The organism is Collinsella sp. AM31-2AC, assembly GCF_003469285.1.
Lineage (GTDB): Bacteria > Actinomycetota > Coriobacteriia > Coriobacteriales > Coriobacteriaceae > Collinsella > Collinsella aerofaciens_AT.
Genome location: NZ_QSJB01000009.1, coordinates 1 through 105,292 on the forward strand (window position 1 = coordinate 1; position 105,292 = coordinate 105,292).

95 protein-coding genes, 6 tRNA genes, 1 pseudogene and 1 riboswitch are annotated in these 105,292 nt (G+C 59.2%); of the genes and pseudogenes, 69 read left to right on the plus strand and 33 right to left on the minus strand.

Annotated features, from left to right (window positions below):
* The 15 genes from DW796_RS10630 to folB form a co-directional block, all read left to right on the plus strand.
* The coding region (locus DW796_RS10630) for a hypothetical protein (protein ID WP_222847473.1) at positions 1–185 on the plus strand (185 nt) is incomplete at its 5' end.
* A 65-nt stretch (positions 186–250) separates the two neighbouring features.
* Positions 251–340, plus strand: a tRNA-Leu gene (locus DW796_RS05360).
* Between the two features lie 59 nt (positions 341–399).
* Positions 400–2,745 carry a SpoIIE family protein phosphatase gene (locus DW796_RS05365; RefSeq protein ID WP_118094500.1) on the plus strand — a complete coding sequence of 782 codons (2,346 nt, stop codon included), beginning with the start codon at positions 400–402 and terminating at the stop codon, positions 2,743–2,745.
* A gap of 78 nt (positions 2,746–2,823) precedes the next feature.
* Positions 2,824–3,570, plus strand: a complete 747-nt coding sequence (locus tag DW796_RS05370) for an anti-sigma factor antagonist (protein ID WP_118094501.1) — start codon at positions 2,824–2,826, stop codon at positions 3,568–3,570.
* Between the two features lie 105 nt (positions 3,571–3,675).
* Positions 3,676–3,751, plus strand: a tRNA-Gly gene (locus DW796_RS05375).
* Between the two features lie 35 nt (positions 3,752–3,786).
* Positions 3,787–3,860: transfer RNA gene (locus DW796_RS05380), tRNA-Cys, on the plus strand.
* A 42-nt stretch (positions 3,861–3,902) separates the two neighbouring features.
* Positions 3,903–3,978, plus strand: a tRNA-Gly gene (locus DW796_RS05385).
* Positions 3,979–4,500: 522 nt separating this feature from the next.
* The gene (locus tag DW796_RS05390; protein ID WP_233539675.1) at positions 4,501–6,234 is read left to right on the plus strand and encodes a glycoside hydrolase family 13 protein; all 1,734 of its coding nucleotides are present in this window, start codon (positions 4,501–4,503) and stop codon (positions 6,232–6,234) included.
* A 141-nt stretch (positions 6,235–6,375) separates the two neighbouring features.
* Positions 6,376–6,451: transfer RNA gene (locus tag DW796_RS05395), tRNA-Gly, on the plus strand.
* A gap of 3 nt (positions 6,452–6,454) precedes the next feature.
* A tRNA-Val gene (locus DW796_RS05400) sits at positions 6,455–6,529 on the plus strand.
* A gap of 680 nt (positions 6,530–7,209) precedes the next feature.
* Entirely contained in the window at positions 7,210–9,432 is a 2,223-nt protein-coding gene (gene nrdD, locus DW796_RS05405; protein WP_117583876.1) for an anaerobic ribonucleoside-triphosphate reductase, read from the plus strand.
* Between the two features lie 426 nt (positions 9,433–9,858).
* Entirely contained in the window at positions 9,859–10,440 is a 582-nt protein-coding gene (gene nrdG / locus DW796_RS05410) for an anaerobic ribonucleoside-triphosphate reductase activating protein (RefSeq protein WP_117564448.1), read from the plus strand.
* Between the two features lie 66 nt (positions 10,441–10,506).
* Positions 10,507–11,064 (plus strand): GTP cyclohydrolase I FolE, encoded by a 558-nt coding sequence (gene folE, locus DW796_RS05415; protein WP_117564447.1) that lies wholly within the window; start codon positions 10,507–10,509, stop codon positions 11,062–11,064.
* 2 nt (positions 11,065–11,066) lie between these two features.
* Positions 11,067–11,648, plus strand: coding sequence for an HD domain-containing protein (locus DW796_RS05420; RefSeq protein WP_187362376.1), 582 nt, complete (start codon positions 11,067–11,069; stop codon positions 11,646–11,648).
* Between the two features lie 43 nt (positions 11,649–11,691).
* A complete protein-coding gene (folB, locus tag DW796_RS05425) occupies positions 11,692–12,177 on the plus strand; it encodes a dihydroneopterin aldolase (RefSeq protein WP_055251396.1) in 486 nt (161 codons plus the stop codon).
* Between the two features lie 6 nt (positions 12,178–12,183).
* Here the strand turns inward: folB and DW796_RS05430 are convergent, their stop codons facing one another.
* Both DW796_RS05430 and DW796_RS05435 read right to left on the minus strand, forming a co-directional pair.
* A complete protein-coding gene (locus DW796_RS05430) occupies positions 12,184–12,960 on the minus strand; it encodes a M48 family metallopeptidase (RefSeq protein ID WP_158551976.1) in 777 nt (258 codons plus the stop codon).
* 86 nt (positions 12,961–13,046) lie between these two features.
* Positions 13,047–14,060 (minus strand): dipeptidase, encoded by a 1,014-nt coding sequence (locus DW796_RS05435; RefSeq protein ID WP_117716537.1) that lies wholly within the window; start codon positions 14,058–14,060, stop codon positions 13,047–13,049.
* Between the two features lie 120 nt (positions 14,061–14,180).
* Here DW796_RS05435 and DW796_RS05440 point away from each other — a divergent pair, with 120 nt between their 5' ends.
* From DW796_RS05440 to DW796_RS05450, 3 genes are all read left to right on the plus strand, one after another.
* Complete coding sequence (locus DW796_RS05440; RefSeq protein ID WP_035138874.1) at positions 14,181–14,609, plus strand: peptidylprolyl isomerase; 429 nt, start codon at positions 14,181–14,183, stop codon at positions 14,607–14,609.
* Between the two features lie 3 nt (positions 14,610–14,612).
* Positions 14,613–15,191, plus strand: coding sequence for an urease accessory protein UreE (locus DW796_RS05445; protein WP_118094502.1), 579 nt, complete (start codon positions 14,613–14,615; stop codon positions 15,189–15,191).
* Positions 15,192–15,275: 84 nt separating this feature from the next.
* A complete protein-coding gene (locus DW796_RS05450; RefSeq protein ID WP_118094503.1) occupies positions 15,276–16,073 on the plus strand; it encodes an HAD-IIB family hydrolase in 798 nt (265 codons plus the stop codon).
* A 15-nt stretch (positions 16,074–16,088) separates the two neighbouring features.
* On the opposite strand, the gene DW796_RS05455 is transcribed toward DW796_RS05450, so the two are convergent.
* The 5 genes from DW796_RS05455 to DW796_RS05475 form a co-directional block, all read right to left on the minus strand.
* Entirely contained in the window at positions 16,089–16,469 is a 381-nt protein-coding gene (locus DW796_RS05455) for a Fur family transcriptional regulator (RefSeq protein ID WP_099431458.1), read from the minus strand.
* Between the two features lie 61 nt (positions 16,470–16,530).
* A complete protein-coding gene (locus tag DW796_RS05460) occupies positions 16,531–16,941 on the minus strand; it encodes an acylphosphatase (protein ID WP_117564442.1) in 411 nt (136 codons plus the stop codon).
* Positions 16,942–16,943: 2 nt separating this feature from the next.
* Complete coding sequence (locus tag DW796_RS05465) at positions 16,944–18,050, minus strand: Gfo/Idh/MocA family protein (protein WP_118094504.1); 1,107 nt, start codon at positions 18,048–18,050, stop codon at positions 16,944–16,946.
* Positions 18,051–18,125: 75 nt separating this feature from the next.
* Positions 18,126–18,662: a ribonuclease HI gene (gene rnhA / locus DW796_RS05470; RefSeq protein WP_117862295.1), complete on the minus strand. Its 537-nt coding sequence runs from the start codon at positions 18,660–18,662 to the stop codon at positions 18,126–18,128.
* A 48-nt stretch (positions 18,663–18,710) separates the two neighbouring features.
* Entirely contained in the window at positions 18,711–19,613 is a 903-nt protein-coding gene (locus DW796_RS05475) for a LysR family transcriptional regulator (protein ID WP_055251412.1), read from the minus strand.
* A gap of 275 nt (positions 19,614–19,888) precedes the next feature.
* Between DW796_RS05475 and DW796_RS05480 the strand changes: the two genes are divergently transcribed.
* From DW796_RS05480 to DW796_RS05490, 3 genes are all read left to right on the plus strand, one after another.
* Entirely contained in the window at positions 19,889–21,199 is a 1,311-nt protein-coding gene (locus DW796_RS05480) for an O-acetylhomoserine aminocarboxypropyltransferase/cysteine synthase family protein (protein WP_118094505.1), read from the plus strand.
* Between the two features lie 311 nt (positions 21,200–21,510).
* Positions 21,511–22,287 carry a hypothetical protein gene (locus tag DW796_RS05485; protein ID WP_117735792.1) on the plus strand — a complete coding sequence of 259 codons (777 nt, stop codon included), beginning with the start codon at positions 21,511–21,513 and terminating at the stop codon, positions 22,285–22,287.
* A gap of 191 nt (positions 22,288–22,478) precedes the next feature.
* Positions 22,479–22,685 (plus strand): hypothetical protein, encoded by a 207-nt coding sequence (locus tag DW796_RS05490; protein WP_118094506.1) that lies wholly within the window; start codon positions 22,479–22,481, stop codon positions 22,683–22,685.
* 108 nt (positions 22,686–22,793) lie between these two features.
* On the opposite strand, the gene DW796_RS05495 is transcribed toward DW796_RS05490, so the two are convergent.
* Positions 22,794–23,708, minus strand: coding sequence for a ketopantoate reductase family protein (locus DW796_RS05495; RefSeq protein WP_233539676.1), 915 nt, complete (start codon positions 23,706–23,708; stop codon positions 22,794–22,796).
* A gap of 117 nt (positions 23,709–23,825) precedes the next feature.
* On the minus strand, positions 23,826–24,596 hold the full coding sequence (locus tag DW796_RS05500) for a cyclase family protein (RefSeq protein WP_117646577.1): 771 nt from the start codon (positions 24,594–24,596) through the stop codon (positions 23,826–23,828).
* Between the two features lie 163 nt (positions 24,597–24,759).
* Here DW796_RS05500 and DW796_RS05505 point away from each other — a divergent pair, with 163 nt between their 5' ends.
* The 6 genes from DW796_RS05505 to DW796_RS05530 all read left to right on the plus strand — a co-directional run bounded on the left by DW796_RS05505 (position 24,760) and on the right by DW796_RS05530 (position 31,323).
* Complete coding sequence (locus tag DW796_RS05505; RefSeq protein WP_118094508.1) at positions 24,760–25,950, plus strand: aldo/keto reductase; 1,191 nt, start codon at positions 24,760–24,762, stop codon at positions 25,948–25,950.
* 90 nt (positions 25,951–26,040) lie between these two features.
* Positions 26,041–27,060, plus strand: coding sequence for a Gfo/Idh/MocA family protein (locus tag DW796_RS05510; RefSeq protein WP_233539677.1), 1,020 nt, complete (start codon positions 26,041–26,043; stop codon positions 27,058–27,060).
* 144 nt (positions 27,061–27,204) lie between these two features.
* Positions 27,205–28,071 carry a deoxyribonuclease IV gene (locus tag DW796_RS05515; protein WP_089573000.1) on the plus strand — a complete coding sequence of 289 codons (867 nt, stop codon included), beginning with the start codon at positions 27,205–27,207 and terminating at the stop codon, positions 28,069–28,071.
* 147 nt (positions 28,072–28,218) lie between these two features.
* Entirely contained in the window at positions 28,219–29,079 is an 861-nt protein-coding gene (locus tag DW796_RS05520; protein ID WP_117773776.1) for an ABC transporter substrate-binding protein, read from the plus strand.
* 117 nt (positions 29,080–29,196) lie between these two features.
* Positions 29,197–30,558 carry an ABC transporter permease subunit gene (locus tag DW796_RS05525; protein WP_231501583.1) on the plus strand — a complete coding sequence of 454 codons (1,362 nt, stop codon included), beginning with the start codon at positions 29,197–29,199 and terminating at the stop codon, positions 30,556–30,558.
* A gap of 12 nt (positions 30,559–30,570) precedes the next feature.
* On the plus strand, positions 30,571–31,323 hold the full coding sequence (locus DW796_RS05530) for an amino acid ABC transporter ATP-binding protein (protein ID WP_055251428.1): 753 nt from the start codon (positions 30,571–30,573) through the stop codon (positions 31,321–31,323).
* 116 nt (positions 31,324–31,439) lie between these two features.
* On the opposite strand, the gene DW796_RS05535 is transcribed toward DW796_RS05530, so the two are convergent.
* Together DW796_RS05535 and DW796_RS05540 are read right to left on the minus strand one after the other, a co-directional pair.
* Entirely contained in the window at positions 31,440–31,859 is a 420-nt protein-coding gene (locus DW796_RS05535) for a flavodoxin (protein WP_117564429.1), read from the minus strand.
* Between the two features lie 45 nt (positions 31,860–31,904).
* A complete protein-coding gene (locus DW796_RS05540) occupies positions 31,905–32,609 on the minus strand; it encodes a DUF3793 family protein (RefSeq protein WP_118094509.1) in 705 nt (234 codons plus the stop codon).
* 174 nt (positions 32,610–32,783) lie between these two features.
* Here DW796_RS05540 and DW796_RS05545 point away from each other — a divergent pair, with 174 nt between their 5' ends.
* Positions 32,784–33,167 carry a heavy-metal-associated domain-containing protein gene (locus DW796_RS05545; RefSeq protein WP_118094510.1) on the plus strand — a complete coding sequence of 128 codons (384 nt, stop codon included), beginning with the start codon at positions 32,784–32,786 and terminating at the stop codon, positions 33,165–33,167.
* A 26-nt stretch (positions 33,168–33,193) separates the two neighbouring features.
* Here the strand turns inward: DW796_RS05545 and DW796_RS05550 are convergent, their stop codons facing one another.
* Together DW796_RS05550 and DW796_RS05555 are read right to left on the minus strand one after the other, a co-directional pair.
* Complete coding sequence (locus tag DW796_RS05550) at positions 33,194–33,619, minus strand: hypothetical protein (protein WP_233503836.1); 426 nt, start codon at positions 33,617–33,619, stop codon at positions 33,194–33,196.
* Positions 33,612–35,117 (minus strand): DNA repair protein, encoded by a 1,506-nt coding sequence (locus DW796_RS05555; protein WP_118094511.1) that lies wholly within the window; start codon positions 35,115–35,117, stop codon positions 33,612–33,614. Before DW796_RS05555 ends, DW796_RS05550 begins: the two co-directional genes overlap by 8 nt.
* Before the next feature lie 223 nt (positions 35,118–35,340).
* Between DW796_RS05555 and DW796_RS05560 the strand changes: the two genes are divergently transcribed.
* From DW796_RS05560 to DW796_RS05575, 4 genes are all read left to right on the plus strand, one after another.
* Entirely contained in the window at positions 35,341–35,865 is a 525-nt protein-coding gene (locus DW796_RS05560) for an iron-containing alcohol dehydrogenase (RefSeq protein ID WP_158551583.1), read from the plus strand.
* A gap of 199 nt (positions 35,866–36,064) precedes the next feature.
* Positions 36,065–37,759 carry a glucose-6-phosphate isomerase gene (gene pgi / locus DW796_RS05565; RefSeq protein WP_117564424.1) on the plus strand — a complete coding sequence of 565 codons (1,695 nt, stop codon included), beginning with the start codon at positions 36,065–36,067 and terminating at the stop codon, positions 37,757–37,759.
* A 236-nt stretch (positions 37,760–37,995) separates the two neighbouring features.
* The gene (locus tag DW796_RS05570; protein WP_187362377.1) at positions 37,996–38,838 is read left to right on the plus strand and encodes a Cof-type HAD-IIB family hydrolase; all 843 of its coding nucleotides are present in this window, start codon (positions 37,996–37,998) and stop codon (positions 38,836–38,838) included.
* A gap of 63 nt (positions 38,839–38,901) precedes the next feature.
* Positions 38,902–39,561, plus strand: coding sequence for an HAD family phosphatase (locus DW796_RS05575; protein ID WP_338134623.1), 660 nt, complete (start codon positions 38,902–38,904; stop codon positions 39,559–39,561).
* Between the two features lie 181 nt (positions 39,562–39,742).
* Here DW796_RS05575 and DW796_RS05580 read toward each other — a convergent pair whose 3' ends face one another.
* Positions 39,743–40,606 carry a TatD family hydrolase gene (locus DW796_RS05580; protein WP_118094514.1) on the minus strand — a complete coding sequence of 288 codons (864 nt, stop codon included), beginning with the start codon at positions 40,604–40,606 and terminating at the stop codon, positions 39,743–39,745.
* A gap of 13 nt (positions 40,607–40,619) precedes the next feature.
* Positions 40,620–41,411 (minus strand): tRNA threonylcarbamoyladenosine dehydratase, encoded by a 792-nt coding sequence (locus DW796_RS05585; protein WP_338134624.1) that lies wholly within the window; start codon positions 41,409–41,411, stop codon positions 40,620–40,622.
* 460 nt (positions 41,412–41,871) lie between these two features.
* On the opposite strand from DW796_RS05585, the gene DW796_RS05590 reads away from it, so the two are divergent.
* The 3 genes from DW796_RS05590 to ettA all read left to right on the plus strand — a co-directional run bounded on the left by DW796_RS05590 (position 41,872) and on the right by ettA (position 44,710).
* A complete protein-coding gene (locus DW796_RS05590; protein ID WP_117776433.1) occupies positions 41,872–42,150 on the plus strand; it encodes an autorepressor SdpR family transcription factor in 279 nt (92 codons plus the stop codon).
* Positions 42,143–42,847 (plus strand): SdpI family protein, encoded by a 705-nt coding sequence (locus DW796_RS05595; protein ID WP_118094516.1) that lies wholly within the window; start codon positions 42,143–42,145, stop codon positions 42,845–42,847. Before DW796_RS05590 ends, DW796_RS05595 begins: the two co-directional genes overlap by 8 nt.
* Before the next feature lie 183 nt (positions 42,848–43,030).
* Positions 43,031–44,710: an energy-dependent translational throttle protein EttA gene (gene ettA / locus DW796_RS05600; RefSeq protein ID WP_118094517.1), complete on the plus strand. Its 1,680-nt coding sequence runs from the start codon at positions 43,031–43,033 to the stop codon at positions 44,708–44,710.
* Positions 44,711–44,771: 61 nt separating this feature from the next.
* Here ettA and DW796_RS05605 read toward each other — a convergent pair whose 3' ends face one another.
* Positions 44,772–46,079, minus strand: a complete 1,308-nt coding sequence (locus tag DW796_RS05605; protein WP_118094518.1) for a hypothetical protein — start codon at positions 46,077–46,079, stop codon at positions 44,772–44,774.
* Positions 46,080–46,214: 135 nt separating this feature from the next.
* The gene (locus DW796_RS05610; protein ID WP_118094519.1) at positions 46,215–47,168 is read right to left on the minus strand and encodes a hypothetical protein; all 954 of its coding nucleotides are present in this window, start codon (positions 47,166–47,168) and stop codon (positions 46,215–46,217) included.
* Between the two features lie 248 nt (positions 47,169–47,416).
* Between DW796_RS05610 and DW796_RS05615 the strand changes: the two genes are divergently transcribed.
* The 11 genes from DW796_RS05615 to DW796_RS05665 all read left to right on the plus strand — a co-directional run bounded on the left by DW796_RS05615 (position 47,417) and on the right by DW796_RS05665 (position 59,913).
* Positions 47,417–48,253 carry a PRD domain-containing protein gene (locus tag DW796_RS05615; RefSeq protein ID WP_117773911.1) on the plus strand — a complete coding sequence of 279 codons (837 nt, stop codon included), beginning with the start codon at positions 47,417–47,419 and terminating at the stop codon, positions 48,251–48,253.
* 267 nt (positions 48,254–48,520) lie between these two features.
* Positions 48,521–49,945, plus strand: coding sequence for a PTS transporter subunit EIIC (locus tag DW796_RS05620; protein WP_117635424.1), 1,425 nt, complete (start codon positions 48,521–48,523; stop codon positions 49,943–49,945).
* A gap of 118 nt (positions 49,946–50,063) precedes the next feature.
* Positions 50,064–51,275: a hypothetical protein gene (locus tag DW796_RS05625; protein ID WP_117773912.1), complete on the plus strand. Its 1,212-nt coding sequence runs from the start codon at positions 50,064–50,066 to the stop codon at positions 51,273–51,275.
* 58 nt (positions 51,276–51,333) lie between these two features.
* A complete protein-coding gene (locus DW796_RS05630; protein WP_158550973.1) occupies positions 51,334–52,242 on the plus strand; it encodes an AEC family transporter in 909 nt (302 codons plus the stop codon).
* A 183-nt stretch (positions 52,243–52,425) separates the two neighbouring features.
* Complete coding sequence (locus tag DW796_RS05635) at positions 52,426–52,695, plus strand: hypothetical protein (protein WP_117635421.1); 270 nt, start codon at positions 52,426–52,428, stop codon at positions 52,693–52,695.
* Positions 52,688–52,966 (plus strand): DUF4160 domain-containing protein, encoded by a 279-nt coding sequence (locus DW796_RS10800; RefSeq protein ID WP_117635420.1) that lies wholly within the window; start codon positions 52,688–52,690, stop codon positions 52,964–52,966. Before DW796_RS05635 ends, DW796_RS10800 begins: the two co-directional genes overlap by 8 nt.
* A 133-nt stretch (positions 52,967–53,099) precedes the next feature.
* A complete protein-coding gene (locus DW796_RS05645) occupies positions 53,100–55,088 on the plus strand; it encodes an NAD(+) synthase (RefSeq protein WP_118094520.1) in 1,989 nt (662 codons plus the stop codon).
* Positions 55,089–55,206: 118 nt separating this feature from the next.
* Positions 55,207–56,370 carry a pyridoxal phosphate-dependent aminotransferase gene (locus DW796_RS05650; RefSeq protein WP_006234344.1) on the plus strand — a complete coding sequence of 388 codons (1,164 nt, stop codon included), beginning with the start codon at positions 55,207–55,209 and terminating at the stop codon, positions 56,368–56,370.
* A 201-nt stretch (positions 56,371–56,571) separates the two neighbouring features.
* The gene (locus DW796_RS05655) at positions 56,572–57,522 is read left to right on the plus strand and encodes an L-lactate dehydrogenase (protein ID WP_118094521.1); all 951 of its coding nucleotides are present in this window, start codon (positions 56,572–56,574) and stop codon (positions 57,520–57,522) included.
* Positions 57,523–57,636: 114 nt separating this feature from the next.
* The gene (locus DW796_RS05660) at positions 57,637–58,797 is read left to right on the plus strand and encodes an Mbeg1-like protein (RefSeq protein WP_118094522.1); all 1,161 of its coding nucleotides are present in this window, start codon (positions 57,637–57,639) and stop codon (positions 58,795–58,797) included.
* Between the two features lie 111 nt (positions 58,798–58,908).
* A complete protein-coding gene (locus tag DW796_RS05665) occupies positions 58,909–59,913 on the plus strand; it encodes a nucleoid-associated protein (protein WP_022094136.1) in 1,005 nt (334 codons plus the stop codon).
* Positions 59,914–60,160: 247 nt separating this feature from the next.
* Here DW796_RS05665 and dapD read toward each other — a convergent pair whose 3' ends face one another.
* From dapD to dapA, 3 genes are read right to left on the minus strand one after another with little or no spacing between them, the layout of a single operon-like run.
* On the minus strand, positions 60,161–60,880 hold the full coding sequence (dapD, locus tag DW796_RS05670; RefSeq protein WP_118094523.1) for a 2,3,4,5-tetrahydropyridine-2,6-dicarboxylate N-acetyltransferase: 720 nt from the start codon (positions 60,878–60,880) through the stop codon (positions 60,161–60,163).
* Positions 60,881–60,919: 39 nt separating this feature from the next.
* Positions 60,920–61,660 carry a 4-hydroxy-tetrahydrodipicolinate reductase gene (gene dapB, locus DW796_RS05675; RefSeq protein ID WP_233539678.1) on the minus strand — a complete coding sequence of 247 codons (741 nt, stop codon included), beginning with the start codon at positions 61,658–61,660 and terminating at the stop codon, positions 60,920–60,922.
* Positions 61,653–63,962, minus strand: a complete 2,310-nt coding sequence (gene dapA / locus DW796_RS10635; RefSeq protein ID WP_118094524.1) for a 4-hydroxy-tetrahydrodipicolinate synthase — start codon at positions 63,960–63,962, stop codon at positions 61,653–61,655. Before dapA ends, dapB begins: the two co-directional genes overlap by 8 nt.
* Positions 63,963–64,027: 65 nt before the next feature.
* Positions 64,028–64,196, minus strand: a riboswitch (Lysine riboswitch).
* A 145-nt stretch (positions 64,197–64,341) separates the two neighbouring features.
* Between dapA and DW796_RS05685 the strand changes: the two genes are divergently transcribed.
* The 7 genes from DW796_RS05685 to DW796_RS05715 all read left to right on the plus strand — a co-directional run bounded on the left by DW796_RS05685 (position 64,342) and on the right by DW796_RS05715 (position 69,225).
* Positions 64,342–65,529 (plus strand): amidohydrolase, encoded by a 1,188-nt coding sequence (locus tag DW796_RS05685; protein WP_118094525.1) that lies wholly within the window; start codon positions 64,342–64,344, stop codon positions 65,527–65,529.
* Between the two features lie 102 nt (positions 65,530–65,631).
* A complete protein-coding gene (locus DW796_RS05690; protein WP_118094526.1) occupies positions 65,632–65,913 on the plus strand; it encodes a type II toxin-antitoxin system RelE/ParE family toxin in 282 nt (93 codons plus the stop codon).
* Positions 65,885–66,226: a HigA family addiction module antitoxin gene (locus DW796_RS05695; protein ID WP_118094527.1), complete on the plus strand. Its 342-nt coding sequence runs from the start codon at positions 65,885–65,887 to the stop codon at positions 66,224–66,226. Before DW796_RS05690 ends, DW796_RS05695 begins: the two co-directional genes overlap by 29 nt.
* Before the next feature lie 83 nt (positions 66,227–66,309).
* Complete coding sequence (locus DW796_RS05700) at positions 66,310–66,579, plus strand: hypothetical protein (protein ID WP_147351019.1); 270 nt, start codon at positions 66,310–66,312, stop codon at positions 66,577–66,579.
* A 164-nt stretch (positions 66,580–66,743) separates the two neighbouring features.
* Positions 66,744–67,286 (plus strand): DUF4352 domain-containing protein, encoded by a 543-nt coding sequence (locus tag DW796_RS05705; protein WP_233539679.1) that lies wholly within the window; start codon positions 66,744–66,746, stop codon positions 67,284–67,286.
* Between the two features lie 38 nt (positions 67,287–67,324).
* A complete protein-coding gene (locus tag DW796_RS05710) occupies positions 67,325–67,747 on the plus strand; it encodes an XRE family transcriptional regulator (RefSeq protein WP_118094530.1) in 423 nt (140 codons plus the stop codon).
* A gap of 98 nt (positions 67,748–67,845) precedes the next feature.
* Positions 67,846–69,225 carry a protein kinase gene (locus tag DW796_RS05715; protein WP_158567699.1) on the plus strand — a complete coding sequence of 460 codons (1,380 nt, stop codon included), beginning with the start codon at positions 67,846–67,848 and terminating at the stop codon, positions 69,223–69,225.
* Between the two features lie 37 nt (positions 69,226–69,262).
* Here the strand turns inward: DW796_RS05715 and DW796_RS05720 are convergent, their stop codons facing one another.
* Entirely contained in the window at positions 69,263–70,396 is a 1,134-nt protein-coding gene (locus DW796_RS05720) for a glucosaminidase domain-containing protein (protein ID WP_089573058.1), read from the minus strand.
* A 395-nt stretch (positions 70,397–70,791) separates the two neighbouring features.
* Here DW796_RS05720 and DW796_RS05725 point away from each other — a divergent pair, with 395 nt between their 5' ends.
* Both DW796_RS05725 and DW796_RS05730 read left to right on the plus strand, forming a co-directional pair.
* The gene (locus DW796_RS05725) at positions 70,792–72,048 is read left to right on the plus strand and encodes an ATP-grasp domain-containing protein (RefSeq protein WP_118094532.1); all 1,257 of its coding nucleotides are present in this window, start codon (positions 70,792–70,794) and stop codon (positions 72,046–72,048) included.
* Between the two features lie 84 nt (positions 72,049–72,132).
* Positions 72,133–72,879: an aspartate/glutamate racemase family protein gene (locus DW796_RS05730; protein ID WP_055287235.1), complete on the plus strand. Its 747-nt coding sequence runs from the start codon at positions 72,133–72,135 to the stop codon at positions 72,877–72,879.
* A 125-nt stretch (positions 72,880–73,004) separates the two neighbouring features.
* Here the strand turns inward: DW796_RS05730 and DW796_RS05735 are convergent, their stop codons facing one another.
* The 5 genes from DW796_RS05735 to DW796_RS05755 all read right to left on the minus strand — a co-directional run bounded on the left by DW796_RS05735 (position 73,005) and on the right by DW796_RS05755 (position 79,929).
* Entirely contained in the window at positions 73,005–73,751 is a 747-nt protein-coding gene (locus DW796_RS05735; RefSeq protein ID WP_118094533.1) for an energy-coupling factor transporter transmembrane protein EcfT, read from the minus strand.
* Positions 73,744–75,495, minus strand: coding sequence for an ABC transporter ATP-binding protein (locus DW796_RS05740; protein WP_118094534.1), 1,752 nt, complete (start codon positions 75,493–75,495; stop codon positions 73,744–73,746). The genes DW796_RS05735 and DW796_RS05740 overlap by 8 nt, the downstream gene beginning before the upstream one ends.
* A gap of 212 nt (positions 75,496–75,707) precedes the next feature.
* On the minus strand, positions 75,708–76,277 hold the full coding sequence (locus tag DW796_RS05745; protein WP_118094535.1) for a hypothetical protein: 570 nt from the start codon (positions 76,275–76,277) through the stop codon (positions 75,708–75,710).
* A 400-nt stretch (positions 76,278–76,677) separates the two neighbouring features.
* Complete coding sequence (locus tag DW796_RS05750) at positions 76,678–78,603, minus strand: C69 family dipeptidase (protein WP_117773927.1); 1,926 nt, start codon at positions 78,601–78,603, stop codon at positions 76,678–76,680.
* A gap of 408 nt (positions 78,604–79,011) precedes the next feature.
* Positions 79,012–79,929, minus strand: a complete 918-nt coding sequence (locus DW796_RS05755) for a diacylglycerol kinase family protein (protein WP_117773928.1) — start codon at positions 79,927–79,929, stop codon at positions 79,012–79,014.
* A 98-nt stretch (positions 79,930–80,027) separates the two neighbouring features.
* On the opposite strand from DW796_RS05755, the gene rnd reads away from it, so the two are divergent.
* The 9 genes and pseudogenes from rnd to DW796_RS05800 all read left to right on the plus strand — a co-directional run bounded on the left by rnd (position 80,028) and on the right by DW796_RS05800 (position 89,220).
* Complete coding sequence (gene rnd / locus DW796_RS05760) at positions 80,028–81,161, plus strand: ribonuclease D (protein ID WP_118094536.1); 1,134 nt, start codon at positions 80,028–80,030, stop codon at positions 81,159–81,161.
* Positions 81,162–81,400: 239 nt separating this feature from the next.
* Positions 81,401–82,105: pseudogene (locus DW796_RS05765) on the plus strand (zinc metallopeptidase).
* Positions 82,106–82,220: 115 nt separating this feature from the next.
* Complete coding sequence (gene xseA, locus DW796_RS05770; protein WP_338134625.1) at positions 82,221–83,672, plus strand: exodeoxyribonuclease VII large subunit; 1,452 nt, start codon at positions 82,221–82,223, stop codon at positions 83,670–83,672.
* A 42-nt stretch (positions 83,673–83,714) separates the two neighbouring features.
* Positions 83,715–83,981 carry an exodeoxyribonuclease VII small subunit gene (xseB, locus tag DW796_RS05775; protein WP_006234311.1) on the plus strand — a complete coding sequence of 89 codons (267 nt, stop codon included), beginning with the start codon at positions 83,715–83,717 and terminating at the stop codon, positions 83,979–83,981.
* Positions 83,982–84,030: 49 nt separating this feature from the next.
* Entirely contained in the window at positions 84,031–84,366 is a 336-nt protein-coding gene (locus tag DW796_RS05780; protein ID WP_117564389.1) for a histidine triad nucleotide-binding protein, read from the plus strand.
* Between the two features lie 41 nt (positions 84,367–84,407).
* Entirely contained in the window at positions 84,408–85,298 is an 891-nt protein-coding gene (locus DW796_RS05785) for a LysR family transcriptional regulator (RefSeq protein ID WP_118094537.1), read from the plus strand.
* A gap of 119 nt (positions 85,299–85,417) precedes the next feature.
* A complete protein-coding gene (locus DW796_RS05790) occupies positions 85,418–86,578 on the plus strand; it encodes an MFS transporter (RefSeq protein ID WP_118094538.1) in 1,161 nt (386 codons plus the stop codon).
* 120 nt (positions 86,579–86,698) lie between these two features.
* The gene (locus tag DW796_RS05795) at positions 86,699–87,877 is read left to right on the plus strand and encodes an acetate/propionate family kinase (protein WP_006234305.1); all 1,179 of its coding nucleotides are present in this window, start codon (positions 86,699–86,701) and stop codon (positions 87,875–87,877) included.
* Between the two features lie 164 nt (positions 87,878–88,041).
* Entirely contained in the window at positions 88,042–89,220 is a 1,179-nt protein-coding gene (locus DW796_RS05800) for an acetate/propionate family kinase (RefSeq protein ID WP_118094539.1), read from the plus strand.
* Positions 89,221–89,572: 352 nt separating this feature from the next.
* Here the strand turns inward: DW796_RS05800 and pta are convergent, their stop codons facing one another.
* On the minus strand, positions 89,573–90,553 hold the full coding sequence (gene pta / locus DW796_RS05805) for a phosphate acetyltransferase (protein WP_089573084.1): 981 nt from the start codon (positions 90,551–90,553) through the stop codon (positions 89,573–89,575).
* A gap of 231 nt (positions 90,554–90,784) precedes the next feature.
* On the opposite strand from pta, the gene glf reads away from it, so the two are divergent.
* Positions 90,785–91,987: a UDP-galactopyranose mutase gene (gene glf / locus DW796_RS05810; RefSeq protein ID WP_118094540.1), complete on the plus strand. Its 1,203-nt coding sequence runs from the start codon at positions 90,785–90,787 to the stop codon at positions 91,985–91,987.
* Positions 91,980–93,011, plus strand: coding sequence for a glycosyltransferase family 2 protein (locus tag DW796_RS05815; RefSeq protein ID WP_118094541.1), 1,032 nt, complete (start codon positions 91,980–91,982; stop codon positions 93,009–93,011). Before glf ends, DW796_RS05815 begins: the two co-directional genes overlap by 8 nt.
* Positions 93,012–93,383: 372 nt before the next feature.
* On the opposite strand, the gene DW796_RS05820 is transcribed toward DW796_RS05815, so the two are convergent.
* The 3 genes from DW796_RS05820 to DW796_RS05830 all read right to left on the minus strand — a co-directional run bounded on the left by DW796_RS05820 (position 93,384) and on the right by DW796_RS05830 (position 95,606).
* Positions 93,384–94,385: a P1 family peptidase gene (locus tag DW796_RS05820; protein ID WP_118094542.1), complete on the minus strand. Its 1,002-nt coding sequence runs from the start codon at positions 94,383–94,385 to the stop codon at positions 93,384–93,386.
* A gap of 100 nt (positions 94,386–94,485) precedes the next feature.
* On the minus strand, positions 94,486–95,067 hold the full coding sequence (locus DW796_RS05825) for a nucleoside triphosphate pyrophosphatase (RefSeq protein ID WP_118094543.1): 582 nt from the start codon (positions 95,065–95,067) through the stop codon (positions 94,486–94,488).
* On the minus strand, positions 95,064–95,606 hold the full coding sequence (locus tag DW796_RS05830; protein ID WP_117655326.1) for a DJ-1 family glyoxalase III: 543 nt from the start codon (positions 95,604–95,606) through the stop codon (positions 95,064–95,066). The genes DW796_RS05825 and DW796_RS05830 overlap by 4 nt, the downstream gene beginning before the upstream one ends.
* 626 nt (positions 95,607–96,232) lie before the next feature.
* Here DW796_RS05830 and DW796_RS05835 point away from each other — a divergent pair.
* The 3 genes from DW796_RS05835 (at position 96,233) to DW796_RS05845 (ending at position 100,245) form a co-directional block, all read left to right on the plus strand.
* A complete protein-coding gene (locus tag DW796_RS05835; protein WP_117635390.1) occupies positions 96,233–97,213 on the plus strand; it encodes an EamA family transporter in 981 nt (326 codons plus the stop codon).
* A gap of 121 nt (positions 97,214–97,334) precedes the next feature.
* Complete coding sequence (locus tag DW796_RS05840; RefSeq protein WP_118094544.1) at positions 97,335–98,765, plus strand: 6-phospho-beta-glucosidase; 1,431 nt, start codon at positions 97,335–97,337, stop codon at positions 98,763–98,765.
* Between the two features lie 31 nt (positions 98,766–98,796).
* The gene (locus DW796_RS05845; protein ID WP_118094545.1) at positions 98,797–100,245 is read left to right on the plus strand and encodes a PTS transporter subunit EIIC; all 1,449 of its coding nucleotides are present in this window, start codon (positions 98,797–98,799) and stop codon (positions 100,243–100,245) included.
* Positions 100,246–100,420: 175 nt separating this feature from the next.
* On the opposite strand, the gene DW796_RS10765 is transcribed toward DW796_RS05845, so the two are convergent.
* The 3 genes from DW796_RS10765 to ppk1 all read right to left on the minus strand — a co-directional run bounded on the left by DW796_RS10765 (position 100,421) and on the right by ppk1 (position 104,712).
* Positions 100,421–100,699, minus strand: a complete 279-nt coding sequence (locus DW796_RS10765; RefSeq protein ID WP_199407134.1) for an IS3 family transposase — start codon at positions 100,697–100,699, stop codon at positions 100,421–100,423.
* 177 nt (positions 100,700–100,876) lie between these two features.
* On the minus strand, positions 100,877–102,205 hold the full coding sequence (gene rlmD / locus DW796_RS05855; protein ID WP_118094546.1) for a 23S rRNA (uracil(1939)-C(5))-methyltransferase RlmD: 1,329 nt from the start codon (positions 102,203–102,205) through the stop codon (positions 100,877–100,879).
* A 98-nt stretch (positions 102,206–102,303) separates the two neighbouring features.
* A complete protein-coding gene (gene ppk1 / locus DW796_RS05860) occupies positions 102,304–104,712 on the minus strand; it encodes a polyphosphate kinase 1 (RefSeq protein WP_118094547.1) in 2,409 nt (802 codons plus the stop codon).
* Between the last annotated feature and the right edge of the window lie 580 nt (positions 104,713–105,292).

The following is a 105,292-nucleotide window of genomic DNA, read 5'->3' on the forward strand; positions in this document are numbered from 1 at the left end:
CTCCCGGCGCATTCCGCAGGGGGAGCGATATTTTGCAGCACGAAGTGCGTAGCAAAATATCGCCCATGCCCGAGGACGCGCCGGGAGGCAACACCGATTCGGGGCCGGGCATACGGATCTACCTGCGCATTTACAAATTCGTAAACTTTTTTGAAAAAAGTGCTTGCACAGTTCTCGAATCATAGGTTATTATCTTCCTCGTTGAACGCGCGGGTCCAACAAAACGAACTGCGAATCAACAACATAGCATGTCGGAGTGGCGGAATTGGCAGACGCGCTAGCTTGAGGTGCTAGTGACCGCTTTTTGGTCATGCGGGTTCAAGTCCCGCCTCCGACACCATCGCATTTGAGAAGCCTCTTCGGAGGCTTTTTTGTTACCGATAGACGGTGAGGTCCACGATGGAAACGCTTGAGCGCAACGAGTGGGCAGACGTTGCCCAACTGGTCGAGATCACGAGCGATGCTGTCATCATTTGTGAGCTCGACGGAACCATCCTGCATGTGAATAATCGTTTGCTCGATCTGATGTGCGAGGAGCGCGCTGACGTCATCAACGGTGATGTTAAGGACGTTCTGTACTCGTCTGCCTTTGAGCGCGCGACCGAACATCGTCTGCCGTTTGAGACCGATGGCTGCGAGAGCGAGCTGATGCTCAAGCTGAGCGACGGATCCTTTATTCCCGTCTTGGTTCGCGCAGGTTCCGTTACGCCTCCGCGTATCTTTGGACGCCGCGCGCCGCGCGTCCTGGTGGCGCTTCACAGCATCGAAGAGCAGTATTCCCACGATCGTCAGCTCAAACGTGCACTATCGGAGCTTAGGGTGGCGAATAAACGCCTTTCGGGTACCCTTTCGGTCATTATGAGTACCGTGGGCTCCGATGAGCTCCCCAGCTTGCTCGATACCGTTTTGAATCAGCTCGTCGGAACGCTCGATGCCTCTGGAGCTGCGATTTATTTTTCTGAGAGCGGCGGTTTTAAACTCCGCGGTGTTTCCAAGGAGCTGCATGATAGCTACCTTCCCGAATTTATGCCGTACGGCGCGGGCATTCCGACCTACGTGCTTCGTGAGTCGCGTGCCTGTCGTCTGTCGATCCAGCAGGACCTTGAGGGCGACCGGGTTGCTTCGGGTATGTTCATGGATTTGGACAATCGTTCCAAGCACTTGCTGCGCGTGCAGGATATGCCTCCGTATCGCAGCGAGATCTGTCTTCCCGTGTTTTACGGCACGCAGGTGCTCGGTGTGTTGGAGGTCGGTTGGAAACGTCCACAGGCGCCACTTGCCTATGACCTTAACGTGCTCGAGGTCATCTGCGATTACCTGTCTATTCAGATGGTCGGCATGGCGTCGAGCTTACGTTCGCGCCGCACGGCAGAACTTGGTCGTTCGCTCAACGTGCTGCGCGATGAGCTTTTTACCTATCTTGATGATCCCGTCGTCGCTTCGCGCGCGGTATCGTCGGAAATTTGCGCTGTGCTCAACTGTCATTTTTGCCCCGTGGAGTATGATGCGGGTCTCGAAACCTATGTCATCGATTTTGAGGGCGGCAGTCGCGTAGCGTTGCCGGGCGATCCGGAGTCGCTCTTCTTTTCTGTCACGACGCCGGCAGCGCGCCTGGGATCAGCTTCCGATGGGTTCGAGACGTCGGTGCTGGGCGGGACGAGTGCTGACGATCTCAAGCACGTGCGCCTAACGCGCGTGGATGAATCCACGCCTATGGGTGCATGGCTGAGAGCACACGGCCTGCCGTGTCAGGGACTGTACGTCGACTCCGGTATCGAGGCGGGGCGCTATCGCTCGGAGACGGATGACAAGCGAAACAACGATGCGATCGTTCACGCTGATGTCGCCAAGGGACCGACGACGCGTTTTTTGCTGCTCCGCGATGGCAGCCAGGAGCCAATCGATGACCTTGAGTACGACTACATGGTGCATTTGGCCCACGATTTTGAGCTCATCTATGAGGGTGAGTCTCAAAAGCGCGAGGAGCGTCATATCGCTCAGACGCTTCAGATCGGCATGAGAAATTCGCTTGGTGACGTTCCGGGAATCGCCGCCGATTCGGTGTACCTATCGGCAACGAATTCGGCGCTGGTCGGCGGTGACTTCTATACGCTCATCCGTCTTCCCGACGATTGCGCCGTCATGATCCTGGGCGATGTGTCCGGCAAGGGCATCGAGGCGGCATCCATGTCTGCACTCGTCAAGACGGCGCTGACGGCCTATGCCTGGGAGGGTGCGGGGCCTGCCCGCATGGCCCGCTCGCTCAATAGCATGCTCATGGGCTTTTCGAGGGTCGAGACGTTCGTGACGGCCTTTATCGCTAAGATTGACCTTAAAGCCGGGCGCGCTACCTATTGCTCTGCGGGACATCCTCCCACTATGGTCATCAGACCGTCGTCGAAGCCGCTTGGCGGCGGAGAAACCCGAGGGGGAGAAGTGGAGCTCCTTGGGTGCCAATCGGGCGTGATCGGTGCCTTTGAGAGCATGGTGTACGAGACGGGCGTCTTTACGTTCGCTCCTGGTGACATGCTCTTTATGTATACCGACGGAACGATCGAAGCGCGCGATCGCTCTGGTGCTTTCTTTGGCGAACAGCGCCTTCGCGACCTTCTGCTCTCTGTCTCGGGTGAGGGCGTATCGGGCATTTGCGGCAAGGTCTTGGGCGAGCTTGACCGATTTACCGATTCGGCGCTGGACGATGACATTGCATTGGTGTCCCTTGAGTTTTTACGGGGTCGTTCATAGACGACGCTGGGCGGGTTGAATCCGCACGGTTGGGGAAATGAATGCATCGAGTGGGCTTTTTTGGGGAACCATGGTCGTATGAATGAGTGGAATGACATAGCGGTTTTGACGCCACCGGGTGATGTCGACATCGCCTCGGTGCCCGTGCTGCGCCGACGGTTGGACAATTTGATCGACCGGGGCGTTCGTCGCGTTGTCATCAATTGCCAGGCCGTGGGCTTTATCGACTCGACGGGTTTGGCGTTTTTGCTTACACGTGCCAGAGAACTCATGAGGCGAGAGGGCCTGCTTTCGCTCGTTAACGCCTCCGATGAGGTCATCCGCTTTTTGGAGATTGCCCGACTTGTCGACATCCTCCATGTTGCGGGCTTCGCTCGGGAGTCGATTCCTGCCATTCCGGTGGGGGAATTGCCTCGCTGGAGCAAGAGTGTCGAGGTGCGCCAGGGTATCGAGAACCTTCCATACTATCGTCATCGTATTGCCGAGCTACTCGAACCGCTTCCCCTGAGGCGGGATGAGCGCTATGACGTCGCGTTGGCATCGGGCGAGGCGCTGGGCAACGCGTATGACCATGCGGGCGGTATCGGATGCATCCTGACGGTTCAGGCCTATGGCGATCGTGTCGTGATTGAGGTTGTCGACCGTGGGGCGGGCTATTCGATTGACGGGTCGAGTGAACCGGTTACGACTGAGGAGCGCGGGCGTGGGATCAAGCTCATGCGCATGTTAGTCGACAACGTGGAGGTTGCCCGTCGTACTGATGGTGCCGGTACGCGCGTTCGGATGGTAAAGCTGTTTAGCGGAACATTGGAATCGTGCGCCTAGTAAATCGTTTTGGCATGTATATCTGCCAAGAGCATGTGGCGAACAACTTTTTTGAAAAAAGTACTTGCGTCTTTTGGGCAACTCGCGTAAATTAATAACCCGCAAGCGGACATGGCTCAGTTGGTAGAGCACAACCTTGCCAAGGTTGGGGTCGCGGGTTCGAGCCCCGTTGTCCGCTCCATTGCATTTCCGGACCGTCTCAAGCGGTCCTTTTTCGGCGAAGTGGCCAAGTGGTAAGGCAGAGGCCTGCAAAGCCTTTACCCCCGGTTCGAATCCGGGCTTCGCCTCCAGGCAACATCCGGGCGCTCCGGCGCCCGTTTTGTTTTACATATGCGGACATGGCTCAGTTGGTAGAGCACAACCTTGCCAAGGTTGGGGTCGCGGGTTCGAGCCCCGTTGTCCGCTCCAAACGCAACAGCCCGACTACTACGGTAGCCGGGCTTTTTCGTACCCATCGTATGGGCTCGAACCCGAGAGGGAGCGAGCGTTAAGCAAACGCGGAGCGTTTGTAGCGAGCTGGCGAGGACGCCGACAGGCGACCGAAGCCGGTGCGGATCCGCGAAGCGGATACGCGGACGCCCCGTTGTCCGCTCCAACTATCTTACGCGGTTCTAACGAACCGCGTTTTTTGTTGACGCTGCGCGGGCCCCGGGCACCCCATCTTGCCCCTCAATCGTCGGTCGCGTACATAAAGTACGCTTCCCTCCTCTTTCGCGGCAACCTGGGGCACCCGGAGCCCGCTCGCTATCGTGGCCGGGGGAGTAAGTCTTCCGTTCTTTTCACTAATCGATCGATTTGTCCCAGGAGGCTCGAGCCCGAGAGGGGGCGAGCGTTTGGGGCGTGGCTGCGGCGTTGATTGCCGTGAATGTCAGCTTTGGGCGTATCATCGTGGGCATCTCACAAAACCTCGTTGCAAGGGAGACACACCCCATGGCTACAGAAAAGTCCTCCTCGCGCTCATGGATGTCCGATGCCGCGATCTATCAGATTTACCCGCGCTCGTTTAAGGACTCGACTGGTTCGGGTTTGGGCGATATCGCGGGCATTACCCAGCAGATGGACTATCTTGAGCGGCTGGGTATCGAGGCCATCTGGCTGAGCCCGTTTTACCCATCGCCTCTTGTCGATGGCGGCTATGACGTGGCGGACTACTGCGATGTCGACCAACGTCTCGGCTCGCTTGACGACTTCGATGACATGATCGCCGCGGCTCACGCGCGCGGCATCAAGGTCATCGTCGACATCGTGCCCAACCATTCGTCCAATCAGCACCCCTGGTTCAAAGCCGCTCTTGCCGCCGGCCCCGGATCACCCGAGCGCGCCCGTTATATCTTCCGCGATGGTCGCGGCGAGCACGGCGAGCTGCCTCCCACCAATTGGAATGCCAACTTTGGCGGCCCCGCCTGGACGCGCGTCGCGGACGGTCAGTGGTATCTGCACATGTTTACGCCCGAGCAGCCGGACTTTGACTGGTCGTGTCCCGAGGTTCATGCGTTCTTTTGCGACGTCCTGGCGTTTTGGAGCGATCGAGGCGTCGATGGCTTTCGCATTGATGTGGCGCACGGTCTCGCCAAGGATCTCGACCGCGATGACCTCGACCGGTGGCATCTCGCCGAGGGCGATGACATGGTTGAGGACGGCACCCATCCGCTGTGGGACCGCAACGAGGTCCATGAGATCTATCGCGAGTGGCGCCGCGTGTTCGACCGTTATGATCCGCCGCGCAGCGCCGTTGCCGAGGCGTGGGTTCTGCCCGAGCGCCAGTATCTCTACGCACGCCCCAGCGAGCTTGGCCAGACATTCAACTTTGAGTTCGCCAAGGCCACTTGGACCTATGATGACATGCACGCTGCAATCGAGAAGGGCTTGAAGGCGGCTATCGAATCCAATTCTGCCTCGACCTGGGTACTCTCCAACCACGACGTGCCGCGCGTGGCGACACGCTATGCCCTGCCGCAAATCAAGGCGACGCGCTACCATCAGATTGCGCTCGACTGGCTCTTACGCGACGGGTCGTCTTATGACGAGGGCCGTGAACTCGGTGAGCGCCGCGCGCGGGCGGCCCTTTTGCTTGAGCTGGCGCTTCCGGGCTCGGCATACGTGTATCAGGGTGAGGAGCTCGGCCTTTTTGAGGTGGCCGATATCCCGTGGGTCGCACTCGAAGATCCTACTGCGACCAATACGCACGGACCGAAGCGCGAGAAGGGGCGCGACGGCTGCCGTGTGCCCCTGCCGTGGGTGGCAGCGGACGATCCCGTGCAGGGCGGATCGTTTGGGTTTTCACCGGCGGACGCCGATGCGGCGCCCCATCTGCCGCAGCCTGCATGGTTTTCCGATTACGCTGCCGATAGGGAAGAAGCGGACCCGACATCGATGCTTGCGCTCTATCGTGACGCCCTCTGGCTGCGGCGCAAGCTGCGCGGGCGCGCCAACGATCTTAAGTGGCTCGATCTTGACGGGCGCACCGGCCTTGCGGATGGTGCCGAGGGCGCTGAGGGCGGCGTCATCGCCTATCGCCGTGACAACGGCTGGGCGTGTGTGACGAACTTCGGTGCAGCACCCGTGGAGCTGCCGGCGGGCAGGGTCCTGCTCACCTCATCACCGCTTGCAGACGGCAAGCTCGCGCAGGACAGTTCTGCCTGGATCATGCTCGCTGAGTTGTAGGGGCCTCTTGCGGCGAGTTTGCGTTTGCCTGCGCTTTCCGTGGTGGCTGATGTCTTCGCGAGGTTCGCGAGGGTGTCGCAAAACTTTTCAAAAAAAGTTCTTGCATTTGGGTGGATTATCCCGTATATTAAATCCTCGCAGGCGGACATGGCTCAGTTGGTAGAGCACAACCTTGCCAAGGTTGGGGTCGCGGGTTCGAGCCCCGTTGTCCGCTCCATTTGGGCGTTTAGCTCAGGGGGAGAGCGCTTCCCTGACACGGAAGAGGTCAGAAGTTCAAATCTTCTAACGCCCACCAAATGTTCGCAGCTCAGAGGCTTAGCCTCTGAGCTGTTTTGTTTTGCTCGCCAAATGGGTCGCCAAATACGTCACCAAATTTCGAGTTTTTTGATCTTCTGGGATGCTTCTCAGTAGTCATCCGAGAAAACTCTCATCTTCTCTGTTTGCATACACATATCTTTCAAGGATTCGTGCCGCGGTTACATGGGGCTCGGCAAGGCACGACCGCAATATGTTGGTCAAGCATAATCTTTTGGATTCTTTTGGCGTGAGCGGCTTGGTTTTGGTAGGATTTGTCAGCGGCTTGACTAAGGGGGTTTTATAACTGCCATGCAGGTAGCCGTGTTGGTAACGTTTTACCGACTTGCCAAGAACCCCTCATAATTAATGCGTCTGCAAAATGACCAATTGCTTTGACCTGCTGAAACACTATATGTTGTGTTTGAACTAAAAAAAGAATACAGGATATAGATGCCTCTTTGTCGTATGATAGATGGCGGACAGAGAACGAGGACCTTATTTGCCCCATTTGGATAGATCTTTGAGCCGCTTGATCGGCCGCGAGGATTGTCCGCATGAGGACCTATGGTTTATCGAGAACACAGATTGCGCGACGGCGCCGCAAGACAGGGGCAAGCCCTGCCGGGCATCGTTTGGCTCTGAAGCGCAATGAGACTACGACGCGAAAGAGGCAAGAGGATGAAGATCATCAAGCGCAGCGGCACCGAGGTTGTCTTTGACATCGATAAGATCGTCAATGCGATTCGCGCCGCAAACTTGGAGGTCGAGGAGAGCTCTCGTCTAACCGACCGCCAGGTGGTTTATGCGGCGCAAAACGTCGCCGAGGCATGCGAGAACGCGGGCCACACCGTTTCGGTCGAGGAGATCCAGGATTTGGTCGAGGACGAGATCATGCGTCTCGACTGCTACGAGGTCGCCCGCCACTACATCATCTATCGCTATGTTCAGAGCCTGAAGCGCCAGAAGAACACGACCGATGACAAGATCCTGTCGTTGATCGAGTGCAATAACGAAGAGGTCAAGCAGGAGAACTCTAACAAGAACCCGACCGTCAACTCCGTTCAGCGCGACTACATGGCCGGCGAGATTTCCAAGGACCTGACTCAGCGCGTGCTGCTGCCCCAGGAGATCGTGGATGCCCACAACGAGGGCCTGATCCACTTCCACGATTCCGACTACTTTGCCCAGCACATGCATAACTGCGACCTGGTGAACCTGGAGGATATGCTCCAGAACGGCACCGTTATCTCGGGCACGCTGATCGAGAAGCCGCATAGCTTCTCGACTGCCTGCAACATCGCGACGCAGATTATCGCCCAGGTTGCTTCCTCCCAGTACGGCGGCCAGTCTATTTCGCTGACCCATCTCGCCCCCTTTGTTGAGGTGAGCCGTCAAAAGATTCGCGGCGAGGTTGCCCGCGAGCTCGAGGAGCTCGGTGTTTCGGCATCTGCCGAAAAGGTCCGTGAGGTCGTTGAGGACCGTCTGCGTGACGAGATCCGTCGCGGCGTCCAGACGATTCAGTATCAGGTCGTGACCCTTATGACCACCAATGGCCAGGCGCCGTTCGTGACGGTCTTTATGTATCTCAATGAGGCCCGTACGCCCCAGGAGAAGCACGACCTTGCCATGATCGTGGAGGAGACGCTTCGTCAACGCTATGAAGGCGTTAAGAACGAAGCCGGTGTGTGGATTACCCCGGCATTCCCCAAGCTTATCTATGTACTCGAGGACGATAACGTTCACGAGAATTCCCCGTACTTCTACCTGACCCAGCTGGCTGCCAAGTGCACCGCCAAGCGCATGGTGCCCGACTACATCTCCGAGAAGAAGATGCGCGAGCTCAAGCTGTCGAAGGGCGAGACCGCCGGCAACGGCGATTGCTACACCTGCATGGGTTGCCGCAGCTTCTTGACGCCCGACCGCTCGGGCAACGGCTTTAACAATGTCGCCAACGCGCTGAACTATGACCCGACCAAACCCAAGTACTATGGCCGCTTTAACCAGGGTGTTGTGACCATCAACCTGCCCGATGTCGCGCTGAGCTCGCATCAGGACATGGACAAGTTCTGGAAGATCTTCGACGAGCGCCTTGAGCTGTGCCACCGTGCTCTGCTGTGCCGTCATGAGCGCCTGATGGGCACGCTTTCGGATGCCGCGCCGATTCTTTGGCAGTACGGTGCCCTAGCGCGTCTGAAGAAGGGCGAGACGATCGATAAGTTGCTCGTGGGCGGATACTCTACCATCAGCCTTGGCTATGCCGGCCTGTATGAGTGCGTCAAGTACATGACGGGCCACAGCCACACCGAGAAGGAAGGCACGCCGTTTGCCATGGCCGTCATGCAGCGCATGAACGACAAGTGCGCGGAATGGAAGGCCGAAAGCGATATCGATTTCTCGCTGTACGGTACGCCGTTGGAGTCGACGACCTACAAGTTCGCCAAGTGCCTGCAGCGCCGTTTTGGTATTATCCCGGGCGTGACGGACAAGGGCTACATTACCAACAGCTATCACGTCCACGTGTCCGAGGAGATCGATGCCTTCGATAAGCTTAAGTTTGAGGGCATGTTCCAGCAGCTTTCGCCGGGCGGTGCTATCTCTTACGTTGAGGTTCCCAACATGCAGGACAACCTCAAGGCTGTCATTCGCGTGATGCAGTACATCTACGACAACATCATGTACGCCGAGCTCAACACCAAGAGCGACTACTGCCAGGTGTGCGGCTACGATGGCGAGATCAAGATTGTTGAGGACGATGGCAAGCTGGTGTGGGAGTGCCCCAACTGCGGCAACCGCGACCAGGAGAAAATGAACGTCGCTCGTCGTACGTGCGGCTACATCGGTACCCAGTTCTGGAACCAGGGTCGAACCGAGGAGATCCGCGACCGCGTGCTGCATCTCTAATAACCATCCCAGGCTGCCCTGTAGCGAGGCCCCGGACCTTTACTCGCTATTTCGGACAGTCCTGGCTCACGACGGAGGCGCCACTGGCGCCTCCTGTTCGTGCGGAACTCATATCGAGCAAAGGTCCGGGGCCTCGCTACGGGGCAGCCAAGTTGACGTAGCTGAGATGCAGTACGCGGTCTGCTCACTCCTCGAAGTTCTTAGCGGAAATGAGTTGACCTGCGACAACGGTCTGCTTGCGATAACGGTTGAGCTGCAGCATTGTTTTTATTGGACCTCGAACCCTATACTCGATGTTCGCTGAGTTCATTGAGTATCGCTCGCGAGGGGTCTGGAGTATATCGTCCCGCCCGCAGTTTCGCAGGCCGAAGGCCGAGAATGTTTGAGGACGGGATGATATACTCCAGACCCCCAGGAAGGTTACCTATGAACTACGCGAACATTAAGTATTTCGACATTGCTGATGGAGAAGGCGTTCGTACTTCTCTGTTTGTAAGCGGGTGCCGTCGTGGGTGCAAGAATTGCTTTAACTCTGTTGCGTGGGACTTTGCTGCGGGTGAGCCGTTCGATCGTGCCGTCGAGGACAAGATTATCAAGAGTCTCGATCATCCCTTTATCGATGGTCTGACGATTCTGGGCGGCGAGCCCATGGAGCCCGAGAATCAGGCGGGGCTCGTTGAGTTTGTCGAGCGTGTTCGCGCGGCCTATCCAGTGGGGTCGGGGAAGACCATTTGGTGCTTTACCGGTGACGTGCTCGAGGAGCTTATGCCGGGTGGTCGTCATCATACCGAGGTGACGGACCGCATTCTTGCCTGCCTCGACATGTTGGTGGACGGCCCGTTTGTTCAGGACCTGTACGATATCACGCTGCGCTTTAGGGGCTCGAGCAACCAGCGCGTGATCGATATGAACGCTACGCGCGCCCGTGCTGAGCGCGAGGGCGTTGCGCTTTGTGATGCGGTTGAACTTTGGCGCGATGATCCGGTCTATTCGACCCATACTATGTAGCTTGTGGTCGATGCCGGAGGGCGTGGTACCATAGCGCGAACGTGAAATCGGAAAAGTGAGGCCCAGATGGTCGATCAGGAAAAAGTCGAGGCCGCCATTAAGCTGTTGCTTGAGGGCATAGGCGAGGATCCAACTCGTGAGGGCCTGCTGGAGACCCCGGCGCGCGTTGCCCGTATGTATGGCGAGATCGCCGGCGGTGTGGACCAGAGTGCCGAGGAGCACCTGTCCAAAACCTTTGCCGTCGCTTCGAACGATTTGGTTATCGAGCGCGACATCACGTTCTACTCGCTGTGCGAACATCATCTGCTGCCGTTTTATGGCAAGGCCGCCATTGGTTATATCCCTAACGGTCGGGTGGCCGGGCTTTCCAAGCTTGCTCGCACGGTTGAGGTTTATGCCCGCCGTCTGCAGCTGCAGGAGCAGCTGTGTGCGCAGGTTGCCGATGCCCTCATGGAGTATCTCGCTCCCCAGGGAGCGATTGTGTTGATGGAGGCCGAGCATATGTGCATGACGATGCGTGGCGTGCAAAAGCCCGGCACCAAGACCGTGACGCTCGCTCGCCGCGGCGTCTTTGAGACCGATCCCGCGCTCGAGGAGCGTTTCTTTAGGATGCTGGACCGTTAACCATGAGAGTCGTCAACGACTTTACATCGAAGACCGATGAGGGGACGTCGCGTCGCGGCTTTATGGCTTCGGGCCTGGCCCCCTTTGGCGCCATGCCTCGCATTGATTACATTTGTACCAACGGGCTGTTCCGGCGGCACCTGGGCAACATTGCACAGTTGGAATCGGGGCGCATCTTCTGCCGCCACGGTATTGACCATCTGCTCGATGTCGCTCGCATTATGTGGATCAAGAATCTCGAGGAGCAGCTCGAATTTGACCGCGAGGTCATCTACGCCACGGCACTTCTTCACGATATCGGCAAAGATGAACAGTATGAATCGGGTATATCCCATGATGTTGCAAGCGAACGCGTCGCTGATGCGATTCTCGGCGGCATGCCCGATGACGTGGCGTTTGAGCCGGCCGATGCCGCAGCCATTAAGACGGCCATTCTGGGCCATCGAAAGCTGCGCGTGAACAGCCAACCGCTTGAGCGTCTGCTCTATGCAGCCGACAAAGCGTCGCGTGCCTGCTTTGCATGCCCCGCGCGCAACGCTTGCAACTGGAGCGATGATAAAAAGAACCTGTCGATTCGCGTGTAGTTAGTTTGCGCGGTCGGGGTTCTAAACGAAGGAGACGATCGCGTTGAGTAACAAGAAACTGCCCGAGAATGCAACCAAGACCGAAGGCGCCGAGCTCGCCCGCCGTGGAAGGGGCGAAATATCCACCGCAACGGCGGTGCCTCACGTGAGCTATGACGATTTGCGCCATGCCGATCGTATTGTCATTGACGGCCTGGAGGTTTTTGCCAACCATGGCGTGTATCCCGAGGAGAACGCGCTGGGTCAGAAGTTCATCGTTTCTCTGGTGCTCTATGCCGACCTGCGCGCGGCGGGGGAGCACGATAACCTGGACGCCTCGATTGACTACGGCTCGGTGTGCCACGATGTCGATGGCTATCTGCGCGAGCATACGTTTAAGCTCATCGAGGCGGCAGCCGAGGGGACAGCCCAGATGCTGCTGCGCCGTTATCCCTCGCTGCTTGGTGTGCGCATAAAGCTCGATAAGCCGTGGGCTCCTGTTGGCCTGCCCCTGGCAAGCTGCGGCGTCGAGATCGAGCGCGTGCGCTAGTCGACGCTAGAGCTTGTTGAGGGGTGGCTGCTTGAGCCGCTGAGACAGTGCTCTATTGTTGGGACAGTACGTGTCGAGCAGGGCGTGAAAGCGCTGATTGTGGCTCGGCTCGAGCAGATGGACGAGCTCGTGGGCGACAACCATGTCGAGGCATTCGACAGGGTAGGCGGCGAGCTCGCGCGCGATGCGAATGGCGCCGGTTTTGGGTGTGCAGGAGCCCCAACGCGTTTTCATGCTGCGCACGGAGACGCGGGCCACGGTGACGCCCATTGCGATTTCGTACGCGTGCACGATGTCGCGTAGCGCTGCGGTGACCTCGGACGCGTAGAGCTGGTCGATGTGGGCTTGGAGCTCGTCGGACGTTAGGCCGTCGAGGATTGCGCGCCGCTTGGCCTGTGGGCTTTCGTCCGATTCGTCGGTACCCATAAAACTTGCGAAGGTGGCCTGCTTGGGTCGCGGTGCGGGCGATGCAAAGTTGTGATCGAGTGCGTCCTGTACCGTGATGGGCTTGCCCCAAAGTGCAATGATGGACGAGGGGCTGAGCGGCTCTCGCGCTGTCGCCTGACGTTGCTCACGTTGGGCAAGTCGGCTGATAATCCAGGCGCTGTTGCGCTTCACAAACGCTTCGATGCGCTCGTGGCTGGCGCCGAGCGGTGCGCTGGCGTGGACCTCGCCGCTCGATGTGACGCGTAGGTTAAAGTTCTTGACGCGCTTTTTGGTAACGACGACGGGGATGAGCGTTCCATCCGGTCGGGGTACGGAAATCGTAAATTGCTGCGTCAAATGTGATCCTTCAGATTGGGGACGGGCCGGCATGTCGACCGCTCGGCATGCCGGCCCGCTCAAGGGATGCGAAATTAATTGCGCTCTTAATAGCGCTCGAAGAAGGCGAGCGCGTTGTCGCTGCAGAGCTTCTGCATCACGGTCTTGCCAAAGTGCTTGGAGAGCATGTTCTGGAATTCGGGCATCTTGCTGGCATCAGAGAGGAAGTCGGGTACCTTGGCGCCGTCCCAGTCGCCGCCGAGTGCGATGACATCTTCGCCGCCCAGGTCGAGCCAGTGCTCGATATGTGCCGCCAGCTGGTCGAAGGTGACGTCTGCGGCGGTTTCGTCGGTTGCGTCGTTGGAAAGGAACTCGCTGCAGTAGTTGAGGCCGACGATGCCACCCATGTCGCGAATGGTGCGGAACTGGTCGTCGGTAAGGTTGCGTTTGACGCCGCAAACCGCACGGGAGTTGGAGTGGCTGGCGACGAAGGGGCGCGTGGCATGGGCGACAACCTCGTCAAAGCACTCATCGTTGAGGTGGGAGACGTCGAGCACCATGCCGGCGTGCTCCATCTGCGTAAGCGCCTCGATACCGGCGGCGGTGAGACCGGCGTGGGTGTCGTGGCCGCTCGCGAGCGGTCCCTGCGCATTCCAGCTGAGTGACGACATGAGTACGCCCAGGCTCTTGAGCACCTCGATCAGCGCGGGGTCCTCGGCAAAGAACGTGGCGTTTTCGATGGTGTGGATGCAGGCGACCTTGCCGTCTTTGAGCGCGGGGCGAATGTCTGCGGCGTTGCGTACGTTGACCATGCGGTCGTGGTTGAGCATTGCTTGGCCGCTCATGTGTGCCATGATCTGCGCCTGGAAGCGCGCGGCGTGGGCGGTGGGAATCTCGTCGGGGACAAACGTGGCGAAGCACTGTGCCCACGGCGTGTTGCCGATCTTTGCGAGCGAGATGGCGCAGGCGTTGCCCTCGATGAGGTCGAAATCTTGCGGATGCGTTTCGTCGCCGGGGAAATAACCGTCGGTGCCGGCGGTAAAGCGCAGGTCGAGATCGAGCGTGGCCCAGCCGATGCGGTCGGCGGTGTCGCAGTGTAGGTCAAATACGGGATATGCCATGGTTCCTCCGGTTGCAGCGTTTCTTTGCAAACTGTCCTTGAATTGTATGACTAGGGTATAGTTAGCGCCATATGTTCACGGCGGCCCGCGTTGTGCGCCGCCCTTATCACGGAGGTTACCATGTCCAACCAGGGCAAGAAGGTCAAGACTCATTATCGCGGCACGCTCGACGACGGCACGCAGTTCGATAGCTCCTACGATCGCGGCGAGCCGCTGGAGTTCACCTGCGGCGCCGGCCAGATGATCAAGGGCTTCGACGCCGCTGTTGTCGACATGCAGGTGGGCGAGAAGAAGACCGTGCACATTCCTGCTGCCGATGCCTACGGCGAGCACAATCCCGAGATGGTTCTGACCTTCCCGGCCGAGCAGGTTCCCAACATCGAGCAGATCGAGAAGGGCATGAAGCTCTTCCTGTCCACGCCGAGCGGCATGCCCGTTCCCGCCGTCGTCATTGACGTGACGCCCGAGGCTGTGACGCTCGACGCCAACCACGAGTTGGCCGGCAAGGACCTCAACTTTGATATCGAGCTCGTCGAGGTCGAGGGTTAGAGTATGCCTGAACGCCTGGTTTCGACGACATGCTTGGGAAATCTCAACGATCCGTCCTATGAACTCCTGCTTCGCCGGAAGTTGGGCGGCGTCTTTGAAGTTGACGAGCTGCTGCTCGATTGGGACCAGGCCGATGTATGCGCGTTTGTGGGCGTGACGGAGCTGGGGCGCACGATTGATGTTCGGCTGGATGCTACCGACGGCGGTCGTCTTGCCGATGGCGACGTGCTCGCCATTGACCGTTCGGGCATGGTGCCCGTGGCGGTTGTCGTGCGCCTGCGCAGCGCCGAGGTTTATTTGGTCGAAGTCGACCGCATGGATCCGATTGCGCTCGCGCATGCGTGCTGGGAGATCGGCAACATGCATGCGCCGCTCTTCCGGGGCGACTCGGACGAGCATACCGTGCGCATGTATACGCCGGTGCAGCCTGTTTTGGGCCGTAAGCTCCGGGGTGTCGAGAGTGTTCGGCTCTCGGTGGTTACCCGTGAACTCGATGCGGCCCGGCGCTTTGAGTCGAGTGCGGCGGAGGTCGTCGTGAGCATGGCTCCCGACTTTACCATCGTAAAAAAGACGCGCGGCTAAGCGCGCGTATGCGCAAGACGGGCTTTGAGGGGCGACCAATCAAAGTCCGTCTTGCTGTTGATAGGAGGCTTTGGGGGAAAGCATATGGGTCTTGAGGGAATCAAGCTGATTGCATGCGATTTGGACGGCACGTTGCTGCATCCGGGGGAGCGCGAGCCGCGTTCCGAGGCCTTTGAGCTCATTGATGAGCTGCATCGTCGCGGCATTGTGTTTATGCCGGCGAGCGGCCGTCAATATGCGAGCTTGCGCTACCTGTTTGCCCCGGTGGCCGATGAACTCGCCTATGTATGCGAAAACGGAGCCCTGGTGATGAGCGAGGGGCGTGCCGTTGTCAAGCGTTCCATGGAGCGTAGCCTTGCTATGGATATCGCGAATGCCGTGGTTGCGTATCCCCATGCCGACGTGACCCTTTCGTGTGAGGGGCACCTCTACACCATGGGCGGCAACGATGCGTTTGTTGACCACCTGCGTTATGAGGTCCACTGCGATGTGGCGGTAGTCGACCGTCCCGAAGACATCGACGAGGACGTCATTAAGATTGCCTTCCAGACGCCCGAGGCGGAGCAGCAGGCGGCGCTGGAGTATTTCGAGCGCCACTTTAGCGATCGAGTCGATGTCATGACATCGGGAACCGAATGGACGGACTTTATCGGTTTCGATTCGGGCAAGGGCTCCGCGCTTGCCGATTACGGTCACGCCCTGGGGATTTCGCCCGATGAGATGATGGCGTTTGGCGACAATGAGAACGATCGTGACATGCTCAACGTGGTGGGCCATCCCTATCTGATGGAGAGCTGCAACCCCAGCATGCGCGGCATCAACGACCGCGTCCGCTACGCGCGCACGGTCGAAGAAGAACTGCGTCGTCTACTTGCTGTGTAGGCATGTCCCAAACATCTACCGGCAGTCGGGGCAGAGACCCTCGAAGATGGTGTAGTGCGATGTGACGTGCCAGCCGATTTGCTCGGATGCCTTGGCGTCGAGCTGGGCATCGAAGGGGAGCGGTACGTCGATGACGCGGCTGCACGAGGTGCAGATGATATGTGCGTGCGGCTCGATCGTGCGATCGAAGCGGCTGCCGCCCGGCGTCTTGATGGAGAGGATCTCGCCGGCGTCGGCCAAGAGATTGAGATTGCGGTAGACCGTACCACGGCTGATTTTGTCATCCTGCGCGCGCACGACGTTGTAAATTTCGTCGGCGGTGGGATGGTTATAGCTTTGGCGCACGGCGTCGAGAACCAGCTTTCGCTGCTTGGTATTCCTTCTTTGCACCGCCATGCGCCTCGCCTCTTTTCTATCAACGGTCGTAGGTAAATGATACCGTATTTAGCACACAATACTAATAACGAGGAATGAAACCGTCTTCATTGGCAAGTGGGGCTCGGGTCTGGGCGTCTACGAGGCGAAAACGCGTTCCCATGCGCTCGTAGGAGGCATGAAGCGCCTCGAGATGAGATAGGATGTTTGCCGGAGCCCCCTGTATCTCCATCTCGACTGAGCCGTCTTCCATGTTGCGCACCCAGCCGGTGAGTGCGCGTGCCTGCGCGAGGTTGGTGTTGGTAAAGCGAAAACCGACGCCCTGGACTTGCCCCTCCCAGCGCAGGAAATAGCGCAGGGGAGCGTCTTGAGTGGCCTCGTCGCTTGCGAGCACAGTAAGCCTGCGGCGCAGCTCGAGCTCGACGTTTGATGGTTTTTGAGGCTCTCGACTGCCACCGGTGACGCTGGAGAAGAACGTATCGAAGAGACCCATCGCTATGCCTGCTTGCCTGCATCGGCCGGGAAGGTTATGCCGGCCTGCTGGCGCACGGCATCCATGATGCGCAGTGAGACGAGCGTGACATCGCGGTAGTGGCCAAGCTCGTGGCGTCCCGCCGGGGTCTCCCAAATCTCTTCCTTAACGTTATCGATGCCGCCGATGGCGCTGATAAAGTCTGTGAGTTCGTATTCCATAGTGTTGCTCGATTCGGGCAGGTCGAGCACGCGGCCGTTGTCGCCCTGTTCGCGCGGTGCCTCGGTCGCCGAGCCACGTACGACGTCGCCGCGGTAGTCGATGCGGACGTTGCGGGGCGTGGACAGATGATCGATCTGGATAGTGCCACGCTCGCCTTCGATCTGCGAGGGCAGCAGGTCATTCGTAATTTTGGAGTGCGCGAGCTCGACGGAGATACGGCCACCGCCGTAGCTGGCGAGGATGGATCCGCAGCCGTCGATGGGGCCGTGCGTGAGCTGTCGCGTGGTGGGGTCGAGCAGAGTAATCATGCTCGTAAGGCCGGAGGGCATGCCGAAAATCTCGACCATGGGCTCGACGGTGTAGACGCCAATGTCCATGAGGGAACCCGATGCCATATTGCAGTCGAAGATATTGGTGGCGCGTCCCGCGAGAATCTCGTTGTAGCGCGAGGAATATTTGCCAAAGCGCAATGAGGCGCGGCGGATGGGGGCGATCTCGCCCAGGGCGTCCTCGATGGCGTGGAAGGCGGGATCGTGGAGGGGACGCATGGCCTCGAGGGCCACGACACCTGCTGCCTCGGCAGCGCGGAAGACTTCCAGCGCCTGCGCTTCGGTGGCGCAGAAGGGCTTCTCGACGATGACGTGCTTGCCACCGGCGATGCAGGCAAGGGCCTGCTCGTAGTGAAGTGCGTTGGGGCTGCCGATATAGACGGCGTCGACGTCGGCGGCTGCCGCAAGCTCATCGAGTGAGGTAAAGTTTCGCTCGCCATCGCGCTCGGCGGTAAAGGCAGCACCGCGATTGGCATCGCGTGAAAGCGTGCCCACAAACACGGCTTGGTCGTTGGCGTTGACGACTTGGATAAAGTCGTCGGTGATCATGGATGTGCCGATGGTCGCTATACGCAGCATGTATCCCCCTCGTGCCGTTCGGTTTACAGGATGAGTGTAGCGCGAGGAGGCAGGAAATAGCGTGCGAAAACGCCGTTACAGATCGCTCTCGTTAAAGCCGGCGTCGATATCGAGGTTACTACCGTCGGCCGCCGTGGTGGCGAGCTCATCGCAGCGCTCGTTGAGCTCGTGACCGGCGTGACCCTTAACCCAGATGAACTCAACCTTGTGCTTGCTTTTGGCGGTGAGTAGGCGCTCCCACAGGTCGCGGTTCTTGACGGGTTGCTTGTTGGCGGTTTTCCATCCGCGCTTTTTCCAGCCGTCGATCCAATGCTTGTTAAAGGCGTTGACGACGTACTGCGAATCAGAATGGACTTCGACCTCGCAGGGGCGGTTGAGCGCCTCGAGCGCCACGATAACGGCCATGAGTTCCATGCGGTTGTTGGTGGTCTTGGCGTAGCCGCGCGAAAGCTCGGAGGTAAAGGTCTTGCCGGCGGGGTTGGTGTATTTGAGCACGGCGCCGTAGCCGCCGCGTCCCGGATTTGATCGGGCCGAGCCGTCGGTATAGATGATGACCTTCACGGGCTTCCTTTCGTTGGGTACGTTTCGTGTGAGTGACCATTGTAGCGCCATGCCCGCCGGGGGCCAGCAATCTACGATTTCTACCCCGTCTTCCGACTGTTAGTTGGCATGGATGATGCGGTTGAGCTCGTCGAGGTATTGCTGCAAGAGGAGAGAGGGCTTGCGCTCGTCGTGCATGATGTAGCCAACGTGCATCGTTGGGGCGTCTGCTAGCGGGATCGATGCCATGCCCCATTGCATTTCATTGGAGAGGACACCGGTCGACAGGGTGTAACCGTTCGACGTGATAAGTAAGTTGGTAAGTGTTCCGCGGTCCGAGATTCGTATGTTGCGGTCGCAAGGGATATAGCTAAAAGGTTCCTCGGCGTAATAGAAGGAGTTTGAGGTTCCCTGCTCAAAGCTGTAGCGCGTATAGGGCGTGAGGTCGGCAAGGGACAGCTGCGGGCGGCGTGCGAGCGGGTGGCGCTCGCTAACGAAGACGTGGACCGTCGCGTCGAAGAGGGGATGGAAGCTTGCGCGGGCATCGGCGAAGGCCTTCTGCAGAACGCGGGCGTTAAAGTCATCCAGATACAGAATGCCGATATCGCTGCGAAACGCACGGACGTCATCGATGATCTGCGATGTGGTGGTCTCGCGCATGATGAACTCGAACTTGCTGTCGCGGCAGCGCTCGACTACGTTGACAAAGGCCTCGACCGAAAAGGCGTAGTGCTGGGCGGAAATGGCGAGGCGGGCTTGCGGGGTGCCACCGTCCTCGTAGCGTGCCTCGAGCATGTCGGCCTGCTCTACGACCTGGCGCGCATAGCCCAAAAGCTCGGTGCCGTCGTTGGTGAGCGTGACGCCGCGGCTGGAGCGCGTAAAGATCTCCAGATGGAGCTCTTGTTCTAGGCTTTTGACGGCGTTTGAGATGTTGGACTGAGCGGTATAGAGGCGCTGAGCTGCGGCGTTGATTGAGCCGGACTCTGCCACGGCGATAAGAAAACGAAGCTGCTGGAGTGTCATCGGTGCCCGTCCTTTCGATAGCTATCTAAAAAAACGATAACAGGTTAGCGCTTTTAAGTGATTGACCGAGCGAAACAATGCTCGTACTATTCAAAACACACAAAGGCGGTAGGTAATTAAGCCGACCACGGAACCGGGATGTCAAAAGGAGGACCGCATATGAACTGCTTACCAAGACGAATGCCGGGCTCCTGTTTGCGCCCGTCGGCGTGATCAGGAGACAGCGACTTACTTCTCTCTTTTTTATTTACTTTCGTTCGATCAAGGAGATCATCATGAGCCAGTTCATCAACAACCCCGAGCACACCTTTGGTTTCGATACCCTGCAGCTTCATGTTGGCCAGGAGAGCGCCGACCCCGCATCCGACTCCCGCGCCGTGCCTATCTACCAGACCACGAGCTATGTGTTCCGCAACTCCCAGCACGCCGCCGATCGCTTTGGTCTTGCCGACGCCGGTAACATCTACGGCCGTCTGACCAACTCCACCCAGGGCGTCTTTGAGGACCGTATCGCCGCGCTCGAGGGTGGCGTGGCCGGTCTTGCCGTCGCCTCCGGTGCCGCTGCCATCACCTATACCCTGCAGGCTCTTGCCCAGGCTGGTGACCACGTGGTGGCTCAGAAGACCATCTACGGCGGTTCCTACAACCTGCTCGAGCATACGCTCTCCCAGTTTGGCGTCGAGACCACGTTTGTCGATGCCCACAACCTGGAAGAGGTTGAGGGTGCCATCAAGGACAATACCACGGTCATCTATCTCGAGACGCTCGGCAACCCCAACTCTGACATCCCCAACATCGACGCCATCTCCGAGATCGCCAAGAAGCACGGTCTGCCGGTTGTCGTCGACAACACTTTCGGCACCCCGTATCTGTTCCGTCCGCTGGAGCATGGCGCCAACATCGTTGTCCACTCCGCAACCAAGTTCATCGGCGGCCACGGCACCTCGCTGGGCGGTGTGATCGTCGACGGCGGTAACTTCGATTGGAAGGCGAGCGGAAAGTACGCCCAGATCGCTGAGCCCAACCCCTCCTACCATGGCGTCTCGTTTGCCGAGGCTGCCGGTCCCGCCGCCTTCGCAACCTATGTCCGCGCCATCCTGCTGCGTGACGAGGGTGCCTGCATCAGCCCGTTCAACGCCTGGGTCCTGCTCCAGGGCACCGAGACCCTGTCGCTGCGCGTTGACCGTCATGTCGAGAACACCAAGAAGGTCGTTGAGTTCCTTGCCGGCGACAGCCACGTTGCCAAGGTGAACCACCCGAGCCTGCCTGAGCACCCCGATCACGAGCTCTATCAGAAGTACTTCCCCAACGGCGGCGCTTCGATCTTCACCTTTGAGATTAAGGGTGGCCAGGAGGCTGCCTGGAAGTTCATCGATCATCTGCAGGTGTTCTCGCTGCTCGCCAACGTGGCCGACGTCAAGTCGCTCGTCGTGCACCCGGCTACCACCACGCACTCCCAGCTCTCTGCCGAGGAGCTCGCCGAGCAGAACATCACGCCCTCCACGATCCGTCTTTCCATCGGTACCGAGAACGCCGAGGACATCATTTGGGATCTGAAGCAGGCCTTCGCCGTGCTGGACGAGTAAGGCGACTTGTGCAAGGACCCCTTGCGACTCGATAGGTATAACTGCATAAATGCCTGCTCAAGGCGCCTGCGCAAGCAATGGTTGCGCAGGCGCCTTTTTTGCATAGGAAGGGCGCTATTACAGGGTTTTTGGCATGCTTTATGCATTTGAGTTGTGGAAAACTCCTGTTGAGAGGATGTGAGTTTTACGCAATTGACGTGCGCCTTTTGAGTAAAACCGCAGGTCGCGATTTGCTCGAGGTACTATGCAGCGCGATCGAATCACACGCAGCTCAAACGCAGCAAAAACGCACTACGGAGGTTTCCAGCTACATGAGGATCGATTCACGAAAACCGAAAGCCGCTGCCCTTTCCGCCGCTCTGACCGTGGCACTTTTGGCAGGCGCCGGCGCAACTGATGCCCACGCGGCAACACTGTCCGATACGGTTGGATCTACGCCGTCCGAGGCGACGCTGGTACAGCCCGTTGATTATCGCGGCGATGGTTATGGTTCCATGCAGGAGTGGAACGCCTCGATGGAGGCCAAGCGCGATTCCCTTGAGATGCGCGCTCAGATCATTATGAATATGTATGGCGACTATGCTACCGATGACGAGCGCGCTGTGCTGCAGGGTTGTATCGACGGTGCGGGTAGTCTGTTGACGATGGGGGAGGTCGACGCGAAGTCGACCGAGCTCGATGAGCTGCGCACTGCGCTTGAGAATGCCAAGCGCGAAGCGCTCGAGGCCGCCGCAGCCGAGGCGGAGGCTGCCGAGGCCGCCCAGGCTTCGTACTACAACGCCGGTTACACTCCGTCCTACGCGTCTGCCGCGTCCTACGCGAACGGATCGGGCCTGACGCGCTCTGCGGGTGTCAATAACTACAACGGGCGCCGTGAGACCTATTACAGCAGCAACGTGTTGTATCACCACCGCACGGGCGAATGGACGCAGGATTCTGAGGGCTTCTGGCGCGATTCCGACGGCTATTACGTTGTTGCCGCGGGCGATATGGCCCAGGGCTCGACCTTTACGGGCTCCAAGGGTGATTGCAAGGTCTATGACTCCGGCTGCGCCGCCGGAACCACCGACTACTACACCGGTTGGTAATCTGCCATCAGAGCAAAATAGGCACATGATGGGCGGGCGTCTTTATCGAGCTTTCGGGCAACGTAAAGGCGCTCGTTTTATATTTGTATTTGGGTTAACAGAGCCCTTACCGTGGCACTACGTTGGGCATATGGGCGCGGGGCACACTAAGTCATGAGAAACAAAGTCTTTCCCGTGGAGGAAGTGGTCTCATGAACGCTCGAGATATCGCTATCGCCGCCGTCGCATTGGTACTTGGCTGTCTTGGCCCTACAGCTGCGCTTGTCGTAGGCATGCAGGGCTCGTGCGGGGCTGCTCCTATTGTGGTCGGCGCGCTCATCGCAGCAGCGCTGCTGGGAAGTGCGGGCGTGACCCTTTGCCGCGATGACGAGGACGAGACGCCGCAGGTGCGGCGCTAGCCGTTGTGAAGCTGGTTTTGCCCATAGATGAAGAAGGAAGCCGCCGCAAGGGGAGTGCCCTTTGCGGCGGTTTTTGCTATTGAGACTGTTGGATGCGGTGCGGCGGCGTTACCAGCTGGCCTCGATTTCGCGGATGCGCGAATAGAGCCATTCGTTTTGCGGCACCTGGATACCGTGCTTGGCCGCGAGGCGGCAGATGGTACCCGCAAATTCCTCGACCTCGGTTCTGCGTTGAGCGATGCGGTCTTGCGCCATCGAGGGCATGCCGGCGGGATCGAGCCCTTTTATGAGACGCACCATCTGCGTTAGGTCTGCCTCGGTGAGCTCGATGCCCTCGGCATTGGCGACTGCAAGCGTCTCGCGCATGGCGGAGACAAAACTGCGGAGCTGCTCGGAGCCCTGCTCCGTAGCGCTTCCGTAGGTGCCGCCGTAGGCCATACAGGTCTGGTTGATGCCGTCGTTGAGCATGAGTTTGGCCCACATGCGATGTGCGATGTCGTGCTCGACGGTATGGGCGATGCCGCAACGCGTGTAGAGCTCGTCGATGGCGATAACGGTTGCGGGGTCGGTGCCCGCTGCCGCACCAAAGCGGATCTCGCCGGCATTGGTATAGGTGAGCTCCCCGTTGAGGAATACGGCGTCCATGCCCTGGCAGATACCAAGGACGGTGTGCTCCCAGCCAAAGCGCTCGGCAATCTTCTGCTCGCTCGTGATGCCGTTGCACAGCGACGCGATCAGCGTGTCGGGTCCCACGACGCTTTCCAGGGTTTTGAGCACCACATCGAGCCCGGTTGTCTTGACCGTGAGGATGACCAGGTCGACGGGCGTCGCCTCGCTCGCGCGGACGGACTTGAGCGCGCAGGGCTTGCCGTTGACGGTGAGCGCATCACCTGCGTGGCGCTCAAAGCGCGCGTCGTCCATAACGTATTCGACGGCGTCGTTGCCGAGCGCTTGGGCGATCATGCTGCCGTAGAGCAGGCCCACGCCGCCCTTGCCGATGAAGGCGACCTTGTTGATCTGCATGTGAATCATCTCCCCATAAAAAGGCGCCCGCGTATGGGGCGCCTGATGGATTGTATGCCGCCGGGCCATGTCGCGTGCACCGGATGGCCGTATTTAGAAGAACAAACGCATGGGAACTTATGACGCGGGGCAGACCGCAAAGACACGTGCGGGATATCCGACGCCATCACGCACCTTGGGGAAGGTGCAGAAGATGACGGCGCCCGTGGCGGGAAGCTCGTCTAGATGGTCCATGACCTCGATCTGATAGCGGTCGACCGAGAGGATGTACTGTTCGCCGGGGTAGGGGTAGGCGTCCTCACGCGTGGTCACGCTCGCCGGGTCGGTGTCAGCCGGCTCGTGGCCGATGGCGCCGATGTCGCGCTCTTCAACGAGCCACTTGATGGCGCCGAGGTCCCAGCCGGGGTAGTGGGGCTGGCCGTCCTCGTCCTTGTTCTCGAGGTCGGCGAGCTTGGACCAGTCGGAGCGGAAGGCGACGAAAGCGTCCTCGGGAATGCGACCGTGCTCATCCTCCCAGGCTTTGAGGTCCTCGATGGTCAGGATAAAGTCGGGATTCGCGGCGCACTCCTCATGCTTGTCGATCACGCAGAGCGGATGCATAAACTCGATGGGTTCAATCTCGCCAAGGGAACGACCCTCGACATGGAAGTGGCGCGGCGCGTCGACGTGGGTGCCGTACTGCGAGGCGACCGAATACTGGAAGCAACGCATGGGCGCGAGCATGTCCTCGGGCGTGCCGGGCAGGTAGTCGAAGAGCTTGGTGGACTCAAATGGCTTAAAGCCAAACCAGTGCGGGGTGTCGCATGAGAGCGTGTGGGTGAGGTCGACCCAGCGATAATCGTTGCTTTTGAGCTGGGAGGCGAGGTTCCAAAGGTCGAGCGCGGGCATGGGCGGCTCCTTTCATCGGGCTTTTTGCTGATGTTAAAGCGGTGCCGTGACAGCTCGATTTCTGCTGCGTTACGATACGTTCTCGATTGCGATTCCACGATGTTTCGGCCGCGTGACCATTGTGTTTCGTCTTGCCGGGGTGCTGATGGCGAAAGGAGGGGCCGTGCAATACCGCGTTGACCCCAAAAGTGGTAACCGAATATCCGCTCTGGGTCTGGGCTGCATGAGATTTCCCGGTGCGCCGGGACACCCCGATGCGAAGACATCCGATGCCATCATTTCCCGTGCGGTGGAGCAGGGGATTAATTATCTGGATACCGCGTATCTCTATCCCGGTAACGAGGTGTGCGTGGGCGCCTCACTTGAGCGCTTGGGGCTGCGCGACCGGGTGTTGCTGGCGACTAAGTTGCCGCACGCTTCGTGCAAATGTGCGGAGGATTTCGACCGCTTTTTTGACGAGCAGCGGCACCGTTTGCGGACCGACCATATTGACTACTACCTTATGCACAACATCACCTCGCCCGCCCAGTGGGAGCGCGTGGTGGCGTTGGGCATCGAGGACTGGATTGCGCACCAAAAGGCTGCGGGGCGTATTCGCCAGATAGGTTTTTCGTACCACGGCAGCGCCGCGGACTTCCTCACGATGCTTGACGCGTATGACTGGGATTTTTGCCAGATCCAGTACAACTACGCTGGAGAGCGCTACCAAGCGGGAACGGCGGGACTCATGGCGGCTGCGGAGCGCGGGCTCGCGGTGTTTGTGATGGAGCCGCTTTTGGGTGGACGCCTGGCGGGCAAGCTGCCTCCGCGGGCCCGCGCCGCGCTCGATGGCGCCCGTGACCCGCATTTGCGCACTCCTGCCGCCTGGGGACTTTCGTGGGTGTGGAACCATCCTCAGGTCACGATGCTGCTTTCGGGCATGACCGATACCGCACAGGTGGACGAGAACGCGGCATTGGCGGATCGCGCACTGCCGAATTCGATGACGACAGAGCAGCTCGATACCATCGCACGTGTGCTGGCGGAGTTTGAAAAATCGAATCGCGTGCCCTGCACGGGATGCGGCTACTGCATGCCATGTCCCAAGGGTATTAACATTCCCGGCTGCTTTGCCGCTTACAACGCGAGCTATGCGCACAGCTGGTTTACGGGGCTGTCGCAATACTTTACGGCGAGCGCGGTGCGCACGAGCGAGCCCAAGCTCGTGAGCAATTGCGTCAAGTGCGGCAAATGCGCACGTCACTGCCCGCAGCACATCGATATTCCCGAGCGTCTCGACGATGTGCGCCGACGTTTCCAGCCTGGCCCCGTAACGGCCGCGCTTAAAGTCTTCAGCAAAACTCGCTCCTCATGACCCTTTTATATCTTGTGATGGAATAGTTCCTGTTTACGGCAGAATAGGGCGATAGCAGGAACTATTTCGTCGCAACTGAAGGGAGCTGTCGTGGGCCATCGGGATTCATGTGATGATTTGCGTGAGGTTCGTTGGGGCGTTTTGGGCGCTGGGCACATTTCGCATCGATTTGCATCGTCGCTCAAGAAGGTCGACAGGGCACGGCTTGTGGCTGCCGCCGGTCGCACTCCTTCGCATGTTGAGGAGTTTTGCAGGGCGTTTTCGATCGATGCTGCGCACAGTTATGTCACGGCTGACGATGGCGGCGATGCGGCTTATGATGCGCTGATTGCCGACCCCGATGTCGACGCAATCTACTTGGCTCTTCCGCATGGTATGCATACGCGTTGGGCCTGTCGCGCGCTGCGCGCCGGAAAGGCCGTGCTGTGCGAAAAGCCGGCCGTTTTGAGTGAGGAAGAGGCTCTCTCGATTGCCTCCGCCTCTCGCGAGTGCGGCGTGCTGTTTATGGAGGCGATGAAGAATCGGTTTTGCCCGATGCGCACTCGCGTGGAGGACTTGCTTGCGTCGGGCGAGCTCGGCTGTATCGTCTCGATCGAAAGCGTGCAAAAACTCGATTATGGTGAGTCCCCTTCGAGTTATCTGCTCGATCCGTTGCAGGGCGGCTGTCTATATGACATGGGCTGCTATGCGGTCGGGTGGTTTGAGGATTTGCTTGCGGGTGCGTGCGATGTTTCGTCTCGTGAAGTTCGCTGGCGTGACGTATCGGGCGGCCGCGTGGATTGGGCCGATGAGATTCATATGAGTGTCGGCGGTATACCCATTCATATGGTGTGCGACGGCAAAGCAGCATATGAAAGCCGCTTAACGATTGCCTGCGAACGGGGTTCGTTGGAAATCGAGCGCCTCCATCGCCCCGAGCTCGCCCATGTGAAGTACTCCGACGGTCGAGTGCTCGAAATCGACGCCCCATTTGAGGTCGATGATTTTTACGGCGAAGCTTCGCATGCGACTCAGCTCATCCGGGCGGGGAAACTCGAGAGTCCCGTCATGCCCCTTGCCGCCACACAGCGCTGCGCGCAGATCATCGATGCGATTCGCTTGACGCTCTAGGCTGCGGTGCTGCTGCTCAAGGGGGCTCGGCGGACCGTGCCCCTGATGCCCCTTTTATATCTTGCGGTGGAATACGGTCTGTTTGCGCCAAAATAAGGCACCAATAGACCGTATTTCACCGCAACTGATGAGGGGGAGTTGGAGATGCTGACGATCGGGTGTCATCTTTCGACGACGAAGGGCTATCGGGCGATGGGGGAGACGGCGTTGTCCATTGGCGCCAATACCTTTGCGTTCTTTACGCGCAACCCGCGCGGTGGCAAGGCAAAAGACTTTGACATGGATGACGTGGCGGCTCTGCGCGAGCTTATGGCACAAAACGACTTTGGACCGCTGGTGGCGCATGCCCCGTATACCTATAACCCCTGCTCGGCCAAAGAGCGGGCGCGCGAGTTTGCCCTGGAGGCCATGGCAGAGGACCTGCGGCGCATGGAAGCGCTGCCCGGCAACTACTACAATTTTCACCCCGGTGCGCATGTGGGACAGGGGGCGGACGCCGGCATTCAGATGATTGTCGACACACTGTGCCAGGTGATGTTTGAGGGGCAGCAGACGACGGTATTGCTCGAGACCATGGCAGGCAAGGGCACCGAGGTGGGCCGTAGCTTTGAAGAGCTGGCGTGCATTATCGAGGGCGTTGCCGCCAAGTGCCCAGAGCTGTCCGATAAGCTGGGCGTTTGTTTGGACACCTGCCATGTGAACGATGCCGGCTACGACATCATCCATGATCTGGACGGCGTACTCGACGAGTTCGATCGCGTGGTGGGTATCGATCGCTTGCATGCTGTACACATCAACGATTCGAAGAACCCTTGTGGCGCCCATAAAGATCGTCACGAGTGCATCGGCAAGGGATACCTTGGCAGCGAGGAATTTGGTGGCGGTATGCAGGTTATGCAGAATATTGTATCGAATGGCCGTTTGCGTTCACTGCCGTTTATTTTGGAGACTCCGAACGAACTTGCAGGTTATGCAGCTGAAATTAGACTATTAAGGTCATTGCAGCAGTAATGACTGTCATAAAGTAGAGTATTCCATTCACGTTATGGGTTTGTTTCAATCAGTTTTCTCATTGCAGATTCGTAATTCCGGGTGCATAATAGCCAACAGTTTTTGCAGACCTCTGAATCAAACGAGGTCACCGGAAGGAGACTGATTATGAAGCTCAAGAAGCTTGGCGCATTTGCCGCCACGGGTGCCATGGCGCTCGCCCTTGCTCTGACGGGCTGCGGCTCGTCCAACGCCACCTCTGGTTCTGATGCCGGTTCCAGCAGCTCTGACGACGCTAAGGTCGAGAAGGTCGACGGCTCCAAGGAGTACGCACTCGTCAAGGACGGCACGCTGACCGTCGGCACCTCTGCCGAGTACGCCCCGTTTGAGTACAAGGACGACAACGGCGATTATCAGGGCTTTGACCTTGAGCTTATCAAGGCTATCGGCGACAAGCTGGGCTTGGATGTCGAGTACGTCAACAATGACTTTGACACGCTGGTTCCGGGCGTCGCTTCGGGTGCCAAGTATGACGTCTCCATCGCGGCTATCACTGACACGCCCGAGCGTGAGAAGGAAGTCACTTTCTCCGATTCCTACTACATGGACGATCAGGCCATCGTGACCAAGGTCGATAACGCCGACATCACGGCTGACAACTACAGCGAGAAGCTCAACAACGCCGACGCTACCATCATCGTCCAGTCTGGCTCGACCGCCGAGGCCTTTGCCCAGGAGAACTTCCCCAAGGCCAAGATCGTCCCCTACAAGGATGCTACCGAGTGCTTCAGCGCCTTGCAGTCCGATAAGGGTGACGCCGTAGTCACCAACCGCTCCGTTGCCAGCCAGCTGACCGCCGAGCAGTTCAACACCTGCCAGACCATCAAGCAGATCAGCACCGGCGAGGAGTACGCCATCGCCATCAACCAGGGCAACACCAAGCTCAAGGACGACATCAACCAGGCCATCAAGGACCTGACCGATGACGGTACCGTTGACGCCCTCATGGCTAAGTACAACATCAAGTAAACTAGCTACTTGATTGTGCGCGGGCCCTTTCCGTTTTGCGGAGAGGGCCTTTGCGCTTCTCTTGACGGAGAGTGTTTCCGTCTCGTTTTGCCGGCAACTTCTACGATAGGAGCCACCTTGTCTCGACTGAACAAAGGGGCCGCGGAGCAGCGTTTTTCACTGCCCGCCTTGCTCCAAAAGCTAGCCTGCGTCATGGCCGTGGCGCTCGCGCTGGTGTGCGCGGGGGCATATGCGCCCACGACCGCCCAGGCGCTTGAGACCGCAAAGATTACCGCCCGACCCAACACCGGTTCGGGCAGCGCTGTGGTCGGCGGCACCGAGACGCGCATTACCTGGGAAGTTCAGGCCGATGCCGACGAGGAGCTGAGCGGTCTTTCTTTGACGTTTGTCGACGGCACGACGTTTGGTACCGATGACACGCGATTGACGATGCTCTCGGGCGAGGACCTCATGGATCGTACGCCCATGAAACCCACGTGCAAGGCTGACGGCCAGACGCTCAAGATCGATTTTGGCGAGACGGCGCCTGCCGGCGGCTTTTTCCGTGTCGAGGTTTACGGCGTGACCTTCCCCGTCGAGGGCGGCGATGAGGCCTTTAGCGGCACCTATACGCTCGCCGACGGGTCGACCAAGAAGATCTCCAAGATTCCGTCGGTGGAGATCAAGGGCGTGACGGCCTTCGATAACTTCTTGGCCGACCTTAAAGAGCAGCCGTGGGTCGAGGCCTGGAACTCCAATATGTTCCTGCGCCTGTTCCTGAACCCGGTCATTTTGGTCCAGAGCCTGCCGATCGTCTTTAAGGGCTTCCTCATGTCGCTCTCGATCGTGCTCGTGGCGTTTCCGCTGGCAATTCCCTTCGGTTTTGCCCTGTCGCTCATGCGCATCTCCAAGTCGCGCATCCTGCGCTGCCTCGCCGGCATCTACGTGAATATCATTCGCGGTACGCCGGCGTTCCTGCAGATCTACATCGCGTTCTTCGGTCTGCCGTTGGCCGGCGTCAAGGTGGACGACTATGTCTTGGGCGTTATCGTCATGGCCATGAACTCGTCTGCGTACCTGTGCGAGATCTTCCGTGCCGGTATTCAATCAATCCCCAAGGGCCAAAACGAGGCTGCTCGCTCTCTGGGCATGAATGCCTTCCAGACGCTGCTCTACGTTATGATTCCGCAGACGTTCCGCAATGTTTTGCCTACGCTGACCAGCGAGTTTATCTTGCTTTACAAGGATACGTCGCTGCTTGCCGCCGTGGGTGTGGTCGAGATCGTCATGAACGCCCGTACCATCGTGGCCACGACGGGCTCCATTACACCGTACGTGGTTGCCGCTCTGTTCTATCTGGTCATCACCCTGCCGCTCGCTCGCTTGGTGAGCGGTCTTGAGGCGAGGCTTCTGGGCACGGCCGAGACCAAGAAGAAGCGTCCCGCCAAGAGCGCCGGACAGGTCGTCGCGACGCCCGCCGATCACATCGCCGGTCTGTAAGGAGGTCCTATCATGAGCGAAACCAATAACTCGAACGAGGTCGTCGTCAGTATCAAGAACCTCCAGAAGGCCTTTGGCGACAACGTGGTCCTGCGCGATATCGATCTGGATGTGCACAAGGGTGAGGTCGTTGTGGTCTTGGGCCCCTCGGGCTCGGGCAAGTCGACGATGCTTCGCTGCATCAACCGTCTGGAGCATCCCACGAGTGGCTCGATTGTCGTTGAGGGCGTGGACGTGTGCGCCAAGGGTGTCGACCTTAACAAGGTACGTACGCATCTGGGTATGGTGTTCCAGCAGTTCAATTTGTTCCCGCACCTCTCAGTCAAAAAGAACGTCATGCTCGCGCAGCAGAAGGTACTCAAGCGCAGCAAGGAAGAGGCCGAGAAGATTGCCGTCGAGGAGCTGACCAAGGTCGGTCTTGCCGAGCGTATCGACTTTATGCCGAGCCAGCTCTCGGGCGGCCAGCAGCAGCGCGTTGCCATCGCTCGCGCCCTGTCGATGAACCCGCACGTCATGCTCTTTGACGAGGCCACCTCGGCGCTCGACCCCGAGCTCGTGCGCGACGTCCTGGGCGTCATGCGCGACTTGGCGCGCGACGGCATGACCATGATCGTCGTGACGCACGAGATGGGCTTTGCCCGCGATGTCGCCGACCGCGTCGTCTTTATGGACGGCGGCGTCATTGTGGAAGAGGGTACGCCGAGCGAGGTCTTCGACCACCCCAAGAGCGAGCGCACCAAGGCGTTCTTGGGAAATATCTCGTAGCCGGTTGATGTAACTGCCGTTACAAAAGAGCGGGGGCTGGACTTGAATCCAGCCCCCGCTCTTTTGTAGGGATGGGGATGCGCTGTGATACAGGCTCTTTTGGAGGCCTGGTTTCGTTACGCGAGCTCGGCTCCGAGGGCCTTGCAGGCCGCCTCGCCCTCATCGTCGGGCGCATCGTAGCAAATGACGGAGTCCACGACGTTGACGCCGGCCTCGTCGGCGTCGGCCTTCCAGTTGTCCATCCACTCGCCCTCGGCCCACGAATAGGAGCCAAAGAGGACGACCTTCTTGTCGCCGAGGGTCTCCTTGACCTCGTCCCACATAGGCTGAAACTCGTCATACTCAAGCTCCTCGGAGCCCATGGCGGGGCAGCCGAAGGCGAAGGCATCATATTCGGCGGCCTTGTCGGCAGAGAAGTCGGCGCAGGGGATGACCTCAGTCTCGGCCCCCGCGGACGTGGCGCTTTCGGCGACGAGGTTTGCCATGGCCTCGGTATTGCCCGTGCCGCTCCAGTAGACGACGGCGATCTTGCTCATGTTTTGTCCTTTCGGTCGTGCGGCGCTTGCCGCGGCTTGTACGTTCTATCGGGTTGCCTGGGCAAGTTGCGCCAGGCTGCAGCCCTGCTGATAGATAAAAGTGAAGTATTGGGTGCAGGCACGGTAGGCATCAAACGTCGCAAGCGCCTGCTCGACATTTGCGTAGACCTTCCAAGCTCCAAAGACCTTGTAGTTCTCGCCGCGCTGGACGATAAATTCGTGCACGTCGTCGTAGGGATATCCAAGGAAGTAGCCTATTTCGTGCGGAAACTCGCAGGTGCAGTCTTTGCTGCAGCTAGCTTGCTGGGGTAGTGCGCATCGAGTCTGGCTGCAGGCGCATTCCGCGACGTTATTGCTCGCGAGCGTGATGCGTGATGCCAAATGCACAAGGCATGCCGAAAGGTCTCTCGTGTCGTAGCCTTCCGAGGTGAGCGCCGTTTGGACGCGAGGGTCTGCGAAATAGGTGGTGAGGCTTTTGGCTCGGTACGCGTACACGAGCGCTCCGCAGGGCCGCCAGACCAAAACACTCAGGTGGATGCCGAGCGGGTCAAGCTCGCGATTGCACTGGGCGATAACGTTGAGCAGGCGTGCTCGGCGTTCTGCAATGGTTTCGGTTGTGGTCGAGCCGCCCCCGCGGGCGTAGGTGCCTGGATAGGTAAAGAGCGATGCCGGCTTGATGCCCGCGAGCGTGGGAGAGCAGTTGCGCACGACTGCCGCCTGAAACGTTGGGATGTCTATGGTTCGAGTCACGGCGCTCCTTACGGATCTAAACTGTTAGCCTAGGAAAACTTATACACAAAAGTAAGCCATGGTCAACAAAAAAGTTTGAAGAGGGAAACTAATTGACCGAACAGACATGATTTTGGGTTAAGATGGGGGCACCCCATGGGGGTATCTAGATAGTGCTACTTGAAAGGGGAGCGCATGAGTGACTTGCTCAACCCTGCGAATCTCATCGTGCTGGCCGTCATTGCCGTCGGCATGTTTTTTGGACTGCGTCGCATTGCCGCTTCGACACACGGGAAGAGTTGCTGCAGCGATGGTACGAGCGGCAAGAAGGCCAAAAAGGTTGCTGTGGTGGATACCGATGCGTCACACTATCCCTATAGCGATGAGCTGCTCATCGGCGGCATGAGCTGTGACGGCTGCGCTCAGAACGTAGCCAATGCCCTCAATGCGCTGGATGGCGTGTGGGCAACGGTGACGTATGCGGACCACACGGCACGCGTGCGCTCTAAGCAGCCGGTTGATCGTGGTGTCCTCGAGACGGCCGTGAAAGACGCGGGCTACTACGTCATGACGCTGTAAGCGCCGCCCTGGATGCGCTTCCTTGGCTAGGCTCGTCCGCGCAGTTCGATGTCTTGGATGTCATCGAAGTCGATGGCGATGTCTCGGAGCTTGAGGAGCTTGAAGGCGGGGAGCGCCTCGTCGAGGATGCCGGTGCGGCTGCGATAGCCGTATGTATCGTAATAGGTGACACGAACCAAGTCGCCACGTTTGAGACCCTCGAGCTTTTTAGAAAGTACGAGGGCTTTTTCTTCCGTGAGCTCACGTTTTGACTCGACGGTGATTTCCTGCTTGCGCACGAGTTCGTAGTATCCCGTGAGGGCGGCAAAGGGCATAAACTGTGCGGCGCGGTTGGCGCGCACGGCACCGTTGGCAGTGAGGTTGGGGTCGGCGGCGCGGCGTCTGCCCTCGGGGTCCGCCAGGCGCTCGAAGGCGGTCGGCGGGCGCACGGGCTGCTGCTTGGGTTTAGGCACGATGTCCTCCAACTTGGCCGTTGCGTTCGCGCGCGGTGGCGCCGGCGGTAAAGCTTAATCCCTTGACGAGCGCGTTCTTGCCGTACTTGCCTTTCACGGCCAGGATGGCGCGCGCCAGGTCGCGCTCGCGCTCATCGGCCTCGATATCGCTGAACAGATCGATGGTGGCAAATTCCTCGGGCACAAGATTGCCAAATCCCAGGTTGATGCGCTTGACCGGTCGTTTGGGATCGACCGTTTGTGCCCAAAGGTCATCGAAATACCCCATGATTTTCTTAAACGAATTAGTGCGCTCGGGCAGCTTTCGCGAGGCGTTGGAGTGCGCAAAGAGTGCGGCATAGCCACCACGCGGTTTGCCGCCATGCTCTCCCACAAAGATGCCATCGATTGCCTGCGCTTCGCGCACCAGGCGACGCCTTTCGTCATCGCGCTGGACGGGCTTGGGAGCACGGGGCGCGAGCTCGGGGCCGTCGGTCGCTGCGGGCTCGATGCCCGAGGTGCTCGAGCGCAAGTGTCCGCAGCCGTCTATATACTGCGCCGTGCCGCTGGCGTTGAGCCGGCGTATGTCGGCGCGCTCGCTCGCGTAGCCCACAAAGAGCGAGATGCTGTCGCAGACCACGTGCTTATCGACTAGATCCAACACGGCGTTGTCGACCATTTCGCGCAAGACGGTGTAGGCCTGCTCGTAGGCATAGCCCTTCGAGAGCACCTGTCCTGTGGTGGTCGAGGTCGCTTGCGGGCGATAGGCTTGGATATCGGCGATGGTTGTCGGCTCGCGCCCGAAGGCGTGGTCGATGAGATATTCGGCATTGACGCCGAGTTCGTCGTAGAGCAGGTTCTCGTCGAGTGCGGCGACGCCCATCAGGTCGTAGACGCCGTATTTCTCGAGACGGGCCGCCACGCCGGGGCCGATGCCCCAGATGTCGGTGATGGGGCGATGGGGCCAGATCTCCTTGCGAAAGATCTCGTCGTCGAGTACGCCAATGCGGCTGACTACGTGCTTGGCGGTGATGTCGAGCGCCACCTTGGCCTGGAATAGGTTGGGGCCGATACCGACCGTCGCCGTGATGCCGGTGCGCCCCAAGACCTCGTCGCGCAACATGCAGGCGAACCCTTCGGCATCGGTGTGATAAAGGTCCAGATAGGGCGTCACGTCGATAAAGCACTCATCGATGGAGTAGACGTGCACGTCCTGGGGGCTGACGTATTCCAGATAGACGCCGTAGATTTGCGCCGACACCTCCATGTAGTGTTGCATGCGCGGCACTGCTTTGATGTAGTCGATGCCGTCGGGAATCTCGAATAGACGGCAGCGGTTGTGTATCCCGAGGTCCTTCATGGTCTGCGTGATAGCGAGACAGATGGTCGTGCGTCCGCGCGATTCGTCGGCAACGACCAGGTTGGTGGTGAGCGGATCGAGCCCACGATCGACGCACTCGACGCTGGCATAAAACGTCTTGAGGTCGATGCAGATGTAGGTGTGCTGCTCGTGCTCCATCCGAGCCTCCCATCAAACACATGTTCTTATCGAATACCTGTTCGATAATACCTGCTCGACCGGACACCGTCAAAACCTGTCCCTATTTGGCAGGTATGGTCGTGCGGTTGCATCGGGTTTTTAACGCAGCCCTAAAGAGCGCGAAACAGCTCGGAAAAGCTCGCTTCGTAGCATGAGGCTAACGATTGATACCACCATAAAGCACGGAAGGGTTGTGGGGATAATGGTCAACTATGGGTTTGGTATGCCGACGCGCTTGGTTGCGGATGGGGATGTGGCTCGCTGGTGCGGGCGATTGGTTGCCCACTATGGCGGCACCAAGGCACTGGTCGTGCTGGGAGGCGACAAGCACACGCGTGATGAGCTCGTTTCGGCGGCGCTGGGCTCGCTCGATCGTGCCCTGCTCGAGCGCGTGCTTTTCCGCTGCGGTTTGGTCGGGGGCGACGGGGGAGACGAGCTGATCGACGAAGCCGTGGCCTTGGCGACCGACGAAGGCGTGGACTTTGTCCTGGCGATCGGCGATGCCGATACGGCCGGCTTTGCGCGCGAGCTCGCCCGTCGTATGGAGGCGCTCGATGCCGGTGAGGACGGCTTTGTGCCTTATGGATGCATCGTCTCCGAGGGAAAAGTGCCCGCCGTTGTGGGTGCCGGCGAGGTTCCCGTTTTCGCCATCATCGCGCCCGAACTGCTGGAGGGCATCGGGTCTCCTCTGCGTGAGTTACTCGGTAGCGTCTGCGCCGCGGCCTAATATTTGCCATAAAGGGATAGGTCATTTTTGATTGGTAAAGCGTTTGACCTGCCAAAATAAACCTGTCCCTTTTTGGTCGGTTGCCGTTTGGGGGCCGATTGGCAACGCTCGCTGATTATAGTCTTGACCTGCGCTAGAATAGTGGCATCTGAATGTCCGGGCGCATGGAGGCGTGTGCCCGTATGCTGAGGAGGACTCTATGGCAACTGTTGCCGCACCTATCGATGCTACGTCGACTGCCGCTTGGAAGGCGCTCGAGGCCCATCAGGAGAAGCTCGAGGCCGAGGGTATCGACCTCAAGGCCTGGTTCGCCGCCGATGCCGAGCGCGTGAACAAGCTGAGCTTTGACGCCGGTGACCTGCACTTCGACCTGTCCAAGAACCTGGTGACTGATGAGACCGTCAAGCTGCTGTGCGATCTTGCCCGCGAGGTGAAGCTCGAGGAGCGCCGCGACGCCATGTTCTCCGGCGAGCACATCAACACCACCGAGGACCGCGCCGTCCTGCACACCGCGCTGCGCCGCCCGGCAAGCGAGAAGGGCCAGCTCATCGTCGACGGCCAGGACGTCGTCGCCGACGTGCACGAGGTTCTCGACCGCATGTATGCCTTCGCCGAGCGCGTGCGCTCCGGTGAGTGGAAGGGTGTTACCGGCAAAAAGATCGAGCACCTGGTGTCCATCGGCATCGGCGGCTCCGATCTGGGCCCGGTCATGGCTTACGAGGCCCTGCGTCCCTATGCCGACGCCGGTATCGATTGCCGCTATATCTCCAACATCGATCCCAACGACCAGGCCGAGAAGCTCAAGGGTCTGGATCCCGAGACCACGCTCGTGATCATCGTCTCCAAGACCTTCACCACGCTCGAGACCCTCACCAACGCCCGCGAGGTCAAGACCTGGATGCTCGAGCAGCTCAAGGCTCAGGGCGCCATCGATGGCTCCGATGAGCAGAACGCCGAGGCCGTGGCAAAGCACTTCGTTGCCGTTTCCACCGCGCTCGAAAAGGTCGAGGCCTTCGGTATCGACCCCGCCAACGCCTTCGGTTTTTGGAACTGGGTCGGCGGCCGCTATTCCGTCGACTCCGCCGTGGGTCTGTCGCTGATCGTCGTGCTCGGCCCCGAGCGCTTCCAGCAGTTCCTCGAGGGCTTCCACGCCATCGACGAGTACTTCTGCAACACGCCGCTCGAGAACAACGCCGTCGCGCTGATGGGTCTGCTCAACGTCTGGTACGTCAACTTCTTCGGTTCCAAGAGCCACGCCGTGCTGCCGTACTGCCAGTACCTGCATCGTTTCCCGGCCTACCTGCAGCAGCTCACCATGGAGTCCAACGGCAAGCATGTCCGCTGGGACGGCAGCGCCGTGACCTCCGACACCGGTGAGATCTTCTGGGGCGAGCCCGGCACCAACGGCCAGCACGCCTTCTACCAGCTGCTGCACCAGGGCACCGTGGTGGTTCCGGCCGATTTCATCGCCTTCGCCAATACCGCCAACCCTGCGACCGACAGCGGCCAGGACGTGCACGAGCTGTTCCTGGGCAACTTCCTGGCCCAGACCAAGGCACTCGCCTTTGGCAAGACAGCCGACGAGGTTCGTGCCGAGGGCACGCCCGAACAGATCGTCCCGGCTCGTTGCTTTGAGGGCAACCGCCCGACGACCTCGATCTTCGGTGACACGCTGACCCCGTTCGCGCTTGGCGAGCTCATCGCCCTGTACGAGCACATTACGTTTGTCGAGGGCACGGTCTGGGGCATCGACTCCTACGACCAGTGGGGCGTCGAGCTGGGCAAGCAGCTTGCCAAGCAGATCACCCCGGCCTTCCACGACGACGCCGCCAAGGCCGAGCAGGACGCTTCGACCCAGGCGCTCATCGAGTTCTATCGCGCTCATCGCAAGTAGTCTTTACGGCTGAGTTGGCTTATGGCTGAAAGGGGCCCGTATCCGTTGGGATACGGGCCCCTTGCTATTTGGATAGGATGGAATGTATTGGGAGGCGCCTCGACGGGCATCGCAATCGTCGAAGGCGCGCCGTTCATGTTTGGGACAATATGACATTTTTCCCGTTGCAAACAGCGCCGCCGTGGGTGTTCTGTATGATGGCTCAGACAAGGTTGTTCAATGACAGGGAGGCATATATGGCAATCAAAGCCATCGCAATGGATATCGACGGTACGCTCACCAACGACCAAAAGGTCATCAGCCCGCGTACGCGCGAGAAGCTGCTCGCGACGCAGGAGTCGGGCATTAAGCTCATCTTGGCTTCGGGCCGTCCCGCATGGGGGTTGCACGCCTTGGCGCAGGAGCTCGACCTTCAAAACCATGACGGTCTGCTAGTTGCCTTTAATGGCGCGCATGTGGTCGACGCTCAGACCGATGAGGTCCTTTTTGACCAGGCCATGCCGGCTGACGAGCTGCACCGTCTGATTGATCATCTGCGCAATTTCGACGTGATCCCTATGATTTCGCTCGGTCGCGATTTGCACGTCGAGGACTCGTACCATTGCATGATCACGCTGCCTGACGGCTCGCAGAAAAACATCGTCAAATACGAGCGCGATGCCTGCGACCTTAAGATCCGCGAGGTCGAGAGTCTTCACGAGGTGGCAGACGCCTATCCGGTAGACAAGTTGCTCACCGCGGGCGACCCCGCGTACCTGCAGGCGCATTACGAGGAGATGTATGCGCCCTTTAAGCAGACGCTTTCGGGCATGTTTACGGCCGACTGGTACTTTGAGTACACGGCGCCCGGTATCGACAAGGCCCGTGCGCTCGAGGGTGCCCTGTCCAAGCTGGGCATCGATGCCAGTGAGGTCGTATCGTTTGGCGACGGCCAGAACGACAAGTCCATGATTGAGTGGGCGGGTACCGGTGTTGCCATGGGTAACGCCGTCGACGAGGTCAAGGCTGTGGCCCAGATGGTGACTGCCGGCAACAACGAAGACGGTATCGCGGTGGCACTCGATAAGCTACTGGGCTAGAATCGCCGATAATGCATGGTTCGGGCGCCTGCTTACAGGCGCCCTTTTGTTAGGGAGGGTGCCGTGTCCGCATTTCCGTTCGACGCCGTTATCTTTGACATGGACGGCGTCATCGTCGATACCGAGTATTACTACCTGGGGGAGACTGCCGCGTTTGCCAAGGAGCTTGGGCTGAATCTAACCCAAGAGGAGCTAAACGGGCAGGTTGGCACCTCACATCAGTTCTTCCTGCATATGCTGGTCGATTGGTTTGAGCGCGCCGGTAGGGGGCATTTCACTGGCGAGGAAGCGTTGGCCCGTTGGGACGAGTGGGCGCATAAGCGCCCGCGCGACTATCAGGCTTTGATCAACCCGGGTGCCGTTGATACGATTCGAGAGCTGCCGCGCCGCGGCGTCCGTGTGGCGCTGGCGAGTTCGTCTCCCATGGTCAGCATCGAAGAGGTGCTCCATGCATGCGGACTGTCGGACGCCTTTGAGTACGTGGTGAGCGGCGAGCAGTTTAAGGAGAGTAAGCCCGAGCCCGACATCTACCTGCATGCGCTGGATCTGTTGGGGCTGCCTGCGGACCGTTGCTGCTGCGTTGAGGATTCGGTGCCTGGTATCACTGCCGGCAAACGCGCGGGGTTAACGGTGATTGCCAAGCGCGAGGAGCGGTTTGGCTTTAGCCAGGATGCCGCGGACAAGATCATCGACCAGCTGCCGGAACTGCTTGAGCTTTCTTAGGGGGTCTTTGTGGCCTTTCTGGGAGCGAGTGGGCAAAAAATGCCAAATATGAGTACTGTCACTATTTTGGTAACAGCAAAATCAAGCCTTTGAGACCCTAGTTGAGTGTCTGGGGATGATTTAAGCCTGCTTGATATGGCTTTGCCCATGTTAAAGCGCCTTGTTAATGAACTGATGTACATTAACAAGGCGCTAATTTGTTGCAAAATAATGTGACTAGCTTTGCAACAGTACTCATATTTGGCATTTTTTGCCCACCGGGGTCAGCGGAAGTCAAAAATGGAGTGCGAATTCCCCAAAGCAATCGATTCGACCTCTCCACAGCGCAGTTTTTAAGTTCGGCGATGCGCCGGGAGACGCTTTTTAGCGATGCGTTGAGCTGCCGTGCGCTTGTATCCGCTTGCGGCTCGGCCGGAGCGTCGGTTTCGAACAGCAGGCGGTCGAGTGGAATCTGTCGGGCGTATTCACGACCGCGCTTGGTGGCGAGCATGCGCTCGCTGACGGAAAAATAGCAGCCTGCATCGCGCGCGCGGACGAGTTCGTCCGAGGTGCCGCTAAACCAGTGAAAGATGATGGCGGGGGAGTTGGGGCTTGGGGTGAGTAATCCATATGACTCAAGGGCGTCCAGTACGGTTCCTGCCGAACGAACAGCGTGAATTGATATCACGCGCCCGGCAAGAGGGTGCTGCGCGAGTGCATCGCAGAGCCGGTCAAATGCCTGTACTTGTAGCGGCTCGCTTCCGGCAAAACGAGCGGAAAAGTCGAGCCCGACCTCGCCGATCAAGCGTTCTTGTGCAGCGACTTCGCAAAGCAGGTCGATTTCGGTAGCGCTGCATCGGCCGTCGGCGAGCCACCAGGGATGGAGGCCGACGCCCGCGATGATGTTCGGGTGGTGACTGGCGCGTGTTTTTGCTGCCGCGAAGTCGCGTGGGTCGACGCCGCAGTCAAATAGACCCAGGCCCAGTGCCGTCGTCTCATCGGCAACGGTATCCGGGCAGGCCATCAAATCAAGATGACAGTGTGCATCAAACAACTGCGGCTCCATCGCGGCATCCCTGCTAGTCCAAGCGCTGGCCGTCGGCGCGCACGTGCTCGGTGCCGCGTCCGCTGATCTCTCGGATAACCTCGCCGGCGATCATCTGGCCCATGATGGGCGGCATAAAGCTCGCGGTTCCCAACTCGGTACGCTCGTGGATGTTGGAAGGGTCGCGAGGCTGGGTCTTTACCGATTCCTCGCAGCTAAACAGCACGTGAAGGCTCTTGATGCCACGCTTTTTGCACTCTTTGCGCATGATGCGGCTCATAGGATCGCGCACGGTGTCAAAGATGTCGGCAAAACGCAGGCATTCGGGGTGGAGCTTGTTGGCCCCGCCCATGGAACTAACCAAACGAATGCCGTGGTCCTGAGCATATTTGGCAATGGTGAGCTTGGCCGAGATGGTGTCGATGGCGTCGACGACGTAGTCGAGCTTGCCGTCCGTCTGCTCCAAAACGCTCGCAAAGAAATCATCGATGTTATCGCTCAACAGGTATTCGGTGCGCTTGATAACGGTGGCAGCGGGATTGATATCGCGAATCATGGCTTCCATAACATCGACCTTGCGCTTGCCGATGGTGCTGTGAAAGGCGATGGCCTGGCGATTGATATTGCTGGGCGCGATGATGTCCTTGTCCAGAATCACAAAATGTCCGATGCCGCCGCGGGCGAGTGCCTCGCAGCAGTTGGAGCCCACGCCTCCGCAGCCGAGCACCAGCACCGTAGCATCGGCGAGCTTATCGAGTGCCTCGCGGCCCATGATGATCTCGAGCTTGGTGTCGCGTGTCTCGACGAGTGCAGCAGTTTCGGTCATAGACATCCTCCGATGGGGAAGCGAATCGTGTTTTAGCTATCGCCATTATAGGTATTATCGCGATTCCATTTGAGCCTTAGGGGCTTGTTGAAATGAGGCAGGGATTCGCATAAGATGAAGCAGATGGCACCCGTTGCAGCGGGTTAGCCAACTCCCAAACACGTTTGTAGCGTGAGAAGTGGCCGTCTTCGCATTACGCGGGGGCGGCTATTTCATTCGACCTCCAATGTGGATGCCGAGCTCCACAGCCGCGATTACAAGCAACAACAACGTCAGGACATCGTCAATACTCATAGTCCATCTCCTTCTTGGTAAGAGGGAGCTGATCCATCTGCTTCTTGGCCCATTGTATCTAAAAACGAACGCATGTTCTATACGTAGTATCAAATTAGATAATTAGACAAACATCTAAATAACGAGTATAGTGTGCGCGTCGTGAGAGATAGTGAGAGGAGGTTCTATGCCGGGAGAGGGTTTTAAGGCGCTTGCCGATCCTACACGGCGACGCATTTTGGAGCTACTGCGCGAGGGCAATTGCACGGCCGGGGAGCTTGCCGAGCATTTTGACATTAGCAAGCCGTCGCTCAGCCATCATTTGGCGACGCTCAAAAACGCCGGGTTGGTGACCGACGAGCGCCATGGCCAAAACATCGTTTACAGCTTAAACACCACCGTCATGCAGGACTTGATTGGCTGGTTTATGGGCTTTACAGACACTGAAGGTGATGAGGATGAATAACGAAAACAAGGGCATTCACGCCACGGGGGTATCGCCGCGTGTATGGGCCATGCTTGTTGTGGTCTGCGCTATTAATGTCGCGGCGCACCTTATGGTGATGCCGAGCTTGCCTGCACAGATTCCCACGCACTGGGGAGCGAACGGCGCCGTCGACGGTTGGGGCCCTAGCTGGATGGCCTCCGCGCTCGGCGTGCTGCCTCTGGCACTTCTTGCAATGTTCTACGTGGTGCCACGCATTGACCCCAAAGGTGAGGCATATCGAACCTCGGGCAAGTTCTATCAGGGCTTCGTAATCGCCTTCACCTTGTTCATGTGTGCCATAAGCTGGTTGGGTGAGCTTACGGTCTGGGGCGTGGTGCCGGCGGTCGGTTCGGTCAACGTGCTGATTTCCGGTGCTATCGGTTTGCTGTTCATCGGCGTAGGCAACTACTTGCCGCGTGTGAAGCAGAACTATACGCTCGGTATCAAGACGCCTTGGGCGCTTGCCGATCCCGAGAACTGGCGCCGCACACAGCGCTTTGGCGGTGCTTGCTTTATGGTGCTGGGTGTTGGTTTGATTGTGATGGGCGTGGCGGGTAGCGTGCTTTCGAGTGAAGTCGTCGCCGCGGTGATTGCGGTGCTGGCGTTTGGTTCGGTCGGAGCCGTCTACGTCTACTCGTATCTGCTGTGGCGTAAATCGCAGCGAGCCGTTCGCTAAGGTTGCGGAAAACTAGCGTACGCAGTTCATAGTATGTTCTGGGGGACTTTTCCCAGGTAGTATTAGGGGCGTGGGCAACCATGCCCCTTTTTCGTTAAGTTTCAGAGCTGATTTCCTCATTTCGTTTCCACTAAAGCGAAACAAGAATAGGGAAACAGCAGGTAGAAAGGATAAAACAGGCAAATGGCGGAGTTTATCTACCAGATGTATCAGGCTCGCAAGGCCCATGGCGACAAGGTAATCCTTGACGACGTGACCCTGAGCTTCTACCCCGGTGCCAAGATCGGTGTCGTGGGCCCCAACGGCATGGGCAAGTCGACCCTGCTCAAGATCATGGCCGGTATCGAGGAGGTCTCAAACGGCGATGCCAGGCTCACCCCCGGCTACACCGTGGGTATCCTGCAGCAGGAACCGCCGCTCGACGACGACAAGACCGTTATCGAGAACGTGCGCATGGCGTTTGGCGATATGATCGCCAAGGTCGATCGCTTCAATAAGATCGGCGAGGAGATGTGCGACCCGGATTGCGACATGGACGCCCTCATGGCCGAGATGGGCAAGCTCCAGGACGAGATTGATACCGCCGACGGCTGGGATATCGATTCCAAGCTCGGCCAGGCCATGGACGCCTTGCAGCTGCCCGATTCCGACATGCCGGTTAACGTGCTCTCCGGCGGCGAGCGTCGTCGCGTGGCGCTGTGCAAACTGCTGCTCGAGGCTCCCGACCTGTTGCTGCTCGACGAGCCCACCAACCACTTGGACGCCGAGTCGATCCTGTGGCTCGAGCACTTCCTGCACAACTACCAGGGCGCGGTGCTTGCCGTCACGCACGATCGCTACTTCCTGGATAACGTTGCCGAGTGGATCTGCGAGGTCGACCGCGGCCACCTTTATCCCTACAAGGGCAACTACTCCACGTATCTGGAGACCAAGGCCGCGCGTATTGAGGCGCAGGGCAACCGCGATGCCAAGCTCGCCAAGCGCATGGAGGCCGAGCTCGAGTGGGTACGCAGCTCGCCCAAGGCTCGCCAGGCCAAGAACAAGGCCCGTCTGGCTCGCTACGAGGAGATGGAGGCCGAGGCCCGCGCAAGCCAGAAGCTCGACTGGACCGACATCCGCATCCCTGTGGGCCCGCGTCTGGGCAACAAGGTGCTCGAGGCCCATCACCTGCACAAGGAGTTCGATGGCCGCGTGCTCATCGACGACCTTTCATTCACCCTGCCGCGTAACGGCATCGTGGGCGTCATCGGCCCCAACGGTGTCGGCAAGACCACGCTCTTCAAGACCATCGTGGGTTTGGAGCCGTTGACTTCGGGCGAGCTCGAGGTGGGCGAGACCGTCAAGATTTCTTACGTCGACCAGAACCGTTCCGGCATCGACCCCGATAAGAACCTATGGGAGGTCGTCTCGGACGGCCTGGACCACATGATGGTCGGCGAGACCGAGGTTCCGAGCCGCGCGTACGTGGCGAGCTTTGGCTTTAAGGGCCAGGACCAGCAGAAGCGCGCCGGCGTACTCTCCGGTGGCGAGCGCAACCGTCTGAACTTGGCGCTCACGCTCAAGCAGGGCGGCAACCTGCTGCTCCTCGACGAGCCCACGAACGACCTCGACGTCGAGACGCTGTCCTCGCTCGAAGCGGCGCTGCTCGAGTTCCCGGGCTGCTCGGTGGTCATTAGCCACGACCGTATGTTCCTAGACCGCGTTGCCACGCACATCCTGGCGTGGGAGGGCACCGACGAGAACCCGGGCAACTGGTATTGGTTCGAGGGCAACTTCGAGGCCTATCAGGCCAACCGCATCGAGCGCCTGGGCGAGGACGCAGCCCAGCCGCATCGTATTCACCGCAAGCTGACGCGCGATTAGTCGAGCTCAGGTGACCTAATGAGAAAGGGACGATAACCTTGAGGGTTATCGTCCCTTTTTGTTACTTGGTAGAAGGTTCGACTTTATCGATGGCCCAGGTGGCTCCGAGACCGCCGGTGGTGTTGCGGCGGATGCGCACGGTGACTTCGTGGCGCTCGCCGGCCTGCGTGTAGCGCAGGGGGAAGCTTGCGCGGTTTCGCGCGGCCTCGATGGTACCGCGCTCGCGGGCGATCCAGTAGTACTCGCCGACGATGCCGAGCGTGTCGGCGCCGTAGGGGAGATAGGTCGACAACTGGTGCAGAAGCGGGCCGGGGCAGAAGACCTCGGTTGCGAAATCGACGGGGAAGTCCTTGGGGATGGCGGGCGCTGCAGGTGCGGGGGCTGGGGCCGCTGCGGGTAGCGAAGCCGGTGCGGATGCGGGTATTTGGTCGCAAGCGGCGGCGGGCATGGATTCGATGACGGGTGCGGGCTCCGGCGTTACTTTCGGCTTGATCTCGGAATCTGCGGGCTTCACGGTGACGGGTGCGTCTGCAACTGCGGTTTCAACCTCAACCTGCGTCGCGTTCTCATTCTCGACGCTCGACTTTGCCTCGATGGGCGTGGATGCCATGGTGGTGATGCCAGCGTTGGCGTTCTCGGGGTCATAGACGACCGTAAGCGAGATGGCAGGCTGCGGCGTCTCGGGTTCCGGCGTCGACTCAGTAGCGTCTTGATCGGCGGACTCGTCGGGTTGATTGTCCTCGGCCTCGTCGCCAAAGACATCGCTGTTTTGGAACGCGGGCGTCTCGGATTGGTCAGCGGCTTCTTCGGTTGTCGACTTGGGAGCCTCGTTGAGCTCCGCAGCGGCTTCCTGTTCTGACATGACTTCGGGATCGGTCATGGCGGCGATTTCGGTTTCGGCTTCTGCTGCCACCTCAATAGCGACTTCGATCTCTGTTTCGGGCTCGGGCTCCGGCACAGCTTCAACCGCGGCTTCTGGTTCGGGACGCTTAACGTGCTTGGGGCGTACAGCCTTGAGGTCCTTCTCGCCGCGCTTTTTCTTTTTATAGGACTGCTTGGCACCCTTGGCAGCCTTGGGCTTGTCCTCGCCTTTGGCAAGGGCGGTATCCCAGGCCTCGTTGGCGATGACGGTGGCATACAGGCGACCGCCCTTAAAGACGGTCAGCTTAATGCAGTCGTCGAGCTCCTCGAGCAGCTCGCGCGTGGACTCAAAGCCTAGGTCGTAAGCGGCCATGTCGCCGGTGGCGAGCGCCTCCTCGACCTGCGTCATAAACGTTTGCTTGCCGCATCCGATTGCATCGCGCAGCAGACGATACAGATAGATGTGGTTGCCCAGCGATAGCGTGGGCTTAACTATTGTCTTGCTCATGGCAAATCTCCTCTTTACACACCAAAGCATCTTACCATCGCACAGGCCTTGCCATCTCGTCGCCCAAGGCAAACGGGCGCGAACCGCTGTCGATTCGCGCCCGTTGTACAGGTTGCCTATCTGAGGATGCAGTGCCTAGTTGCCCGATGTCGTGCCTTGGCTTGAACTGTCAGATGTTGTGCCCGATGTGGTGCCGCCCGAGCTGTTAGTGCTGCTGTTGTCGGTAGATCCTGTGCCCGATGTATTGCCGCTCGTCTGGTCGCCCGTGCTCGGCTGCGAGCTGTCAGTCGTTTGGCTTGAGTCGGTCGTGCCGGATTGCGTACCGCTGTTGGCCGTAGAGGAATCGGTGCCCTGCGATTGGTTTTGGGTGTTCGAGGACGAATTGGCAGAGGCAGAACTGTCTTGCGTGTCGTCCGTCTGTGCCTGCTGATCCTGCGACTGGGTGTTGCCATTTGCATCGCTCTCGGTCGTGCGCGACGACAGGATTGGCTCGGGACGCTCGCCCAGACCCTCACCGGCAGTGGTGATAAGGATGGCGCCGGCGCAGGCGATGACCGCGACGATGGCGATGGCGATCGAGAAGACGATGACCTTCTTTTGCGTCTGGCTGCGCTCTGCCGCTGCCTTGGCGCGCAGGCTGTTGGGGGCGACGCGCGCCGTGGTCGCGCGACCTGCAACCTGACGCATCTCCTGCGTGGTCGCGGCGCCACCTAGGTGCTCCTCGACATTGGGTTCAACGGGCTCGTAGGCGCCGGCAGGGTAGTCGACAGCGGCATGCGTGCCCTTGATTGCTTCGGCGCTGGCAGAGATAAAGTGGCGGTAGACCTGCGAGGACACAACGGTGATGACCGAGCTCACGGCGGCGCCAATTACTGAACCAGCGATACCAATCTTGGAGGCAAGCGCGACGCTCGTGGCGGCAGCTGCGGCGCCGGCGATGATCTGGGGAATGGAAATGTCGTCAAACAGGCCCTTTTTGGGTGCGATGGCCATGGTCTGTCCGATGGAATGGTTCTCGTGCACGCCGTTGTTGAGCGATGCCGGCGTCATGACGCGCGTGCGCGGCGCGTCGGTATATTCAGTCGTCATACGGGGTCCTCCCGGTTCGTTTAGTGCTGCGACAGGTTGTTCAGCCCTCAGGGTACCCAGTCGGTGTGAACCGGAGATGGATTCGCCCGCAACACCATCAACTCACCAAAGCGCGAAACTTCTTCTCAGGCTGATCGAATGAAGACGGGGCGAATCGTTCGGATGTCGAAAGGAAGGTTGACCGGATTTGAAATCCCGTGGAATAATCGGGCTCGCGGCGCTGTTGCTTGCGCCGGGTAGGGAGCGTCATGAAAATACTTAAGCGGATCAACAACAATACGGTTATCTGCGTAAACGCCAAGGGCCGTGAACTCGTGGCAATTGGCCGCGGTATCGGGTTTCCCAATGGCCCCGATGAGGTCACACTCGATAAGATCGAGCGAACCTTCTACGGTGTCGACTCGCGCTACCTAGCGCTGCTCGACGAGATCGATCCTCAGGTGATGGAGTTCTCCGCCCAGATTGCCGATATCGCTCGCTCCAACATCTCGCGCGAGCTCTCGGCAAACCTTCCCTTTACCATGGCCGACCATATCGCTTTTGCCATCAAGCGCTGCCGCGAGCATATGTTTGTGCAGATGCCGCTTTCCTATGACGTGCAGCAGATGTACCCCATCGAGTACAAGATCGCCCAGTTCGCGCTCGAGGGCATCAATCGCGGCTTCAACGTTAAGATGCCGCGGGGGGAGGCGAGCGGTATCGCGCTCTGCATCGTCAACAGCGTGGTCGCCTCGTCTTCAAAGGCCAAATCCAATACGGTGCGTAAGGACGAGGTGATGCTCGAGAACTTCACCAAGATCATCGAGTCCGAGCTGGGGGTTTGTGTGGACCGCGACGGCTTTGACTTTTGCCGCTATGCCACACACGTGCGCTACCTGCTGGAGCGCGTGCAGACAGGAGAGCCCCTCAACACGGAGAACGGTGCGCTCTATGGGCCGCTTTGCGAGCAGCATCCCGATGTGGCCGTGTGCGTCGACCGCATGGCCGCGCTTATCGAAGAACGCTTTGACGCCGCGCTCGCCGATGAAGAGAAGGTCTACCTGATGCTCCATGTCAATCGCGTCTGCGCGGGATCCAGGTCCTGATTGACCGCTCATCGCCGAAATTCGACCGTTTGCCGGTTTCGACTTTCGTAAAAGCATCTGTTGGATGTAGTTTCGTAGTCACATAAGGTGTTATTCGAGAAGAGCCTCGAAGCATGACGTAGACAGTTCCCTGTCCGCTTTGTGCTTTGGGGCTCTTCTGTTTTTGTCTTCTTCTTGCTTTTCTCGATTTGCCTCGTGTCAGGCCTGCCGTAATCGGTTCTTCGCGTGTGCGCAAACGGGAAGACAGAAAAGCAAGGGAGTTCAGCTATGACTGACAATAAGAAAATCGCCGCGGACGTGCTCGAGGCCGTCGGTGGCAAGGAGAACGTGACGTTTGTTGCGCACTGTATGACGCGCCTGCGTTTTAACCTCAAAGATATCGATGCCCCCGATATCAAAGAAGTGAAGAAGATTGGCGGTGTGTTGGGTGCTCAAATCTCCGGAGGGCAGTTCCAGGTAATCGTGGGCCAAAACGTGCCCAAGGTTTATGACGAGCTCTGCAAGATCGGCGGCTTTGCCAAGCAGGACGCCATCGACGAGAACCTTGATGCTCCTAAGCAGAAGCTCACACCTAAGGTTATTGGCAATAACATCCTCAACTACCTGTCAAGCTCCATGGTGCCTATGATCCCCGTCCTAATGTGTGCTGGCCTGTTCAAGACCGTAGCGGTGGTGCTGGGACCTACGATGGCGGGCGTGCTGTCCGACACAAGCGACCTTTATGTTCTGATGAACATGGTTTATGACGCAGCGTTCTATTTTATCCCCATCTACCTTGGCTATAATGCGGCTAAGAACATTGGCGTAACGCCTGTCCTCGGTGCCTTTATGGGCGGCATTCTTATCGACCCGACCATGATTCAGCTTGCGACCGATGGAGCTCAGTTCTCCGTTTATGGCATTCCTTGCGTCGCCGCAAACTACACAAAGACGGTCCTTCCCATTCTTCTGTCCGTGTGGGCGATGAGTTATATCGAGCGCTTCTTCCGCAAATATGTGCCAGATACCCTTTCAACGGTTTTCGCGCCTTTCCTTACCATGGTCGTCGCTGTTCCTGTGTCTCTCTGCGCTCTCGCCCCTGTTGGTTCATGGGCCGGTAATGCCCTCGCCGCCGGTTTTGAGTTCCTTGGTACTTCCGGTGGTATCGCCGCCATCCTCGGAGGAGGTATTCTGGCGGGTCTTTGGTGCCCAATGATTATTACCGGCATGCATGTGGCGGTTGCGATGATTGCCATCGCTAACTATATGACTGTGGGAACCGACAGCTTTGTTTTGGTTGCGACGGGCGTTAGCCTTTGGGCGACCTTCGGCTGCGAGGTGGCGACCTGGCTCAAGCTGTGCGATAAAGACGAGAAGAGCATGGCATTCGGCTATTTGGTCGCAAACATTGTCGGAGGCGTCGGCGAGCCTTTCATCTACGGCATGATGCTGCGCTATCGCCGCGTGTTTGTCTGGAAGATTATCGGATCCTTTGTTGCCGGTGCGCTTGCAATCGCTCTCGGAGCCACGGTTTATACTGCCGGCGCGGCATCCAACTTCTTGGAGTTCCTCGCGTTTGCGGGCGGCGGGACCCAGAATCTCATCAACTTTGGAATCGCTGCTGGTGCAGGCTTCCTTGTGAGCGCCTTGGGCACGTATTTCCTGGGCTTTACGGCGGATGAGCTCGAGAATGGTCCCGTTTCCGAGCGTTAAGTTTTCTACGGCCTGCGTGTGACAGGACGCATTGGAAGGGCGTCCATGACGCCCTTCTCTTTTTGTATTTCTATTTCCGATGTTTGGGCGGCGTGTGCCGCGAAGAGTTGGAGTTGGAATGAACATAGAGTTTGGAATCTCGAAGATTGACGTAACACCCCAGTCTCCTTGCCGCATGGGCGGCTACAACAGAAAAGGTGCCTGGACGGATGTTCTTGATCCTATTGAGGTCAACGCTAGCGCTGTCTGTGTTGATCTTGTCCCGTTTATTCTTATCGAGCTCGATTCAATAATGGTGTCGAAAGATTTTTCCCTTTCGGTCAAGAACGCCGTATCGTCAAAAACGGGCATCGATTCGAGCAATATCGTCGTCGCATGCATTCATACCCATTCTGCACCATGCTATTTTAAGCTTGCCTACGAGGACACGTTACCTGAAACCGAATTGACGAGTGATTTGATTGGCTTGGCTACCGAGGCGGCGGTATCTGCATGGGCGTCCAGGTCGAAGGCGACCGTATCGATGGAGATGTTAGGCATCGAGGGACTGTACGGGAATCGAAATGTTCAGGGCGGTCCGGCCGATAAACAGGTAAGTATTTTCTCGTTTGAGGACGCTCAAGGTGGTCGCCCAATTGGAAAAATGCTGTTCATGTCCGCTCATCCTACCATCCTTAATGGGAAAAGCGCCGTCCTCTCTGCTGATTTGATTGGGCATGTCAGGCAGCGTTTGGAGAGGAAATATGGCTGTCCTGTACTTTGCGTCAACGGAACGTGCGGGGATGTGTCGACGCGTTTCTATCGGCAAGGGGAGGGAGTTGCCGAACTCGAGCGTACGGCTAACGAACTTTGCGCTCAAATTGAATCCAAGCGTGAGCGCGCGGCACTCAGAGTTGATACCCCGCGTTGGGGCTCTATCAGCATGAAGAGTGTCTACGATGCAAAAACAGATCCGGATTGGATCGAGATGACCAATCGGATAGAGGCTATGGATGCGAGCCCGATGCGAGACTTTCTCCTTAAGCGGCAACAGCTTAAGCTCTCGATGGGGAAAATCGAGCTTGAGCTTCCGAGCCAGTTTGCGGTAATTGGTAACTGCATTTTTATCACGATGCCATGCGATACGTGTAGCACATTAGGCTTGGATTTTAAGAGGGCGTTTAGCCAATACAACGTCTTTGTTATCGGCTATGCGAACACGTACTGCAACTACCTTGTGCCTCAGGAAGACTACGGCAAGTATTTTGAAACCTACAACTCGCGAACGCCGCGCGGGGTTGCCGATGCGTTCGTTGCGCGAATCATTCAGGCGGTCGGTGCCGCGCTATAGCAGGCGCTATAGACCATCGTGGTAGATGAACCGGTCAGGATTATACGGAGCATGTATTGTGTCAATCATTGAACCTCTCATCCAACAAGTCCTTATCATGTTTTTGCTCATGGGAATGGGCTACGCTCTAAACCGCTTGGGCATATTGAGCGAGCAGGCTGCAATAGAATTCGGAAAGTTGCTCATCAACCTTGTGATTCCCGCAATCATTCTCAAATCATTTTGGATCGAGTATTCGTTTCAGAGGATGTATGAGTTGGGAATGACCTTAATGCTGTCGGCGGCGATGTTGTTGCTCGCTTGCGTTGTTGCCCGCCTGTTGTTCAGGGGCCGTCCCATCGACATTTTTGCTGCGGCATTCTCGAATGCTGGATTTGTGGGAATACCCCTTGTTGAAGCGGCGCTTGGAAAAGATGCCGTGTTTTTCATCACGTGCATGATCGCTCTTCTCAATGCCATGCAATGGACATACGGGCAGTATCTGCTGTCGGGGTCTAAAAAATGTATGAGTCCTAAAGCGATCCTGACAAGTCCAATGGTCATGGCTTTATTGGGCGGTTTCTTGATTTTTATCCTTCGTGTCCCAACGGTCCCTCTGGCACAGTCAGTGCTTTCGTATATCTCGGGGCTCAACACTCCGCTAGCAATGATGACTCTCGGTATCTATCTTGCTCAGTCTGATTTGATGGCGCTCCTGAGGGCGAAAAGCTTGTTTGCCGTCTCATCGGTCAGGCTGCTTGTCATTCCGATTCTTTCGCTCCTGTTCCTATGTCTCTTTCCATGTGATAGGTCAATTAAGATGGCGCTGCTGATTGCGGCTGCGACCCCCACCGGCGCGAATGTAGCTATCTTTGCCCAGCAGCATAATAAGGACTATCGATATGCATGTGGAACAGTCTGTGTTACCACCCTTCTGTCTATGTTCACTATGCCAGCGATAGTGTCCTTGTCTCAGCTAGTGTTCTAGGCGCTATGCCACGCACCTGCGGATGAACGCTTCGTGGCGGTCGATTATGGCCGGGGCCCAACAATCCGGACCGCCGTCGATCGTGCTGGCAACAGATGCCATCAACTCATCAAGGGGGCTTGCTATCATTGGTGCACTAGCTTGATGCTAAACTGAATTAATGATTGCGAGGTGGTTTACGTGATGTACCCGTATATGACATTCGAAGATGGTACCGAGGTCATTCATTCTGACCTGATCACAGATGGCGATATCGAAAAGGTCATCGTGCATTTTGAACGACCGACGGCAGAGGGTTTCGACTCCGCTCGTTGCGAGCTGCCTTCTTACAATTGGACTATGTGGGAAGGGCGTTTCACCGACGAGGAGAAGCGAGGATTTGAGACTTTTCTGAGCAATAACGCCCATCTACTGTATCGCTACGCCGCAAACGGAGGAGCTAAAGTTGCCTAGCCTTTTTCTTATTGGCGGCTATAGGGTCTTCTTTTGGTCCAACGAAGCGGGCGAGCCAATCCATGTCCATGTTTGCAAGGGAGCGCCTTCAGATAACTCGGCCAAAATCTGGCTGACTCGCAGGGGAGGTTGCATTGTCGCTAATAACAAAGCGAAGATTCCCCGGAGCACGCTTGACGACCTCTGTGAAATTATCGCCGCTCAGCATGAATTGATTTGCTCTAAATGGAAGGCATTTTTCCTTGTGGACGAGATCTCGTTCTACTGCTAAACGCCATTCTGACTTCTCTTTTCAATTTTTATCATGAGTCTGCCCCACCAGCGCTGATTGAACTTGACAGTACAATGGAGGCGGACTTTATCGCCGCCGCTCGTTGCGGCTAAACGGATGTGTTGGAGCTCGCATGAACGATTTTCTAAACGGTCAAGTTAAGAACGATGGCTTTTTGCGCGTGGCGGCGGCGTCGCCGCAGATTCGCGTGGCCGATGTCGAGGGCAATGCCGAAGTTGCGCTGACGGCTGTTCGCGAAGCCGCCGAGCGTGGCGTTCGTGCGTTGGTGCTGCCCGAGCTTAACCTGACCGGCTATACCGCGGCTGACCTGTTCCATAACCGCACACTGCTGCATGCCTGCGAGGCGGCACTTGTGCACATCCTCGATGAAACCCGTGAGTTGCCGGTCGTCTTTACCATCGGTCTTCCCGTTGCAGTTGCCGAGAATATCTACAACTGCGCCGCCGTGTGCTGCGCGGGCGAGCTTTTGGGCCTCACGGCCAAGAAGTATCTGCCCAACTATGGCGAGTTCTATGAGCGCCGTTGGTTTGCTCCAGCGCCTGCGGATCCCGTGTGGGTTGAATTTGCCGGTCAGGGTCCGGTTCCGCTGGGTTCGGGGCTTGTCTACCGCTGCTGTGATGAAGGTGCCGAGGATATGGTGCTGGGCGTTGAGGTCTGTGAAGACCTGTGGGTGCCGGCGCCCCCTTCGACCGAGATGGCGCTTGCCGGTGCGACGGTGATTCTCAACCCGTCGGCCTCGGATGAGATTATCGGTAAGGCAGACTACCGCCGCAGCCTTATCTCCAATCAGAGTGCGCGCCTGTACTGCGCCTATGCCTATGCGGACGCGAGTGAGGGCGAGTCCACGACCGATATGGTCTTTGCGGGTGAGAACCTCGTCTACGAAAACGGCTCCAAGCTCGCCGCGACCAAGCTGCTTACCTGCGACATGGCCATCGCCGACGTCGATCTTGACCGCCTGGTTGCTGAGCGCCGTCGCTCGACGACGTGGACACGCGCGGACGATGCGCTGGAGGCCACGACCGTTGAGTTTTCGTTTGAGGGCGTGCTGGCCAAAGAGCCTGTTCTGCGCGATGCCTGCGATATCGACCGCGTTTTCCCTCGCGCGCCTTTTGTGCCGGCCGACCACGGTGATCTGGCCGAGCGCTGCGAGACTATTCTCAATCTGCAGACTGCTGGCCTCAAGACTCGCCTTGCCCATACGGGCACCAAGGCGGCCGTCATCGGCCTTTCGGGCGGCCTCGATTCCACGCTGGCGCTCCTCGTGACCGTGCGTGCGTTCGACGCCTTGGGCCTGCCGCGCACCGGTATCACGGCCGTGTCCATGCCCGGCTTTGGCACGACGCACCGCACCAAGTCCAATGCCGAGTCGCTCGCTCGCGACCTAGGCGTGAGCTTTCGCGAAGTCTCGATCCATGCAGCCGTGGAGCAGCATTTTAAGGACATCGAGCACGATCCGACCGTCCAGGACGTGACCTACGAGAACAGCCAGGCCCGCGAGCGTACGCAGATTCTGATGGACCTGGCCAATCAGGCCGGCGGTTTTGTCATCGGCACGGGCGACCTGTCGGAGCTGGCGCTCGGCTGGGCTACCTACAACGGCGACCACATGAGCATGTACGCCGTCAACGCGAGCGTGCCCAAGACGCTTGTGCGCCATCTGGTGCGCTATGCCGCTGATGTTTTTGGCGGGCGTATTGCCGAGGTCTTGCTCGATATCCTCGATACGCCGGTGTCCCCCGAGCTTCTGCCGCCCACGGGCGACGGCGAGATTGCGCAGAAGACTGAGGATTTGGTGGGCCCGTACGAGCTGCACGACTACTTCCTCTACTACCTGCTGCGTTTTGGCTTTGAGCCGGGCAAGATCTACCGCATGGCGCTCAAGAGCTTCGAGGGCGCCTACGACGTCAAGACTGTCCACACGTGGTTGCGTACGTTCTGCCGTCGCTTCTTTGCCCAGCAGTTTAAGCGCAGCTGCCTGCCCGATGGTCCCAAGGTGGGCTCGGTGACGCTCAGCCCGCGCGGCGATTGGCGTATGCCGAGTGACGCCAGCTCGCGACTGTGGCTTGCGCAGATCGACGCGCTCAATCCAATTGACTAAGGTTGGCTAAATTGAACCAATGCGGGGGTTGCAAGCGTTACACTTTTGCAATCTGATGGCCCGTATCGCGCGGCGCTCTTGTCGGAGCGCCGCGTTTTTCATATCGAAAGGTGGCACCATGCAGGCATCGCAGCGTCTCGACCGCTTTGGCGCGGAGGTCTTCGCCTCGCTCAACAACAAACTGCTTGCGCTGAAGGCTCAGGGCAAGACCATTTACAACATGAGCGTGGGCACGCCCGACTTTAAGCCGTACGACCACGTGGTCGAGGCGCTCACGCAAGCGGCCCAGGACCCCGAGATGTGGAAGTATGCCCTGCGCGACCTGCCCGAACTCAAGCAAGCCGTGTGCGATTACTACGAGCGTCGCTTTGGCGTTTCGGGCATTACGCCGTCTATGGTGCAGTCGTGCAACGGCACGCAGGAGGGCGTTGGCCATTTGGGCCTTGCCCTGCTCGATCCGGGTGACACCATTCTGGTTCCCGATCCGTGCTACCCGGTCTTTGAGGCAGGTGCCAAGATCGCCGATGCCAAGCTCGAGTACTATCCGCTGGTGGCGGAGCACAATTACCTGCCCTATGTGGCGGGTATCGATCCCGAGGTGGCCGATCGTGCCAAGTACATGATTGTGTCGCTGCCCGCCAACCCGGTGGGCTCGGTGGGCACGCCCGAGGTCTACGAGGAGATCATCGCTTTCGCCCGCGAGCACGACCTGCTCATCGTTCACGACAACGCATACTCCGACATCGTGTTCGACGGCGAGCCGGGCGGCAGCTTCTTGCAGTATCCCGGCGCGCTCGAGGTGGGCGTTGAGTTCTTCTCGCTCTCCAAGTCGTTTAACGTCACCGGTGCGCGTATCGGCTTTTTGGTCGGTCGCGAGGATGTGGTCTCGGCCTTTGCCAAGCTGCGCGGCCAGATCGACTTTGGTATGTTCTTCCCGATCCAGAAGGCTGCTATCGCCTGCCTGAACGGTCCGCGCGATGAGGTCGAGGCGCAGCGTCTGAAGTACCAGGAGCGCCGCGATGCCCTGTGCGACGGTCTTGAGGGCCTGGGCTGGGAGCGTCCCAACGCGCATGGCTCTATGTTTGTGTGGGCCAAGCTTCCCGGTGGTCGCACCGATTCCATGGCGTTTTGCGAGGAGCTCATGGAGAAGGCCGGCGTTGTGGTGACGCCGGGCGCGAGCTTTGGTCCTTCGGGCGAGGGGCACGTGCGCATGGCGCTGGTCCTGCCGCCCGATCAGATTGCTTTGGCTGTCGAGGCCATCCGCGAGGCGGGTCTGTATTAGAAACCTGTTTCGACTCGTCAATAGCTCGAAACCGATTTCGTGCAGTTATTTTACGAATCCTGCAAACAATTTCGGTAAACGGTCGATTTTTGGCTGCGAATAGGAGCATAATCAAAGTCCCGATTGGATGTATTGGGATTACGACAAGCCGCTCGGGTCGTTCCCGGGTGGCTTGTTTGTGGAGAGAGATGGGAGTTTCTAATGGTTAACGAGAAGAAGGTCGCTATTGTCGGCTGCGGTTTCGTCGGTTCGTCTTCGGCGTTCGCGCTGATGCAGAGCGGTCTGTTCTCCGAGATGGTCCTCATCGACGTGGACAAGAACCGCGCCGAGGGTGAGGCCCTGGATATCGCGCACGGCATGACGTTTGCCGAGCCGATGAAGATCTACGCCGGCGATTATTCCGATGTCGCCGACGCCGCCATGATCGTCGTCACCGCTGGCGCTGCCCAGAAGCCCGGTGAGACCCGTCTGGACCTGGTCAACAAGAACGTCAACATCTTCAAGTCCATCATTCCCGAAATTAAGAAGTCTGGCTTCGATGGCATTCTGCTCATTGTCTCCAACCCGGTCGATGTTCTGACCTATGCCGCCATCAAGATGTCCGGCCTGCCCGAGGGCCATGTCATCGGCTCCGGCACCGTGCTCGACACTGGCCGTCTGCAGCAGATGCTTGGTGCCCACGTCGAGGTTGACCCGCGCGATGTCCAGGCCTATGTCATGGGTGAGCACGGCGACTCTGAGTTTGTCGCTTGGTCCAGCGCCCAGGTTGCCGGCGTGCCGCTGAACACTTTCTGCGAGCTTCACGGTCATCTGGAGCATGAGTCTGCCGAGAAGCGCATCGCCGAGGACGTCAAGAACTCCGCCTACACCATCATCGAGAAGAAGCACGCCACCTACTATGGCGTCGCCATGGCCGTCAAGCGCATCTGCACCGCCGTCATGCGCGATGAGCAGACCGTTCTGCCCGTCTCCTCGCTCATGGTGGGCGAGTATGGCCTGTCCGATCTTGCCATCTCCATGCCGACGGTCGTTGGCCGCGACGGCGTCGTCTGTCGCGTCCCCGTGCCGCTGAACGATGACGAGCAGCATGAGCTCACCGCCTCCGCCAAGGCCCTCAAGGACATTATCGACAGCGTCGACTTCTCCTGCTAAATCAAGCTCGTTGGAGCGAAAAGCTACAATGAAGGCGTCCGAGTCCACACGGCCCGGGCGCCTTTTTGGTGCAAAGTAACCTGACCCCAATGCACCATAGTTGATGGGAGCGCCATGTCGGATTCGCCTAATTTTTTGACATATGCCCAGACGGTGTTTGATCCGTTTGAGGAGAGGCCGTTCTGCGCGGTGGATAGCCTGGTCTTTGCGTGGTTGTCCTATTTGCGTTTGCCGGGTGATATGGCGGAGCTGACGAACTGGCAGGGCCTAGACGTACGCGAACTGCTGCGTGCCGAGTGCTACCGGGACATGATTGACGACTTGTGGGATCCAGAGGGGAGCAGGGCCTTGTTGGAGGCCGTGGCAGCAAACCCTCGTTACCGTGGCGTGCACGTTTGCGGCTATCGTGCCGTGAGCGATGTGGTAGCGACAGAGCAGTTTGCAGCCATGGCGTTCCGGTTTCCGGCGGGGTTTAGTTATCTTTCCTTCCGGGGGACCGACAGCACGATTGTGGGCTGGAAAGAGGACTTTAACATGGCGTTCCGGTGTCCTGTGCCGGCCCAGGAATCCGCGGTACGTTATGTGGACGAGGCGGCGGATGCGATTGGCGGGCCGCTTTTGTGCGGAGGTCATTCCAAGGGTGGAAACCTTGCGGTGTACGGTGCGGCGATGTGCTCCGATGTCGCCCGCGAGCGAATCGAACGGGCGTATTCCCATGATGGTCCGGGCTTCGTCGAGGAGTTTCTGAGCGGCAACGCCTTCGCCGACCTATCCGGTCGAATCGACAAGACGCTACCTCGGTCGTCGATCTTTGGCATGATGTTCGAGACGCAGGAGGACTATGCCATCGTTGAGAGCACCGAGTTCAGCCTGCTGCAGCACAATCCCTTTAGCTGGGTGGTTGATGGTCGCGACTTCGTGTACTGTGAGCGCCTGTCCGCCGGTGCTCGATACGTTGATGGCTCCATTCGCGAGATGCTGCTTGCAGTTTCGCCTAGCGAGCGCGAGCGTTTTGTAGATGCGTTGTTCTCCGTGTTTGAGGCTACGGGTGCTGAGCGGTTTGCGGATATCACTGGGAATCTGCGCGAGAGCCTGCCCGTGATGCTCCAGGCTGCGCAAGGGTTTGACAAGGATACGCGACGCTTTGTCTCGCAGACCATCGTGGCAATTCTTAAGTGTGCGCTGCTGCCCAAACGTCCCGAGTTCAGCGTGCCTTCTAGTGGTAAGAGCCTGGCAGAACAGCTCGAGGTATGGCAGTCCGAGCTCCTGCGCTAGCCATTGGTGCAAAGCAACCTGTCCCCGATGCACCAATCTTCGATGCGCCTGGGGCGGGCTCGACCGCTATACTGGTTCGTGCTCAATTCAATCTAGAACGGAATGCCGTATATGAAAATCAATCACGCGATTCTGCATATCCTGGACTTTGACTCTGCCGTCAACGTTATGAGCCAGCGCGAGCTCGATATCGAGAGCCGTACCGTGCGCAACTTCGTGACCACGCATCTGCGCCGCGCACGTACCTCGGCCGACAATAAACGCGCCACGTTTGCCGAGAACTCTGCGTTTGGCGGCGAGCTCAAGGGCTATTTCTTTGGCGAGCGCGAGTTCGTGGATCTGTCGCAGCAGATCGCGGAGTTCATCTCTTCCGAGCTCACCAAGGCCGAGAAGGCTGAGTCCACCGACGTGCTCGTGGCCGACTTTGACGACGATGAGGATGCCCGCTGGTTTGCCGTCATGCTCCTGGGCTCCAAGCAGGCCTTTATGCACGAGGTAGGCCGCGAGGAGGGGGAGGTGCGCAACGATATCGCGCGCCACTACGCCATCCTGCCGAACCCCTCGCAGAAGGTGCCGAGCTATGCCATCGTGCGCGCGAGCACCATGGAGATCGGCTACGTAGACAAGAAGCGCAAGATTGCCGGCGAGGACCGCATGCTCATCCCCGATGGCCTGTTGCAGTGCGACACGGGCGTGTCGGGCAAGGAAGTCATCGACACCGTGACGCGCGTGGTCGAGGAGGTCGCCGAGGAGCACGGTGCCAACACGGCCGTCGCTCTCGCCAAGGTCAAGGCCGCCGTCGCCGAGAAGGTCGAGGACGACGAGGAGCTGCCGCCTTGGGATATCGTCGATGAGGTCTTTGAGGACGAGCCGGTCATCAAGGAAAGCGTACGCGCGGCACTGACCGAGGAGAAGGTGCCCGAGCGCGTGCCCGTGGAGCGCAAGCAGGTCGAGCGAGCGGCCGTGCGCAACCACAAGATCCGTACCGACACGGGCATCGAGATCAGCTTCCCGGCCGAGATGGGTTCGAACTCCGAGTACATCGAGTTCGTCAACGAACCCAACGGCCTCATCTCCATCGAACTCAAAAACATCGGCAGCATCGAGAATCGATAAGTTGCGTTACGCCTGCAGCGAGAAAGCGAAGGCCGAAGCCTCGGATGAGGGCTTCGGCCTTTTTACTTGGGGCTTAATTTCGCTACTGGTTGAGCATAAGTCAGCGAAAACGCCCCAGAGCGAGCAAGGTGACGTGAAAGAGGAGGGCATTGACCTTTTGGTCATGCCCGACGACTGAACGTCAGATTGCCGCTCTGGGGCGTTTGCAGCGTCGGCTAGTTACGCGGTTTGGTAAAACCGCGTAACCCTACAGTTGACGTAAGCCCTCTTCCAGGCCGGTCTTGCTGTCGGTCTTCTCGTCGCGCATCTTGATGACGCGGGCGGGGACACCGGCCACGACGGCGCCGGCGGGGACGTCCTCGACGCACACGGCGCCGGCGGCGACAACAGCGCCCTTGCCCACGCGCACGCCTTCCAGGACCACGGCGTTTGCGCCGATCATGACATCGTCCTCGATGATGACGGGCGTGGCGCTGGCGGGCTCCACAACGCCTGCCAGCACGGTGCCGGCGCCGATATGGCAGTTCTTGCCCACGGTGGCGCGGCCGCCCAGCACGGCGCCCATATCGATCATGGAACCCTCGCCGATAACGGAGCCGATGTTGATGATGGCACCCATCATGATGACGGCACGGTCGCCGATCTCGACGCGGTCGCGGATGATCGCGCCCGGCTCGATGCGGGCGTTGATGCCCTTAAGGTCGAGCATGGGCACGGCGGAGTTGCGGCAGTCGTTCTCTACGTCGTAGTAGTCGATAGAGTCGGCGTTGGCGTCGAGGATTGCCCTGAGCTCATCCCAGTCGCCAAAGACGGTCTTGCCGCGCCGCCCGCCGTAGACATGCGCGTCGCCCCAGGCAACCTTCATGCCGGGCTTCTCGCGCACGTACAGCTTGACGGGCGTCTTTTTGGGCGCGGTGGCGATGTAGTTGATAATCTCCTGTGCGTCCATCTCGGCTGCGTTGCTCATATGCTGTCTCTCCTTTGAGGGGGTATGGTTGATACCTGGTTAGGCAAACATGACCTGGTCGAAGGTGTAGAAGCCGGAGTCGCGGGTGACGAGCTTCTGGGCGGCGGCTAGGGCGCCGTTGACGAAGATCTGACGGCTCGTGGCGCGGTGGGTGAGCGTGACCTCCTCGTCCTGGCCAAAGAAACTCACCTCGTGCACGCCGGCGACGGTGCCGCCGCGCAGCGAGTGCATGCCGATCTCCTTGGGGTCACGCGCGCCGCACATGCCCTCGCGGCCATAGACGGGGTGGTAGCCTGCCTCGGGCTCGGCCTCGACTACGGCGTCGAGCAGCAGCTTTGCGGTGCCGCTGGGGGCGTCGACCTTTTGGTTGTGGTGAGTCTCGACAATCTCGCAGTCAAAGCCGGGCAGCTCACGCGTGGCCTGGGCCACTAGATGACGCAGGGCTGCGATGCCGATGGAGTAATTGCCGGAGTGCATGACGCGGGCGTTCTGGCCCAGCTCACGCAGGCGGTCCATCTGCTCGGGAGTGTAGCCTGTGGTGCCCGAGACCAACGCCGCGCCCGTGCGCTCGACATAGGCGACGACGGCGTCAAAGGTCACGACGTTCGAGAAGTCGATAATCACATCGGCAGCCGGTGCGTTCTCGAGCTCGCTCAAATCGAAGCCAATCTGGGCCACAATGTCGAAAACGGGCTGTCCGGCGGTATCGACAATACCCTCGGCGGTAGTGCGGATGAGCGAGCCCATGCGGCCCGTTCCCATAATGACGGTCTTAATCAAGCAGACCAGCTCCCTTCAGAGCATCGGTAAGTGCGGCTTGCGTGTCGTCTGCCATGGGGCACAGCGGCATGCGGTAGTTTGCCTCGATCATGCCCATCTGGGCGAGCGCTTCCTTAACGGGGATGGGGTTGACCTCGCTAAAGAGGGCGTTGATGAGCGGTTGTGCGGCAATCTGGATATCGCGGGCGCGCGCTACGTCGCCGTCCAGATAAGCGCGGCACATGTCGTGCACGAGCTGCGGCTGTACGTCGGCCCACACGCTGATGGTACCCGAAGCGCCTAGGCTCATGAGCGGCACGGTGAGTGCATCCTCGCCCGAGTACATGCGGAAGTCATCGGACAGCAGGTGGGCGATCTTGGCCGCGTAGGCGACGTTGCCCGAGGCCTCCTTGATGCCGATGATGTTGGGGTGCGCGGCCAAGCGCTCTACGTTGCGCTCGCTGATACCGCAGCCACAGCGGCCGGGGATGTTGTACAGGATGCAGGGGATGTCCACGGCATCGGCGACGGTCTTAAAGTGCTGGTAGATGCCCTCTTCGTTAGACTTGTTGTAGTAGGGGGTAATGAGCAGCAGGCCGTCGGCGCCCAGGCCTTGGTAAGTGAGCGACTTGGTGAGCATGGTTTGCGTGGAGTTGGAGCCCGAGCCGGCGATGACGGGGACGCGTCCTGCAACATGCTTGACAACGGCGGCGACGACGGAGTTGTCTTCGTCATCGGTCATCGTGGCGCTCTCTCCGGTGGTGCCCAGGGTGAGGATGGCGTCAGTGCCATTTTGCAGGTGGAAATCGATAAGGCGCCCGAGTGCGTCAAAGTCGACACTGCCGTCCTTTTTAAACGGCGTGACAAGGGCGACGATTGAACCCTCGAGATTGCGGATGTCCATGTTCTTCTCCTTCGCTTCCGCGATCTGGATGCGTTTGTTCCACTGAGCGGCGACGGCCAGGCGCTCGTCCTGGGTACGATGGCGGGCGGTATCGGCGCGCGACTTGGCCAGCAGCTCGCGGCCGCACGGCAGCACGTCGAGCGTGGCAAAGTAATCGCCCGGGCGCTCGGCACGGCGGATGAGGTCTGCCGAGCCATCGGGGCGCAGCAGTACCTCGGCGGAGCGCAGGCGCCCGTTGTAGTTGTAGCCCATGGAGTAGCCATGGGCGCCCGTGTCGTGAATCACGAGCAGGTCTCCCATGTCGATATGCGGCAGCTGGCGATCGATGGCGAACTTGTCGTTGTTCTCGCACAGGTTGCCCGTGATGTCGTAGGTGTCCGTGACGGGTGCTACGGTCTTGTCGGCGCCTCCCGGCTGGCCCATCACCGTAATGTGGTGGTAGGCGCCATACATGGCGGGGCGGATCAGGTCGACGGCACTTGCATCGACACCGATATAGTCCTTGTAGATCTGCTTCTCATGGATGGCACGGGTGACTAGGCAGCCGTAGGGGCCCATCATAAAGCGGCCCATCTCGGTGCAGATGGCCACGTCGCCCATGCCAGCGGGAACCAGGATCTCGTCGTAGGCCGCGTGCACTCCCTCGCTGATGGCGTGGACGTCGTTGGCCTGCTGCTCGGGCAGATAGGGGATGCCGACGCCGCCGGACAGGTTGATGAAGGCGACGTGTGCGCCGGTCTCGCGCTCCAGGCGCACGGCAAGCTCAAAGAGGATGCGCGCGAGTTTGGGATAGTAGTCGTTGGTGACGGTGTTGCTGGCAAGGAATGCGTGGATGCCAAAGTCCTCAGCGCCCTTGGCCTTGAGCATGTGGAAGGCCTCGAAGAGCTGCTCGGTGGTCATGCCGTACTTGGAGTCGCCTGGGTTGTCCATGATGCCGTTGGAGAGCTGGAACAGGCCGCCCGGATTAAAGCGGCAGCTGACCGTCTTGGGGATGGGGCCGGCGACGCGCTCAAAGAACTCGATGTGGCTGATATCGTCAAAGTTGACGATAGCGCCCAGCTTGTCGGCAAGTTCAAAGTCCGCTGCCGGCGTGTCATTGGACGAGAACATGATGTCGTGCCCCGTGATGCCCAACGAGCGGGCGATCATGAGCTCGGTATAGCTCGAGCAATCGCAGCCGCAGCCGTATTCGTTGAGAATAGAGATGAGCGCCGGGTTGGGATTGGCCTTGACGGCAAAGTATTCCTTAAAGCCGGGGTTCCATGCAAAGGCGTCGCGCACCTCTTGCATATTGCGGCGGATGCCCGCCTCGTCATATAGATGAAACGGAGTGGGGAACTGCTCGACGATATGCTCGAGCGTCTCCTTGTCTACAAACGGCTGCTTGGCCGCATATGCCTCGTTGGGAGTTAGTGCCATGTCCCGTAAACCTCGCTATCCAGACGGCGCTACCTGCGCATCGAATCCGCATAGCGTGGACCCAATGTCCGGATAGCGCTCCCGCATTGCTGCAGACAGTCCTGCGGGTGTTTCCCGCAGGCCCACCAGGCTGTTCGTGCCCGAAAAACCCAGTTCGGCGGGTTTCGCCTCCCCGCGGGGTCAAAGCCTGCCGGCTCGCCCGCGGCTCTTCGTGCCCGCGCCTCTATCAAGTGGTAACGACCCTACCACGTTGCACTTTACCAAACAAGAGTATTCGTATATAACGTTTAAAAAATGCAGGGATATGCTGGAAATAAGGGTGTAGCAATCTTGCGGCACAATAGATAGCAGCCGACGCGCACCTACGAAAGGAACCAATATGGCCGAGCTCCAAGAACTCCGTCGCTACCGCCGCGACTTGCACAGGATCCCGGAGCTCGACTTCGATCTTCCGCAGACGATCGCCTATATCGAGGGCGTGTTGGCACCGCTCACCTGCGATGTGACCCATCCGTGCCCCGGCTGCGTCTGCGCTTTCTTCGACGCTGGCGTTGGCGCCGCGCATGCCACGGCGATTCGCGGCGATATGGATGCGCTGCCCATTGCCGAGGCAACGGGGGCAGCGTTCGCTTCGACCCATCCCGGCAAGATGCATGCTTGCGGGCACGATGGACACATGGCCATGGCGCTTTCGGCGGCAACCTTTGTCGACCGTACGATCCGTGAGCAGCCGGGCGCCATTAAGCGCAATGTGCTCTTTGTGTTTCAGCCGGCCGAGGAGACGACTGGTGGTGCCAAGACGGTGTGCGAGAGCGGCGTGTTCGAGCGCTACGGGGTGGATCGCATCTTCGGCTTCCACGTGTGGCCCGATCTGCCCGCCGGCACGTTGGCGAGCTGCTCCGGTCCGTTGCTGGTGCGTTCGAGTGAGACACACATTCATATCCATGGCACGAGCATCCATATCGCTAAGACCTATGGCGTTCCGGTCGAGGAGTCGCACGATGCGGCGCTGGCGGCTGCCAAGTTCTTGGTTTCCGAGCGCGAGCTCATGGACGAGTTGGGTGTCGACGAGCCCTGCATTGGTAAGTTCGGCCTGCTGCAGGCCGGCACCGTCTGCAATGCGGTGGCGGGGGAGGCCCATGTTGCCGGCAGCCTACGTGTGTTTACGGACGACATGTTCGACCGCGCGCGCGAGGGCGTGCGCCGCGTGCTGGACGATGCCTGCGTCGCAACGGGCTGCACATATGACCTCGATTTTGCCGAGGGCTATCCGCCGGTCGATAACGATCCCGAGCTGTTCGCCCACATTGCGCCTGTCTTGTCCGAGCTGCAACTCGTGGATGAGCCTTTGCTGATTGCCGAGGACTTCGCTTTCTATCAGCGCCATCTGCCAGGCGTGTTCTTCTTGCTGGGCACGGGCGTGCCAGAGGGCCAAGACAACCCGAGTGATTCGGATGGCTGCCCCGCCTATGCAACAAGCGCCCTGCATACCGATAGCATGCTCTTTGACGAGGAAATCCTACTCAAGGGCCTCGATGTCTACAAACGATTGCTTTTGCTTGACTAAGGCGTGAAGGACTATTTGTTCTAGATAATACGAACAAATGTACGATATAATAGAGATGTAAGTCTATAGAAACGTTTGACGTTACTAACGTAAGGCGATACTATGATTGCATCGTATAAAGATGAGGATACCGAACGCTTTGCCATGGGTGTGCGGGTCAGGAAGTTCGTGCCTTTTGAGCGTGTTGCGTTGAGGAAGATTCGCCAACTGCAGGTTTGTGCATCGCTTGATGATCTTCGCGTTCCACCAGGCAACCGCCTAGAAGCTTTGAAGGGCGATCGTGCCGGTCAATATAGCATCCGTGTTAACGAGCGCTATCGGGTCTGTTTTGAGTGGAGACAGGGGATGGCTTGGAATGTCGAAATCGTCGATTATCACAAGTGATGAGACTGCGTCCGATTTGCTGCCGCCGGTGACTCCTGGTGAGCTTCTCAAAGAGGATTTTCTTGTCCCCATGGGCATTTCGCAATATCGCCTTGCTAAGGAGACCGGGATTCCGGCCCAGCGCATTGGGCAGATTATCTTGGGAAGGCGTCGCGTGACGGCCGACACCGACCTTCGCCTTTGTCGCTACTTTGGTCTGACGGATGGTTATTGGCTGCGCGCCCAGATAGCGTTTGATCTCGAGGCGGAGAAGAGGCGCATCGAACCGGAACTGGATAAGATCGTTCCTGTTCAGCAGGCTATAGCATTGTAGTGTTCAAAGATGTTGAGGTTGGAGTGACGATGGGGCGACGCCGACAATCTGCCGTTTATAGTCCCGGTGGGTGTGGATGCGGCTTGTTATTGCTTCCGGTTATTGCCGTGAGCATTGGCGTGATGTTTGCGCTTGCCGGGTTGGCAGCAGCGGCACTCGTGCTGTTGATTGTGGCCATTGGCGTGACGATCTGGCTGTGTCGTTCTCGCGAACAGCGCCGTGCCGAAGGCAAGAGCAATGTTGGATGGACCATCTTTTTGGTTATTGCCTATCTGCTGAGCATCAGTTACCTGGCGTTCTTTATCCTGCTGCTCATTAGCACCTTTACCGGGGAATCCGTCACGGTGGGTTGATATACTGCCAGCGGACGGTCGCGCAAAGCGCGTTTGCTCGGCGTTTGGATAACTGCATGGGCCGTTTACCGCAACCTTAGCTCACAGCTAATGAATGCAAGTTCAATCCTTCCTACGATGTGCTGTGTGCCGGCGCGGTAGCCGGATCGTAGGAAGGATGCATGATGAAAAAGCTCGATAACGAAGTACTGCTGAGCCGTCGCGCTGCACTTGGCGCATTCGCCACCGTCGCCTTGGGGAGTGCCGGTCTTCTTTCCGGGTGTGGTAGCGATAAGGCGACCATCACCGAGGACGCTGGCGATGGCGACAAGAAGGAAGAGGCGAAGAAGGAAGAGCAGTCTACGACTGACTTGGCGGTTGGTACGACGGTGACCACGACTGCTGGCCTTTCCGTCGTCGTCGATTCCGTCCAGCCCGGTCTCACAAATTTTGACGGTTCGACCATGACGGGTATTCACGTCACGTACGTCAACAATGGCGATGAGGGCGCAGATTACAATATTTACGACTGGAAGGGCGAGGACGCCAACGGCGCTCAACAGAATCAGGGTTACTACAGCGAGGGCTCCGATGAGCTGCAGTCTGGTACCCTTGCCGCCGGTGGCTCCGTGGCGGGCAATATCTACTTTGATGGTGACATCAAGAAGGCACTCTATTTTGCCAACATGTTTGATAAGTCCGCGACTGCGAGCTGGGTGCTCGCCTAACTTGTTGCCGCTATTGACCGTATGGGAGGTGAAGTCGTATGCCCGATAAAAAGATGACCGAGGAGTTGCTCAATGAGCTTCTCGATGCGCCGAACATCGATGACTATATCAGGGAGCACGACTTTGCCGCCCCGTCGCTTTCGGACTACCTGAAGCAGCTGCTGCAGGAAAAGGGCTTGGAGCGCTCGCGCGTGGTTCGTATGGCCGATCTCAATGAGACCTTTGGCTATCAGATCTTTACTGGTGCGCGTCACCCGAGTCGCAATAAGGTGCTGCAGATTGCCTTTGCGATGGCGCTGACGCTCAAAGAGGCCAACCGTGCGCTGACGGCTGCCGGGGTAAGCGTCCTTAACTGCAAGGATCGCCGCGATGCGATTATCATCTTTTGCATCGATCGCGGGTGCAGCCTCCAAAAGGTCAACGAGGAGCTGTATCGCTTTGGCGAGGAGACGGTGAGTTAGCGGCTGATATCTGAGCCGGCGGAGCTGTCGAACAACGATGCAAACGAACGGGGCGCGGATGCCATGGGGTGTCTGCGCCCTGCGCTATGATGGAGGCTATGGATACTCAGACCCCAACATATCCCGATGACGAGCTGACCGCAGCGCTTGCCGAGCACCTGGCGTCGCTCGATCGCGACGACAGCTATCGCGTGGAGCGTGTACTTAAGCGCTCGTCCGTTGAAACAACCGAGCTCGTGTACTTTGAAGGAACCGGCGGTGGTTCGCTCGGCCCCTTTGTCCGTAAACGCATCGATGCTTCGGCTCAAATCGGCGGGGCATACGAGCGTCTGTTTGCCGCTCAGCGGGCAGGCAGGCGTTTTGAGCACCTGCCCAGAATCGTCGATTGTCGTCGTGTGGGCGACGAGCTCAACGTGGTTATGGAATACATCGAAGGGGAGACGCTCCGGGCGCTGGTGGACCGTCTGGGAGCTACCCCCGATTATGCGCGCGAAATGTATCCTGCCCTATGCGATGCCGTGGGCGAGCTCCATGCCGGTTTTGCAATGGCGGGGGAGACGTCGGCGCCGGTGATCCATCGCGACCTCAAGCCGTCGAATATCATCGTGACAGGTGCGAACTGTACGCTCGATGAGGGCCTGACGTTTTCGTCGCTGGTGATTATCGACTTGGGGATCGCGCGCGTGTGGCGCGATGGCGCCGATGCAGACACCGTCAAGTTCGGCACGCGACCCTATGCGCCACCCGAGCAGTATGGGTTTGGGCAGACGAGTGTACGCAGCGACGTCTACGCACTTGGCGCCCTGTTGTTCTTCTGCTTGACGGGAGTCGACCCTAAACCAGGGCTCGACATGCGCGAGCAATGCGAGGCACGTGGCATTCCCACTCCACTTGCCGATGCCGTCTGCATGTCGATGGCGCTCGACCCGGCCAAGCGTTTTGCGAGTGCGGAAGCGTTGGGACGGGCGACGCGCTCGGCATACGATCTGAGCCGCCCCGTGCGGCCTCCTACACCTGCGCCTGTCCGTACTCCGGCCTCGGAGACGGTGTTGACGCTCCAAGGGCTCCAGAACCCCGCAGGGCTTCCTAGGCCTGCCGCCTCCGCTGCATGCGGTCTGCTCTCTCGCGTTCCGGAGTCTCTGGGGCGCATTTGGAATACGCTTGTCTGCTTCTCGCTACTTGTGTTCTTTGCCGGAAGTCACTTTGCCGTCTTTCACCCCACGGGAGCAAACCAAAGCTACCCGACGTGGCTTCTCATAATCGAGTATTTTTTCTTTGTCGATGGCCTTATGGTGCTTATGCATTTTGCGCTGCTCGATAAGCGCCGTCTTCGTCGGCGATTCGCACTGCTCGACAGCTATCGCGGCAAGAAACTCGCGAAACTTTGGCTCAAGGCATTGGGTGTGCTGCTCCTATGCATGATCGTCATAGTCGCGGTTGCCAATGCGACCGGCGTCGTCGATACCTCCGCTACCTAAAAGAAAAGGGCCCCATTGGGGCCCTTTGCAGTTGCACCTAGATGCGGTTCATCTGAGCGGCGACTTTGTTGTACCAGTCCTGCCACGTGGGCGGGCAGTACTTTTTGGCCGCTGCCGGGGTAAGGGTGGAGCCGTAGTTGGCGCCCAGATAGGCAACGTGAGCGGAGATGCCCTCGCTCCAGCTGCCAAAGCTGCGCCAACCGCCGCCACGGGCACTCCAGCCCCAGGCGTTGTAAGAATTGGCGCAATAAGCACCCTTGGTGCTCTCGATGCAGGCGATGGCGGGGGACCAACGGGGGTCGACACCGGTATTCCAAGCGGCGACGGCAAAGTTATAGCCCTGGCCTGCCATGGGGGAGCCGGCGAGATAATTGTCGATGCGGCTCGTCCACTCATTAATGAACGAATCGTAATCGGAGCTACCGGTATTGGCGTTGTTCACCGTGGTGTCGATGGTGGTGTTGGTGTTGGTGGCCTGGCTGCTGGAATTGCTGCCGCTTACGCCCTCGCCCGAGAGCTTCTCGGCGGCAGCGGCCTTATCGGCCTCAAGCTTGGCAAGCTCGGCGGCATTTTCCTGCTCGGCTTTTGCCTGTGCCTCGCTGCGGAGCTGCTGGGCCTGCGCCAGCGCATCCTCGGCGTTTTTCTGCTCTGCCTCAAGCTGTGACTTGGCCTGCTGGAGCTCGGCCTTGTTCTGCTCGAGTTCGGTTTGCATATTATTGAGCTCTTCGATCTCGTCGACGCTCGAGCTCGTGATCTGGTTGGTGTATTTGCAGGTCGTGATGAACTCACCCAGGCTCTGCGCATTGACCAGGAAGCTCACGATGGGATTGGTGCCCTTCTGATACTTGTACAGATCGCGCATGGCGGAGCTTGCCTTGGCCTGCTGCTCGGGAAGCTTAGCCTCGATTTCCTCGATGCTTGCCTCGTTGGAGTCAATCTGCTTTTGCAGGTCATCGAGTTTGGTGCGGGCGTCGTTGTAGGCGCTCGTGGCGGCTTCGATCTTCTGCTGGGCTGCGGAAAGCTGGTCCTGCGTTGCCTGCGAGGCGGCATACGCCGCAACGGGGGAGAGCATCGGCGTGGCCGTCAGCGCAACGGCGAGCGCGGCGCTCGTGATGATACGAGCCGGCTTCGACGCAATGAGCGCTGCGGCGCGATGATTCGAATGCTGCATCCAGTCCCTCTGCAATCAATCGTAGGTTATGGTTCGAACGGTATTCTACTACTGCTTTCGACCTCAACTTGAACCTTAAAGGTTCCAAAGGGTCAAGTTGAACTTGAGGCTTTGGCTTTGACCTGCAGTTATGATGAATTGTTGAGAAACCATAGAGTTCAACTTTAACGTTACGGGAGCCTGTTTGCGGACGGGCTTTCGGTCGTGAAAGCTATCTCAACAGGGGGTTTGCAGCTACAAGGCCCCATCGCGGTGAGTGCGGCCTTTATGCTGGATGATTACGTCGATTGCCATAGATACGGTGGAGCTTTGGACACCGGCGGCTCGGCACGCTAGAATAAATCAGTTGCGCAAAGACCGCCCGTTGTGTGGGCAGTTCATGATAGGAAGTTTCCATGGCATTGCAGTTTACAGAGCGCGAGTTCATTCCCGTGCTGCTCGGAGGCGACATCAACGCCTATTCGGTGGCGCGCGCCTTCTACGAAGAGTACCAGGTCAAGAGTCTGGTCTTTGGCAAGTACCAGACGGGTCCCGCGTACCGCAGCCAGATTATCGACTACACGCCCAACGTGGATATCGACACCATGCCCGTGATGCTCAGGACCGTCAACGGCATTGCCCAAGCGCATGCCGATAAGACGATTGTCCTTGTGGGCTGTGGCGATAACTATGTTGCCCTTGTGGCTCAGGCCAAGGATGCCCATGAGTTGGCGGATAACATCGTCGCGCCTTACGCTCCCTACAGCATGCTTGAGCAGTGTCAGAAGAAGGAGATCTTCTACGAGCTGTGCGAGAAGCATGGCGTGCCCTATCCGCATACCTTTACTTTCACCATGGCGATGCTGAATGCCCAAGGCGAGGCACCTGCCGAAGTGCTCGACCAGATCGATTTTCCCTACCCGATGATTCTGAAGCCTTCTGACGGCATCATGTGGTGGCAGCACGAGTTCGAGGGCCAGAAAAAGGCCTATGAGATTGCCGACCGTGCCGAGCTGGAACAGGTCATTCGCGACTCGTATGCCAGCGGCTACACCGACGACCTGATCTTGCAGGATCGCGTGCCCGGCAACGACGAGTACATGCGCGTGCTCACCAGCTATTCCGACCGCAACGGAAAGGTCCGCATGATGTGCCTGGGTCACGTGCTGCTCGAGGAGCATCAGCCTCACGGTGTCGGCAACCACGCCTGCATCATCACCGAGCCCAATGACGAGCTCATGGGCGGCGTGCGCAAGTTGCTCGAGGACCTTCACTTTGTGGGCTATTCCAACTTTGACGTTAAGTACGACGAGCGCGACGGCTCGTTTAAGTTCTTCGATTTCAACACGCGCCAAGGTCGCAGCAACTACTACGTCACCAACAGCGGCTTTAACGTTGCCAAGTATGTGGTGGACGAGTATGTGTTCAACCGCCCGTTTGAGCCGGAGTTTGTGACGACGCAGGACGAGGCGCTGTGGATGGTCGTTCCCATGGGCGTCGTCGACAAGTACGTCAAGGATCCCGAGCTGCGCGCTAAGGTGCATCGCCTGGACAAGGAAGGCAAGGGCGCCGACCCTTCGTTTATGAAGGGCGACTTTGTCTTTAACCGCTGGCTGCGCATGTGGCACACCAAGCTGCGCCACTTTAAGCTGTTCAAGACGTATTACAAGTAGATGAGTGCGGCGCCCGTCCGGTTTACATCGGGCGGGCGCGGGTATGATACGCGCAATTGCGCAAGCGTCACCAAGGAGGCGGCGATGGAAAAGCTGGGAGTTATCGGCGGCATGGGCGCCGAGGCCACGTCGTATTACTACGACCAGGTGGTGCGCCATACGGCTGCTGCCTGCGATCAGGAACATATCGACATGGTGGTGCTCTCCAAGTCGACCATGCCCGACCGCACGCTTGCCATTAAGACCGGCGAGCATGCCAAGCTGCTGGCGACCATGAAAGAGTGTGCCCAGGCACTCGAGTCGCTGGGCTGTGCGCACATTGCCATTCCCTGCAACACGTCGCACTACTTCTACGACCAGATCCAGTCGTTTACGAAGGTGCCGATTATCCACATGCCGCGTGAGTCGGTGCGCTATGCCCTTGCGGGTGCGGTGATGGGGGAGTGCGAGTTCGACCCCAACCTGAGTATGCCGGCCGAGCCGGTGCACAAGATTGGCATTATGGGCACCGACGGAACCGTGGGCGCGGGCGTCTACGGCCGCGAATGCGAGGCTGCGGGTGTTGAGGTCGTCTATCCCAGCGAGAAACGTCAGAACGATGTGATGTCGCTTATCTACGATGATGTGAAAGCCGGACGTGAGCCCGATATGGATAAGTTCGACCGCGTGATGTGGGAGTTCGCCCGTAGCGGCTGCGACCGTGTCATTCTGGCCTGCACCGAGCTATCGGTGCTGCAGAAGTATCGAGAGATGCCCGAGATCACCCTCGATGCCATGGATGTCCTGGTGCGCGAATCCATCATCCGCAGCGGCGCCCCCTACCGCCTCTAGCTTCCGACCTGTCAAAAAGGGACAGGTTAATTTTGGTAGGTTTTATCTGATGAAACAGTAAAGGCCTCGGCTCGTTTGGTGCGAGCCGAGGCCTTTTGCGTTGGGCGGTTGCTGCCGGTGGCGAACTAGAACAGGAAGCCGATGGCGATGAGGGCGATGCTGACGATGAGCACGGCGATGTCCATGCCCTTGATGGGGTAGCGCTTGTACGAGCTGGCGCGTGTACGCAGATAGAAGCCGCGCTGTTCTGCCGCCAAGGCTGTGGCATCGGTCTTGCCCACGCTCGAGATGAGCAGCGGCACACACAGTGGCAGCATGAGCTTAAGCTTCTTGATGGGGTTCTTGGTGTCGTACTCGACGCCGCGTGCGGTCTGCGCTTCCATGATGGCGTTCATCTCCTGACCAAACACCGGCACAAAGCGCAGCGCCGTGGTAAAGGTGAAGGCATAGCGATACGGTACGTGCAGCACCTCGACGCAGGCGTTGGCAAGGTCGTTGAGCTTGGTCACCATGAGCATGAGGATGAGCGGTAACGCCACACCCAGCAGGCGCAGACAGGCCTTCGATCCCGTGATGAGGCCCGTGTCGGTGATAAAGCCCCACACCACGTTGCCATCGCGCATAAAGGCCAGCTGGAGCACCAGCATGATAAGCGCGAGCGGAATCAGCAACTCGAGCAGCGAGAACAGACGGTCGACGACGCCGGCATAGGCACCCAGCGCAAGGGTGAGCACCAAAAAGCCCAGCAGCGCCACGTAGGTGTCGGACAAGAAGATGCCGACGATGATGGCGGCGGCGAGGCCCAGTTTGACGACGGGGTTCAGGCGATGCAGCAGCGTATCGCCCGGCATGTAGTCGATGACGTTAACCACGGTGGACCATCTCCTTGGTAATGCGAACGACATCGGTGACCTCGCTCACCTGCGCAAAAGCGGGCGAGACGGAAGATGCCAGACGGCGCGAGAGTTCAATAACCTGGGGAGGCTCCACGTAGGCACGCCGCATGAGATCGATGTTCGAGAATAGCTCGTGCGTGCGGCCGCGGTCGAGGATGCGACCGTCGGCCATTACTACGATACGCTCGGCAAAGTCGGAAACGACTTCCATGTCGTGACAGACCATAATCACGGCGCAGCCGCGCTCGGCCATGGTGCGCACCGTTTCCATGACGGTCATGCACTCGCGGTAATCAAGGCCGCTCGTGGGCTCGTCGAGCACGACGATCTTGGGCTCAACCACTACGACGGAGGCAAGCGCCACCATTTGTCGCTGGCCGCGCGAAAGCGAGAAAGGTGCCTCATCGGCAGGCAGGCCAAAGCGGTCGATAACGAGTCGAGCGCGACGCAGAGCCTCGGCACGGTCGATGCCGGCAAGCTCTAGGCCAAAAGCGACCTCGTCGAGTACGGTATCCTTGCAGATCTGGCGGTCGGGGTTTTGGAAGAGGGTTGCGACTTCGCGGGCGATGCGGCTCGTGGGAACGGCTGCGGTGTCCAGCCCCGTGACGCGCACGCTGCCCGAGGCGGGCTTGAGCAGGCCTGTGAGCAGCTTGGTGAGCGTGGTCTTGCCGGCACCGTTTTGGCCGACGATGCCCACGAGCTCGCCAGGATAGAGCGTCAGGCTAAGGTCGTGGACGGCGGCGCCGCCATTGGGATAGGCAAACTCAACGTGATCGAAGGTGAGCACGGGCTCGGCGTCCTTGGCATGAGGGCGCAACGACGGTGCATGCGGGGAGCCGGCGGGCGCCTGGGCTTCGCTGGCCGCGTGTGCGGGGTCGACGATGCCCGAAATCAGGCGCTCGGCCTCGTCGACATCCAAGCAAGGGGTACCGCTTACCAGGCCATCGGCCTCGAGGCTATTGAAGATACGCGTGACGCGAGGGCAGTCGACGCCGATGGCACGGAGCTCGTCGGTATGCGCGAAGACCTCGTGTGGTTCGCCCTGCAGCGCGATTTCGCCATGGTTGAGCACGAGCACGCGGTTGCAGTACTCCGAGAGCAGGGCGACCTTTTGCTCAACGACGACGATGGTAATTCCAAGTGCGCGGTTTGCCTCACGCAGCGTCTCGAAGACCAATGTGGAGCTGGCGGGGTCGAGTGCCGCGGTGGGCTCGTCGAGAACCAAGACGCGCGGACGCATGGCGAGGATGGCAGCGATGGCCACCTTTTGCTTCTGTCCGCCCGAGAGGGTGGCGATCTCGCGGTCACGCAGGTCGCTGATGCCGACGGTCTCGAGCGTTTCACTCACGCGCCGCTCGATCTGGTCGTGGGGAACGCCAAAGTTCTCGAGGCCAAAGAGCATCTCGTCCTCGACGACCGAAGCGACCATCTGCGTGTCGATATCCTGCAGCACACTGCCGACGATTTGCGACACGTCGGTGAGCGAGGCTTCGCAGGTGTCGTGGCCGTCTACCATGACGGCCCCAAAGAACGTGCCGGTGTAGTGGTGGGGCACGGCACCCGACAGGCAGGCGGCAAGCGTGGACTTGCCGGCGCCCGAGGGCCCGATGATGCCGATGAAATCTCCCTTGTTCACGCTGAGCGAGATGTGGCTGAGCGCCCGCTCGGTCTGCGTGCCATAGGAGAACGAGACATCGTCGACGTTGATGATCGTTTCCATGGATACCTTTCATAGTCATTGGGGACGTTCTTTAATGACTAGTCGTTTAAGAACGTCCCCAAGAGTTAACTGTTTGGGACAGTCTTTGCCGGTGGAGCACGGAGACGGCTTTACGAGGGGCCCCAGGTTGGCGCGAAAGAGGAGCGAAGCGTACTTGGGTACGCGAGCGACGAATGAACGCCAAGATGGGGTGGCTCATAAAGCCGAGCGGGTTAGTTGAGCTTCAGGGCCTTCTGAATGGGCAGATAGAGGGCGCCGACCAGAATGGCGTTAAAGACGGCGGTCATGGCGACGACGGGCAGCATAGCGGCGGCGAGCTCGCCGACCACGCCAAGCATGGCCATCTTGATAACCATGAAGATGACGCCGGAGACAAAGGTGGTCACGAAGGTAGCGACGATGGCGACGGCAGGCTTGACCTGACCGTTCTTGCCGGCGGCGTTGACGATGCCGGCCATGAGCATGGCGGCGATGCCCTCGGCGGCAAAATCGACGAACGGCGAAGTGGTGGTGATCTGGATCACGGCAGCCGAGATGAGGCCAATGACGAGCGCCTGGCCGATGTTGGGGCGAACGACCAGGATGGTGAGGCAGAAGGCCGAGATGATGAACTCGGGGCTGATCATGCCGCCCGAGATGCCCGAGATTGCCCTGCCGACGGTGAAGTTGAGGATGAAGCCGGCGGCGAGCAGGATGGCGAGCAGGACGAGGGCGCGGACATCGAGTTTGCCGCGGTCGGCGGTCTGGACGGTGCGGGGCTGGGCGGCGGTGTTCTGAGACATGGTGAAAATCCTTTCGGAATGGGAGTGCAAGAGAAAAGCGGAGGCGCGTGATGCGAATGCGATCGGGCTCGAGATAGAAAAAGGCCCCCGGTCGAAACCGGAGGCCTTCCAATCACCTAGAGCTAAAAAACAGGCGTGAGGGACTCACTGTCGACCGATCGTATTCGCATCACGCCACCACCAGTTGTTGAGAGAGTTCATCGTGTTCTTCATGTTGGTGGCTCCTTTCGTGATGCCGTGGCGCGGTCGCACCTAGTTGCTGTTGCGCTGCACTATAGCACAGCGAAGTGTGTGCGGGGAAATCTTTTTTAAAAAGATTTCAGGCGGGTTTCCCGCCGGTCAAAAGAGCGGGCTAAGCGGGCGAGGCTGCCATTGCTGCCTTGCCCGCTCAGCTAGGACGTTACTCCTTGTTGCGACGGTAGAGGAAGTAACCACCGGCGGAGATGACGGCAACGCCAGCGATGGCGAATGCAGCCACCATGCGGCCATCAAAACGATCACCGGTGGTGGGCAGGCCGCCCTTGGTGTTCGTTTTGTTGGTGGTTACTGTGGTTGTGGTGTCCGACTTGCCAGGCTTCTCAGGCTTGGTGGTGGGCTGCTCGGGCTTAGCGGGCTGCTCGGGGGTGCCGGGCTGCTCGGGGGTGCCGGGCTGATCCGGGGTGACCGGATCGGTGGCAAGAGCATCCTTGGCGTAAGTGATGGACACCTTGAGGCCGTTGGTCTCGGTGTTCAGGTCGCTCGGGGTGAAGGGCTCGTCAAAGTTTCCGGCCTTCTGATAGGCGCGCATCTCCTGGAGCAGGGCCTTGCACTTGACGTAGGTGTTCTCGGTGGCAGCCTTGCCGGCCTTGTTGGCCAGAGCGGTGCGGCCCTCGGTGGTCGTCTCGGCCAGCATGGCGGCGTCGACTTCCTTGTTCTGTTCGATGAGCTCGTTCTGGAGTGCATCGAGGTAGGAGCGGACGCTGATACCAAGGGTATCGGGATTCTCAAAGCAGAGGGAGCTGATGTCCATGAGGACGTAGTTGATGGAGTTCTCGGGCTCCTCGTTGTTCACGATGTCCGTCTCTTTGCAGTGGTCGAAGGAGACGGTCTGGTCGCTGAAATACGGGCTAACCTCGGTAATCAGCGCGGAGTAGAAGGGGATGGCGACGGAGTACGCGGCGCGGGAGAGCATTTCCCACTGGATTGTTGCAACCTGGGGATCAAGACCGTTGCGAACCTGGAAGACGTGAATCTCGGTGTTGCGCTCGGTGCCGATGGCATAGGCACCGTCAGTGTTGGCGTTAAGGCCCGGGGTATTCTCGCCACGGTTACCGAGAGAGCGAATCATCTCAAAGGTAGTCCAGTCTTTCTTTCCGGGCTGGAAGAACAGCGGCTGCATCTCGTGGACCAAGGCGCCGGTCGTGGCGCGAGCCTCTTCGCGCTCGTCCTTGACGATCTCGTAGTCGGTGCCCTCCTGGAGCTCGTTGCCAAAGTAGTTACGGCCCTGGACGTAGCGGGTCCACTGGTGCATACCGGAATTCTGAATGGTCTCGCCATAGGTTGCGGCGACGTCGAACTTGCCGTCGGTGTACTCGGCAAAGCCCTTCTCCTTAGGCATGGACTCGATGCCCTCGGAGTGCAGGCAGTTCTCGGGGTCGTTGAGGTCGACATCGTAGTTGAGGTTGCCGATGTTGGGGTTGATCGAGGCGACGTCGTCGGCGAGCTTCATGCCGATCCACTGGTGACCGGAAAGCGCGGCAAATAGCCAGGTCTCGTTGTTGTCGGCGATGATGATCTGGTCGTTGGAGCAGACGCCCTGCTCGTCAATCAGGCTGCCGAGGAGCTCGACGCCCTCGCGGGCCGTGGCGCTCTCGCCCAGGATGACGCTGGCGTAGTTGTACTCGCCGATGCCGGTTTTAGTCAGGGGGTCTGCTGTCTCGGCATCTGCATTCATACTGGTGCTTAGCGTGGCGGAGCAGGATACGCCCTTCTCGTTGATGCCTGCTTCAGAGTAGGCATCCCAGCGGTTGTCCCACTGGGAGGGATGGTCGCGTACATAGGTGTAGCGATACGTGGTCTTGGTCGAGGTGTACATGAACGAAGACTCGTCCGAGCTGTACGTATGTCCCGGGCCGTGAGAGGGCTCAATGCCAAAGTGCTTAAGATAGCGCGGGCCATAGTCCTCGGAACGGCCGTAGTACGTGTTGCCGTCGGCCGTAAGGTTTTTGCCCATGTAGACCTGCGTGCAAGCGAGTGCAGAGGTCGGCATGGACATGATGGTTGCAGCTCCAAATGCAAGGCCTATGCCAAGCTTCTTGAGCGCGTTGACGGGGCGAGTTTTCCTCATTTTCCCTCCCAGCGTGCGAAAGCCCTCTGTCGCCAGAGGGCTTCAGCCAATAAAGACACCTCATTAGCGTAACGAACTGGAAACAATATTCATCTATGAAAGAAACTTACTCGATAAGCGTGATGAAATATGCGATGAGCGGTTAATCGTACTCAGTTTGCAGCTTTACTTTAATAAAGACGCCCTGTAATTACTGTAGCCGAATAAAGTAGCTGGGAATGCCCGAAATGAAAATCCCCCGCTGTTTGACGAATGCATAAACAGCGGGAGAGGCGATAGCTGGATGAATATCATACCAATGTGGATTTACTTCTTTCGGCGGTGAATCACGTTGATGGCGTAACCGACGAGCATGGCCAAGACGATGACAATAAAGCCGATCAGGGGATTGTCGTTCATGGGGTCCTCCTATTTTCCGAGCGGTGAGAATTCGTCGACGATGAGGTCGAGGCATTGCGGAAGCGCGCGGGCTCCAAAGACGCCCGAATTGCTGGAGATAATCTCGCCATCGAACTGCATGCCCAGCGACGGGGTGCAGGTGATCTTGGCTTCCTTGGTCTGGATGATCTTGAACTGCGGGCGCCCGAGTACCTTGCCGGCGGGGTCAAGCGCAGCGGTGATCACAGTAGGCAGCAGCTGCACGGTGCGCACGGGTTCGATGACCGCAATATCGACCATGCCATCGTTCATGCGGCAGTCGGGGAACAGGTTGATGTCGTTTTGAATGACCGAGGTATTGCCCGCCATGCAGCAGATGCCGTCGAGCTCCTCGACAATGCCGTCGTGCTCAATGGTAAAGTGCGCCACCGTGGGGTTGGGCGTGGCGAGAGCGGAGAGGAAGTAGGCGATCTCGCCGATGTCGTTTTTGGTGGGAGCGGCCTTCATCATGATCTCGGCGTCGAAGCCCGAGCCGGCGATGATGATAAAGCCGTGGCGCTTCTCTCTGCCGTTCTCGTCGAGCCAAAAGAGCTCGCCCATGTCCACTTTGACCGTGCGACCGGCGCGGCAAGCCTTGGCAAGCGCCGCCGCCTCAGGGGCATTGCCGATGTTGTTGAAGAACAGGCAGGCCGTGCCGGAGGGGAAGACGAGCGTGGGGACGCCGCATCCGCGCATCTGGTCGAGCACGTTGGAGACGGTGCCGTCGCCGCCCGAAATCACCACGCGATCAAACTCGCGCACGTCTGCCACGGCGTCCTCGGGTTCCATGCCATCGCCGATAAAACGCATCACGACCTCGTCGCCGCCCTGCGCGAGGGCGTGCGTGAATGCGTAGATTTCATCTGAGCTGGGGCCCGATGCCGGGTTGTGGATGATAAGGCAGCGCATACTTACGTTCCCGTTCTGTGACTAACCGAGTATAGTTGTAAGACAATGCCGTTATCCTACCCGTGTTTTTCGGGCCTAACCTTATTCGATGGGTTGATATGTACATTTCCACACATCAGGCTCTACTCGACTTTTGCCAGCGCGCCCGTGAGTTTGACGCGATTGCCGTCGATACCGAGTTTTTGCGCGAGCGCACGTTCCATCCGCGCCTGTGTTTGGTTCAGATTGCCACCCCTGCCGAGAGCGTCGCGGTCGACCCTCTGGTGATCGACGACCTGTCGCCGTTGGCCGAGCTTATGGCCGACGAGAGCGTGACCAAAGTCTTCCACGCCTGCTCGCAGGATATGGAGGTTATGCTTCATACCGTAGGCGTGCTGCCGCGTCCGATTTTTGACACGCAGGTGGCCGCCGCCTTTTTGGGCGAACGCCAGCAGATTTCCTACGGCGCGTTCGTGCAGACGTTTTGCGGCGTCTCGCTGCCCAAGACCGAGTCGCTGACCGACTGGTCGCGTCGCCCGCTGACCGACAAACAGATCGAGTACGCGATCGATGACGTCAAGTATCTGATCGTTGCCTATACCGAGATGATGAGCCGCCTGCGCGAGCTGGGCCGCGTGGACTGGGTGCTCGACGAGCTGCGCCCGCTGGCTGACGAGTCGCACTATCGCGCCGATCGCCACGAGGCGTTCCGTAAGGTCAAACGCATCAATTCGTGCAGCCGTCACCAGTTGGGCATCGCGCGCGAGCTCGCCGCCTGGCGCGAGGACCGCGCCGAGCGCCGCAACATCCCGCGCAAGTGGGTCATGTCCGACGATACGCTGCTGGCGCTCGTTAAGCGCAATCCCGTGCGCGTTGAGGAGTTCCGTAGCATTCGCGGTACCGACCAGTTGGGGGAGCGCGACGTGGACGGCGCGCTCATGGCCATCAAGCGCGGTGCGAGCTGCCCGCACGATCGCCTGCCGCTCATGGTGCGCGGGCATCGCCAGATCTCTCCGGAGCTGGAGAGCGTGACGGATCTCATGTACGCGCTCATCCGCCTGGTTGCCGAGCGCTCGGGGGTGGCGACCTCGGTCATTGCCTCGCGCGATGACCTGGCCGATTACATCGAGCATCCTGAGCAAAGCCCCCTGCGCGAAGGCTGGCGTTTTGAGCTTGTGGGTTCGCGCCTGGACGATCTGCTTTCCGGCAATATGGGGCTCACCGTGAAGGACGGAAAGATTGAGTTGTTATAGGTATATAGTTACGCGGTTTTACCAAACCGCGTAACAGCTCGACGCTGCAAACGGCCGAGAGCGAGCAATCTGACGTTCAATCGTCGCTCGCGTACCAAAGTGCGCGTCGCTTCTCTTTCACGTCACCTTGCTCGCTCTCGGCCGTTTTCGCTGACATTGCCAAAACATCGATGTTGATTTGCCTGCTGGGCGAGTGGGTAGAATGCCTCCAACGTGTAACTCGATTCGGAGGAATTCGCATGCCCTATTACTATGGATACGGCTTTGGCATCGACCCGCTGTACCTGCTGGTTGTTCTTGTCTGCACGGTGCTTGGCCTTGCCGCACAGAACTATATCAACTCGACGTACAAAACCTGGTCCAAGGTTCGCTCGGACGGCGACACGGGCGCCAGGGTCGCTCGCCGCATGCTCGACGCCAACGGCTGCAGTGCCGTGGGTATCAAGGGCGTCGCCGGTGAGCTCACTGACCATTACAACCCGCAGGACAACAACCTGTATCTGTCGGATTCCAACCGTTCGGGCGGTTCGGTCGCAAGCGTTGCTGTCGCTTGTCACGAGGCAGGCCATGCCGCGCAGCGTCAAAGCGGCTAGGCCATGATGAAGGTACGTACCGCCCTCGTGCCGGTCGTCAACTTTACCCAGAACACCTGGACCATCGTGCTGCTCATGGGCTTGTTCATGAACATCGCGGGACTCACGACCCTCGCGCTGATCTTCTTCTCGTTTAGCGTGCTGTTCCAGTTCGTTACGCTGCCGGTCGAGATTGACGCCAGCCGCCGCGCCGTGGCGTACATCGAGCAGTCGGGCATGAGCTCCAAGCAGGTCAACGGTGCCAAGAAGGTCTTGACGGCAGCCGCGCTTACCTACGTGGCGGCGGCACTCACCTCGATTATTCAGCTGCTCTATCTTATGGCTCGCTACAACAGAAACTCCAACCGATAACAAATTGGGTCGCTGGGCGCCGCGGGGATTTGTGTCCCCGCGGCGCTGTACTATGTGTTGGACTTGAATTTGCGCAGGGCCAGAGCCTTTGTGCACGATAACGAAAGGAGGTTGCGTGGCAGGTTGGAATCTAACCGGCAATAGCGTTTCCGCCGAGTTCGACGGTTCGGACGAGCAAGAGCGTAAAGAGCTCAGCGTGAGCCAGGCGGTAGAGATCGCCGCCGGTGCGCTCGATGCTATTCCGCAACTGAGCGTTCTGGGCGAGGTCACGGGTTTTCGTGGCCCAAACGCCCGAAGCGGCCACTGCTACTTTCAGATCAAGGACGATTCGGCCGCCGTTGACTGCATCATCTGGAAGGGCGCCTACCTTAAGCGCACCTTCGACTTGCGCGACGGCATGCAGGTAAGCTTTAAGGGCAGCTTCAATCTCTATAAGGCCACGGGCCGCATGAGCTTTGTCGCTCGCTCGTTTTCGCTGGCGGGGGAGGGTCTGCTGCGTCAACAAGTGGCGCAACTGGCCGAAAAGCTACGCCGCGAGGGCCTGATGGACGAAGCGCGCAAGCGCCGCATCCCGGTGTTCTGCTCGCGCGTGGCGGTCGTCACCTCGCTTTCGGGTGCCGTAATCGACGACGTCAAGCGTACGCTGCGCCGTCGCAACCCGCTCGTCGAGCTTGTCTGCGTGGGCGCCAAGGTTCAAGGCGAGGGTGCGCCGGCCGAGCTCATTGATGGCTTGCGCCGCGCCGCTTCCATTACGCCGGCGCCCGACTGTATTTTGCTGGTGCGCGGCGGCGGCTCCTTTGAGGACCTCATGACCTTTAATGACGAGGAGCTTGCCCGCGCGGTGGCGGCTTGTCCTGTGCCCGTGGTGACCGGCATTGGCCATGAGCCCGATACCTCGATTTGCGACATGGTGAGCGACCGACGCGCCTCCACGCCCACGGCGGCGGCAGAATCGGTGGCGCCGGCTATGACGGAGTTGGCCGATGTGCTCGAGGCGCGCCATCAGCGTCTGGGTGCCGCGATGGCATCGATGATTGGGTCGGCCCAGGTCGACCTGGAGATGCTCGATCAGCGCGGTCGCCGTGCCTGGGATACCTATACGGCTCGCTTGGGTGATGCGCTCGATGCCGCTGCGTGTCGCCCGTGCCTCAACGACCCCACATTTATGGTCGAGCGTCGCGAATCGGAGCTTGCACTGACTGCCGATCGCCTGTCGGGCGCCATAGTACGCTCGGTCGGGACATTCCGCTCCAACTTTGAGCGCTTGCCCGAGCGTCTGATTACAAGCACCTCGGGGCTCGATGGTAAGCGCCATGCGCTCACGCTTGCGAGTTCCCGCCTAGAGCATCAAGGGCGCACGATGCTCAGCAAGCCAGCGTCCGACCTGAGCCGTGCGGCAGCGTCGCTCGATGCCCTGTCGCCGCTCAAAGTGCTTGCTCGCGGCTATTCCATCGCGTACAGCGATGATGGTGTGGCTACGAGTGCCAAGACCTTTAAGCCTGGCGACGCCATTCGCGTGCGCATGGCAGACGGCAACGTGGCAGCAACGGTCGATACGGTCGAGTAGACCGCGTTTCGCAGTGATAGACCCTTAGGAAAGGAAACAGATATGGCAGAGAAGACCCCGGTCGAGCAGCTTACGTACAAGCAGGCCTCGCAGGAGCTGGAGCTCATCATCCGCAGCCTGGAGTCGGGCGATATGGAGCTTGAGGAGTCGCTCGAGAGCTACACCCGCGGCGTCGAGCTCCTCAAAAGCCTGCGCACCCGCCTGTCCGATGCCGAGCAGAAGGTCTCGGTGCTCCTTAAGGACGTCGACGGCAACGACGTGCTCGCCGACGGCGAGGCCGCCAACACCGATGATAACCTTTCGTTCTAAGCATCTCGACCAAATATAATTACCTTGGTCTGTAAGAAAGGAACCAGCTATGTGCGATTGCATCTTCTGTAAAATTGCCAACCACGAGATCCCCTCGACCGTTGTCTATGAGGACGACCAGGTCATCGCCTTCGACGACCTCAACCCGCAGGCGCCGGTCCACACGCTCGTGATCCCTAAGAAGCACTACAGCGACATCGCCGACAACGTACCCGCCGAGACCATGGGCGCCATAGCTCACGCCATCCAGGAGGTCGCCAAGGCCAAGGGTCTGGAGGACGGTTTCCGCGTCATCTCCAACAAGGGCGTCAACGCCGGCCAGACCGTCATGCACTTCCACATGCACGTCCTCGGCGGCAAAAACCTGGGCGAGAACCTCATCTGAGGGCGCTTGGCCCGTCGACTTGGCTGCCTTTGGAGTAATCTATGCAGCTTTCTCAACTCGAATACCTTCAAGCGGTAGCGAACTATGGCGGCGTGCGCAAAGCAGCTCGCGCCGTTCATGTGAGTCCGCAGGCCGTTTCGTCGGCAATCAAAAAGTTGGAATCTGAGTATCAGATTGTTTTGCTCGACCGATCGGCGGGGGAGGCTGTTTTGTCTCCGGCGGGCAGAGAGCTCGCACGTCGCGCACGTATGATCCTGGCACAAGTCGACGATCTCAAAAAGTACGTTCAATCGAGGGGCGGCGGCGTTTCGCCCGATGGCCACTTTCGTCTTTACGCCCCCTGCCTTCATGGGCGGGGGCGCCTTTTTGCCGAAAGCTGGTATGACTCGTTTGAACGCTCGCACCCTCAGATTCACCTTGATGTGTGGCATCAGCCAACGGCTACATGCTTTGAATCACTTGTGCTTGGCATTTCGGATGCGGCTATCTCATTCGAGGAACCACGGGACAGCGTCCTTTCTTCAAAATATTTGGGTGAAAAGGAGCTCAAGGTTCTCTCATGCCCAGCGGGTCATCAATCTGTGGGCGCCATGACCATTCGCGAGTTACTGGGCGGCAGGCTCGCTGTTCCCATTAATTTGTCACCCTGTCTCAATGCAATCAATCAATGTCCCGAAGCCCAGCTCGTCAATTTTCGCTTCCGTGATGTTGAATACGGAAACAGGGCGCAGACTGAGTTTCTTCAAGCCGGGGGATTGATATTGAGTTTTTCTGGCTCTTCTCTCGCATCAGATGTATTGGAAGTGAGCGAGTGCTCCATTGAAGGTTCGCGTGATGTAACCTTGCCTATCTACTTTTGCTATCGGCAAAATTCCTGGACTGATCGACACCAGACGGTTTTTCTGCACCTATTGCGTCATCTTGCTTCGTGAGATTAATTGGCTTCGAGGCATCAAGTGATTATTGACGCCTTGTAACACATAGCTGACAGCTTTGCCCTCATGCTTTTCCAAGATTCCGATTTAGATTGCTGACTCTTGGAGGGCGGAGCATGAAAAACCGTACGGTTTTGCTTTATATGACGTTCGTTTTTCTGTCGAACTTTAGCACCATTTTGTATTTTCTGACGGTTTACCTTGAATTCGTCGGATTCTCGATGGTGGCGATTTCTAGCATGATGATTGCATATCAAGTGAGCAAGTTCATCCTTGAAGTTCCCACTGGCTATATTGCTGATAGGTTTGGACGAAAGACTAGCGGTCTCGTTGGCGTTGTGGGAATGCTTGGATACTACGCCGCCCTGCTTCTCGTCCGTTCTCCTTTGCTTTTAATCGGCGCGTTTGCCCTCAAAGGTTTTGCCGTTGCATGTGTGAGCGGATCCATAGAAGCGATTTACATTGACAGCGTCTCTCGGGACCAGCTCGTAAGACTTAATGTCGTTGAGCGATTTGTTTTCTATGCCTCTTATGCCATCTCCGCTTGTGTGGGCGGTTTCATTTCGTCCGTCGGTGCATACCTCATTGGTCTTTCGGCAGATATCATCGCAATGGTGTTGACGTTGGTTGTCGTTATCTGCATTCCTGAGATGCGAAGAGGGGGCACTGCGGCGACACCTGAGCGTGGAATGACCCCGAAGATGATCGGTGCTGCTATTACGGGTAATGGCATTCTTCGGTCAGCGTTCATCATGGATTGTTCTCAGGCATTTGCCTTCGTCGCCCTGGAAGACTTTTTCTCACTGTTGCTTGCAGGCCGCGGAATGAATGCCGTCGCTTCGGGCGTGACCATTGCAGTCCAGCTCCTTGCCTCCGCCTCCATAGGGTTTATTGTTCCCAGTGTGATTGCTCGTGTCGACAAGGGCCGTTTTGCGCGTATTTGCGGCATCATTCGCTTAGCATTGACAGCTTTGTTTTTGATTCCCCTTACTCCGGCTAATTTGCTGCCCGTGTTCTATGTGCTTCAGACGGTTGCGTACTCGTTGTTTGCCCCAATCAAATACTCAGTTTTCCAAAATGCTGCCGATTCTTCGATGCGCTGTTCACTGATTTCGGTTCAAAGCCAGATGGTGGCGGTGGGTGCCGTTCTTTTCTATCTGCTCAACGCTGTGTTGAGTAGCGTTGCGGGCATTCGAGTCGTATTGCTTGTTGCGCTCGGGATTTCTTCCCTGGTGTATATCCCCGAGCTATTTCGTCTTACAAGTCAAAGGCCGTGAGTATTTGGGCATCGATAACTTATATATCAACGCAATAAACCCGAGCGCGAGGGCGTTTGGGTTTATTATTGAAGCGTATGTAACCTGGCGGCGCCACACCGCCTGTTAGTAGGGAGACACATGAACGTTCTGGTCGTCAACGCAGGATCTTCGACCCTTAAGTATCAGGTCATCGATACCAAGTCCCACAAGGTGTCCGCAAAGGGCTCCTGCGAGCGCGTCTGCTTTACCGGCGGTACCTTCACCCACGCTGCCAACGGCTCCAAGAAGGTGACCGAGAACATCGAGTTCCCCGACCACAAGGTCGCCATCGAGGTCGTCCTGAAGGACCTCGAGGCTAACGGCGTCAAGATCGAGGGCATTGGCCACCGTATCGTTCAGGGCGGTTGGTACTTTGGCGATTCCTCTCTCGTCGACGAGGACGTCCTCGCCAAGATCCGCGAGGTCGCTCCGCTCGCCCCGCTGCACAACAACCCCGAGGCCAACGTTATCGAGTACTGCCTGGAGCAGTATCCCGACCTGCCCAACGTCACGGTCTACGACACCGCTTTCCACTTCAACATGCCCGAGGTCGCCAAGACCTACGCCCTGCCCAAGGACGTCTGCGACAAGCTGCACATCCGTAAGTACGGCGCCCACGGCACCAGCTACCGCTACATCTCCAAGAAGGTTGCCGAGATGACCAACGGCGAGGCTCGCAAGGTCGTCGTGTGCCACATCGGTTCCGGCGCTTCCCTGTGCGCCATCGAGGACGGCAAGTGCATGGACACCACCATGGGCTTGACGCCGCTCGACGGTGTCATGATGGGCACCCGCTGCGGCTCCATCGACCCGGCCACCGTGTGCTACCTGCAGCGCGAAGGCGGCTACACCTTCGACGAGGTCGACGAGATGATGAACAAGAAGTCCGGCCTTTTGGCTGTGACCGGTGGCAAGACCAACGACTGCCGCAACGTTGAGGAGCTCGCCGCTGCCGGCGACCCCGAGGCCCAGCTCGCCTTCGATATGTTCGTCTACAAGATTGCCGCCAAGGCCGCCGAGATGGCCACCTCCATGTGCGGCATGGACACCCTGGTCTTTACCGCCGGCATCGGCGAGCACGCTCCGGCCGTCCGCGCTGGCGTGGCCGACCGTCTGGCCTTTATGGGCGTCAAGATGGATCATGCCCGCAACGCTCTGCGCGGCGACGGCGCTTGGTGCCTGTCCGCCAAGGATTCCAAGGTCAAGATCTTCGTCATCCCTACGGACGAGGAGTTCATGATCGCTTCCGACGTCGAGCGCATTGTCAACGGCAAGTAATTGATGCAAGGGGAGGGGACTGGATGGCCTTGTGCCGTTCAGCCCCCTTTTACGCTCTTTGAGCGAAGAGTTTAATAGCTATTTATTGGATTCTGATAACTTCTTATTAAGGGTACGGCCGCCTTATAGGTTTGCCGACCGTACTGTAATCACGAAGGAGTCTCATGAACGTACTTGTTGTCAACGCCGGCAGCTCGAGCCTTAAATATCAGCTTTTGGATACCGATACCCGCGAGGTTTTCGCCAAGGGCAACTGCGAGCGTATCGGCTCGGAGATGGGCATCTTTGGCCACTCCGAGAACGGTGGTGCCAAGCTGACCGAGGAGATTCCTTTTCCCGATCATCGCTGCGCCATTGCGCGCGTGCTCGAGGAGCTCGAGAAGACCGACTTTACGATCGATGGCATCGGCCACCGTATCGTTCAGGGTGGCTGGCACTTCGATGATTCCGCGGTCGTCGACGATGAGGTCATGGCTAAGATTCTTGAGGTGGCACCGCTCGCCCCGCTGCACAATTACGGCGAGGCCGCGGCAATCGAATATTGCCGCGAGAAGTATCCGGAGCTGCCCAACGTGGCCGTCTTCGACACCTCGTTCCACATGACCATGCCCGAGGTTGCCTACACCTATGCGCTGCCCAAGGACGTGTGCGACAAGTACCACGTGCGCAAGTACGGCGCCCACGGTACGAGCCACCGCTACGAGTGGATGATGGCCAAGGAGATTCTGGGCTCGCGCTGCCACCGCCTGCTCTCGTGCCATCTGGGCAACGGCGCCTCGCTTGCCGCCATCGAGGATGGTGTGTGCCGCGACACCACGATGGGTCTCACACCGCTCGACGGCCTGATGATGGGTACCCGTTGCGGTTCCATCGACCCGGCCACTGTGTGCTATTTGCAGCGCGAGGGCGGCTACAGCTACCAGGAAGTCGACGACATGATGAACAAGCAGTCCGGTCTGCTTGCCATCTCGGGTATCTCCAACGATGCCCGTGACATTCGTACGCGCGCTTCCGAGGGTGACGAGCGCTGCCTGCTCGCCTTCGATATGTTCGCATACAAGGCCATGCAGCAGGCTGGTTCCATGATTGCCTCCATGGCGGGCGTGGACACCATTACCTTTACCGCCGGCATCGGCGAGAATGACTGGTCGATCCGCAAGGCCTTCTGCGACTGCTTTGAGTGGCTGGGCGTGCGCATCGACAACAACAAGAACCGCGAGGCCGTGGGCAACGGCCCACAGGTCATCAGCGCCGCCGGTTCCGCCGTCACGGTCATGGTCATCCCCACCGACGAGGAATACATGATCGCCCACGACGTCGAGCGCCTGACCGCGAATAACTAGTGCGTTCGCTTGCGATTGAACGAAAGGCCTCCTGAGTAGCAGCTCAGGAGGCCTTTTTGCTAGCAGGCGGAAATTCCAGTCCCAAAGTGATCATCACCAGTAACGCCTGCGCTCCCAGCAACGACACCCATCCATTCAGATCCTCAGCCCCAGCTCGTAGCCAAGCCGCCGTCCACTCCAGATGCTCTGAATGCTTCGTAGCAGTAGAAGGCCGTACGGGCTAACCCCTGAAAACATTCCGCAGACCAGAAACGCCCCCGTTCGTAGCTCCGAAGGAGCAGAACGGGGGCGTTTCATTGGTCGAGGACGTTTTCAGGGGTTAGCCCGTACGGCCTTCGGGCGAGTGCGTCCGCTACTCAGCCATCTGAGCCTGGACGGCGGTGATGGCTACGACACCCACGATGTCGTCGGCAGAGCAGCCGCGCGACAGGTCGTTGACCGGCTTGGCGATGCCCTGCAGGATGGGGCCGTAGGCGTCAGCGCCAGCGAAGCGCTGGACCAGCTTGTAGCCGATGTTGCCTGCCTCGAGGTCGGGGAACACGAGCACGTTGGCCTTACCGGCGACGGAGGAGCCGGGAGCCTTGAGCTGGGCGACGGTGGGGACGATAGCGGCATCGAGCTGCAGGTCGCCGTCGATGGCGAGCTCGGGAGCCTTCTCCTTGCAGAACTTCACGGCCTCCTGGACCTTCTTGGCGACCTCGCCACCGGCGGAGCCCATGGTGGAGTAGGAGAGCATGGCCACGTGCGGCTCAACATTGCCCATGAAGGTGGACCAGGAGTGGGCCGAGGCGATGGCGATCTCGGAGAGCTCGTCGGAGGACGGGTTGATATTGAGGCCGCAGTCGGCGAAGATCAGCGTGCCGTCGGTACCGAACTGCGGGGTGTCGGTGCACATCACGAAGAAGGCCGAGACCAGCTTGGTGCCCGGAGCGGTCTTGAGGATCTGCAGCGCGGGGCGCAGGGTGTCGGCGGTGGAGTGACAGGCACCGGAGACCAGGCCGTCGGCGTCGCCCATCTTGACCATCATGGTGCCAAAGTAGGTGGCGTCCATCACCTGGGCGCGAGCCTGTTCGATGGTAACGCCCTTCTTGGCGCGGAGCTCGGCAAACTTCTGCGCGTACTCCTCGTGCTTCTCGGCGTTGCGCGGATCGATGACGGTGGCGCCGGGGACGTTGATCTCGTTGGGATCGCCCAGGATGACGATGTTGGCCAGGCCCTCCTCGATGATTTTGTTTGCCGCGACGATGGTACGCGGATCCTCGCCCTCGGGCAGGACGATGGTCTTAAGGTCGGCCTTGGCGGCAGACTTCATACGGTTTAGGAAATCGCTCATGTTACTCCTTACAAGCGTTTCGCTAAGCTCCAGGCGCCCGGCTGTTCACGAATAAACCCGCTGCTAGCGGGTTTACCTTTCAATAATGTTCGCCGTGGTGCTTGAGCTTTCCTTGTGTGGCAAGCTCATTATAGGACGCATTAGCGCTATAATCGCTCTGATAAATATGTCTCGAAGAATGTTCGAGAAAAGCCCAGCTAACGAGCCCGTGGCTTTTGACAAGGAGTATCGATGCAGATTACCTCAGGCCTGCCTGAAGGCTTTAACGCCGGCGCGTACGACATGATTGTCGTCGGTGCTGGATATGCCGGTGCCGTTTGCGCCCGCCGTCTTGCCGAGACCATCGGCTATCGTGTTGCCGTTTTGGAGCGCCGTAGCCACATTGCGGGCAATGCCTATGACTGCACTGACGAGGCCGGAATCCTGATCCACGAGTACGGTCCGCATATCTATCACACCTTTAACGAGCGCGTGCACAATTTCCTGTCGCGCTTTACCAAGTGGACGGATTATCAGCACAAGGTGCTCGCCAACATCAACGGCACCCTTATGCCCGTGCCCTTCAACCATGCGAGTCTCAAGCTCGCCTTTGGTGACGAGCGCGGCGAGGAGCTGTATCAGAAGCTCGTGGAGACCTTTGGCAAGGATGTCAAGGTGCCCATTATGGAGCTGCGTAAGAAGAACGACCCCGACTTGGCCGAGGTCGCCGATTACGTCTACGAGAACGTCTTTTTGCATTACACCATGAAGCAGTGGGGCCAGACGCCCGATCAGATCGACCCCTCGATCACCGGCCGCGTTCCCGTCTTTGTGGGCGATGATGACCGCTACTTCCCGCAAGCTCCCTTCCAGGGCATGCCGCAGGAGGGCTACACGGCGCTCTTTGAGCACATGCTCGACCACGACCTGATTGACGTGTTCTGCGACGTGGACGCCCGCGATCTCTTTGAAATCGACGAGACCACCGTCAAGATCGATGGCAAGGTCTACGGCGGCGAGATTGTCTATACCGGTCCTCTCGATGAGCTGTTCAGCCTCGACTTGGGTGCGTTGCCGTACCGCACGCTCGATATGAAGTTCGAGACGCTCGATATGGACCAGTTCCAGCCCGTGGGCACCGTCAACTACACCACGAGCGAGGACTACACGCGTATCACCGAGTTCAAGAACATGACTGGCCAGGTCCTGCCCGGCAAGACCACCATCATGAAGGAGTATTCCAAGGCCTATACGCCCGGCTCGGGCGAGACGCCCTATTACGCCATTCTGGAGCCCGAGAACCGCGAGCTCTACGAGCGCTATCTCGAGCGCGTCCAGAACTTGACGAACTTCCACCCGGTGGGTCGTCTGGCCGAGTATCGTTACTACGATATGGATGCCGTGACCAACTCCGCCCTCGATCTTTCGGATGAGATTATCGCCTGCCATGCATAAAGTCATAACATTCGGTATTCCCTCGTATAACGCCGCCAAGGACATGGACCATTGCATCACCTCCATTCTGGAGGGGAGCAATTATGCCACCGACATCGAGATTATCATCGTCGATGACGGTTCCAAGGACGAGACGGCCGCTAAGGCCGACGAGTGGGAGGCGCGTTACCCTGGCATTATCCGCGCGGTGCATCAGGAGAACGGCGGCCACGGTATCGCCGTCCTTTCGGGCTTGCGCGAGGCGCAGGGCACCTACTACAAGGTTGTCGACTCGGACGACTGGCTTGACGGCGCTGCCCTTTCGACCATGCTTTCGATCCTGCGTGGCTTTGAGGAGCGCGACCAGCGCGTTGACCTGTTTATCTCGAACTACGTGTACGAGAAGGTTTACGAGGGCACGCATACCGCTATCGGTTACAAATTTGCCCTGCCGCGCAAAAAGATCTTTTCCTGGGATCAGATCGGTCATTTCCGCCTGGACCAGAACCTACTCATGCACAGCCTGTGCTATCGCACGGATGTGCTGCGCGAGTCCAACCTTCCCATGCCGCCGCACACGTTCTATGTGGACAACATCTACGCCTACGTACCGCTGCCGCGTTGCAAGACCATGTACTACGCCGACATCGACCTCTACCGCTACTTTATCGGTCGCGAAGGTCAGAGCGTCAACGAGGCAACGATGGTCAAGCGTCTGGACCAGCAGTTCCGTGTTACGCGTATCATGATGGAGTCGTACCACCTGTACAGCGATGTCGAGTCGTCGCGTCTGCGCTCGTACATGATGGGTTATTTCACTATGATGATGGCGATCTGCTCGGTGCTCACCAAGCTTTCCGACGAGGATTGCGCCGACGAGCGCCTGAAGACGCTGTGGGCGGACCTGAAGGCCTACGATGAGCGCATGTATCGTCGTGCTCGCTACGGCGTGGTCGGCTTCTTCACCAACCTCCGCGGTCGCGCTGGCGACAAAACCACACTCGGCCTATACCGTCTTGCCTCAAAGATCTTCAAATTCAACTAGCTGCTGAGTAATCGCTGCTGATAGGTTGACTGGGCCCCTTGGCCTTTAGTTTGCTACTGCGAACAGTCCTGCTCGCACGGAAAGCACATTAAGTGCTTTCCGGCTCGTGCGGAACTTGTAGCAAACTAAAGGCCAAGGGGCCTCTGCTATAAGAATCGATTGTCAGGTTATTTGAATTTGAAGATCTTCGACGCGCGGTACATAGGGGCCTGGGCTGAAAAGAATCTGGTTGGTAGGTTGCCCGGTGGGGTTTGGTTATGTTTGTCGCGAGTTCCGCACGAGCCGAAGAGCACTTAATGTGCTCTTCGTGCGAGCCAGGACTGTAGAGCAGCAAACATAACCAAACCCCACCGGGCAACCGGACGAGCTGGTTTACTTTGCGGCGCCAGGTATGCCGTGGGAGGTTTTGGCGTTTTTGGCTCCGTTTACGATGGCGGTCTGTAGGGCCCTTACGGCGAGCATGCCCAGCAGGTCTAGGGGAACGGCAGCGCTTGCCTGGGCGCCCAGTTTGCCGCTGGCAAGGGTGTAGATGGTGTCGCCGTCGTTGGTGGTATGCGTGGGGCGAATGGCGTGCGCGTAGGCGTCTGCTGCCATCTGGGAGACCTTGGTGGCCTGGGCCTTAGTGAGTTCCACGTTGGTGACGATGCAGCTGATGGTGGTGTTGGTGCGGTTGAGCGGCATCTGCATAGAGCCGGCGGCGGCAAAAGCGGCGAGCTCCATGTCGACGATCTGGTCGCTATCGGCTGCGGCGCGCATGCCGGCTACCCACTCGCCCGTGGTCGGGTCGACGACGTTGCCGCAGGCGTTGACCGAGACCACGGCACCCACCTTGACAGGGCCGAGCGCCACGGCGGCAGCGCCAAGGCCGGCCTTCATGCAGGTGGCGGGGCCCATGAGCTTTCCTACGGTAGCACCGGTGCCGGCACCCACATTGCCCTGCTCGAGTGTGGTGGGGGTGTTGTCGAGTGCCTCGCGCACGGCGGCGATGCCGGCTTCTATGTCGGGGCGCACGGTGGGATCGCCAAAGGCGAGGTCGAAGATGCAGCTGGAGCACACGATAGGCACCTGCGTGGGGCCGACGGGAAGGCCGATGCCGCGGCTCTCGAGCTCGCGGGCGACGCCGCTTGCGGCCTCCAGACCAAAGGCCGATCCGCCCGAAAGGCAGACGGCGTGGACCTTGTCGACGGTGTTCTCGGGTCGCAGCAGGTCGGTTTCGCGCGATGCTGGAGCACCGCCGCGAACGTCAACGCCGCCGGTGGCGCCCTCGGGTGCCACGATTACGGTGCAACCGGTGCCGGCCTCCTCGTCCGTATAGTTGCCATAGCAAAAGCCATCGACATTGCAAACATCGATGGCTTCGAGCAGCGTGTCCATTTTTTCTCCTATCGGTTTTCCGCCGGGCCTTATGCCCGGTCGGGATCCGTACGGTACGGCAAAATTGTAGGCGCTGGGGGATACCCAGCGCCAGATGCAATTACGAGAGTTTTTGAATCGCGCGTGCGACGCGAGCGATGGGCAAGCCCACCACGTTGTAGAAGTCGCCCGAAATGTCATGCACGAGCATGCGGCCGCCTGTGCCCTGGATGCCGTAGGCGCCGGCTTTGTCCATGGGCTCGCCCGAGGCGACATAGTGCTCGATCTGCTCTTCGGTAAGCTCATAGAACGTCACGTCGGTCACATCGACAAACGACAGACTCTCGGCGGCATGCGGAGCTGTAGCGTCGCCGGCTTTAACGATGCAGACGCCGGTCGCAACCTGGTGCGTGCGGCCCGAAAGCTCGCGGAGCATGGTGCGCGCCTCGTCCTCGTTTGCCGGCTTACCCAAAATCTTGCCATCGAAGGTGACGATGGTATCGGCCGCGACGGTCAGCTCATTGGGCTCGGCATGCTCGGCGGCGACGGCAGCGGCTTTGGCACGCGCCAAACGCTCGACGAGCGTAAGCGGAGCTTCGCCATCAAAGGGCGTTTCATCGATATCTGCGGGAATCACGCGAATGTTGTAGCCTGCCTCGTGCATCAGCTCAATGCGGCGCGGCGATTGCGAAGCCAAGATCATAGTTGGATGCCCTCGGCGACCTTCTCGACGGCCTTGTCACCGGCGAGCGTGCGCAGCAGCTCCAAGGCAAAGGGGAGTGACTGCGCCATGCCGCTGGCAGTGATGATATTGCCGTCTTGCGTGACCTTCTCGCCGGTATAAGCTCCCTCGGGGAAGCTCTTCTCAAAGCCAGGGAAGCATGTGGCGCGGCGCCCCTCGAGTAGACCAAGCTCGCCCAGGATAAACGGGGCGGCGCAGATGGCGGCAACGTGCTTGGTCGCGGCGAAATCGCAGACTACGTCGCAGACGCGCTGGTCGGCGCGCAGGTTGGTGGCACCGGGCAGGCCGCCGGGCAGCACGACGCAGTCGTACTCGTCAAAGTTGATCTCGTCAAAGAGGGTATCGCAAGTCACGGGAATCTGCAGCGAGCTTACGACCTCGCGCGTGGGCATGATCGAGACGAGCGTGGCGCGCACGCCGCCGCGACGCATGACGTCGACCATGGTCAGGCATTCAATCGTTTCAAAGCCATCGGCGGCGAGAACGGCAACGCTGGGCATGAGAGTTCCTTTCGTAAGGCGGCATACAATTAGCCGTCTTATACCCCGAAGACCTCCGCTTGCCACGCTCGATTTTCCATTGTTTAAAAAGGGACGGGGCTATTTTAGCTACCCCACTTGCAGGGTAGCTAAAATAGCCCCGTCCGAATTAGCTACCCTCACCCATCCTCAACAATCTCAATCTGTAACATCTAGACCCACTTTTGACCCCTAACTGTTACAGATCAAGACAAACGGAAACCGCCCCGACAAAACGTCTAAATCTGTAACATCTACGGACCAAAACCGGGTCTTACTGTTACAGATCGAGACAGCCCCCAACAGCACCGCCCCGTTCGGGGAACGACCGCCACAGGTACGGCGGGCAGAGGCTCGCTTTTTTCCTCGGTTTTTCTTGACAGAATCTCACCTGTTGTAGTACATTGTCCCAGTCTAAAAACGCGTGGACTTTTCTGGGCGCTAGCCACCTTTTTGCCACGCAACCGAGCAGTCGGTTGCGTGGCTTTTTTCGTCTTGGCAGCAGGTGCCACATGCACCGCCAGAAGACCGCACGAGCCCACCTTCCGACTGCAGGGAACAGACGCACGAGATGTGCGTCTGCAAGACAGCAGACGGAAGGGAGCCGAATGGCAGGAACAAACACAATCAAGCAACAGGCCGCCGGGGCGGGAGCCACGGGCGCGGGACAGGCCAAGGCGGCGCTCCAGGTCTTTGCGGGCGGCGCCTGCTACGGCGCGATGGCCACGACCTACAAGCTCGCCTACGCCGCGGGCTTCACCTCGGCACAGGTGGTGGCGAGCCAAGCGTGGCTCGGCTGCCTCTTCTTCGCCCTCGCCACGCTCGCAGGGCACGCACTCGGGCACCGCTGGCAGCGCGTGGGCTGGAAGCTCGCCCTTAAGCTCATGGGCCTGGGAGCCCTCACCTGCCTCACCTCAATCCTCTACTGCTACGCCATGAGCGTGCTGCCCGCCCCGGTGGCGCTCACGCTCCTCTTCCAGTTCACGTGGCTGGGGCTCGTGTGGCAGACCGTCATGACGCGCCGGCCGCCGAGGCCCCTCCAAGTGGCCTCCGCCCTGGCCATCGTCTTCGGGACGGTGTTCGCGAGCGGCGTTTACAAGACCGGCATCACCGGGTACGACCCCGTGGCCCTGCTCTGCGCGCTGGGTGCGGCCGTGTCCTGCTCCCTCTTTGTCACCCTCTCCGGCAAGGTCGAGGCCCCCTGCTCGTCCGAGCAGCGCGGCGTCATCGTGTGCGCGGGCTCCGTGGTCATGTCGCTCACGGTGTGCCCGGACTACGTCGTCTCGGGCGTCCTCGCCCAGGGCATCCTGCCCTTTGCCGTCATCGCCGGCTTCTTTGGCATGCTCTGCCCGGTCTTGCTCTTCGGCATGGGCTCTCCGCACCTGCCCGCGGGTCTCTCCACTGTCATGGCCGCCGCGGAACTCCCCGCCGGCCTGCTCATAGCCATGATCGTCCTCGGCGAGCCGCTCGGCGTCGTCGAGTGGCTGGGCGTCGCCATCATCCTCGCCGGCGTGTGCCTGGCACAGGTCCCCTCCCTGCTTGGAGGCCGGGAGGCACGTCGCGCCGCCGCAGGACAAGCCGTCGGCTAGTCACCCCTTCACGGGCGGCCCACGCGCATCAGGGAAAGGGCCACGGGCCCGGCGCGTGAGGTCGCAAGGACGTTATAAAGCGTCCCCGCAGAGGTGGGGGCGCCAGAGAGAAGGAGGCACCATGCCATTTCCAAAAGGGTTCCTTTGGGGAGGAGCCACCGCTGCTAACCAATGCGAGGGAGGTTATGACGAGGGCGGCCGCGGCCTTGCCAATGTCGACGTCATCCCACACGGGTCGGAGCGCAACGACGTAAGTCGCGGCCTGAGGCGCATGATCGACTTTGAGCCCGGGTACTACTACCCGGCCCAGACGGGCATCGACTTCTACCACCACTACCGCGAGGACATAGCCCTCTTCGCGGAGATGGGCTTTAAGGTCTTTCGCCTCTCCATTGCCTGGAGCCGCATCTTCCCCAATGGCGACGAGGAGGAGCCCAACGAGGCCGGGCTCGCCTTCTACGAGGACGTGTTCCGCTGCTGCCGCGAGCACAGGATCGAGCCCCTCGTGACCATCACACACTTCGACTGCCCCATCCACCTCGTCAAGAAGTACGGCGCCTGGCGAAACCGCGCCCTCATCGAGCTCTACAAGCGGCTCGTGAAGGTGCTCTTCAACCGCTACCGCGGCCTCGTGCATTGGTGGATCACGTTCAACGAGATGAACATGATCTTGCACCGTCCCTTCATGGGTGCCGGCATCGTCCTCGAGCCCGGGGAGAATGCCCGCGAGGCCGAGTACCGCGCCGCGCACAACGAGCTTGTGGCGAGCGCCTGGGCCACCAAGATCGCCCACGAGGTCGACCCGGAGAACAAGGTTGGCTGCATGCTCGCCGCGGGAAGCTACTACCCCTACTCCTGTCGTCCCGAGGACGTCCGTGCAGCGCAGGTCAAGAACCAGGAGGACCTCTTCTTCGTGGACGTGCAGGCACGCGGGCACTACCCCGGCTACGCGCTCAAGATGCTCGAGCGCGAGGGCATCGACGTGGGCATGACCGCCGAGGACGAGCGCATCCTTGCGGAGAACACCGTCGACTTCATCTCGTTTAGCTACTACTCCTCGCGCTGTACCGCGGGCGACCCCGATTCCGTGGGCGGCGTCGCCGAGGGCAACGCCTTCGCCGGCGTAGAGAACCCCTACGTGCGCACGAGCGACTGGGGCTGGGTCATCGACCCGCTGGGGTTCCGCATCACGATCAACGACCTCTGGGACCGCTACCAGAAGCCGCTCTTTGTGGTGGAGAACGGCCTCGGCGCCTATGACGAGGTGCTTCCCGACGGCACGATCGAGGATGACTACCGCATTGCCTACCTGCGCGAGCACATCGAGGCCATGCGCGACGCTATCGAGCAGGACGGCGTCGAGATGCTCGGCTACACCACCTGGGGGCCGATCGACCTCGTGAGCGCGGGCTCCGGCGAGATGGAGAAGCGCTACGGCTTCATCTACGTGGACCGCGACAACCTGGGCAACGGCACGCTCGAGCGCAGGCGCAAGAAGAGCTTCTACTGGTATCAACAGGCCATCGCCACCAACGGAGGCGACCTGGGCTAACCACCCGGGCAATATCACTAAGGAGAAAATAATGGCTGAAAAATACGACGACCTGGCCAGATCCATACTCGAGAACGTAGGCGGCGCTGAGAACGTCGCCAGCGTCGCGCACTGCATCACGCGCGTGCGCTTCAAGCTCAAGGACGAGTCCCGCGCCAACACGGCCAAGATCGAGGCCCTCAAGGGCGTCATCCAGGTCATCCAGGCCAACGGCCAGTACCAGGTGGTCGTGGGTAACATCGTCGAGGACGTCTACGACGCGGTCCTGGAGGCCGGCAACTTCTCGAGCGGCGCAAGCGCCGACGACGAGCCCCAGGGCGAGAAGACCGTGGCCTCCGTCATCATCGACCTCATCTCTGGCATCTTCCAGCCCATCCTGGGACCGCTTGCCGCCGCAGGCATCATGAAGGGACTGCTTGCCCTCATCACCTACTTCGTCCCGGACTTTGCAAACGACGGCCTCTACACGCTGCTCTACACCGTGGCTGACGGCTTCTTCTACTTCCTTCCCGTCGCCCTGGCGTTCAGTGCCGCGCGCAAGTTCCGCATGAACGAGTTCACCGGTGTGGCAATCGGCGTGGCGCTCCTCTACCCGACGATGGTCGCCCTGACCTCGGGCGAGGCGCTCGGCAGCATCGACCTCGGCGTGGCCGGCACGTTCTCGTGGTACGCCACCGCCCTCGGGCTCCCCATCATCATGCCCGTGTCCGGCTACGTGAGCTCGGTGATCCCCGTCCTTCTCATGGTGTGGTTCGGCTCTATCCTTGAGCGCTGGCTCAAGAGCTGGATGCCGGCTGCGCTCAAGATGTTCCTTGTCCCGCTTGCCACGATGACGGTCTCCATCGTCTTGGGGTACCTCATCATCGGCCCAGTGGCCACCCTCATCACCAACCTGCTGAGCGCGGCGTTCTCGTTCATCTTCCAGCTCCCCGTGGTTGGTTCCGTCCTGGGCAGCGCCCTAGTCGGCGGACTGTGGATGTGCCTCGTCATCTTCGGCTTCCACTGGAGCCTCATCCCCATCTCCATCATGAACCTGAACACCCTCGGCCACGATAGCGTGCTCGCCGCCACCATCGGCCACGGGTTCGCACTCGGAGCGGTCATCTTTGCCATGTACCTCAGAAACAAGGACGAGCGCTTCCGCGGCATCGCCCTTCCCGCGATGATCTCCGCCTTCTTCTTCGGCGTCACCGAGCCGGGCATCTACGGCATCGCCCTCCCCAACAAGCGCGCGTTCGTCGTGGCATGCCTGAGCTCCGCCGTGGGCGGCGCTATCGTGGGAATGACTGGCGCTCTCATGTACATCTCGGGCGGCCTCGGCGTCTTCAACCTGCTCAACTTCATCGACGGGACCCCTGGTGGCGCCGGGATCTCCCATATGATCTTCGCGATCATCGCCTCGCTCATTTCCGCCGTCCTGGCCTTTGTTATCGAGTTCATCACCTACCGACCCAACGACGAGGAGGAAGGCGCCCACTAGCTTGCGCCCTCCTCAATCAGCTCTATGTAATTGAGGAGCAGTTGAGGTGGGTGAGGGCCGAGGGCGATCAAGGTGGCCGCCCTCGGCCCGGGACAACCTGCCAGAAGGCGTTTAGCTTTCTCGGGCGGCGCTGAAATGAACTGCGCCCCGAAACTTAGACGGGTCAATTAGCGGCCTATGCCGCACATGGGGACTGATTCCGGAACTCCTCCGGGGTCAGTCCCTTTTGCTTAACCTGCCTCCTCTTGTTCCAGTGAACGGTGTAGGCGTGGAGGTCCCGCTTGAACTCCTCGAAGCTCCGCCACGTCCGGTTCCTGTAGAACTCGTCCTTCAGGCGCCCGGGCAGCAGCTCCGTCGCAAGAGCTCGCCCTCGCGCGCCGCCGGCCCCGGCCGGGTCCGGGCGCCCTTCGGCCTTCGGTGCGCCCGTATCCCCTGTCGCAAAACTCTGCTGCAAGAGTCCTCAGCGTGGCGTCGTGTTCGACTTTCCCGTCCATAAAGAAGCCCCCCATTTCTAATGTCCAAGAAATGAGGGGGCGGTTCAATTTCGGGACGGGGATTAAATAATCATTCAGAACAAATTTTTTTATCCCCGTCCCAGAAAAATCATCGGGCGTGGTCTTGGGCAAACGGTCTAGTTACGCTTGAGGTGGACGACGGTTTCGCAGTGGAAGGTTTGCGGGAACAGGTCGACTGGCGTGATCTTGACGGGGGAGAAGGTGCCTTCCTCGACAAAGCGTTTGAGATCGCGCGCCAGGGTGGCCGGGTCGCAGCTCACGTAGGCGACATCGCGGGCACTCGTGCTGGCGATAAGGTCGATCGCCTCGGGGGCGAGGCCTGCACGCGGCGGGTCGACCACCAGGACATCGGCGTCCTGGTCGGGGAACTCGCGCACGGCATCGCCGCCGATGACGTCGACGTTATCGAGTTTGTTGATCTCGAGGTTACGGCGCAGGTCGCGCACGGCCGGTCCGTAGGCCTCGACGGCGGCAACAAAGTCGCAGCGGCGGGCGAGCGGCAGGGTAAAGGTTCCAGCGCCGCAATACAGATCTCCGGCAAGTTCGTCTTCCTGGGGGTCGAGTGCCTCCATGACAAGCTCGATTAAAATCTCGGCACCCTTGGTGTTGACCTGGAAAAACGACGGGGCCGAAAGGCGCATCTGGCCGTCGGCGATGTTCTCGGTCCAGGAGCCCTCGCCGGCGAGCATCTCCACCTTGGAGACGCGGCGGGCTTTCTTTTCGCCCTTGCTCATCACGCGCACGATGCTCGTGGGATGAGCGGCGTCCGCCAGCACGCGGGAGACCTGCGAGCGCGGAAAAGAGCCTGTAGGCGTCCAGAGTGCGACCTCGAGTGCCTTGGTACGGCGCGATGCACGAATGCCCACGCGTTCGAGTCCCAAGTCATGGCTGCCGCTTAGATAGTTGAGTGCGCCGACGACCGATTTGAGCGCCTTCGGGAAGCGCTTATCGAACAGCGGGCACGCATCGACGGTCACGATTTTGCTGGGGTCGACACCGTGCATGCCAAGGCGCACGCGACCGTTGACGACGGTCGGTTCGAGCTCGATTTTATTGCGGTAGCCCCAGTCGTCCTTGGTGTGGCAGATGGGCTGTACCAACTCATCGACCTGCTCAGGAGCGAACTTGCCGATGCGCTCGAGCGTGGAGCGCAGGTTTTGCTCCTTGGCGGCGAGCTGTGCCGTGCGTGAGAGATTGCCCCACGAACAACCGCCGCAGATGCCAACGAAGGGGCAGGGGGGCTGAATGCGATCGGGGCTCGGCTCCAGAATCTCGGTCGTGCGGGCGCGCATGAACGACTTGCCGTCCTGTACGACCTCGGCCTCGACGGTGTCGCCTGCCACGGCGCCCTGCACAAAGACGGCCTTGCCGTTGTCGGCGTGCGCCAGCCCGTCGGCGCCGTAGGTCATCGATTCTATAGTGAGCTTCATATCCCTGCCTGTCATTCGTGTTGTTGCTCGCACCATGGTAGCAGGGAAAAGCGCCCCGCATCCGAGGCTTTCCTCAAATGCGGGGCGCTTCTACAAACTGCTTCTACAAACGACTATTTCGTCTTGCCGGTAATGAGCGTCTTAAGACCCAGGCCGATCAGGCCTAGGCCCATGCGCACACGACCGGGGCGATGGCGCTCAATGGCCTTGGTCTTGCCGGCGGGCTTATCGCGACGGGTGCTCGTCTCGGGTGCGGGCTTAGCTGCCTGCGGCTCGGGCTGAGGTGCAGGTGCGGGCTCGGGCTCAATGACGGTCGCCTGGACCTTCTGAACCTCGGGTGTGGCCGGCTGCGGCTTAGGAGCAGGGGCGGGCTTTGCCTCAATGACGGGCTCGGGCGCGGCCTCGGCGTTGCGGTAGGCACGCTCCAGCAGGGCTTCCTGCGAGTTGAAGGGTTTCTTACCCTCTGCGCGCTCCACGGGGACCCAGGTGCCGTCGCTCGTGAGGCTGCGGGCCTTCACGTTGTCGCGCAGCTGCATGCTCATGTACTCGTGCACCAGGGCGCGGCAGGTGGGGTCGAGCACGGGGAAGGCGATCTCCACGCGGTGCTCGGTGTTGCGCGTCATCATGTCGGCCGAGCTCAGATAGATCATGTCCGAGTCCACGCCAAAGGCGTAAACGCGCGCATGCTCCAAAAAGCGTCCGACGATAGAACGGACATGCACGTTCTCGGTCTTGCCAGGAACGCCCGGCTTGAGGCACGAGATGCCGCGGATGATCATGTCCACGCGGACTCCTGCGCACGATGCCTCGGCGATCTTGTCGATGACCTCGCGGTCGGTGAGCGAGTTGAGTTTAAAGAACACGCGGGCGGGCTCGCCGGCGAGGGCGCGCTGGATCTCGCGGTCAAGCCCGCGCATGATGAGCGGTTTCAGTCCGACGGGCGCCACGCCCAGGAAGCGGTAATCGCCGCGCAGGTTGCCCAGCGACAGGTTGCGGAAGAACAAGTTGGCGTCCTCGCCGATGCCGGGATGGGCGGTCATGAGCATAAAGTCGCTGTAGAGCTTGGCCGTCTTCTCGTTAAAGTTGCCGGTGCCCAACAGCGTCAGGCGTGTAAGCGCCATGCCCTCGCGATAGGTGAGCTGGCAGATCTTGGAGTGGCACTTAAAGCCTTCGGAGCCGTAGATGACGGTGCAGCCTGCCTCTTCCAGACGCTCGGCCCACTCGATGTTGTTCTGCTCGTCAAAGCGCGCGCGGAGCTCCATGAGCACCGTGACCTCTTTGCCGTTCTCGGCGGCATCGATCAGCGACTCGCACAGGCGGCTCTGCTTGGCCACGCGGTAGAGCGTGATGCGCAGTGAGATGCACTCGGGGTCGTAGGCGGCCTCGTGCACCAGATCCAGGAAGGGGTTCATAGCCTCATAGGGATAAAAGAGCAGCTTGTCGTGCTGAAGTACCTGCTCGCGGATGGAGCGGGTCATATCGATGGTGGGGTTGGGCTGCGGCTTAAACGGCGTAAAGAGCAGCTCGTTGCGCAGGTACTCGGGAATCTTGCCCTCAATGCCAAAGACATAGCCCAGGTCGAGTGGGATATCGCAGGTAAAAACCGAGCGGCGCGAAAGCTCGAGCGCTTTGCGGATGGTCTTGAGCGTCGCCTTCTCGAGCGAACCGGAGACGGCAAGCACCACCGGCTGCAGGCGCAAACGCTTTTTGAGGATGCGCTTCATGTGCTGGCGGTAATCCTCTTCCTCCTCGACGCCCTCGCCGTCCGGGTCGATATCGGCATTGCGGGTGACGCGGATCAGAGCGCGGTCGAGCGGCTTATAGGAGCCAAAGCAACTGTCCAAGCAGGCAAGAATGACGTCCTCGAGCAAGATGTAGGAGTAGGTGCCGGCGGGCGAGGGAATCTCGACCACGCGGTTCATCGAGGCGGGAATCTCGATAAGGCCCAGCAGACTTTCCTCGTCCGTGACACCGTCCAGTCCGCAAGCTAGATAGAGTGCGCCGTTGCGCAGGTTGGGGAAGGGGTGGCGCGGGTCGATCACCAGCGGCGAGATGACCGGCGACACGTAGGCCTGGAAGTAGCGGGTGACAAAGGTGCGCTCCTCGGGCGTAAGCGAATCGATGCGAGCGCGGTGAACGCCCAGGGCGTTGAGTTTGCCCTCGATGTTCTTAAAAATGGACTCCCAACGGGTAAGGAGCCCGGGCAGCTCTGCCATGACAGCATCGACCTGTTCGGAGGCGGTCATATTGCTCTTGTTGTCGACAGGCTGTTTTTTGAGCTCCGCCAGATCGGACAGGCCGCCCACGCGTACCATGAGAAACTCGTCGAGGTTAGACTCGAAAATCGACACGAACTTTAGACGCTCGAACAGCGGAACGGTCTCGTCGAAGGCTTCGTCAAGCACACGGTTATCAAAGCGCAGCCAGCTGAGCTCTCGGTTCTGCGTGTACGAGAAGTCGCGCGGCGGTTTGCGCAGCTTTGCGGCGGCTTGCTTTTTTTCGATTTTGCTCGGCATATGCATCTGTCCGTTCAGTCCCCGCAGGGGACGGTTGCCTAACACTATTCACTATTGTCTCAATTTAGTCGACTTGTGGCACGGACGTATTGTGCGAACGGTATCTTAACCTACTTCTTACGCTGTCAAGCCATAGAGCTGACGCCCGTCGCGTTGCGAAAAACGGTCTAGATCCTCACTCAACTGCTGAGTATGTGTGAATAAGAATGATAGATAGCTGAATATCATCGAATACAGGCAGAAACACGAACAAGCGTCATTTATATACATAAAACCGTTGTAGATATGCAATTCTTAATCGAAAGATTGGAGTTGTAATTGCGAATGATTTTTGAGAAAAAAGAGCGTTTACCTTAGAAAAGCTACTTTAGAACGCCGAAGTGCATTATGGGGGAATCATATTCGATATACCGTTCATCGAACTTTGTTGACCGTTCGGGGGCGAGGTGGAATTGCGGTTGGAATTTGGATATAACTAGAGCTGTCAGCAAGCAGCACCCGTTACGGAAGGGTGCTGAGAGATTCGGCCGAAAGGCCCGAAAGAAAGGTAGGAGGCCATGACGAAAGGTCTGCACGTGCCTTCCGA

Bases quoted from the DNA above. Each gene is read 5' to 3' on its own strand.
- DW796_RS05725 (WP_118094532.1), top strand. From the start codon at position 70,792: ATGGCATTGCAGTTTACAGAGCGCGAGTTCATTCCCGTGCTGCTCGGA.
- DW796_RS05690 (WP_118094526.1), top strand. From the start codon at position 65,632: ATGATTGCATCGTATAAAGATGAGGATACCGAACGCTTTGCCATGGGT.
- xseB (WP_006234311.1), top strand. From the start codon at position 83,715: ATGGCAGAGAAGACCCCGGTCGAGCAGCTTACGTACAAGCAGGCCTCG.
- DW796_RS05625 (WP_117773912.1), top strand. From the start codon at position 50,064: ATGAACATAGAGTTTGGAATCTCGAAGATTGACGTAACACCCCAGTCT.
- DW796_RS05610 (WP_118094519.1), bottom strand. From the start codon at position 47,168: ATGACGACTGAATATACCGACGCGCCGCGCACGCGCGTCATGACGCCG.
- DW796_RS05745 (WP_118094535.1), bottom strand. From the start codon at position 76,277: ATGTCTCAGAACACCGCCGCCCAGCCCCGCACCGTCCAGACCGCCGAC.
- DW796_RS05815 (WP_118094541.1), top strand. From the start codon at position 91,980: ATGCATAAAGTCATAACATTCGGTATTCCCTCGTATAACGCCGCCAAG.
- DW796_RS05465 (WP_118094504.1), bottom strand. From the start codon at position 18,050: ATGCTGCGTATAGCGACCATCGGCACATCCATGATCACCGACGACTTT.
- DW796_RS05730 (WP_055287235.1), top strand. From the start codon at position 72,133: ATGGAAAAGCTGGGAGTTATCGGCGGCATGGGCGCCGAGGCCACGTCG.
- DW796_RS05795 (WP_006234305.1), top strand. From the start codon at position 86,699: ATGAACGTTCTGGTCGTCAACGCAGGATCTTCGACCCTTAAGTATCAG.
- DW796_RS05645 (WP_118094520.1), top strand. From the start codon at position 53,100: ATGAACGATTTTCTAAACGGTCAAGTTAAGAACGATGGCTTTTTGCGC.
- rnhA (WP_117862295.1), bottom strand. From the start codon at position 18,662: ATGGCGCTACAATGGTCACTCACACGAAACGTACCCAACGAAAGGAAG.
- DW796_RS05710 (WP_118094530.1), top strand. From the start codon at position 67,325: ATGCCCGATAAAAAGATGACCGAGGAGTTGCTCAATGAGCTTCTCGAT.
- DW796_RS05695 (WP_118094527.1), top strand. From the start codon at position 65,885: ATGTCGAAATCGTCGATTATCACAAGTGATGAGACTGCGTCCGATTTG.
- rlmD (WP_118094546.1), bottom strand. From the start codon at position 102,205: ATGACAGGCAGGGATATGAAGCTCACTATAGAATCGATGACCTACGGC.
- DW796_RS05480 (WP_118094505.1), top strand. From the start codon at position 19,889: ATGAGCCAGTTCATCAACAACCCCGAGCACACCTTTGGTTTCGATACC.
- DW796_RS05440 (WP_035138874.1), top strand. From the start codon at position 14,181: ATGTCCAACCAGGGCAAGAAGGTCAAGACTCATTATCGCGGCACGCTC.
- DW796_RS05420 (WP_187362376.1), top strand. From the start codon at position 11,067: ATGAGAGTCGTCAACGACTTTACATCGAAGACCGATGAGGGGACGTCG.
- pta (WP_089573084.1), bottom strand. From the start codon at position 90,553: ATGAGCGATTTCCTAAACCGTATGAAGTCTGCCGCCAAGGCCGACCTT.
- DW796_RS05445 (WP_118094502.1), top strand. From the start codon at position 14,613: ATGCCTGAACGCCTGGTTTCGACGACATGCTTGGGAAATCTCAACGAT.
- DW796_RS05365 (WP_118094500.1), top strand. From the start codon at position 400: ATGGAAACGCTTGAGCGCAACGAGTGGGCAGACGTTGCCCAACTGGTC.
- DW796_RS05520 (WP_117773776.1), top strand. From the start codon at position 28,219: ATGAAGCTCAAGAAGCTTGGCGCATTTGCCGCCACGGGTGCCATGGCG.
- DW796_RS05650 (WP_006234344.1), top strand. From the start codon at position 55,207: ATGCAGGCATCGCAGCGTCTCGACCGCTTTGGCGCGGAGGTCTTCGCC.
- DW796_RS05785 (WP_118094537.1), top strand. From the start codon at position 84,408: ATGCAGCTTTCTCAACTCGAATACCTTCAAGCGGTAGCGAACTATGGC.
- DW796_RS05595 (WP_118094516.1), top strand. From the start codon at position 42,143: ATGAATAACGAAAACAAGGGCATTCACGCCACGGGGGTATCGCCGCGT.
- glf (WP_118094540.1), top strand. From the start codon at position 90,785: ATGCAGATTACCTCAGGCCTGCCTGAAGGCTTTAACGCCGGCGCGTAC.
- dapD (WP_118094523.1), bottom strand. From the start codon at position 60,880: ATGAGCAACGCAGCCGAGATGGACGCACAGGAGATTATCAACTACATC.
- DW796_RS05800 (WP_118094539.1), top strand. From the start codon at position 88,042: ATGAACGTACTTGTTGTCAACGCCGGCAGCTCGAGCCTTAAATATCAG.
- DW796_RS05825 (WP_118094543.1), bottom strand. From the start codon at position 95,067: ATGATCTTGGCTTCGCAATCGCCGCGCCGCATTGAGCTGATGCACGAG.
- DW796_RS05560 (WP_158551583.1), top strand. From the start codon at position 35,341: ATGGTCAACTATGGGTTTGGTATGCCGACGCGCTTGGTTGCGGATGGG.
- DW796_RS05580 (WP_118094514.1), bottom strand. From the start codon at position 40,606: ATGGAGCCGCAGTTGTTTGATGCACACTGTCATCTTGATTTGATGGCC.
- rnd (WP_118094536.1), top strand. From the start codon at position 80,028: ATGTACATTTCCACACATCAGGCTCTACTCGACTTTTGCCAGCGCGCC.
- DW796_RS05755 (WP_117773928.1), bottom strand. From the start codon at position 79,929: ATGCGCTGCCTTATCATCCACAACCCGGCATCGGGCCCCAGCTCAGAT.
- DW796_RS05570 (WP_187362377.1), top strand. From the start codon at position 37,996: ATGGCAATCAAAGCCATCGCAATGGATATCGACGGTACGCTCACCAAC.
- DW796_RS05435 (WP_117716537.1), bottom strand. From the start codon at position 14,060: ATGGCATATCCCGTATTTGACCTACACTGCGACACCGCCGACCGCATC.
- DW796_RS05485 (WP_117735792.1), top strand. From the start codon at position 21,511: ATGAGGATCGATTCACGAAAACCGAAAGCCGCTGCCCTTTCCGCCGCT.
- DW796_RS05605 (WP_118094518.1), bottom strand. From the start codon at position 46,079: ATGAGCAAGACAATAGTTAAGCCCACGCTATCGCTGGGCAACCACATC.
- DW796_RS05500 (WP_117646577.1), bottom strand. From the start codon at position 24,596: ATGCCCGCGCTCGACCTTTGGAACCTCGCCTCCCAGCTCAAAAGCAAC.
- DW796_RS05660 (WP_118094522.1), top strand. From the start codon at position 57,637: ATGTCGGATTCGCCTAATTTTTTGACATATGCCCAGACGGTGTTTGAT.
- DW796_RS05845 (WP_118094545.1), top strand. From the start codon at position 98,797: ATGGCTGAAAAATACGACGACCTGGCCAGATCCATACTCGAGAACGTA.
- nrdG (WP_117564448.1), top strand. From the start codon at position 9,859: ATGAACTACGCGAACATTAAGTATTTCGACATTGCTGATGGAGAAGGC.
- DW796_RS05530 (WP_055251428.1), top strand. From the start codon at position 30,571: ATGAGCGAAACCAATAACTCGAACGAGGTCGTCGTCAGTATCAAGAAC.
- DW796_RS05715 (WP_158567699.1), top strand. From the start codon at position 67,846: ATGGATACTCAGACCCCAACATATCCCGATGACGAGCTGACCGCAGCG.
- DW796_RS05620 (WP_117635424.1), top strand. From the start codon at position 48,521: ATGACTGACAATAAGAAAATCGCCGCGGACGTGCTCGAGGCCGTCGGT.
- DW796_RS05740 (WP_118094534.1), bottom strand. From the start codon at position 75,495: ATGGAAACGATCATCAACGTCGACGATGTCTCGTTCTCCTATGGCACG.
- DW796_RS05455 (WP_099431458.1), bottom strand. From the start codon at position 16,469: ATGGCGGTGCAAAGAAGGAATACCAAGCAGCGAAAGCTGGTTCTCGAC.
- DW796_RS05685 (WP_118094525.1), top strand. From the start codon at position 64,342: ATGGCCGAGCTCCAAGAACTCCGTCGCTACCGCCGCGACTTGCACAGG.
- DW796_RS05835 (WP_117635390.1), top strand. From the start codon at position 96,233: ATGGCAGGAACAAACACAATCAAGCAACAGGCCGCCGGGGCGGGAGCC.
- DW796_RS05535 (WP_117564429.1), bottom strand. From the start codon at position 31,859: ATGAGCAAGATCGCCGTCGTCTACTGGAGCGGCACGGGCAATACCGAG.
- DW796_RS05555 (WP_118094511.1), bottom strand. From the start codon at position 35,117: ATGGAGCACGAGCAGCACACCTACATCTGCATCGACCTCAAGACGTTT.
- DW796_RS05720 (WP_089573058.1), bottom strand. From the start codon at position 70,396: ATGCAGCATTCGAATCATCGCGCCGCAGCGCTCATTGCGTCGAAGCCG.
- DW796_RS05750 (WP_117773927.1), bottom strand. From the start codon at position 78,603: ATGAGGAAAACTCGCCCCGTCAACGCGCTCAAGAAGCTTGGCATAGGC.
- DW796_RS05590 (WP_117776433.1), top strand. From the start codon at position 41,872: ATGCCGGGAGAGGGTTTTAAGGCGCTTGCCGATCCTACACGGCGACGC.
- DW796_RS05370 (WP_118094501.1), top strand. From the start codon at position 2,824: ATGAATGAGTGGAATGACATAGCGGTTTTGACGCCACCGGGTGATGTC.
- DW796_RS05450 (WP_118094503.1), top strand. From the start codon at position 15,276: ATGGGTCTTGAGGGAATCAAGCTGATTGCATGCGATTTGGACGGCACG.
- DW796_RS05655 (WP_118094521.1), top strand. From the start codon at position 56,572: ATGGTTAACGAGAAGAAGGTCGCTATTGTCGGCTGCGGTTTCGTCGGT.
- DW796_RS05495 (WP_233539676.1), bottom strand. From the start codon at position 23,708: ATGCAGATCAACAAGGTCGCCTTCATCGGCAAGGGCGGCGTGGGCCTG.
- DW796_RS05390 (WP_233539675.1), top strand. From the start codon at position 4,501: ATGGCTACAGAAAAGTCCTCCTCGCGCTCATGGATGTCCGATGCCGCG.
- DW796_RS05615 (WP_117773911.1), top strand. From the start codon at position 47,417: ATGAAAATACTTAAGCGGATCAACAACAATACGGTTATCTGCGTAAAC.
- dapA (WP_118094524.1), bottom strand. From the start codon at position 63,962: ATGGCACTAACTCCCAACGAGGCATATGCGGCCAAGCAGCCGTTTGTA.
- DW796_RS05790 (WP_118094538.1), top strand. From the start codon at position 85,418: ATGAAAAACCGTACGGTTTTGCTTTATATGACGTTCGTTTTTCTGTCG.
- ppk1 (WP_118094547.1), bottom strand. From the start codon at position 104,712: ATGCATATGCCGAGCAAAATCGAAAAAAAGCAAGCCGCCGCAAAGCTG.
- pgi (WP_117564424.1), top strand. From the start codon at position 36,065: ATGGCAACTGTTGCCGCACCTATCGATGCTACGTCGACTGCCGCTTGG.
- DW796_RS05705 (WP_233539679.1), top strand. From the start codon at position 66,744: ATGAAAAAGCTCGATAACGAAGTACTGCTGAGCCGTCGCGCTGCACTT.
- ettA (WP_118094517.1), top strand. From the start codon at position 43,031: ATGGCGGAGTTTATCTACCAGATGTATCAGGCTCGCAAGGCCCATGGC.
- nrdD (WP_117583876.1), top strand. From the start codon at position 7,210: ATGAAGATCATCAAGCGCAGCGGCACCGAGGTTGTCTTTGACATCGAT.
- DW796_RS05840 (WP_118094544.1), top strand. From the start codon at position 97,335: ATGCCATTTCCAAAAGGGTTCCTTTGGGGAGGAGCCACCGCTGCTAAC.
- DW796_RS05475 (WP_055251412.1), bottom strand. From the start codon at position 19,613: ATGACACTCCAGCAGCTTCGTTTTCTTATCGCCGTGGCAGAGTCCGGC.
- DW796_RS05820 (WP_118094542.1), bottom strand. From the start codon at position 94,385: ATGGACACGCTGCTCGAAGCCATCGATGTTTGCAATGTCGATGGCTTT.
- DW796_RS05665 (WP_022094136.1), top strand. From the start codon at position 58,909: ATGAAAATCAATCACGCGATTCTGCATATCCTGGACTTTGACTCTGCC.
- DW796_RS05515 (WP_089573000.1), top strand. From the start codon at position 27,205: ATGCTGACGATCGGGTGTCATCTTTCGACGACGAAGGGCTATCGGGCG.
- DW796_RS05460 (WP_117564442.1), bottom strand. From the start codon at position 16,941: ATGGGTCTCTTCGATACGTTCTTCTCCAGCGTCACCGGTGGCAGTCGA.
- folE (WP_117564447.1), top strand. From the start codon at position 10,507: ATGGTCGATCAGGAAAAAGTCGAGGCCGCCATTAAGCTGTTGCTTGAG.
- DW796_RS05490 (WP_118094506.1), top strand. From the start codon at position 22,479: ATGAACGCTCGAGATATCGCTATCGCCGCCGTCGCATTGGTACTTGGC.
- DW796_RS05635 (WP_117635421.1), top strand. From the start codon at position 52,426: ATGTACCCGTATATGACATTCGAAGATGGTACCGAGGTCATTCATTCT.
- DW796_RS05780 (WP_117564389.1), top strand. From the start codon at position 84,031: ATGTGCGATTGCATCTTCTGTAAAATTGCCAACCACGAGATCCCCTCG.
- DW796_RS05830 (WP_117655326.1), bottom strand. From the start codon at position 95,606: ATGCCCAGCGTTGCCGTTCTCGCCGCCGATGGCTTTGAAACGATTGAA.
- DW796_RS05585 (WP_338134624.1), bottom strand. From the start codon at position 41,411: ATGACCGAAACTGCTGCACTCGTCGAGACACGCGACACCAAGCTCGAG.
- DW796_RS05545 (WP_118094510.1), top strand. From the start codon at position 32,784: ATGAGTGACTTGCTCAACCCTGCGAATCTCATCGTGCTGGCCGTCATT.